Here is a 111,189-nt window from a genome sequence, read left to right on the forward strand (position 1 = left end):
AACGGCGAAGATGTCAAAAAGTTGGCGCGGCTTCGTCGTAAAAGTTTGAAACTGGGGCCAATCTGTCACAGGTCAGGAAATCTGCCGGACCAGATCAGGAAGATCTCCCAAATCGCGGATCTCCCGGAAACGGGGATGGCTTGTCGGGATCTCGGCCTGCTCGATCTCCCACACCAGACCGTGCGGTACGTGCACGCCCCAGCACCCCGCCTGGATCGGCGCGACCACATCCGACCGCATCGAATTGCCGACCATCATGGCACCGGCAGGTGACTGCCCCATCCGCCGAAAGACTTCGCTATAGGTGTCGGGCGTCTTTTCCGACACGATTTCGACCGCGTCGAACAGTTCACCCAATCCCGATTGGGCCAGTTTGCGCTCTTGATCAATGAGATCACCCTTGGTGATCAGAACAATGCGATGGGTGCCTGCGATTGTCTCGACCGTCTCCCGCGCGTGAGGCAACAGCTCGATCGGGTGGGACAGCATCTCCTGCCCGGCTTCGATCAGTTCGCGGATGACCCTGGCCGGGACTTTGTCTTCCGTCACCTCGATTGCGGTTTCGATCATCGACAGGACGAAACCTTTGATGCCATACCCATAGTGGCGGATGTTGCGCTTCTCGGCCGCCAACAACCGCTCCATCAGATGGTCACGGTCCGCATGATCCGCCAGTAGCGCAGCAAAATGCGCTTGGGTCAGCTGAAAGAAACGCTCGTTGTGCCACAAGGTGTCGTCAGCGTCGAAAGCGACGATGGTCAGGTTTTCATCCATTTCGAATCCGCCCGGTTGCTCTTTCCTCTGGGTGGGTCGACGTTATATAAGCCCTGAAACGACCCGAAGTGTGAATCGGAAAATCTCGCGACATGATTGAAGCCCGTTGGATGATGGCTGGCAAATCGGAAGACGATGGCGACACGTCAATCCTTGTTCAGACCAAGCCCAAGACCAAACGACCGCCCTTGTACAAGGTGCTGCTGTTGAACGACGACTACACGCCCATGGAATTCGTGGTTCATGTGCTCGAGCGGTTCTTCGGGATGTCCCATGCGCAGGCCTTCGAGATCATGTTGACCGTGCACAAGAAAGGTGTGGCCGTGGTCGGCGTATTCAGCCACGAGATTGCCGAGACCAAGGTTGGGCAGGTGATGGATTTCGCTCGTCGGCATCAACACCCGCTTCAGTGCACCATGGAGAAAGAGGAGTAGGGCCGCGACGCGCGACTCTGCCCCCTTCAACCCGCTCTGATGTCCTCTCGATTGTCTCTCGCCCTCGACTCGGGCCTGACCCTGTCGGAACCGATATCGGTCGTTGGACCGACGCCGGATCATGACCTGTCGGCGCTGCCGAACGGTGTCGAGGTTGTTCAACCTTTCAAACCGTTCCACGACCATTTCCGGGACCGCGGCTTTGCAACTGTGCCCGAAACCGACAGCGCTTGTGAAGACGTGGTTCTGTTTCTGCCCCGCGCCAAAGCACAGGCACGCGCCATGATACATCATGCGTGCAGCCGGGCCTCGGGAACGGTTGTCGTGGATGGCGCCAAGACAGATGGCGTGGACAGCTTGTTGAAGGACATTCGCAAGCGGGTCGAGATCGAGGGCCCCATCGCCAAGGCGCATGGCAAGATCTTTTGGTTCAAGGCCGACCCCGACGCATTTGCAGACTGGGCCGCGCCCGCAGGACAGATGGCGGACGGCTTCCAAACCGCGCCCGGGGTGTTTTCGGCCGACGGGGTCGATCCTGCTTCGGCACTGTTGCGCGAGACCCTTCCGTCAGGGCTTGGACCTCGGGTCGCCGATCTGGGTGCCGGATGGGGCTATTTGTCCGCCGGGCTGCTGCAGGGTGACACTGTACGCACGATTCATCTTGTCGAAGCCGACCATACTGCCCTGACATGCGCACGTATCAACGTGCCCGACCCAAGGGCACAGTTCCACTGGGCAGATGCGGTGACATGGTCTGCACCAGAACCCATGGACACCGTTGTTATGAACCCGCCATTTCATACTTCGCGCAGCGCCGATCCCGGCTTGGGGCGCGGGTTCATCACCGCCGCCGCGCGCAACCTGTCCCGCTCGGGCGACTTGTGGATGGTCGCCAACCGGCATCTCCCCTACGAAACGACTTTGACTGACGCTTTCGCGCGGGTCGAGGAAATTGCAGGCGACAACCGGTTCAAGGTATTCCACGCCTCTCGCCCTCGGCGGTGAAGCCGATTAACCTGCGCCGCGACTCAGGAGGAAACACATGTCCTTTTCCATAGCCGGCAAGACCGCCATCGTCACCGGAGGCGCCAACGGCATCGGCCTTGCCATCGGCCGTCACTTCGCCGACGCGGGCGCCAACGTGATGTTCGCCGACATGGACGAGAAACGTCTGGCCGAAGAACTGGGCGAACAGGCCGATGACAGCAACGTCCGCTACTTCGCCGGTGATCTGCGCGAAAAGCTGACGATCGCCAACCTCCTTTCGGCCACTCTGGATGCATTCGATCAGGTCGACATTCTTGTAAACGGAGCGCGACAGGTCATCTCGACGGATCCGCTGGACCTGGAAGACGACTCGGTTCGCACCCTTCTGAACCAGAACCTGATGCCAGCCCTGCGGCTGAGCCAGCTTGTGGCCAAGCGGATGATCAAACAATCCGAGGATCAGGAAGACGGGCCGAATGGTTCGATCATCAACCTGTCCTCGATCGCCGGTCAGCGCGCGCATCCAGGCCTTTTGGCCTATTCGGTTTCCAGCGCCGCGCAGGACCAGTTGACCCGGTCCCTTGCAGTGGCGCTTGCGCCTCATCGGATCCGCGTGAACTCGATTGCGTTGGGGTCGGTCATGAGCGCGTCACTGCAGGCCACCCTGAAAGACAATCGGGACTATCGGCGGGACATTGAGGATCATACCCCACTGGCCCGCATTGCCGCCCCGGCCGAGCTGGCCGAAACGGCGCAATACCTTGCCTCGGACGCGGCTGCGTTCATTACCGGGCAAGTCCTCACAATCGACGGTGGACGGACCCTTCTGGACCCGGTTGCCGCTCCCGCGCATTGAGCCTGACGATGTTTGAAACGGAAAAATCCACCGCCTCGACTTGGTTTCGCCAGTTGCGCGACGAAATCGTCGCGGCCTTCGAGGCTTTGGAAGACAGCCACCAGGTGGGGCCATTTTCCGATGCCCCCGCCGGACGGTTCGAGGTCAAGGAGACCCGACGCCAGTCCGAGGACGGCTCGGACGCGGGTGGTGGGCTGATGTCGGTCATGCGCGGCGGCCGCGTGTTCGAGAAGGTCGGTGTCAATGTCTCGACGGTCTACGGCACGCTCGGCGAAAGGGCGCAACAGGCAATGGCCGCGCGCAAGGGTATCCCCGGGATGACAGACGACCCGCGGTTCTGGGCCTCGGGCATCAGCCTTGTGGCGCATATGCAAAACCCGCACGCACCGGCCGCTCACATGAACACCCGCATGTTCTGGACCCCGCATGCTTGGTGGTTCGGCGGTGGATCAGACCTGAACCCCTGCATCGAATATGCCGAGGACACGGCCCATTTCCACGCCACGCAAAAAGCGCATCTAGACCCGCACGGGCCGGGTCACTATCCGCGGCTCAAAGAATGGGCAGACGAGTATTTCTACATTCCGCACCGCAAGCGTGCGCGTGGGGTGGGCGGCATTTTCATGGACGACTACTGCACCGGCGACTGGCAGGCGGATTTTGCGCTGACACAGGACATTGGCCGCGCTTTCCTGCCGGCCTTTCTGCCGCTGATCAAAAAGCGGCGGACCCAACCCTTTACCGAGGCAGACAAAAACACCCAGCTGGTGCACCGCGGGCTCTATGCCGAATACAATCTGGTCTATGACCGGGGCACGAAATTCGGCCTGGAAACCGGGCATGACCCCGACGCCGTGCTGATGAGCCTGCCCCCACTGGCCAAGTGGGTCTGAGACGTCAGAACCCGAAATCCATGAAGTTGTCGTAGCAGTAGTTCTGCGCGGAGGACGCTGACATGTTCTCGCCCACCCGCTTGACGGTAATTGAATAGCCGGGGCTGGTATCCACGCCTGGCGGCGGCTTCAACGAGAATTGCACAGTTCGTACACCCGGCTCGTACGCCCTCCAGATGTAGATCCGTTGCGAACCGGGGACACCCAACTGCCGAATGGCGAAATCGCCGATACCGCACCAGTAGTTGACAGGGGCTGACGACCCGATTGCCTTGACCTCATACACACCGTCTCCGACGGATCTTATCTCGGTGCGGTAGGTCGGGCGGACGCCGATGCCGAACCCGACAGCTTGTGCGGCGATCGGAGCCAACAGAGTTGCAGACAGAACCAGGGCTGAAATCAAATGCTTCATCAAAACTATCCGCCAAAAAACCGGGTTGCTCCAATCATAGGCCGCATGTCCATTGAGTAAAGCCAAACCCGGTTACCTTTGGGAACAGGCCACGCCCACAAGCCCGCTCAGCTGCGGAGGCGACAGAAAACGAATACCATTTCAAGACTTTGCCCGATATACTGCCGATGTCCCAAGGGGTTGAGGTCAGGTTTGAGCAGAAAATTTCCAAAGGACTGGTTTGATATCTCTCCCGAGAAATACGCCGACTTCGGCGCGCTCTTCTACCTTGCCGGACTGACCAAAACCCACCAGCAGCGCAGCCTCGCCTAGGTTCTGTACGCGTTCGAAACGCCTTTGCGGCTGGGGCAGTATCACATCTTTCGCCAAAACGGATTCCCGCGCGGGTTCGTGACCTTTGCCGGGCTCAGCCCTGAAGCGGAATACCGATATGCGGTGCAGGAAAAGCCGTTGATGGATACGGATTTCACCAGCGGTTCATCTTTCTGGATCGTCGACTTGGTCGCGCCTTTCGGGCAGACCAACCAGATGGTCGAGATTCTGAAACGCGAGATTCCGCACCCGAGGGTGCGCACGAACCGCATGGACAGCGACATGACCCGAAACCGCATCGTCGAATGGACCCGGGATGAGGCCGGCAAGGTCCACATGAAACTGTACCGGAAAAAAGAGTTCTCACAGCTTCTGAAAGAACAGGGTGGCTGACCCTGCCACCTAAGACTTGGCGACCCGTCCACCGACATCCTGCGGTGCCAGCGCTACGGTCTTGACGACCGCGTGGCACGGTTTGCCGGGTTGCAACGCCAGGGCCTCGACCGACCGGCGCGTCACTCGGGCCAGCAGGGTGCCGGCCGGTGTTCGGACCGAAACGATCGCCCCCGGACCTTCGCCCGCGCGCACGGTCTCGACGGTGCCCTGCAGGACGTTCAGCGCCGACAGGCCCTCGGGCTTTCGGTCCGACAGTATGACTTCCTGGGCGGGGATGCGGATCCGAAGCGCATCGCCAACCGAATGCGGGATGCGCGGCAGGAACAGTCGGACACCGTTTGCCGCCAATTCCGTCAGGCCGTCTTCGTGATGCGCGGCCACAGTGACCTCAAGCACCGCACCCACAGCCCGCACACCTGTCGGCGCAACCGAAGGATCCGCCAACACTTCGGAGGCCGGCCCCTGCCGCAGCACCTTGCCGTCCTGCAACGCTACGACCGAGGTAGCAAGGCGGGCAACTTCGGCCGCAGAATGCGTGACATAGAGGATCGGCACTGAGACCTCGTCCCTCAATCGCTCGAAATAGGGCAGGATCTCGGCCTTTCGGGCTTCGTCCAGCGCAGCGAGAGGTTCATCGGCCAGGATCAACCGCGGGCTTGCCAGCAGAGCACGGCCAATGGCGACACGCTGCTTTTCACCGCCTGACAGGTGGGCGGGGTGACGGTCCAGCAGGTGGCCGATGCCCAGCATCTCTATCACGTGATCGGGGTTTTCACGGCGCGCGTCCCGGGGAGCAAACCACCGGCCGTACGACAGGTTTTGGCGCACGGTCAGGTGCGGGAACAAGCGGCCTTCCTGGAAGATATAACCCAGCCGGCGGCGATGCGGCGGCAGCCAATGGCCTTGCTCGGTATCGAACAGCACCCAATCATCCACCGCGACCCGCCCAGCCTGGGGGCGCAGCAAACCGGCCACGGCATCCACGATGGTGGTTTTGCCAGACCCCGATCGTCCGAACAGAACCGTCACACCCCGCGGCGCCTGAAACAAGATGTCCAGGTCAATGCCCGGCAGGCGGTGTCTTATCTGCACGGACAGACTCATGTTCCGGCCACCCGGGCCGCAGCGCGACGCCCCACATATTCCGACAGAAGCAGCGCCCCCATGGCGATGACGATCGAGATGATGACCAGCCGCATCGCGGCGCTCTCGCCGCCCGGCACCTGAAGGAAAGCATAAACCGCCGACGGCAAGGTCTGGGTCTGGCCCGGAATGTTCGACACGAAGGTGATCGTGGCTCCGAACTCGCCCATCGCCTTTGCGAAGGCAAGGATTGCCCCTGCAATGATCCCCGGCAAGATCATAGGCAAAGTCACGGTGACAAAGACAAAAGGTTGCGATGCCCCAAGCGTCGCTCCCGCCTGCTCCAGTTTTGGATCAACCGCCTCGATCGACAGGCGGATTGCCCGAACCATCAGCGGAAATGCCATGATCCCGGCGGCCAGTGCGGCTCCGGTCCAGCGGAAGGCCACAACGACGCCCAGATCAGCCAGCACCCGACCAACCGGGGCTTGTACGTTGAAGGTCAGCAACAACAGATAGCCGGTCACGACCGGTGGCAGGATAAGCGGCAGATGCACCAGACCGTTCAGCACTTGTCGACCGGGAAACCTCCAGCGGGCCAGTGCGTAGGCCACGAATATACCGAGTGGCAGCGAAACGATCGTCGCCCAGAAAGAGACGCGCAGAGACAGTCGCAACGCTTCGATCTCGGCAGGGCCCAACCAACCCATGGCGCTATCCGTGCGGCAGGGTGAAACCCTGCGCCTTGAATATGCCGGTCGCCGGTTCGCTCTGCAGGTAGTCGAGGAAGACCTGCGCCTCAGGCCGTGCGGTCGCGGTCAGGGCCGCAGGATAGACGATCACCGGGTGCGTGCCTTCAGGGAAAACTCCGACCACATCCACCCGGGCCTCGGCCTGCACATCGGATCGGTAGACAACACCCATTGGTGCCGCGCCACTTGCGACAAGCGCCAACGCCGCGCGCACGTTATCGGCCTGAGCCACCTGATCCTGAACATCGTCCCACAGGCCCAGAGCAGTCAACGCGGCCTTGCCATAGCTTCCGGCGGGAACCGCATCAACGAGAGCCATCGCCAGATAGCCGCCTTTCAATTGACCGCTCAGATCGAAGTCCGGCGTAAGCGTCTGTTCGCTGGGCTGCCCTGCGCGCGCAATCAGCACCAGCCCGTTGCCCACAAGATCGACGCGCGACGCCGGGTCGATGTCTCCGTTCCGCTCAAGAACATCCATCCAGGCGGTATTGGCAGAGATAAACAGATCGGCCGGCGCGCCCAGCTGAATCTGCCGGGCCAAAACGGAAGAGGCTGCGAAGGAAACCGTAACCTGTTGACCTGTCGCGGCCTCGAATTCCGGAGCGATCTGGTCCAGCGCGGTCTTGAGACTGGCCGCCGCGAACACCAGGACCTCAGCCGCCGCAACCCGAACCGGGGCAACCAACGCGCCGCAAACGGCGGCAACCGCAACAAGACGGCGGCATGTGTCGAACTGCATCCCCGGCTCTCCTGTTCGGACGGTCGCACTGCTTTTGGCATATCGGAGGCAGCGGGCCGCAGGCAAGGTGTATTCCCGCCGGCGTGCCATGCAGAGTCCGGAATCAATTGGTCTTTCCGGCGTCGAAAGAGTAAGCCCGGAGAAAAAGGCGGCATCCCAAACCCGCAATCTGTCGCAAACGAAATTGATGTCGCGAACTCGCAAGACGAGTCTGGGCATGAACCAAACAGGACGTACACCATGCTGCACCAAACCCCGGGATTGATCGACACCGTTCGCGCGCGGTTTGCCCATGTGGACAGCTGCCCCTTTCAGGGTCCCCGCGTCTTTTTCGAAAATGCCGGCGGCGCACTGACCTTGAACTCGGTGGTCGAAACCTCGGCCCGTTTTGCGGCCATCCCGGACAATCAGGGGCGGGACAACCCCGCCAGTCACGCGTTGGTCGACATCATCAGCCGTGCCAAGGCAGATCTTGCCGTGTTTATGAATGCGCCTTCGGGGCAGTTCTTCGTGGGTGAAAGCGGAACAGAGCTGCTGTTCCGCATGATCCGCACGGCCTGCGTGAATGCGCCAAAAGGGGCAAAGGTGATCGGCAGCTCGATCGAACATCCCGCCAGCCGCAGCGCCGCGCGCCGCTGGGCGGGCCTTGCCGGATTGGACTATGTGAACGTGCCGCATAACGACGCGACAGGTTTGGTTACGGCCGCAGATTATTCGGCCCACATGACACCGGACGTCGCGGTCGCCACGATCCTGCACGCTTCGCCGGTGACGGGAATGGGAATGGACGTGGCTGAAATCTCGCGCGCGATCCGGGCGGTGTCGCGGGATTGTTTCATCATCGTCGATGGCATCCAGCACGCAGCACACGGACAGTTGGATATCGACAGCTATGAAGTCGATGGATATGCGATTTCACCCTACAAAGTGTTTTCCCGGCATGGCTACGGCATTGCCTGGATCTCCGACCGGCTGACCGCCCTGCCCCATGACCAACTGATTGACGCGCCCGCTGATGGTTGGGAATTCGGCACGCGCGATACCGGTGCCTACGCCACGATGTCCGACGTGGTTGCCTATTTCGACTGGCTGGGCGGCCAGGTGTCGGATGCCCCTGACCAACGCACCAGAATCGAGGCCGCCGGCCAGGCGATTCATGCCTATGAGACCCATCTGACCAACGCGATGATCAACGGCGTCGGCAACCTGCCCGGCCTGCGCGATATGGATCACGTCGCGATTCTGGCCGGAGAAGACAACCCCGCCCGCGAAGGACTGGTGTCGGTCGTGGTCCGCGACATGCCCTCGACCGACGTGGTCTCGCGCCTGAACGCGCAGGGCATCCGAACCCACACCCGCAAGGCCGACCATTACAGCGGGAACGTGCTGAACCCGTTGGGCTTGTCCGATTGCATCCGGATTTCGCTGTGCCACTACAACACCGAGCACGAAGTTGCGCAGCTGCTGACCGCATTGAAGGACATAAATCCCTGAGACACATGGCCACCGGCGCAGAAATTCTGAAAGACCCTCTTGCGCCGGCCCACCAGCTTGGCTAAATCCCCCCTCACGGGTGATTAGCTCAGTTGGTAGAGCGCTTCGTTTACACCGAAGATGTCGGGAGTTCGAGTCTCTCATCACCCACCATGCTAACCCATTCTACGTCTTCAGTATTTGCGCGGATGTGACCTGCCAATCTCTGGCGCGTTGCCCAACCCATGCACAAATCAAAATACCATTTTGGTTTGCCAGCAGCCTCCTTTACTGTGGGTCAAAGCCAAAACGGGCTCACCGGAGGGACATCATGAAGACGGTACGGATCGCGAAACCCCTGATGCTTGGCCTGTCGCTTGCGATTTCAGCAGCGACATCGGCACTGTCTCAGCAGTCCGACTGGTCCTATTCGGCCACGATCTACCTGTTCACCCCTGAAACCGAAGTGTCGTTGGACACACCCGCGGGAACCCTGGATAGCACGCTCAGCTTCTCTGACGCGCTGGAAAACCTCGACCTTGCTTTCATGGGCACGTTTACCGCATCGAACGGCCGCTGGTCGTTCCTTGCGGACTACAACTATACGAACCTGTCCTTCTCGAACGAGACTCCGGGACCGGCAAGCTCGGGTCTGGACACATCGTTCAAAACGCAGTTCCTGAGCGGCTATGTCGGCTACCGCGTCCACGAAACGCCGACAGCCAGCGTCGATCTGGCTGGCGGATTCAGATGGTTCAGCACGGAAACAGAGTTCAACCTGTTGCCCGGAACAGCGCCCGGCAACCAGACCTCGGTCGACAGCAGCTGGACCGATCCGGTGATCGGCGTCCGTGCCCGAGTCGCGTTTTCGGACAAATGGTCGGGAACCGGGTTCCTGGACTATGGCGGGTTCCGCAGCGGCAGCGAAACCTGGCAGGTCCTGCTGACTGCGGACTATGCGATCAACGACCGCTGGCTGCTACGCGGCGGGTACCGCTACATTTCCTTTGATCACGACATCAATGGCAATGACTTCAGCTTCCACCAATCCGGCCCGGTCATTGGCGCAACCTACCGATTCTAGGGCATTTGCCGCCCACTAGGTGACGTTCGACATCCAAAGTCCGTTCCTAAACAATATCACCCCATTGTAATAAAACGATAATATTTTCGGTGCGACATTCTCTTTTCCGGCCCCACGACACCTAGATTCTGTCTTGCGACATTTATGAACCGTTCGTTTTCTTCGATATTCTCAAGAAAAAAGCCGCTCATCCCTGAGCGGCTTGAATAGCTTTGATCTTGGCGGGTTATCTCTGCCGAGGTCTCCTGCGGGTCTGCCGTGATTCTTTGATGTGTCTGTCCATCGCAATCGTTGTATCGCTGCTTCGCCAATCATGGCTGAGGAAGGGATTAAGCGCATCATCGCAGTTCATCCTTTCGTAGTATTCCTCCGCGAAATGCTCGATACCAAGCCTTTGGCTCTCGTACTTCTTTGCAATGCCAGTCGCACCGATAAACAATTCGATCGCCATGCCAAAACGCTGTGCCGATGCATGCATCAGGATCTTGATAAACTCGCTTTCGTCCAGCAAGCCGTCATCTTCAAGTCCCGCTTTCTCCAACAGTTCCTTGATGGAGCGTTTAATTAGTGGACCGTCTTTTCCAAAGGCCATCGGAAGAACCTCGATCGGCTCGACCCGACGTAGCATTGTCCCATCCTGATTGATGATTGTTTTTGCTTCCATTGTGCCAGTAATGATTGCTGAAACTGGCCAAGCTCCTTTCTGCATGAAATTGCGGAACCTACCGGTAAAGTGCTTCATGCTATCGCTTGTCACATAGCGACCGCTGTCTTGAACCTCATCGAGATGAAGCGCTGCAATCCCTTTTTGCTGGAGCCTATCTACAACCAAACTGACGAAGTAGCCCTCATCGCGACGAGCGGAGATCGGATAGCCCAGATCGTGCAAAATCAGTTCGCAGGTCTCTCTTACAGTTGCCCGACTTGGTACCGTGACACTCCAAATCAACGACCCGTATTTCAGCCCGCCTGTGGCATCGACGACTTCCTTGAATTCGGCGGCAATGCGCCTGACCATGCGCGTCTTGCCAATTCCCGGCGGACCGATCAACGCTGCGCCGCGCAATTCGGTATACCCGCGGCTAAGCCGCTTTTCCCGTTCGACCAAAACCTTAAAAATACGATCCCTGAATTTTTTGAAGTCCTCCGTTTCGAAAAACTCGGTTTCAAAGTCGATCTTTGACCGCGCCTTGCTTCTCAGTGCGGCGAATTTTTCTGCGTCGATTGTCGATGGCATGACTATCCCTCCCCTCACATCTACCGGGAGAATTTCTTGCTGGTCCGGAAACGATCAAGACTTCCGGGCTCGTCCGGGAGAACCACCGAGTTGACCCTGTGTTCGTCTCCGATGGCATCTTCCTGCGCCAATTCTCCTTCATCATGCATGTCATCGGCGGCAATCTCGAAGTCCCCGTGGACAGGATCTTGATATTCATCCCGTCCGACGAAAGGTTCCTCATTCGAGCCCTTTCCGAAAGACAACTCGAGGCTCGCACGATCCAATTCGGTTTGGGTGTAGCCGGTCATGCCCATGTCGTTGCCACGCATAATCTTGCCGACGAGTTCCGCGCGAAGCCGCTGTGCTTCGTCACGCGCGCCACTGCGACGTTGGCCGTCCAAAGCCGCCTCGGCACGCCTCAGCTGGCGTTCTTCCTGCCACTGCCGAAGGGTCTTCCCACGCAATGAGCTGTCCAATGCAGGAACGGAAATCGTATCACCATGACCCACTACGGAGATGGCACCCATGTCCATCGGATCGACGATGATTTCCACCGTTCCATCTGGAGCGGCGACCCGATCTGCTACCCGTGTTTTGCGATCGTTCCGAATAAATTCATTGAGGTAAGTCGTACCGGCGAAGCGAATGCATTCATGCGTTACCCTTGCAGTGGTCGAGAACCCACAAGCTTCACGAAGGTCCTGCGGACCTGGGATCTGCATTGGATCATAAGCGATATCCCGGGTCAGTTCTTCCCAAGCCGTCGCAGGCGTTTTCCCATTCAGTCCCCGGTGCGGCGTGTTGTGGTATTCGGCGATAAAGATGACGAAGAGCAGGTCAAGCTCATCATCCGTGACGCACGCCTCTTCGTGTGGTCTTCGATCGTTCAGTTTCGATGGCATAAAAGCCTTGAGTTGTCCGCAAATTGTGATGGTCACTCATACGAGGCGAAGCTGCTGCTTCGAAATCGGCAACCAAATGGCATAAACGGCCGATTCTGTGGGAAAATACCTGTTCGCGAGCGCGGAACCCCGGCCCGCAGGCAAAGGTTCCTTTTGACGCATTCAATCGAAGGTCAGGCTCCTTCAAGACCCGTCGGCACCTGCCCGGGGTTTAGACTGAGAATTCAGCCCTGGTAAGGAATGGTGCCGAGGCCGCATGCTTTCTCAGTTCTTCAAGAGATGAATACAGCGGCGTTGACGGATCAATTCTCGCTTGGGCACGGCTTCTGAAGAATTTCGAATACTCTTCCACGTAGGGACGGTCCTTTCGCGGCATGTCCGCGAGATGATTGATCAGGAAATTGTCATAGTGGTGAACCGCATCTGCAAACCTTTCTTGCCGATGCCGCGCCATTGCGCGAAACAGTTCCGCCTTGGCCATGAAATATGGTTGCGCTTGGAGCCCATCCAAGCGGTCAAGAACAGCCGGGTATTCCCCAGCCTGCATTGACTTCACAGCCATGTGGAAGACCCCCGCGGCTCCGATATTCCGGATTAGTTTCAAATGGCCACCCCCACCAGTTTCGCCCTTGGTCTTTCCGAATGGCTCTATTCGCCAAGCTCCCTGATTTCGCGCCGTATCGACCATTCAATCAGCTCGGCCCAAAGCTTGCGCGCGAGGTCCGGGTCCAGACCCTTTTCGGACGCGGTTGAGCCAACTTTGTCCAGCACCTCAGCCACACGATCTGTGGTACGCGCCGGCAGACCTTCGATTTTCTTGAGGTCCACTGCCCGGTCGATATAGAGGCTTCGCGTGGCGAGCAGGTTTATGAGTTCGACGTCGATTGCGTCGATTTGCGCGCGAAGATCGGTCATGGTCTGGCAGGCCTTGGGCGCGATGAGGGTCGTCATGTTTTGAATTCCTTTGGTTTTTATTGAATTTAGCCCAGAAGTTTACAGAGGAGTTTGACGGCACGTTCAGACCGTTCTTGGCAAAAGGTTTTCGATGGACTCGGCAGGCGCCCGATGACGCGCCTGACCTGTTGATCGCCAATCAAGAGATCGAGATAGAGCGCCACAGCCTCGCCAGAGTGCTCAAAGTTGAGCACGCCCTCCTCCCGGGCGCGCAGAAACACCTGTTCCAAAAGCGGGAACACCGCCTCGCGTCCCGCCTTTGACAGCGCGGCGCCCAATTCTCCGCTACTGTCTGCCGCCGCTGCCCGGTTCAGTGCAACGGCCCTGTCTCCAGTGAGCAGGGTCAACAACTTCGGGCCAAGCGTGCGCAGGATGGACAGCGCGTCGTGATCGGTCTCCAATTCCGATGCGAGATGGTCTTTCACCTCTTCCGCGTTACGCGCGACAAGGGCCTGAAACAGGCCCTGCTTGTCGCCATACCACCTGTAAAGCGTTTCGTTCGACGCTCGCGCCTGTTTCGCAATGTCCCGCATCGATGTGCCGCCATAGCCCTTGGCCTCCAACACCTCACAGGCGGCGTCTTCGATCTGTCGTTGGCGCAGTGATCTCTTTTCTTTGCGCATTCCTGTCTCCTGCGTGTTGACATAATCCGTAACTGCAATTACGGATATTTTCAACCGTAACTTAAATTACGCTTTTGGAGGAAAAATGTCTCACCACGACCGACAGGCCATTGCAGCACTGGCCACACTGATCCTGCTGCAACTCATCATGCTTTCTGCGCTTTATGCCGGCATCCAGCCCCATCCGCCGATTACGACTCCGCTGTTTGGCATCGCCCCGTTTCTTGGCGCTTCGGTATCAATCGCGCTGTCGGCAATGATCGTGCAGCCGCTCACGAACGCTGTCGGGCGTGGCCTGAGCGTGATGGCTGCGCTGATGGCGCTGGTATCGTTCGGGCCGCAGAAGTATTTCGACGCGCAGTTCGCATTGATCTGGCCCGCCGTAGTGCTCGGGCAGTTTGCAGCCATCGTGATCTTTGTCCGCGTCCTGAATGCGTCCCGTCAAGCTGATGAAACACGCCAACGCCCGGCCGCACCTGCGGGACAGGTTTGATGGCCCGACTACTCGTGCCGATGTCGATGCTCTCCCTTTTGAACATCGGCGCTGTTTTCGGCTTCTTCTATGCTTGGGTCTGCTCGACCATGTGGGGCCTCGATGCGACCGACCCCCGAGTCGCAATCACGGCAATGCAGGCGATGAACGCCTCTGTTCGGAATCCGGTGTTCTTCCCGGCCTTCTTTCTGACACCGGTCATGCTGATGCTGACCGCGTTTGTCGCGATCCATCAGGAAAGGACGAGGTCAGCCGCTCTCTTCGCGGCAGGGGCCGCCGTGTATTTCATCGGGGCATTTCTGGTCACGGTTTTGATCAACGTGCCGATGAATGAGGCCCTTGCAACAGTGCCGGTACCGACGGACAGGGCGGACGCCGCCCAAATCTGGAAGGACTATTCCGCGCCGTGGCAGATCTGGAATACGACCCGAACCCTTGTCAGCGGACTGGCCCTGATCCTGACCGGCCTCGCAATTCATGCCCTGAAACCGGAGACGACCTGATGGAAATTTCGATTGTGACATTCGCCCTGTTGGCCTTGGTCGTCGTGATGACACCCGGACCGACGGTTTTGCTGGCCCTGTCCAACGGGTCTCGCTACGGCCTTGTGTCCGCGGGCTATGGGATCGCGGGCGCCGCACTCTCCGACGGTGTTCTGATCGCCGCGGCTGGTCTGGGGTTGGGCGCGATACTAGCCACATCCGCGGTTCTGTTCACCGTCGTGAAAATGATTGGCGTCGGCTATCTTATGTGGCTCGGCGTTCAGATGTTGCGGTCCTCGGGGGAGTTGGGATCTTTTCCGGCGCACTGAATAGACAAATCTCGGGCGTAACCGGGCGCAGACTGACACTGTTCCGCAAGAGCTTTCTGGTCGCCGTTACGAACCCCAAAGGCTACCTGTTTTTCACTGCGTTCCTGCCGCAGTTCCTTGACCCGTCCGAACCGCTTCTGGCGCAATACGCCCTGCTCGCTCTCGTCTTCATCGCGGTCGACGTGGCCACTATGGCGGCCTATGCCGGTCTTGGGGCAAAGGCGATGCAATTTCTGAGCCACCGGGGCGCGCGCTGGATCGACCGGACCTGTGGAGGGTTGCTCATCACCCTGGGTTGTGCCCTGACATTTGTGCGGCGCAGCAATGAGTGACTACTTCACGATTTCTCGCATGACCTGCAGTCATGCGCTGTTTGGCAACGGTGGAGCCCGGCCCAGACCTGCCGTTCACTCGTAGCACGGCATGCTGCCGTGCGGCTAATCGCAAACTGCCATGGAGTGAGGCATGCCGTTCATTCGAGGCGCATGTTTCAACGTAATTTCTATGGATTTGTGTTTGGCCGATAGAAGGCAGAGCGTTCTCCGTCGACCACAAAATACCGGAGTTCCAAGGGCGGTGCCTCATGCACAACCTGCCGCCAACTCTTGCATCCATACTTGGAAGGCAGTTGCTGGGGATGCCGTACGGTGATCCATTTCACAGCCTCTGCCAGCGAGGCCCATCCATCTCCAGCCAATTCCTGGAATGCCTCTCGCAAAGCATTTACTATGCCCGAGGCACACCAGTTTACGGATCCGTCGGAAGAAATACCATTGATGAAACAGTCTCTGAAGGCTTGGGTCTGCATGACTTCCGCCGCCGCCAAGCGTGGCTTTTCCATATCTTCAACCCATTCCCGAAGCTGTGTGAGGTGCCTGTCGATGCTACTGTAGGCCGCCACCAAGGCATCTTGCGCTCCACGGCATCCATCTGAGCTCCCGATGTCGTGTTGGTCTATGAAATGATGAACAAGATTGTTCCTCAGATCGACCATTTCCCTCAGTTCACGCTCTAATCGCGCGAAGTCTGTAAACGGATAGCGAACCGTCATATACATGGCGAACGACACAGGGGCCTCAGGCGTGTCGGTCATCGCGTCTTCAGTCGGCTTGATTTCATCTGGCACAACATACGATCCGATGAGCTCGCTAACTAAGGAGCCGAGTGTCTTGCGGGCCGTGCCGTCAATTCGTGCAGTGCGAACCCGCTTCAAGTCATGAATCGGTCCTGAGAGGCTATGATGCGCGACCAAGATCTTGATCAGCCGCTCATACTGCTGCAGCCACAACATACACCGCCCCAGCAATCGCTGAACTTCTTGCTGTAGCTGAGGCAAGTCTTCGTCATTCAATGACGTCAAGGCACTATCCTAGTTCGTTTAAGTTGAGCGCAACTATATCGCAATGTTGCAGAATGTCTTGCCCGGCATGAAAGGCGTTTAGAAGGTTTCGGCCCAGACCTGCCGTTCACTCGTAGCACGGCATGCTGCGGTGCGGCCCGCCGAACCTGATATTCGCTGCTACGGCTAAATCTGCGGATTGGCGAATTACACAGTGCGGACCGAACCGCCGGTGCCCGGCTATGGGTGAAGGCCGGCTTTGGATAGCCGTGTCCAATTAAAACCCATCAATAGGACCATTCTCACAGCCAGGGTCGTCGAAACGGATTTGAGTATGGTGGCCGAACTGGCAGCATAGACCAATGGAACAGAAACCTCCGGCCAGATCGGCAGAAAATCTGACAACGGTCGAGGACGCGTTGGGTAGCACATCATCCCTCATGATCCCTCATCAGAGTCAAAAAATTTTTGCAGGTTGAAATTTGAGCTTTGGGCTTGTCTCATGCGGGAGTGTCAGCGCGTGTCGAAAGGCTGACGAGATCGGAACCAACTCAAGATGGGGAACAGCCGAGTGGACACCGTCGAAATCAAATCCTTGTATCGAGCCTCGGGCACATCGCTTGCACCGAAGCTGCGCAGATTACCTGCAATGGCAGCTCTCTTTGCAGCCACCATTGCACCACCTGCCAAAGCTCAGGAAGACCTCAGCGAGATCAACAACGGAACAAATCCAACGCTGCTCACGACGCAGTTTGGGATTCAGTATCAGTTCAACCAGATCAATTCCGACCTGAATACCGGCCTGTTCGAGGCCTTCTATACGCAGCCTTTTGGTGAAGGCGGCAAACGGGCATTCCGGATCACCGTGCCTGGATCGGACAGCCCGTTCAACGCAAACCCAATCTACGGCGGAAAGCCTGGAGTTGAATTCACGCTGGGCGACATCAGCGTTACCTACATTGACGTTTTTTACCTTACCGAGAAAAACGGGGCCGCTTTCACTTTTGAACTGTTCCTGGACACAGCAGAAACCGAAGCCGCCGGCTATGGGCAATTTGCCGGTGAAACCTCGGCCTTCTACGCGTGGTTTCTCAACAACGGAGCAATTTTCGCCCCGGCCTGGGTTCAGACATTCGGACTGGAGGGCGGAAATGATCAAGGTCAGAATGTGAACACGACCACGATCGACTTCTACTATGTTCCCAAGCTGAAAAATCCGCGTTTCTACCTGACCTTCGATCCGGCCATCATCCACGATTGGGAAACGGACGCGACGTTCGGCAGCCTACAGGTGACCGCGGGCATGCTGACGGGCAAGGCATTTGGCGGTGACGGTCAAGTGTTCATCAAGCCTGGCATTCTGTTTGGCGGCGACAGGCCGGCAGAGTGGTCTGTCCAGGTTGGATACAAGGTGCTGAACTTCTGATGCGGGCGATGTCGCTGTTGACTTCTTGGGTCTGTTCACGCCCTCATGTGACTGAACATTTCAGTGCCATGGGAGCACAAGAAAGCCCAGCGGGTCCACTCACCGCGATCCGCAATTTTTGAAAACCCAGGCTGCGCAACCAAAAACAGTTTTGCGCGACCAAAACCAAATTCATTCATCGGTTGAAAATGAGGATGTACATCATGACCAACAGAACGCTCACCTATCTGCTCTGCACGACGCTCGCCGCGACTCCGGCCAGCGTTCTGGCGCATGAGGCCAATCATGAGGTCGTCCCGGCCGGTGTCGTCGGTGAAATTGAAACCACCAACGTAAAGATGAAATTCGACAATGTCCTGATCAGGGGCGCACAGGTCTTCAACGGGTGTGACGAAGAACTCGCGGATGTTGACGTTCTGGTTTCCGGTCAGTTGATCTCCGCCATTGGTTCCGATCTTGAGGCACCCGAAGGCGCTTTCGAGATCGATGCCGAGGGCTACACGCTCATCCCCGGCCTGATCGACGCGCATTGGCATGGGGTCTTTGCCGAAGCGACGATCGCGCAACTGGCCCTGACGGGCGAGGGCTACTGGAACCTCCTGGCTGCCAAGGCCCAGAACAACGCGCTGTCGCGCGGGTTCACAACAGTGCGTGACGTGGCCGGACCGATGTTCGACATCGCGCGCGCAACGAACGAGGGGCTGATCGACGGGCCGCGGGTCTTTCCATCCGGGCCAGCCTTGTCAATCACCGCCGGCCACCAGGATTTCCGCATCACCCGGGACGTGCCAACTCCCCTGGGTGAGTTGCACTCTTTTGAAGAGGGCAACATGTTCTATCTCGCGGATGGTGTTCCGGCAGTTCTGAAACGCGTCAGGGAAAACCTGATGCAGGGGGCCACCCATATCAAATTAATGGCGGGTGGCGGCGTGACATCGTCCTATGACCCGATCCATGTCATCCAGTTCACCGACGAGGAATTCCAGGCCGCCGTCGAGGCGACCGAAGCCTGGGGCACCTATGTGACGACCCATGCGATCAATGATGAAGCGGTTCGGCACTCAGTCGAGAATGGCGCGCGTAGCGTCGAACACGGCCACATGGCCACCCGTGAGACCCTGCAGATGATGAAGGACAAGGATGTCTGGCTCAGCATGCAGCCGTTCATGGATGATGAAGACGCACCGGCTCTGAACGAGTTCCAGAAGGCCAAGTACAAGTTTGTCACCGATGGCACCGACTTCGTCTACAAGACCGCCAAGGAACTGGGTATGAAGATCGCCTTCGGCACCGATACGCTGTTCAGCGCGGACCTCGCGAAACGCCAGGGCGCGGTGCTGGCCAAGATGGAACGTTGGTTCACGCCGTATGAAACGCTGAAAATGGCAACTTGCGACAATGCCGAACTGCTGAAGATGTCGCAAAAAGTGACCCCTTATCCGCTCGGCCCGCTCGGCGTGATCGAGGAAGGCGCCTATGCGGACATGATCCTCGTCAACGGCAATCCTCTGGAGGATCTGCAACTGATCAGCGATGCCAAGGCGAACTTCGGCATGATCATGAAGGACGGCACCATCTACAAGTTCGACATGGAGTGACCGGTCATGCGTGGCCGAACGCTGACTAGCTTTGCTTTCGTCCTCGCGGCTTCGGTCGCGGGGGCGCGGGACGCCCCCCGGTCCAATCATCATAATACACGCAAATGTCCATGACGGGTTGTCCGCGAAGATGATCGACATCACCAGTTTCGTAACCGACGGAGACCTGATCATGGTTGTCGTCAACCCTCTCGAGGATTTGAGGCTGGCCGCCAACCCGTGGGGAAACATTGATCTGATCATGATGGGCAGCGTCAACTTCAAGAACGCGGTGTGACATGGAAAGGCCTGCTATGGACGCGCAACAAGTCATCACCTTTTTCGGGCATATGGTGCTTTTGCTATTGCTTGCGCTGGGGCTGCACCCTTCGGCCGCGCTGGCCAATGAGCCCCCGCATGTAGATTGGCATGATCTGGCGCCGTCAACGGCGCCTTATGACGATCCGTTCCTCGAGATGTCCTACAAGCAGAAGGATGACCTGCGAACGATCCTGGATGCCGCGCGCCGCGTGGATGACGCCGAACTCGGCCAGCGGGCACAGGAGGCCCGTGTGCGGCTGCGCGACCAAGGCTATGACGCGGACGAGCTTTTGACCCAGCGCCTTGTGGTGATGGAGAAACGGCGCGAAGAGGCGACCGGCGTAACCGGGCAGTATCTCGGGCACGAAGTTTCGCTTGATGGATACGTCCTGCCGCTGCGCGGGGATAACGGGCGCGTATTCAGTTTTCTGCTGGTGCCGTGGGTGGGGGCCTGCATTCACACGCCGCCGCCGCCGCCCAACCAGATGGTTCGTGTCGATGTACCCGAAGGCATTGAAATAGACGAAGCGTTTCACGCAATTCGGCTGCGCGGCATTCTGGAACATGAACCGTCTGTCAGCAATCTGTTCCTCGTCGACGGGCAGAGGATGGTCGAAGCATCCTACTCATTGAAAGAGGCACAGGTTTGGGGCGTACCGGGTGAAATCAAGGCGTCTGCCGCTGCGCCTGTTCAGGGCAATATCGTGGTCCGAACCCAGGCCTGGATCAGCAATCTCTTCACGACATCAATGACGTCGATGGATCAGGGCAAGTCGCTGGCGACGGTAGCGTTCGCTCTTCTTGTCGCGTTTCTTTATGGGGTCCTGCACACCCTTGGGCCGGGGCACGGCAAGGCCGTCGTGATTTCCTATTTCGTCGGTGAAGGGGGTAGCCTGCGCCGCGGTGTCGGGATGGGGGTTCGCATCGCCATCGTACACGTGTTCTCGGCCGTTGCGGCTGTATTCCTGCTCGACCTTGCGATCCGGCAAACCACCGGCGGGGCACCCTCCGATTACAGGCTCATCCGGCTGGGCAGCTATGCGCTGATCATTGCAATTGGCCTTTTGATGCTTTGGAAAAGCCTTCGGACAATTCATGACCTCCGAAGAACGGCCTCGGCGACCCATGAACACGGTCCGCATCACACGCACCCGCATGACCACAATACCCACAGCGGCTGCGCTGCCTGCGCAATTGCCGAAAAATCGTCCAGCCGATCCGACGGATGGCTTGCGACAGCGGTGGGCATCGTTCCTTGTACCGGCGCGCTGATCGTAATGCTGTTCGGGTTTGCAAATGACCTTGTATGGCCTGCGATCGCCATGGTGGCCGCGATTTCGCTGGGCATGGCGATCTCTATGTCTCTGATCGGCGTCGCGGCCATCTGGGGACGCGCGAAAGTTGCGCAGCGGATCGGTGCGAATGCAGCCACCCACCAACGCTTTGAAAGCGTTGCCCAAGTCGCCGGTGCGACCTGTGTGACCGTGGTCGGAGTGCTTTTGTTCCTCACATCATGGAGTGCGCCCGTTCAACCGCTCGCATCCCAGATTGGCCCGGCGGAGAAACTACAAGAAAAGACTTTGTCGGCTCTTAGGGATTGAAAGCCGAGAAGGCCTTTCTGGGTGTGCCTTGTACGCACTATCTCTGGGCAGGACGGGCCACAGGTCGCGGGAATGAAGGTCTCCTTTTGCGATCTCCTCTGTTGCACGCTGCACGGCCGCGAATTCACACTTTCCACCCGTTCCGGTGCCCATCCATATTCGGGCTGGATCTATGCCTTCGAAGTCATACTCCGGGTTTCCGCGAACCTGCGGTTCCTTCGGCATCGGGAATGGATAGTTCAGGGGCGCGGGCGACCTCAGATCGAGCACCGCTGCGCGGGGGCGGCTATGCGGCCGCGACCCGGATGTACTTCTCATGATTCCTGCCCCAGACTCTTCGCAGGAGAACTCTCCCAGACGCACGCCTCACGCAGATAGGAGATGGGTTCATCCATCAACTCCCCGGCATATCCGATCGAAACGTTGCGAATGTCCGTGCCGTGGACGTGCCCGCGGAGCCTGCGGTGCGAATGGCCGAAGAACCAGGCCTCTGGCCGGAAACGTTTCAACAGGTCGCTCAGGTCGGAATGGAAACTGGCCGTCAGACCATCGATCCTGCCTGCGACGGCCGGGTGCGGACCGTGATGGGTGACGACAACGGTGCACCCGGCGGCACCCGCGGGGTGCGGTTCGCCAAGAGCACTCTCGAGCCAGGCGCGGTGGTCAAGATGGGCGTTCAGGGTGTCGATGGGCCGGATCCGCCGGGGCGGGCGGATGGTTCCGTCCTTGGCAAGGAACAGCTGCGGATCCTCCGGCGCCGTGATCAGATCGTAGTCGCGCATCACCCGCCGGGCCATCCGCATCGCGCCCGGCCGATCCTGCGACAGGGCAAAGTCGGTCCAGAGCGTGCAGCAGAGCAGGCGCGTGTGGCCATGCTGCAGAACCTGTTTCTGAACGAACTGCGCCCCGGCCTTTCGAGCCGCATCCGCCAGGTACGGATCGTCGTCAAAGCAGCCGTGGTAGCAGTCGTGGTTGCCGGGCAGCGCATAGATCTGCTGCGGCGGAAAGAAGGTGGAGAGGTACTGAAACACATCGGCCCAGTTTCGCGCAGGGCCATTGGTCAGGTCGCCCGCGAGGATGAGCGCATCGGCCTCCCAAACGATGTCCTCGAGCCCCCAGGTCTTGATCGGATCGAGCCCATGGCGCTGATAGCCGTCGAAATGCAGATCACCAAGAACCACAAGGGTACCGGTCTGATACGGAATGGTCACATGGGTCACGGCGGTCGCCTCAGTGCAGCACGGGGTGCTTCGCCAGCGCCTCGGCGCGGTCGAGCATCCGGGCGACGGTGCGCAGGCTCAGGCGGCGGTGGGACAATGCGCCGGTCTCGAAGATGGCGGCGAGGGCGTCGACAGCAGGCGCGGGAAGTCGCCGCCGGGCGGCTTCGTTCATAGCGAAGTCTCTCAATTGCGCCGTGGTCAGATCCGGCAGGTCCAGCACCACGCAGCGGCTCTGGAATGGTTCCGGCAGGCCCTGCCGGCTGTTCGCCGTCATCACCCAGTTGACCCAGGACATGTCCATCTTGACCTGGAAGAACGGGCATTCCCAGGTCGCCGCCGTCATCCGCTCCAGCAGCGGCAGTAGCGCATCCGTCAGCGTGTGCCGCGTGCCTTTGTTGGAGCGGACCTCGTCGGCCTTCTCGATCTCGTCGATGATCACCAGCGGCCCGCCATGCCGGTGGGTCAGGACCGTGTTGACCAGCTTGCCCGCATGGGCGCTGCCCCAGCCGCGCTGGGATCCGGTGAGCGCGAACGACGCCGGCTCGCCCGTTGCGTCAATCTTTGTCCCGGGCACCTCCAGATGGTGGGCCAGTCGCCGGGCCCAGAAACTCTTGCCGACGCCGGGCGGGCCGATCAGGACGAGCGGGGTGAACCGAACACCGGGCAGGCCTTCGCGTGCCGAGGCCCGCAGCCCGTGCCAGACGGCTTCGGTGGCGGGCGCTATCCAGGGCATCTCGGCGTGGAGCGCGGCGGCGATCTCGTCCGCCTCGTGTTCGGAGGTGACGCGGGTAACCGGCAGTCCGCCACGAATGGGCGTCAGCTTCGCACGGTTCTCCTCGCTGAGATCAGACAGGGCGTCCAGCCGCTGCACGTACCGGTGCGCGCGACGCCGGATCTTCCGCCGCTCGGCCTCATTCAGATAGTCGAAAAACTGATCCATCTTGTCGCGGCCGCCTTCATCGTCACCGGTCTGCGCCGCCTGGCGTTGCCTGCGGAGGCCGCGCAGAAATGTCTTCAGGCGCCGCTCGACCTCGTGCAGCGTCGGCAGGTCGTCTTCGAAACGCAGCGCGTGAAATGGAATCGTGGTCGTGGCACGGGGCATCGCAGAATCCTTTCGAGGCGCGACGGGGCTTGCCGCGCTGGTGTCCACACCGCCGGGGCGGGCGGGCTGATGGGTATGAAAGGTTCCGGAACCTGTGGAACGATTAGGGAACAACTAACGTGCTGTGTGTCAACGCATCCTGGTTGGGTTGCGCCATCGAACCCGGCCGGAATGAACGAACCGATCCACGACACACAAGTTGTTGAAAGAACTGCGCTAAAAGGAAGGTAGATTCGGGGGCAATTCAAAAAACCGTTTTTTGTCGCAAAAACGGACTTTGGATGTCAAACGTCAACTAGGATCAGGAACTGGCGATCCCGGAAGGACTCGAACCCTCAACCTGCTGATTAGAAGTCAGCTGCTCTATCCAGTTGAGCTACGGGACCGCTGGGCCCTTCTTGATCGGTTTAGGGCCGGGGTTCAAGAGCCAAGCGCATGAACGCGCTGTTGGGATCGTCCCGATACCCAAAGATCGGACCGCAATAGCTGTATCCCAACGCTTCATAGAGTTTGCGTGCGGCGTCGTACTCGGCCAGATGGGCAGCGCCGGTTTCCAGAACCAGAGCAGAGAGTCCGTCGGCGCGTGCGCATTCGGCCAGGTGGTTCATCATCGTCCGCGCCAAACCGCGCCCGCGCGCCTTGGCCAGGATATGGACCGACTTCACCTCGGCCGTCCCGTCCGGCAAAGCCTTCAATGCGCCGCACCCCACAAGCTCGTCGTCGTCGAACAGGGCCCAGAACCGAATATCCGGCCCAGAGAGCGACTCGGCATCCATTGTGTGATTGCTTTCGGCGGGTCCCGCGGTTTCGCTGTGCGCGAAATGCGCCTCGACCACCGGCCGCAGGGCAGCCGAAGCCGGATCCGCCTCGCGGATGTCAATCATTCAGTGGGTCCAGGGACCGCGGCGGTCTGTTGCAAAATTCTCGCCATACCCGCGCTGGCGCAGGTTGGGTTTGCGCTTGTGCGGTTCGCTGACCAGAACTTCGATGCCATGATCTTTGGCATAGTCCAACGCTTCTTCCTTGGTGTCGAACTTCAGGCGAACCTGGGATTGCGTGTCCGAAGACGACGTCCAGCCCATCAGCGGATCAACCTCGCGCGCCGACGCAGGCGCGAATTCCAAAACCCATTTGCGGGTCTTGGCCATACCCGACGTCATCGCATTTCTTGCAGGCTGGTAAATCCGTGCGCGCATGTCGCCTCTCCATACTCGGTTGGTCGCGACCGTTTATGCGTCAGAGTGCGGGCGGGGACAAGATTGCAAATGCCGCAGGGCCATGCAAATGACCGGTGCTGCAGGGGTTGCATGCGGACAAAATAAGAACAAATGTAAGAAGCCCAAGCGGAGCCTGCCGATGTCCTATGCACATTCTGACAAAACCCAGCTGACAGTCGACGATGTCCGCGCCCGCCTGAAGCTTGAGGGCGGCAAGCGGTTCGTCATGCATACGGAGTTTGCACCGGCGGGTGACCAGCCAACGGCCATCAAAGAACTCGCCGCCGGTGTCTTGGACGGCGAGCGCGATCAGGTGCTGCTGGGCGCCACCGGCACCGGTAAGACCTTCACCATGGCCAAGGTGATCGAGGAAACCCAACGCCCCGCCATCATCCTCGCCCCCAACAAGACGCTGGCGGCGCAGCTTTATGGCGAGTTCAAGGGCTTCTTCCCGGACAACGCGGTCGAGTATTTCGTGTCGTACTACGACTACTACCAGCCCGAAGCCTATGTGCCGCGCAGCGATACCTATATCGAGAAGGAGTCGCAGATCAACGAACAGATCGACCGGATGCGCCACTCGGCCACCCGGGCGCTGCTGGAACGCGACGACGTGATCATCGTGGCCTCGGTCTCGTGCATCTACGGCATCGGCTCGGTCGAGACCTACGGGGCGATGACGCAGGATCTGAAGGTAGGGAACGAATACGACCAGCGGCAGGTGATGGCCGATCTGGTGGCTCAGCAATACCGCCGCAACGATCAGGCCTTCCAGCGCGGCAGCTTCCGGGTGCGGGGCGATTCCCTGGAAATCTGGCCCGCCCACCTGGAAGACCGCGCGTGGAAACTCTCGTTCTTCGGCGAAGAACTTGAGGCCATCACCGAATTCGACCCCCTGACCGGCGAGCGCACCGACACGATGGAGCAGATCCGCGTCTATGCGAACTCGCACTACGTCACGCCGAAACCGACGATGCAGCAGGCGATTCTCGGCATCAAAAAGGAGCTGCGCCAGCGCCTCGACCAGCTGGTGGGCGAGGGCAAACTGCTGGAAGCGCAGCGGCTGGAACAGCGCACCAATTTCGACCTGGAAATGCTCGAAGCCACCGGCGTCTGCAACGGGATCGAGAACTACTCGCGCTATCTGACCGGCCGCGCACCGGGCGAGCCGCCCCCGACCCTGTTCGAATTCATCCCCGACAACGCCATCGTTTTCGCCGATGAATCCCACGTCAGCGTACCGCAGATCGGCGGCATGTACCGGGGCGACTACCGGCGGAAATTCACGCTGGCCGAACACGGGTTCCGCCTGCCCTCCTGCATGGACAACCGTCCCCTCAAGTTCGAGGAATGGGACGCCATGCGCCCGCAGTCGGTCTTCGTCAGCGCCACCCCGGCCAAGTGGGAACTGGAGCAGACCGGCGGCGTCTTCACCGAACAGGTGATCCGTCCCACGGGCCTCTTGGACCCCGAGGTTGAAATCCGCCCCGTCGAGATGCAGGTCGACGACCTGCTGGACGAGGTGCGCAAGGTTTCGGCCAAGGGGTTCCGCACGCTGGTCACCACGCTGACCAAACGCATGGCCGAAGACCTTACCGAATACATGCACGAACAGGGCATCAAGGTCCGGTACATGCATTCCGACATCGACACGATCGAGCGGATCGAGATCCTGCGCGACCTGCGGCTGGGGGCCTTCGACGTGCTGGTGGGCATCAACCTGCTGCGCGAGGGGCTCGACATTCCCGAATGCGGTCTGGTCGCCATTCTGGACGCCGACAAAGAGGGCTTCTTGCGCTCGGAAACCTCGCTGATCCAGACCATCGGCCGCGCCGCCCGCAACGCCGAGGGCCGCGTGATCATGTATGCCGACCGCATCACCGGCAGCATGGAGCGCGCGCTGGAAGAAACCAACCGCCGCCGCGCCAAACAGATCGCGTACAACGAGGAACACGGCATCACGCCCGAGACGGTGAAGAAGAATGTCGAGGATGTTCTGGCCGGGCTTTATGCCGGCGACGTGGACATGAACCGCGTCACCGCCACCATCGACAAACCGATGCACGGCGCCAACCTCGAGGCCCATCTGGACGGGTTGCGCGATCAGATGCGCAAGGCGGCCGAGAACCTGGAATTCGAAGAGGCCGCCCGCATCCGGGATGAGATCAAGCGTCTGGAAGCGGTCGATCTGGCCGTCGCCGACGACCCCATGGCGCGCCAATGGGCGGTCGAGAAAGCCTCGGAAGACGCGGTCCGGTCGCAGGGGCGGTCAACGGCTGGACGGCCGGGGCAGCGGGGTGGAAATGTGAAGAGACGGAAGAGGTAAATTGAATAAGCAAAAGGTTTCGAGCAAACACCACTACGTCGCTAAAGCGATACTTCGTAACTTCTGTGTGACTGGTGAGTCTCTGTATTATTTATCTAAGCAATCTGGCTCTACGGTTCCGGAGCGCCGTAACATCGACAGTGTTTTTCGGCGAATGCACTTTAACTCCTTCGAACGCAGCGATGGTTCCAAAGATGATACTATTGAGAAGTTCTTCGCATATGAATTGGACAATTACATTCCCGACTGGGTGGGTGCTTTTCAGCGTGCACTCGACACCGGCATTCTGACCTTTCCCAGTAAGGATCTTCGGTATAGGTTCATTCAATTTTTTTACAATCATATGAAAAGGTCCCCAGACTTCATTGACCCGATTGTCCAAGAGGTCGCGAAGGAGACTTTCACAGCTGACTTGGCAAGCGAATTTGAGGCCAAGTACCGCCCCTTGACCGAAGACGAGAAGTTACGTCTCAACGATGAGAACTTCAGAGCGCGGGCTTTGCGAAATAGCCGAGTAGAGAACTTTGGGCGTCAATCTCCAAAAATTCTTTCTAGGCTTGAAAAGATGAAGATCGTTATCGGCACTCCAAAGCGCGCGAACAAACAGTTCATTGTCTCCAGCAATCCTGTCGCACGGTTTGAAAATTATCCAAAGCAAGAGTTAGGTGAATTAGGTGTCGAGGAGTGGACAACGTTTTCACCAAAAATTGCAGTAGGCTTCGTCGCTGACCATTCGGCTCCCGACTGCATACTATTTGACGATAACGTCGTACGAAGGATGAACCGTGCCTTGACAAAAAATAGTCGAGCGGTTGCATCCGCTTCACAACGATTGCTTCGGTCGCTTGCAAACTCAGAGTGGTGAGCGGGCATGGGGCGGGTTTCAACCCTTCGCTGCGTTAACTTTCAATGCCTTTCGGATTAAAGTGCCCTACTGCTTCCCAACTCTTAATCCACGCTTGCCACCCACCTCCCCGTCCTCCACGTTTGAAATCACAAATTGTGATTCCAAACGGCTGCCATGACGAACGCCAAGAACTTGCCCTCTACACATGAGGTCCAAAGCGCCATTCACCGGGTGCGCGGCACCCGCGTGGTGCTGGCCGAGGATCTGGCGCGGTTCTACGGAAAGTCCGTCAGCGCCTTCAATCAGGCGGTCTCGCGCAACAAGGACCTGTTCGAAGGCTACCGCTTTCAGCTGACCGATGCCGAGGTGGCCGATTTGATATCACGGAATGTGATTTCAAAGCCCAAAGGCCGCGGCGGGCGGCGGGTCAATCCGTGGGTCTATACCGATTACGGCGTGGCCATCGCCTCGACCCTGTTCAAGGACCCGCGCGCGATCAAGATCACCCGCATGATCACCGAGGCCTTCGTCGACGGCGCCAACGCCCTGGCTGAAACCCCACGCAGCGCGCCCGAGATCCTGCCGCCCGAAGGTACACCCGCCCCACTGCTGCCCAATGGCGAGCAGTTGAGGGCGCTGGCCGAAAACATCCTCGATTCCGGGCAGCAGAGCCTGGTCGACTACATCGCCAACCCCACCACCAAGCGCCAGCAGGCGGTGGCGACGATCATGAAGACCCTGGCCGAAACCGCAGGCGAAGAGGTGCGCACCCAGCACGAGCGTCTGCGCCTGCGCATCGCTGAACGGTTGGCCGCGGGCGATTACGCCGATGACGATGACCGCAAGCGGCTGATCGAACTGCTGCAGGCGATGAAGGGTTAAAGCCCCAGTTCCGCCCGCATCTTTTTCGTCAGCTTGGCCACGACCATCTCGTAGGACGTCACGATGTGGTCGCGCAGGGACGCATCGCTCATCCCGCGTTCGTCGTAAACCTGCAACCATTTCATGCCGCGCGAGGCCAGATAAGGCGCGGGGCGGATGCCGGGCTGATCCTGCAGCACCTCATAGGCCAGATCGGTGGCCTTGAAGGTAAAGGCGTCCTTGCCGTCGTTCCAGCCGCAGATCGCGAACACCTTGCCGCCCACTTTCCATACATCCGCATTGCCCCACTGCACGACGTGGCTTGTGGCCTTGAGAGAGGCGCAGAAGGCGTTGAATTCGTCTCGGGTCATGACGCCGATCCTGACCGGCCGGCAAGGATTTCGCAAGCAAACATGACCTGTCGGGCCTAACCGAACAGGTCTTGCAGAACGTCGCCGATCTCAACCGTCGCCGCGCTGGACCAGTCTGGCCGATAGGACGGTTTTCGCACCTGATACTCGGTTCCGGTGCCGGTGCCCGACCAGACGCCATCGAAGAACAGAGCGCGCTCCTTGCGCCGCCGGGGGCGTATTTCAGGTGGCCGCCGCCAATACATGATCGCGCGTCGAGCGCCGGCCACATCCCCGGCCTTCCACCTGCGCACCCATACGGCCCGGTCTATGGCCCCGGTGTTGTAGTGAAAGGACAAGGCCGCGCCCAACTGCGCCTCGGTCAGGGCGTGGCCGGAAAAGGCCGTTTCCACCGCAGGCAGATAGTTGGTGCGGATGGCCCACTCATACACTTCAAAGCAGCGCCGCAAGGTCTGAGGGTTGTCCAGATAGCGCGGCCAGACCGTGTGGCCCGAGGCCGACGTGATCCCCACGCTCCAGGTCCAGACATCAACGGAATCCAGATAGGCCTCGCGCACGATCGCTTCGTGCGCGATAAGCTCGGCTGCAATACGCGGCGTGATCTTGTAAGGCATCAGGCCATCCCCGAGTGGCGGCCGATGTCACCCCTTGTCCCAATGGGCGATGACATCATAGCCCATCGGCGTCGGAGGTCCTTCAAGATACTCGGCAAACTGGCCCCACAACTCGGCAACCTTGGGGGCGTTTGCGTTTGATGTCGCCTCGCTTTCGACGATCGAGATCACATAGCCGCTGCCATCCTCGTTCATCACATTCGTAAAGCAGTGCATACCGGGCATGCCCATGATCTGATCCTTCAGATCGTTCATTCGGGCCGTGGCGGCCTCGCGGGTGCCGGGCTTCATCTTGAACTGGGTAACGCGTGCAAACATGGTTATCCTCCCTCGCATGGGGTCCAGACCCCGAACCGCGGCAAACTGCCAGCGGACGGTATGATCCTACCACGTCCTGCCCAAATCACGCAGGGACACAGGCAACGCGGTCATCTGCGAGAAAAGGTTCAACCATGAAGATAGGCGTCTTCAAGGACCGTCACGGGCGGACAAATTTGGCGTTTCCGACAGCCCGGGGTTTGGGCGCCGCGCTTTGCGTGGACGCAGGAGCCTGGACCGGCACAGCCGACCGCGTCGCGGCCCGGACACTGGACTCGCATGCGATCCCGTCGCCGTCAGGGTCGTTGCGTTTGTGGTACCCAAGCTGTCCCTCGCGCATCGGTCCAAGACCAACGGAGCGAGCCGCGTCGCAACCAGCCAGCGCCACAAGGTGCATCACGGCTTCGGTCCGCTCCAGATCCGAGGTCCGGAGATATACGCCCAGCGCGATCATCCCAGTCGTCAGCGGCAGGGCCAGCACCATCAGCAGAATGCGCAGCGGGGACAGCGCATGTCGGCGCAGGGCATCAGCCTTGCGCTGGCGACGTGCCAAGCGTGGATCTGGTGCGGGTTCGTTGTATACGGTTGTCTTCAGCTTCATAAGCTTGGCGATACACCAACTATGTGGCAAAGCCGAGGCATCGGAATGACGCAATCCAGCGAGGGCGCCACGTGAACACTCGAAACCCATTTCGCCCGGTCGACGAGACTGCGTGGGAACTGGCCCTTGATCTTATCGCGCAGGCCCGTTTTGCCGCCCTGGCCGTGGTACATCCAGACAACGGACTGCCGTCGATAAGCCGCATCGCATTGGCCACCGACAGTGCTGGATGGCCGCTGACCCTGATCTCGGACCTAGCGGAGCACTCACGCGCGTTGGAGGCAAATCCGGCCTGCGCGTTGCTGATCGGCGAGCCCGCTGACAAAGGTGATCCACTGACCCACCCCCGGCTGACCCTGCACTGCACGGCGCGCCCGATCCCACGGGCGACCGAGGAGCATACCGCGCTTCGGGCACGCTACTTGTCACAGCGCCCGAAGGCCGGGCTATATGTCGACTTCGCGGATTTCCGTTTTGTGCGTTTTGAGATTGTCGATGGGCTTCTCAATGGCGGGTTCGGCAAAGCGTGGAAGATGACACGCGAAGACCTTTGCCCGCCATCAGATCAGCGAACGACGTGAACTGCGCAACTGGCGTGGCGCACCACATGCGTCGCGGTCGAGCCGAGCAACAGATCCTGCATCCCCGGTCGGTGCGACGCCATGATGATCAGGTCAGGTTTGTTGGTTTCCGCCCAATCCAGAATCGTGCGCCCCGAATGGCCCTCGACCACAACGCCCTTGGCGTTCGGTAGCTTGGCGGCCAGAGTGTTCAGCTCATCCTGGATCGCGCGCCGCGCTTCGGTCAGGTATTCGGCCGGCATGTAAGAGATTGCGTAGTCCGGAATATGCTCGACAACATGCAACAGGGTCACTTTGGCATCTGGCGTCGCCAACAACTTGGCCAGCTTCAGCGGCCCCGACGTGTCACGCTCGGCATCGAAGGAAATCGGGACAAGAATATTGTGATACATGGTTGGCGCCTCCTTGAGTTTCGCGTTCAGATAGCAGTAGTCAAAGTCTTCTGACCTTGATTCAGGTCAGGATCAGTCAAATGTTTCGGCCACGTCGTACATCACCGGCTCGAAGCTTTTGCACAATTCGTTGATCTTGCGGTTACGCTCGCGCATTTCAGGCGTTCGCAGCATGGCCAGAAAATCTTCCCGCCGCTCCCACTGCGAATAGTTCGCGATGCGGGTCTGGGCATCGTTGACATGCAGTCCGGCCGCGACAAAACCGGGCTGCTTGGAAATGAAGTTCGCATAGGCGTCGGTCAACGCTTCCAGCAGGTCCTGGCAGGTTCCGGGGGTCATTTCGAAAGTGGTGATAACGGTCTGAACACTGGCGTCTTTTGATATCTTCGGCATCGGTCATCTCCCTTGTCTGACCCAAGCCTAGCACAGGTTTTTCAAACGTCCTGCCTTTCGTTGAGCTGGCGCGAAAAAGTTTCCGAAAAATGAACCGAGCGCTAACCTTCCGTTAACCAAGGTTGATGATCCTGCGCCAATGGCCCGCCTAATCGCCTTCCTGTGTGCAAGCCTTGTGTTTTCGACTCCGGCCGTCGCCGGGGCGTGGCTGCGTGAAAAAGGCGCCTCGTTCACCTCGTTGGCCCTGACGGCGTTTTCCGAGCCCGGGAAGGACATCCGCTTCAAGTCCTCGCTCTATGGGGAATGGGGCATGCGCCCAAACCTGACGCTGGGTTTGGACGCGGAAGAGCATCAGGACCTCTACGGTCATGCCGTGGTGTTTGCGCGCCTACCGGTTGCCGAATTTTCCAACGGTGGGCGGCTGGCGGCCGAGTTGGGTGTCGGCGCGCATCACCGTGAAACCCGCGCATGGGCGATGTACAAGGCAACCCTGTCTTGGGGCAAAGGATTTCAGGCCCGATATGGCAGTGGTTGGCTGGCGGCTGATGCCGCGCTGGAATACCGAAGCCATGACGCTCTGATCCGCAAACTGGACCTGACAGTGGGTTTGTCGTCGCACCGTCGGGTCAATCCCCTGCTCCAGATCGAAACGTCCTATGTACCTGGCCGCCCGCTCTATTGGAGCGCGCGGCCCTCGGCGATGTTTCGATCCGAAAGCGGCCCAAACACCTGGATAATCGGGGTCGAGCGTAACGCCGCCGAGGACGGGCAAGGCCTGAGATTCGCGCTGTGGCGCGAGTTCTGAATGCAGCGCGCCGGCCGCTCCAAAAGCGACCGGCCGACCCGGATCAGACCTCGATCCGCATGATCACCGAAACTTCACCGCTCAAGGCCTCGGACCAACGCAACTTGATCTGGTCCTGGTTTGTCCCCTGCTGCAACTGAACATAGGGGGCCGAATAGCGCAGGGTTCCAAAGGCGGTTCTCAGCCCGTCCAGCACGACGACGCTGTCACAGCTGCGGGCCTGCCCACCAAAGGGGAATGCACCATCCGAGTCTACCGTCCAGGCAGAGGCCGCCGTATTCTGTTCGTGTCGGACCCGCAGCGGGTTCGCGGTCTTGAGTGTCACGTTGTGATACGTGTTGTCTGCGAACGTGACATTCACATGCCGATCAGAATTCAGATCGGCAAAAGTTGTATCAACCTTTTCCACGCGGTCGATTGACCCGTTCGCCGTTCGGAACTTGTTGCCCGTGACCGTCATTCCGTTCAGGAAATGCCCGACGCCATGCGGGCGCACGACGATATAGGCGAACCACGGGGCAACATCACTTGAATAGAAGATGTTGTCGGTGATGCTCATGGCGCTGAAGGAATAGCCCGAGGTGTAGTCGGGCTCGGCATCGCGCTCATTGCTCCACTCGATGAAACAGTTGTCGACATAATTGTCGGCGATCGAAGAGCTGTTGTAGGCCCCGATCATCACCAAACCTGCATTGCGCACACCGTTCGACACGCTGTCGCCCTGAAAGAAATGGTTGCCCAGAACCAGGTTGTTGTCTCCACCCAGAACCGCGAAGTGGTGGAAACGAACGGCCCTGTTGTGGCGCAGCTTGACGTCGTTGGCATTGGCGTTGATGGCAATCGAACTGCGGTCGGGCACGTCCAGAGACTCCTCGCTGGACAGGAACTGGCAACCGTCGATCAACATGCCCTGGCACCCCACCCCGATCGAAGTGATACCGCGGTCCAACGGGCGGCTGACAAAGCAGTTCTTCAAAACGAACGTGTTCCCGCCCGGCGACAGGCGGATCGCGCTGCAGCGCCCGTTGCATTGAAACTCGATGTCTTCCATGGCGAATTTCTGGAGCGCACTGAAGCCCGAGAAATCCAACAGGTACTTGAAATCAACGAACGTGAAGGTCTGCGTGCCAGCCGCATCATAGATGGGTGCGTTCAAGGTGATCTCACCGGCACCTTCATCCTTGGACCGAACATAGATCTCACGTCCAACGCCGCTGCCCTGAACCAACGACCCGACCGGGATATTGGCCACGTTGGCCACACCGGACAACTTGTAGGGATCCGCCGGGTCGTATGTTGCGACAGAGGTAAAGGTCTCGGTGTCCCATGAGGCGCTGCTCTTGACGTCGAACTGCCCGTTGCGGATCACGCGGCGAGTGGAGTAGCTGCCGCGATTGGGCACGGCGGCCTGCATGTCGATCGGCTCGGACACCGAGATCTTGCGGCCGCCCAGGTCCAGCGATTCATGATCCGAGTTGTTCAGCAGCGCCTGAAACGCCTTTTTGAAGGCCAGGGCTTCATCGCCGAAGGCGGAGATGTAAGTCGGCAGATCGAAATTCTTGGTCAGAAGAAGCATCTTGTCATCAGGCATCGTGACCGTGCCCTCAAAGTCGACCTCCGCGTCCAGCCCAACATCCTGTGCCAGGTGGTAGGTTCCCTGCGGCACATAAATGCGGCGACCTCCCGCGGCTTGGTCTGCCGCCTCGAACGCGGCCGAGTCATCGGTCACACCATCTCCAATCGCGCCATAGTCCCGCACGTCCACAAGGCTGATCATATCGCGCAAGAAGACCCCGGTGACATCGGTAATTTCGATATCATCAATCCGAACGAGCGCGCCGTTTGCCCCCTCGATATCGAGGCCGAAATGCCCGTATAGGGCCGAAATGCCCCAAGGCATGTCCACGCCCGGCCGCTGCCCAATCCCAACGATGGCGGTGACCTCGTGCACCACGCCATAGGCCGACAGTTGAATGGCCGGGCCCTTCTCGGTCAGTCCGGAAAGGTGCACGTCGCCGGCCCCTCCGGCCCATCCAGCGATCCGGACCTGCGGCAATGGCCCGCTGATCGCTTTGACCCGCGCCTTGATCTGCAAATAGCAGCCCGGCAGAAGCGGCGTCCGCCCCATGTACCTCAGTTGCTGCGTGGCATTGACCTTCAGTATCTCAAGACAGCCGCCAAACTCCGCATCAGCAGGCACGAACACTCCAGTCCCCGATCCGTCATAGGTCGGTGAGCCCGGAGTGCCGTCGCCGCTGGACCACACATCCAGACCATTCGCGAATTGCGGCGGCGTGAAAACGATGCCATCGGTGATTGCCTTGTTCATTGAATACCCTTTCCCAAACGCGCCCACTCTTCAGGCTATGGCGCATGCCAAATTCCGGATCCGGAAGCCGCCCGGACACGCTGGTCTGAGTATCGGAAAGGGATTAACCGTCGCTCATATCATCGTAACGGTGGGTGTTGCATCAGGCCGATGGGTCGGAGTTGCCAAGCAGCTGCACTCCGTTGATCTTCCAGCCGTTTTCCAGCTGAACCATCTGATAGTCCAGGATGTGAACCCGGCCGTTCGCATCCACCACCATCACTTTCTGCCACCAGAAACCAGAAATCTGCCGCAATTCCAGAAATCGGATCTCAGCTGGGCGCCAGACCATTGGATAGCCGTTGCGCACCATCGCGCCAAAATTCTCAGGCGTGCGGAACATTGTCTGGATGTTGGGGCTGGCGAAGTTGAAGGCCGTGGCGAAGTCATCGGCCTTGAAGGCTTCAATCTGCGCAGCAATATTGGCTTCGATGTCGCCACTTTGGGCAACTGCGGCTGTTGCCAAACCGGCGCTCAAGGAAACTGCAAGCAAAAGTCGACGCATGGGGCCACCTCCTGCCGGAAAGGTAGTCCCATGCAGTATGTGGTCAAATCAGGCCAGGTCTCCGGCCAAGGCCTTGTCGATCAGTGCAATCGTTTCGGGGACGCCATAAAGGGCGATGAAGCCGCCGAACCGAGGGCCTTGGCTGGCGCCCAACAACACCTCGTAAAGGGCTGTGAACCAGCCGCGCATCGGGTCAAAGCGCTCGCGGCCGATGGAATAGACCACCGATTGCAGAGCTTCGTCCTCGACCGGACCGTCATAGGCTTCAAGCGCGGATTTCAGGGCCTCAAGCGCCTCGCGCTCTTGCTCCGTCGGCGCCCGATGCTTGCGTGTCGGCTTCACGAAGTCGTTGAAGTAGCGCACTGCAAAACCGGCGGCTTTGTCGAGGTCCGGGTGGCTTTCGGCCGTGGCTTCGGGCGCATAGCGGCGGATGAAGCCCCACAGCGTCTCCTTGTCCTCGGCACCTGAAACCGACGCGAGGTTCAGCAGCATTGCAAAGGGTACGATCAACGTCGATTCCGGCACGTCACCGCCGTGAATGTGCCAGACCGGGTTGTTCAACTGAGCCTTCAGATCCTGCCCGGGGTAGGCACGCAACTGCTGATGGTACTCATCATACGCCTTGGGGATGACGTCAAAGTGCATCCGCTTTGCCGTCTTCGGCTTTTGATACATGAAATAGGCCAGACTCTCGGTCGGCGCATAGGTCAGCCACTCGTCGATCGAAACACCGTTTCCGGACGACTTCGAGATTTTCTGCCCGTTTTCATCGAGGAACAGCTCATACGAGAAATGCTCGGGCGCACGGCCGCCCAGCGCGCGGCAGATCGCGTCATAGATCTTTTCGTTGGTCGCATGTTCCTTGCCATACATCTCGAAATCGACGCCCAACGCCGCCCAGCGCGCCCCGAAATCCGGCTTCCACTGCAACTTCACATTGCCGCCGGTCACGGGCAGCGTCCACTCCTTGCCATCTTCATCATCGAAGGTGACCGTGTAGGTCTCGGCGCACACCTTTTTCATCGGGACATAAAGGACCCGGCCCGTTTCCGGATGGATCGGCAGAAAGATCGAATAGGTCTGCTGACGCTCCTCCCGCAGGCTTTTCAGCATGATGGCCATGATGTCGTCATAACGTTCGACTGCACGCTTCAGGATTTCGTCAAACTGACCCGAACGATAAAAGTCGCGCGCCGAATAGAACTCGTATTCAAACCCGAACGTATCAAGGAACCGACGCAGCATGGCGTTGTTGTGTTCACCAAAGCTGGGATACTCACCGAACGGATCAGGGACAGAAGTCAGTGGCTGCTGCAGATAGGCTTCAAGGGCCTCTGGGTTTGGCACGTTGCTGGGGACCTTGCGCATCCCGTCCAGATCGTCCGAAAAGCAGATCAGCTTAGTGGGAATGTCCGACAGGGCCTCGAAGGCGCGTTTGACCATCGTGGTCCGCGCCACCTCACCGAAAGTGCCGATATGCGGCAGGCCCGACGGGCCATATCCCGTTTCGAACAGAACGAAGCCCTTTTCCGGTGGAGACTTCTGATAGCGTTTGAGCAACCGGCGCGCCTCTTCGAAAGGCCAGGCCTTTGACGTCATGGCGGTTTCACGCAGTTCAGACATTTCGTTCGTTCTCCATCGGGAAATCAGCGACGGTCGCGCAATGCGACCGATCGGCATCTCCTATTGTGCAGATGCAGCGTGAGTCAATGACCGCAGGCGAGAAACGCCGCCCCTGCTACGATTTCAGACGGTTGCTCGTGACCAGAAACACGGCCTGACCCGCTTGCAGATCGACCAACTGCAGACATCCAGGATTGGCTGCAATAAAATCGCAGACGGCCTGCTTCACCGAGGCTTTCCCCTCGTCATCATGCCAGTTCCAGTCATCGAAGATAAGAAAACAAACGGTTTTCAGCTTCCTCAAGTACGACAATATATCCGCCTGAACACCGTCATAGTAGTGGTTGCCGTCAACGTAGACAAAATCCAGGCTTTTGTCGGGCACCGCGGATGCCGCTTCCGCGGATCTCTTCCGAACAAAGATCTTTTCGTTAGGCAAATGTGCCCGTCTAGACTGCGTCCACTCAAAAATTTCGTCCATGTCGCCCTGATTTTGCGCGACCTTCCCCCATACATCCTGTTCGGGAATTGCGGCATGCACTCGTATGGATCAACCAGAAAATATTTTGCGATGCTGCCCGCACTCAGAACCATCTCCGAAAAAATTGTCCATCCAGACGCCGATTTCAGCGCCCGCAGATTTGGTAGTCATACATTGAGTCAAGAATCGCCTTGGGTCCGTCGGCGCCTTTCCAAAGAGTTTCCTGATTTTTCTGCTGCTCAATGACGTTCGTTCAACCGTTTCCGCCAGATCTGTTGCTCAGGGTGAATTGGCCCCTGCGCGGACCGACTACGAAACACTTACCATGTTGTGACCGATAGGCGGCAAACGCGCAACTCTGCTGGTCAACGCATTCGCCGTACTTGCAATTCCAGACTAAGGTGGCTGGCGAAACAATATGTTGAACCCGCGCGCCCCGCCCCATATCGTGCGCGATCAAAGACAGCCAAGCAGGACGTTCCCATGACCCAACCCGTTTCCCACCCGATGTCGCCGCAGGATTGCCTTGTGGCTATCATGGTGGCCGTTTCAGCCTCGGACGAGAACATCCGCACCGTCGAACTGGTCAAGATCGAGACAGCCGTGAACATGCTGCCTGTTTTTGCCGACTACGATATTGACCGTATGCGCCGGGTTTCGCAGATCGTGTTTGACCTGTTCGAGCAGGAAGATGGTCTGGACGCATTGTTTGGCCTGATCCGGGACAACTTGCCTGAGCGGTTGAACGAAACGGCTTATGCTCTGGCCTGCGATGTCGCCGCCGCCGATGGCTCGCTGGCCGAGACCGAACTGCGGCTGCTGGAGGAGATCCGGTATGAGTTGGAGATCGATCGGCTGCACGCCGCAGCGATCGAGCGGGGCGCGCGGGCGCGTCACACCGTCTGATCGGATTCAGCTGCCGTAAAGCGCGCCCCAGCGCTCGATGAGGGCCTGCTGCAGTTTGCGAGACCTGCGATTCCAGCTGCGCGCGCCTTCAGGGCGTTCGCGGCTTTCACGCGCGATGGTCGCCCGATGCGGAAGATCGGCAGTGAATATCGCAAAGGCCAACTCGGATCCTTCGGCGGTGGTCAGATACCCGCCCAAGCCAGATACAAAGTTCAGGGTTCCGGTCTTGGCGTCGACCTTGATCGGGTGCCCTTGGATCCGCTGGCCTTTGGCGTCGGTCAGGGTAAACGGCTTCAACAGATGTCGCAGCGTTTCATGTTGCTGAGCGGCCACCAGAACTTTGACCAGGCCAGACGGCACCATTCGCGAAGCATCGCCCAACCCCGAATGATCCACCATAGCAATACCGGACGCGCCATAGGTCTGAGCCGACCAGCGATTCATCTCATCCGCGGACTCTGCCAGTGTTTGCGGCCGCCTACCCCGCGCGACGGTCGCAGCCAGCCCCACCATCTCGGCCGTGAGGTTGGTCGAATATTTCAGCATCCCTTTCACTATGCTGGTAAGTTCATCGCTCTGATGCGTGACCAGAACGGTGCCGCTGGGGGCCTCGCGTGTGACTTGAACCCGCCCCAGGACGATGCCGTTCACCCGGGCCAGAGTGCGGAACACATCCCCGGCATACAAACCCGGTTTGCGCACGGGCAACCACCTGGCGCCGCCGCTGCCCAGCGCGCCCTTGGCAACTGTCCAGCGGTCCTGCCGCGCGCTGGGTTGATAGCTGTAGACCGGAAGGTTGCGATTTTCGATCCGCATCGCGGCCATTTCCACCGACGGCGTATAACTGGCACTTCGTGCGTCCATGGTCACGTCATAGCTGGACCCTTGGCGTTTCCACTCGAAATGCACGCGATTGAAGTTCAGGGAAATTCCACTGATCGCAGGGCTATAGCCCACATGATCAGGCTGACCGGGGTCTATGCTGAATACATAGGGCAATGCGCCGCTGTAAACTTTGAACGCCCCACGAACCTCGGTCAGTCCGGCCTTGCGCAGGTTGGCGGCCATCGTGGCCAGAGCATCGGTATCCAATACCGGATCGCCGCCTCCGGCCAGTATCAGATCACCCTTGAGGATTCCGTTTTCGATCGGGCCGTCTGCAATCAGCTTTGTTTCGAACCGATGGTCCGGGCCCAGAACGTCCAGCGCGTAAAGCGCGGTCAGGGCTTTGGCGACACTGGCCGGCGGCAAGCCGCGGGCCCCGCCGAATTCCTCCAGTTGCGCGCCGGTTTTCACGTCTGCCACGGCGAAGACCACTTCGCCCTTCAATCGCGCCGCCTGAATGATGCGTTCGGCACCGCTCAACTCGGCGCCACGGGCAACAGGCCGCAATGAGACCGTTGGCGCCCCGGCAAGACCCGCGGTGGGGATCAGAAGCGAACCGGCGCCGGCCAGAAAGAAACGTCTCGAAATACGATCAGTCATGGGTCAAATAAAATCCCAGAGATCACAGGCAAACAACCATGCACCTGAATTATGTGCCCATCGGGGCTGTTCAGGCAACACCTGTCAGGTCCAGCCGCCTTTGGAGCGTATCTGAGTCGAGCTGACATCGACCATCGGCACGTTCACGAAACACCAGGCCGGCGCATCGGCCCGACCCAAAAGATGCCGCGCCGTTCCGTCAATCCGGTATTTGCCATAGACACGCGCCGCCGGTGACATGCGCGCCGAAATCCGATCTCCGGGGCGCGCCACCACGCCCACAGGAACGGTGTCCATGATCAACCGCCAGTCCTTCCATTTGTGAAACTGGGCCAAGTTGTCAGCCCCCATCAGCCAAACGAACCGAACCTGCGGATAAAGCCGCCGCAAGGCAGCAAGTGTGTCAGCCGTAGCGCGGGTGCCGGTCAGATCCTCTATGTCAGTCACCTCAACCTTGGGATGCCGCATGATGGACCGTGCAGCCTCAACTCGCTGATCGATCGGAGCCGGGCCGCGAGACTTCAGCGGATTTCCCGGCGACACCAACCACCAGACCCGATCCAAACCAAAAGCCTTCATCGCCTCCAGTGTAACGTGCACATGCCCCTGATGCGGTGGATCGAACGATCCCCCGAACAGCCCCACGACCTGACCGGGCCGCGCATATGGTATCGCGCTTCGCAACATCCCCTGCTGTAGTCCAGAACTCGCCGGCCTTGTCAATCAACAGGTTGCACAGCATCGCCCAAACCGACCGCCCCCGATCGCACCACTTCGGCACACCAGCCGCCATGCCCACGCACGGCAGAGTACCCCCCGTTGCCCAACGCCTCTTCCATCCTGCTGCAAGGCGCGCAGATAACCGTGATCCGCAAAATGGCGGTGCCGACCTGAACCTCGCGCCCTTTGAGAGCGCCCAGATTGATGCCGGAAACCACCAGATTGCGCCGCAGCACATCCGGTGTGACCGGACCTTGTCCCAAAAAGCTGCCGATCGCGGCAAGATGCTCGTGCTGAATCAGGGTCACCGCACGCTTCCCCGGGCGACTGCGATCGCCCTCAACCCCGTCTTCCCGGATCATGGCCTGACCCAGCGCGATCATGTCCAATCGTCGCCCCGGTCTGACGCCGATCCATTCGATCCGTCCGGCCTTGGCCCAACCCGATACCAATTGCGCAAGTTCCGGCATTGCCAGCATCCTTCTTAGTCCGGTCAGGCCGGCGCATCAGACCAGCCAGTAATTCGCCAAAGCATCAGCTTGCCCCGCCCGTCCCGCTTGGCTATCAAGCGGGTCAACCTGAATTCCCCGACCCAGAGGACGCGACATGGCCGCCTATCAATATGTCTACCACATGCAGGGTGTCTCAAAGACCTATCCCGGTGGCAAGAAGTGCTTTGAAAACATTCACCTGAGCTTTCTGCCCGGCGTAAAGATCGGTGTCGTCGGCGTGAACGGCGCCGGTAAGTCGACCCTGATGAAGATCATGGCCGGCCTCGACACCGATTTCACCGGCGAGGCGTGGGCCGCCGAGGGCGCCAAGGTCGGCTATCTGCCACAGGAACCTCAGTTGGACGAATCCCTGACCGTCCGCGAAAACGTCATGCTGGGCGTGGCCGAGAAAAAGGCCAAGGTCGACCGCTTCAACGAAATCGCGATGGAGATCGCCGAGAACTACTCGGACGAACTGATGGAAGAGATGACCGCCCTGCAGGACGCGATCGACGCGGAAAACCTGTGGGACCTCGACAGCCAGATCGACGTGTCGATGGAGGCGCTGCGCTGCCCGCCGGACGATGCCAACATCGCCAACCTCTCGGGCGGTGAGAAACGCCGCGTGGCGCTGTGCAAGCTGCTGCTGGAAGCGCCCGACATGCTGCTCTTGGACGAACCGACCAACCACCTGGACGCCGAGACTATCGCCTGGCTGCAACAGCACCTGATCGACTACAAGGGCACCATCCTGATCGTCACGCACGACCGCTACTTCCTTGATGACATCACCGGCTGGATTCTCGAGCTGGACCGCGGCCGTGGCATTCCGTACGAGGGCAACTATTCCTCGTGGCTGGAACAGAAGGCCAAGCGGCTGGAGCAGGAAGCCCGCGAGGACAAGTCCAAGCAGAAGACCCTGCAGCGCGAACTGGAATGGATGCGTCAGGGGCAAAAGGCGCGTCAGGCCAAATCCAAGGCCCGCATCAACGCCTACAACGAGTTGGCCGAACAGTCCGAGCGCGAAAAGCTGATCCGCGCCCAGATCGTCATCCCCAACGGCCCGCGCCTGGGCAGCAAGGTGATCGAGGTCAACGGGCTGGCCAAGCATATGGGCGACAAGCAATTGATCGAGAACCTGTCCTTCAGCCTTCCGCCGGGCGGCATCGTCGGCGTCATCGGTCCCAACGGCGCCGGTAAGTCGACCCTGTTCAAGATGCTGACCGGCCAGGAAAAGCCCGATGCCGGCACCATTGAATACGGCGACACGGTACAACTGTCCTATGTCGATCAGTCGCGCGACGATCTCAACGACAACGACACCGTGTGGGAGGCGATCACCGGCGGTGCCGAAATCATCCAACTGGGTGACGCGCAGGTCAATTCCCGCGCCTATTGCTCGTCCTTCAACTTCAAGGGCGGCGACCAGCAGAAAAAGGTCTCGCTGCTGTCAGGGGGTGAGCGCAACCGCGTCCACATGGCCCGTCTGCTAAAAGAGGGCGGAAACGTCCTGCTGCTGGACGAACCGACCAACGACCTAGACGTCGAAACCCTGCGCGCGCTGGAAGACGCGCTGGTCGATTTCGCCGGCTGCGCCGTGGTCATCTCGCACGACCGTTTCTTCCTCGACCGGATCTGTACGCACATCCTGGCCTTCGAGGGCGATGCGCATGTGGAATGGTTCGAGGGCAACTTCGAGGACTACGAAGAAGACAAGAAGCGCCGCCTTGGACCGGACGCGCTGGAGCCCAAGCGGTTGAAGCACAAGAAATTTGCGCGATAACACCCCTGATACATCTCCGGATGGATAGTGTGGGCAGAAATCAGCCCATACTATCACCGGGATGATGGACAGTTGGAGAACGGTATGGCGGAAGCGCTACCGTTGCTTGGCTTCTTTGTGCTCGCAAGCATTTCGGCGTGGGTGTCTTCGCTGATCTTGGCGTCTGTGTTTCCATTCTTCAACTTCAAGAAAGAGTATACCGAGTATCTATTGAGGGTAAGCGGCGCACCGCTCACCCGTCTTCGTCTGCTTCTGACGGATTACGGGGCTAACAGCTATTTCTTTAGGATTGATTGGGGGTACGATTCACCTGCACCAGGGGCACTCAAAACCACTCCAAATCGCAACCTTTTTCGCATGCTTCTCCTGGCACTTGCGACCTTGATTTTTACCGTGTTCCTGTGGGTCGCTGCATTCGCGATGTTCAACATCATCTCTGCACGAATCTAGAAAACGACATCCCGGCATCTGGCTGATTGCTTGTGCCGATACGGGCTCTCGGGCGTCCGAATGACATTGACTGGAGTCGACTATCAGACAGGTGACCGATCCTATTTCTTGGCCGATCCGCTAATGGATTCGTGTCCGTTCTGCCCGGATGGGACGCGATAATCTGACACCGAAAAGTCCGTAGCGGATTCGAATTCAGTTCGGCGGATTTATGTTCAAAACGCCCGCTGGCCCCTGAAAGCACAACACATTCTGCCCAACTGACCCTTGCCATATGGCCCTCTCAGTGCCATATGCAAAGAGCTTACGTTATTCTACTTCGACCTACTGTCTCCGTTTTCGGCGTTCAGTCTATCGATCCAGACAACGACGCCGGGCTGCCGCAATTCCGTGGGCAGCACTCAAACAGGAGATACGGATATGCCCGCAGGCACCGTAAAATGGTTCAACACCACCAAAGGTTTCGGCTTCATCGCACCCGAAGAGGGCGGCAAAGACGTGTTCGTGCACATTTCGTCCGTCGAACGTTCGGGCTTGACTGGTCTGGCCGACAACCAGAAAGTCACCTATGAACTGCGCGCTGGTCGCGACGGTCGCGAAAGCGCCGACAACATCGAACTGGCCTAAACCAGGTCTCTGGGGGCGACGGATGGCCGTCGCCCCCATTTTTTTGCCCGATTTCCGATCGCGCTTTCCAGACCCGGTGGGGCAGGAAAACAACATCACTTTCCGGTGAAACCCGCGCGGGAATTGACCCGATCGGCTATTCTGAACAGACTGCTATCCTGTTTTCTTTGTTGATTAGCCGAGTATTGCCATGTTCTCACGCCGCAATTTTCTGATCTCTGCCGCCGCTATCAGTGCCGTGCCTGGCACGGCCCACGCGAAGAAGAAGCCGGTCGAGTACGACCCGACTCCGCAAATCGTTCGGATCAAGAAGCAGTTTTTGCCCGGGCAATTGTTGGTCGCGCCACGTTCGTTCTACCTGTATTTCGTGACCGAGCCTCGCAAAGCCATCCGTTATGGCTGTGGCGTCGGCAAGGCCGGGCTGGAATTTACCGGAACTGCGACGATCGACGTGAAAAAGGAATGGCCCACCTGGCGCCCCACCGAAGAGATGATCGAGCGGGACCCTATTGCCTATGCCAAATTCAAGGACAATGACTATGTCCAGCCCGGTGGAGGAGACAACCCGCTTGGCGCCCGTGCCCTGTATCTGTTTCAGAATGGCGTCGACACGTATTTCCGCATCCATGGAACGACCCAGCCGCAGACCATTGGACGAGCCGTGTCGAACGGGTGCATCAGAATGCTGAATGAGCACGTGATCGACCTGTACAACCGCGTCCCGATCGGAACGGTCGTCACCGTCGTCTAAGACAGCGGTCAAGGCCCCGACCAATCCACCCCTTCGGCTTTTTCAATCTTCAGCCGTCCGTTTGGCCACGGTACACAAAGGCTTGCTGCTTGCTTGTCTGATCCGTTCAGCCAGGTCCGGACGTCTTCGGGCCGCAACAGGACACCCATACGGTGGTGGATCGGCCGCAGATCATCGTTCGGTTCGCAGGTCACTGCGGCGAACTGATCGACATGCTGACCACCGGGTGCAGTCCACCTGTCCGTAATCGCGGCAAACAACAGGGGGGTTCCATCGGCGGTTTCAATCCGCCACGCGGTTTTGCAGCGCTTTTCGCCGGTCCACTCGTACCAGCCATCAACCGGAACAACCGCGCGACCGACACCTTGAAAAGCAGATTTGTCAAAAACCGTTTCCGACCGCGCATTGATGATCGTTTCCATGACCGGTCGCCCCCGGGCATTGACGCGCCCTACGGGAATCATGCCCCACCGCATGCGCCTCGTGCCTTCAGCGGTCAGAACGATCACTTCCTGACCGGGCTGTATGTTCTGGCGCGGCTGTTCATCCGGCCAAGCAGTTTCTCGACCTAGGAATTCGGAAATCTGGGAGAACGGCCGCGTCAGAAAGAAACGCCCGGGCACGGTTTACTGCCGCTGTTTTGCGGCAGCGATCAGATCAAGGACAGCAGGTCCCAGATCATCCACGATCAGCGCAACGCCGCGCGCATTGGGGTGGATCCCGTCTGGTTGCATGAAGGTCTGCACGGCTCCGGGGTCGCCATCCGCCTGCAACCCGGAAAAAAAGCTGGAGGCATAGAGCGTGCCGAACTGGGTGGCCAGATCCGGATACATCGCATCAAACGCTTGTTTGTAGTCCGCGCCATAATTGCCCGGGGCTTGCATGCCGATCAGCAGAACCGGAACCTTGGCTGTTCGCGCCTCGGTCAGAATTTTTTCCAGGTTCGACTTCGAAACGGCCGGATCGATCCCACGAAGAACGTCGTTTCCGCCCAGCGCCACGATCATCCCGTCCACCTCTGGTGTCAGGGTCCAGCCCACACGCGCCGCACCACCGGCCGTTGTGTCCCCGGAAACACCGGCGTTGATTATCTTCACCTCCACGCCTTGCGCATCCAGCCACCGGTTCAGTTGAGGGACGAACCCATCCTCCTCGACAAGGCCGTAGCCTTGAGTCAGCGAGTCTCCGAGAGCGGCCAGGACCACCGGCTCGGCTGTGGCAGCAATGCCGCAGAGCGACAACAGCCCCGCCGCCAGAGCCTTGCGCAAATTCCTGACCGCTCCATATCCCAAATGACTGCCCCTTTCGGAAAGACTGATGACTGAACCCGTTCTGACACTCCAAAATGCCGCTTTGTCGCTGGATGGCAATGCAGGACCCGTTGAAATCTTGCGGGACATCAATCTGACCGTCAAAGAGGGAGAGACGCTGGGCCTCGTCGGCCCATCCGGTTCGGGTAAATCCTCGCTGTTGATGCTGATGGGAGGGCTGGAGCAGACGACCGCAGGTCGCATCACCGCACTGGGGCAGGACCTGACCTCGATGAGTGAGGATGCGCTTGCCCGCTTTCGCCGTGACGCGATGGGCGTCGTTTTCCAGAATTTCCATCTGATCCCAACCATGACGGCACTTGAAAACGTAGCCACCCCGCTGGAACTAGCCGGTCACCGCGATGCCTTCGATCGGGCCGAGGCCGAATTGGCGGCAGTGGGACTTTCGCATCGGCGCGATCACTACCCGGCGCAACTGTCGGGCGGCGAACAACAGCGGGTCGCGCTGGCCCGCGCTTCGGCCCCGAGGCCTCGGATCCTGTTGGCGGACGAACCGACCGGCAATCTAGATGAGACGAATGGCGCGGCCATCGTTGATTTGCTGTTCGGCCTGCGCGACCGGCACGGGGCAACGCTGGTTCTGGTCACACACAGCCACTCGCTGGCCCGAAGATGCGACCGGGTTGTCCGATTGCGCGACGGCCGCATCACCGAAGAGGCCAGTCAAGAGGCAGCGGAATGAGCTTGCGCCTGGCGACGCGCCTGGCCCGACGTGAACTCAGGGGCGGCTTACGCGGTTTTCGGGTTTTTCTGGCCTGTCTGACCCTGGGGGTTGCCGCCATTGCAGCGGTTGGATCGGTGCGGCAAGCAATCATGACCGGCCTTGCGCAAGAGGGGGCAGCCTTGCTGGGCGGCGATGCCCAGATCGAGTTGACCTACCGCTTCGCGAACGAAGCAGAAACCGCATGGATGGAGCAAAACGCGGATCGCGTGTCCGAAGTTGTCGATTTCCGCTCGATGGCCGTGACCCGCAGCGACGCACCGCAACGCGGACTTACTCAGGTCAAGGCCATCGATGACGCCTATCCTCTGATCGGTACCGTCCAACTGGACTCCGAAATCTCACTGTCCGAGGCGTTGGACGGAAATGCCACCCTTCCCGGGGCAGTGATGGACCCGGTTCTGATCGAGCGTCTGGGGCTGGACATCGGCGATAGTTTTGCACTGGGCACGCAAGACTTTGTGCTGGCCGCCGCTTTGATATCCGAGCCCGACGCGGCCGGAGATGGGTTCACCTTGGGCCCGCGCACATTGGTTCGCACAGCCGATCTGAAAGACTCGGGCCTATTGCAGCCCGGCACGCTGTTTTCGACCAAATACCGTATGGACCTGCCGGTCGGAGCCGACCTCACAGAAGTCTCGGAACAGGCAGAGAGCGTTCTGCAGGGTTCGGGGCTGCGCTGGACCGATGCGCGCAACGGCGCACCCGGAATTGCCGAATTCGTTTCGCGCCTCGGCGCGTTCCTGGTGCTGGTGGGTCTCTCCGGTCTGGCTGTGGGCGGCATCGGCGTGTCCGCGGCCGTACGCGCCTATCTCGCCCGAAAGACCGAAACCATCGCCACATTGCGCACGCTGGGCGCTGACCGCGCCACGATCTTTCAGACCTATCTGATCCAGATCGGCGTTCTTTCGGTTGTCGGGATCGCCGCTGGTGTAGCCCTTGGCGGGCTGGCCCCGATTCTCCTGGCACCCCTGATTGAAAGCCGGCTTCCCGTACCGGCCGTTTTCTCTGTCTATCCGCAACCGCTGTTCGAGGCGGCATTGTATGGCCTGCTGACCGCCTTGCTTTTCACCCTGTGGCCCCTTGCCCGGGCGGAGGACGTCCGGGCAGCGACCCTGTTCCGCGATGCGCTGAGCAGTGCCCGCAGGTTGCCCCGCGCCGCTTACCTGTTGGCGACAGGCCTAGCCCTGGCGACACTGATCGCCACCGCCGCTTGGTTCAGCGGCTCCCCGTGGCTGACCCTCTGGACCGGTGGGGGATTTGTCGGCGCATTGGTGCTGTTGGCGCTGTCGGCCCATGGCATCCGCTATGTCGCAAAAAGGGCCGCAACACGCGCCCGTGGCCGCCCGGCGTTGCGTTGGGCACTCGCGGCAATTTCCGACCCCCGCGAAGGGGCCGCATCGGTGGTCCTGTCTCTGGGATTGGGGCTGTCGGTTCTGGCTGCGGTCGGACAGATCGACGGCACTCTGCGCAATGCAATTTCCGGTAACCTGCCGGACGTGGCGCCGTCTTACTTTTTCGTGGACATCCAAAAAGACCAGATGCCCGGCTTCAGCAGCCGGCTTGAAAACGACCCCGGTGTCACACGTGTAGAAAGCGCACCAATGCTGCGCGGAATCATCTCGCAGATCAACGGCCAACCAGCACATCAGGTCGCAGGCGATCATTGGGTCCTGGAAGGCGATCGCGGCGTGACCTATTCGGACAACGCGCCACAAAACGCCCGCATCACCGCCGGGGAATGGTGGCCAGAGGACTATTCAGGCCCGCCCCAGATCAGCTTTGCCGCGGAAGAGGCCGAGGAAATGGGTCTCAAGCTTGGTGACGAACTGACGGTGAATATTCTCGGGCGTGATATCACCGCGACCGTAACATCGCTGCGCGAAGTGGATTTCTCGAACGCGGGGATGGGATTTATCATGTCGATGAATCCGTCCGCGCTGGCCGGCGCCCCTCATAGTTTCATTGCAACGGTCTACGCCGAGGAAGAGGCCGAGGCAGCCATCCTTCAAGACCTTGCGACCCAGTTCCCCAACATCACCGCGATCCGGGTTCGGGACGCGATCGACCGTGTCTCGGGCCTGCTTGCCGGTTTGGCCTCGGCCACCTCCTACGGCGCCGGTGTGTCTTTGCTGACCGGTTTTCTGGTTCTGATCGGCGCTGCTGCTGCGGGAGAGCCCGCGCGCCGCTACGAGGCTGCGATCCTCAAGACGATCGGCGCAGATCGCCGACGGATACTTCTCAGCTTTGGCTTGCGCTCGGCGCTTCTGGGTGCGGCCGCCGGCTGCGTGGCGCTGCTGGCCGGCATCCTTGGCGGCTGGGCTGTGGCCACATTCATTTTCGATACCAGCTTTGCGGTGATATGGCCTTCGGCATTGGGTATCGTCGCTGCCGGGCTGGCCGTCACGCTGCTGGCGGGGCTATTCTTCGCCCTCCGCCCCCTATCCGTCAGCCCGGCCCGCGTCCTGCGGGCCAGCGACTGAATTCAACGCGCGCAGGTAACGGGTTGCAGAATTTTCAGCAGTGGATCGTTGTCGCAAACCAAAGCATCCAGCGATATTTCATCCAGCGACGCAAAGAAGACCTCGGCCGCGTCCTGCAGCGCCAGACGCAGGCGGCAGGCATCGGTCAACGGACAGGTGTTGTCGGCATCCGCAAAACACTCGGCGATCGGCAAACTGCCCTCGACATGGCGAAAGACGGATCCGATCCGGATCTGGTCCGCCGGCCGACCCAGCGTCATGCCACCGTTGCGACCGCGCTGCGTGCTCAGATACCCCAGCTGACCCAGTTGGTTGATGACTTGCGCCAGATGGTTTTCCGAAATGTTGCAGACATCCGCAATCTCGGATTTCGTGACGAGCCGGTCGGGATGTGCAGCGCAATACATCAACAGCCGTACGGCGATATTTGTTCGTTTGGTGATCCGCATCAGATCCTCCCCCCGAATTTCAAGATGCAACCTTATTGCACAGGCCGCAAAAAAACGGTTTGACATACATCAATCGTCAAGAAGGACAGCACGCGAAATGGCAGAGCCCTATTTCTTTGGCTATGGCAGCCTCGTAAACCTTGCCACGCATGACTTTCCCGACCCGCGACCGGCGCGACTCAAGGGCTGGCGCCGGGCGTGGCGGCATACCGATCTGCGCCCGGTCGCCTTCTTGACCGCGGTGCCGGATCCCGACTGCGAGATCGACGGCATGATCGCACATGTCCCCAAAAACGACTGGGCGGCACTGGATGAACGGGAGTGGGCCTATGATCGGATCCCCGCCACCCACGCCATAACTCATCCTCTGAAGACAGAGGTCGAGATTGCGGTCTATGCGGTTCCGGAACAGCACCGCAAGGACCCGACGCACAGCCATCCGGTTTTGCTCAGCTATGTAGACGTCGTGGTGCAGGGGTATTTGCGCGCCTTCGGCCTGCCGGGTGTCGAGCGTTTCTTCGCCACGACCGACGGGTGGGACGCGCCGATCCTGAATGACCGGCACGAGCCGCGTTATCCGCGCCACCAACAGCTTCACCCCGACGAAACAGCCTTGGTCGATGAGCACCTGTCCCGGGTCTCGGCCCGGATCGTTCAAACCGCGTGAGAAAGGCGGGCGCCTGCAGCACCCGCCTCTGGTTCTTGTTCAGATCAAAGGCGGCACCGCCGCGCGGTGTCTTATTTTCGCGCCCGCACGACCTGCAGCAACGGCAGAAAGGTCGCCATCTCGGGGCCACGCTCCATCCCGGTCAGCGCCTTGCGCAACGGCATGAACAGGCCCTTGCCCTTGCGCCCGGTCGCTTCCTTCACGGCCGCCGTCCACTTGCCCCAGGTCTCGCCGTCAAACGGCCCCTCGGGCAGCAGTTCCATCGCCTGCGCAACGAATTTGCGGTCTTCCTCGTCGATCAGCGGCTCGGCCCCGTCGCGGCACAGCTCCCACCAGCCTTTCAGGTCGTTCAGCGTGGTGATGTTCTCACGCGCCATCATCCAGAACGGTTCGGCCAGTTTATCGGGCACACCGGCCGCGGCCACCGCGTCGGCAACCTTCTCCAGCGGCAGCGTCTGCAGATACCGGGCCGTCAGCGGGAACAGGTCCTGCACATCAAACTTGGTCGGCGCCGACCCGAACCGGGTGACGTCGAAACCTTCAATCAACTCGGCCATGTCGCTGCGCAGTTCCACCGGGTCGGACGAGCCCAACCGCGCCATCAGGCTCAGCAGCGCCATCGGCTGCACACCCTGCTCGCGCAGATCGCGCAGCGCCAGCGTGCCAAGGCGCTTGGACAACGCCTCACCTTGCGGGCCGGTCAGCAACGAGTGATGGGCAAAACGCGGGACGGTTCCGCCCAGCGCCTTGATGATCTGGATCTGGGTCGCCGTGTTGGTCACGTGGTCAGCGCCGCGCACCACGTCGGTCACGCCCATCTCGGTGTCGTCCACGACCGAGGCCAGCGTGTACAACACCTGCCCGTCGCCGCGGATCAGCACCGGATCCGATACCGAGGCCGCGTCGATCGACACGTCACCCAGAATGCCGTCCGTCCACTCGATGCGCTCATGATCCAGTTTGAACCGCCACACGCCATTGCCGCGTTCGGCCCGCAGCGCCTCTATTCCCGCCTCCGACAGGTTCAGGGCAGCGCGGTCATAAACCGGCGGCTTGCCCATATTCAGCTGCTTCTTGCGCTTGAGGTCCAGCTCGGTCGGGGTTTCAAAGGCTTCGTAGAACCGGCTGATCTCGCGCAGCTTGTCGGCGGCTTCCGCATAGCGGTCCAGCCGGTCCGACTGACGTTCGACCCGATCCCAGTGCAGACCCAGCCACTCGAGATCCTGCTTGATCGCATCAACATATTCTTCCTTCGACCGCTCGGGGTCGGTGTCGTCGATGCGCAGGATGAATGTGCCGCCGGCCTTGCGGGCGATCAGATAGTTCATCAGCGCGGTGCGCAGGTTGCCCACATGAATATAACCGGTGGGCGAAGGGGCGAAACGGGTGGTTGTCATGGATGTCTCCTGTTGGCGCGGCTCATGTCACATGAGCGCGTTTTTGTCCAGAAGGCGGTGCGAATGCTTGCCGTTTACTCGGACTTGATCGGCCAACGTGATGACAGGTCATCCAACCCTGCGCGGATCAATTCGGCCAGCACGTCCTCGACTATGTCCGACAGCTTGTTCACGTACAGACATGACTTGCCGGTCTTGTGCTTGCCCAGGCGCGCCAGAATACTGCCGAAATCGGAGTAGCCCGGCATGATATAGATCGAAAACGCGGCCTTGCGTGGGGAAAACCCGGTGGCAAGAAACGTGCCTTCCCGCCCGGACTTGTAGCGGTAGTCATACCGCCCGTATCCAACGATGGATGGCCCCCACATGACTGGCCGAAACCCGGTGACGGTTTCAAACAGGGTGTTCAGCCTCTGCGCCTCCGCAGCGCGCGCGGCCGGCAGGATCGCCGCCAAGAATTCGTGGACGCTTTGATCCGTCGGAACGGTTTTGTTTCCTGAGCGGGACATGAACAAGATTTAACATGCGATCGGCCAACGCGCAGCCCATATGGTAGAGTTGAAAAGTGGCAATTATCCGAAAGCGTTCTAATTCGTCGCACGTAATCTGACAGGGAGACTTTGAAATGACCATGAAACTGACCCGCCGGGCCGCTTTGGGCACGGCCGCTGCGTTACCTTTTGCATCTATCGCGACACAGTCACTGGCTGCCGGGGCCGAAACCAAGGCCAACTCGACCGTCGCCCGCAGCTTTCAACTGGGCGATTTCACGGTCACGACCCTGCTGGATGGCAGCCTGCCGCGAGACGGCGCTCAGGAGATTTTCGGCGGTGGCGCGTCAGACGAGGAGTTTGCCAAGGTATCGGCCGACAATTTCATCTCGCCCGACATTGCCCAGTTCTTCTTCACGCCAACGCTCGTCAATACCGGATCCGAGTTGATCCTGTTTGACACGGGATTGGGCCAAGGCGGTATTCAAATGGCTCTGGCCGATGCGGGCGTTGGCCCCGAGGCGATCAACGTTGTCGTCCTGACCCACATGCACCCCGACCACATTGGCGGCATGACGACCAACGATGCTGCGACCTTTCCGAACGCACGCTATGTGACCGCCGCGGCCGAGTATGATTTCTGGTCAGCACAGGAGGCCGGCAACCGCGTCGGCGACCTTGTGGCAGCCAAGGTCACCCCGATGGCTGAAAAGATGTCGTTCATCGAGGACGGTGGCGAGGTCGCATCCGGCGTGACCGCCATGGCGGCCTTCGGGCATACGCCTGGCCATATGGTCTATCATCTAGAAAGCAACGGTCAGCGGCTGATCCTGACCGCCGATCTTGCCAATCACTATGTCTGGTCCTTCGCGCATCCGGAATGGGAAGTCCGGTTTGACATGGACAAGGCGGCGGCCACCGCATCGCGTCGGAACGTGTTGGGTATGCTGGCCGCGGACAAGGTCCCGATGATCGGGTACCACATGCCTTTCCCGGCCGCCGGCTATGTCGAGCCGCGCGGCGAAGGCTTCCGCTTTGTACCTGTCAGCTATCAGATGATGGGCTGATCAATACCCCGGGTCCGGCCGTACTTTCGTACCGTCCGAAAACCGCGACAGTCGAAAGGCGGCCGGGTCCACACAAGGCGCTGTGTTCGTCACCAGATCGGCCACCAAGCGGCCGGCACCAGGGCCTATGCCAAATCCATGTCCAGAAAATCCGGTTGCAATCACCAGTCCCGGGATTTCCTGCACGTTCGAGATGACCGGGATTGCATCCGGGGTCACATCGATCATCCCGGCCCAGCTCTGCACGATCTCGGCACCAACCAATGCCGGAAGCGCCTGACGGGCCTTGGCCCATGATTTGCGGAGCGCCTTCTGCGACGGCTCGGGGTCCAGTATCCGACAGAGTTCGAACGGTGTTACGTCGGTGGACGCCCATGATCTGCGCTGACGCGCCTCAATGGTCCAGCGGTGCGACAGGCGGAATCTGAGCGATTTCCATTCCTGCGCGAATGCCGGCAGGAATTTCGCGGCCAACCGAAAACTGTCAGGCACAATATCCACCGTGTTTTCATGGCCCGAGGCGATCGTGTACCCGCCGTCGGCGCGTTTGCGAATGGCAAAATCATCCGACCACAGAGCTGTTTCCGGACCCGGTTCCACAGGCGAGGTCCGCAGAACCGTGTTCAGCACCTTCAGCTGTGGCAGGGCAATTCCTTCGTTACCGGCAAACAACCGCGACCAAGCCCCCCCGGCCAGAACCACTTGATCGCAAGCGACCCGCCCCCGTTCCGTATAAACCCCGGCAACACGACCAGCTTGCAGGTCGAGGCAGCGTACCGCGCAATTCGTCATGATGACCGCGCCTTGGTCGCGCGCCGCCTCGGCCAACGCCGGAGCAACCCATTGCGGCTCGGCCCGTCCGTCCTGTGGCGTGAAAAGCGCGGCCTTCAGCTTGGTCTTGAGGCCAGGCACGTGCTGTTCCAACTCGGATCCGGAAACCATGCGCGCTCCGGTCTGGTAGCCTTTGAGGTTTCGCAACCAGCGCTCCATATCAGCTGCGGCCCGGTCGGTCCGCGCACCGAACAGAATGCCGGATTGCACATAGCCGGTTTTGCGCCCGATCCGCTCATCAAGTGATTGCCAGATCCTGAGCGACTCGGTCATCAAAGGTATTTCGCGCGGGTCGCGCAGCCCCAAGCGGACCCAGCCCCAGTTCCTTGAACTCTGTTCGGCGCCAATCTGGCCCTTTTCACACAAGAGGACGGAATTGCCACGTTCCGCCAGTTCCAGCGCGGTTGAGACACCGATAATCCCTCCGCCGACGATCACAACGTCAACGGATTTGGGCAGACAAAGATCGGATTCAACAGGGTTGGGCTTGGGGCCGGGCATCAACGGAACTTGCTAGTCAGACACGAGCTTCATCGAGCCTTGGCAAATGTCATCCGGCAATCCTGAATAACGGAAAAGGCACCACTTTGTTCGGCTGTGTGGCGTCGATGCAAACGCCACAATGGAACTAGACCGGCACGCGGTTCAGGCCGCGCCCGAGAACTCGGCCCATTTCTGACGCAACAAAGCTGCGACACCCGAGTTTTGGGTCTCTGCCCTGGTCTCTTCGGGTTGAAGCTCGGGCAATTCCGGGTGTTTGGCTGAGAACTCTTCGGACGGTTCTTCGCTGTCTGCGTCAGCCTCAGCCAACACACCGGCGATTTCCGCTTCCAGACGCGCCTCATCCAATTCGCGCGCCGGCGTCTCCATTGTCTTGTACCTCAACGGCGCATGCAGCGGTTTGTCATATCCATCAACCATCGGACCACCTAAACCTTATAACCGGCACCCCACCACGGATGCGTCACCAGAAAACTTGGTCTTCAACTGCGCTTCGGCCGACAGATCAATGCCCGGCCCCCGCGCGCCGATCTTTCAAAATATGTGGCAAGATCGGTCCTAAACTATGGCAAAAAAATGTCCAAAAAACAAGGACACGGCCAAGTTCCGTCAGCGATACCGCCCCACCTGCAGAACAGTCAGGGTGGAGACCCCTCATTGCTGCCGATTTGTAAACAAACACCCGGGCCCGGACAAAGGGCGCTCAGCCGCAGTTTCCGTCAGCTCGGATCGCGCCAGCGATTCACGATCGGATAGCGCCGATCCAACCAGAAGGCCCGAGGTGTCAGGCGCGTGCCCGGCGCGGACTGAAAGCGTTTGTATTCGCTGATATAGATCAGGTGCTCGACACGTCGGGCATCAGCCTCGTCGTACCCGGCTGCCACACAATCCGCGATCGAGCCATCCTGATCAACCAGGATGTCGAGAATACCGTCCAACACCGGGTAATCCGGCAGGCTGTCGCTGTCCTTCTGATCCTCGCGCAGCTCGGCACTGGGCGGTTTGTCGATGACCGAGGGGCGAATGACCTCGCCGGCGGGTCCTTTCATCCAGTCGCGGTGATTGGCATTGCGCCAGCGGCAGGTTTCGAACACCCGGGTCTTGTACAGATCCTTGATCGGATTGTAGCCGCCATTCATATCGCCATAGATCGTGGCATATCCGACCGCCACTTCGGATTTGTTGCCGGTGGTCAGCAGCATCTCGCCAAACTTGTTGGACATTGCCATCAACAGCAGACCGCGTAGACGGGACTGGATGTTCTCCTCGGTAATATCAGCCTTAAGACCGTCAAACAGCGGCGCCAGGGTCTCGGTGACGGCGGCGCGGGACTGGCTGATCGGCACATAGTCGTATCGCACGCCCAGTGCTTTGGCGACGGCTTCGGCATCCTCCAGCGACTCGGCGCTGGTGTATTCCGACGGCAGCATCACGCAACGCACATTGTCAGCCCCGAGAGCGTCAACCGCGATGGCCGCAACAAGCGCGGAATCAACCCCTCCGGACAGTCCCAGCAATGCTTTGGAAAACCCGGTCTTGCCCATATAGTCGCGCAGCGCCTGCACCATGGCGCGATAGTCCTGCTCCCACGCGTCAGGATGCTCGGCGATTTCGGCGGGGACGATAGCCCATCCTTCATCACCGCGCCGCAGATCGATCTGCATCACCGCCTCGTCGAAGACCGGCATTCGAAAGGCCAGTTCGCCGCCGGGATTCAGGCCAAATGTCCCACCATCGAAAACCTGATCGTCCTGACCGCCCACCATGTTGAGGTAAATCACCGGCAGCCCGGTTTCGACCACACGGGCCACCATCTGGTTCAGGCGCACATCGTGCTTGTCGCGAAAATAGGGTGATCCGTTGGGGATCAGAAGAAACTCGGCGCCCGTCTCCTGCAGCGTCTCGGCGACATCCTCGTGCCAGCCATCCTCGCAGATCGGACTGCCGATGCGGGTGTTGCCCACCGCATAGGGGCCACCCAACGGCCCGGCGTCGAACAACCGAACCTCGTCGAACACAGTCTCGTTGGGCAAATGGTGTTTCAACACCTTGCTGACGATCCGCCCCCGGCTGAGGATCAGATAGGCGTTGTAGAGGTTGCCACCCTCGACCCAAGGCCCACCGATGGCCATCGCCGGACCATCCGCGCAGGATTCCGCCAACTGCTGCACAGCCGCCATGGCAGCCTTGTGAAACGACGGCTTCAGAACCAGGTCCTGAGTGTTGTAACCGGTGACGAACATCTCTGGCAGAGCCACCAGATCGGCCCCCGCTGCGCGGCCCTGCTCCCATGCGGAACGGGCTTTTTTGGCGTTGCCTGCAATGTCGCCCACCGTCGGGTTCAGCTGCGCCAGCGTGATGCGGAAATGGTCGGCCATCTTTGCCCTCTTGCCCTCGTCACCTGAAAAGGCATTTAGCAGATCAGGCCGCAAGTGAAAGGCCAATGCGGCAAAACCCGTTGCCCGACCTTCATCAGTGTCATAGTTTTGCACGAACCAATGCACCACGGGACAATCGGGCAGGCAGGGACTACCATGAACGCTTTTCGTACAACGATTGCCGTTGCCGCAATGGGCATCGCCGCACAGAGCGCGTCCGCGCAGCAGGGCCAGATCATCACCGCGGATGACGATGTGGGCGGGGTCTACGAAGGCACCTTTGAAAACGGGCTGCGTCACGGAACCGGCACCTATCGCCTGCCAGACGGCTTTGAATACACCGGCGAGTGGGTCGAAGGAGAAATTCAGGGCAAGGGCGTGGCACGTTACGCCAATGGGTCGGTCTACGAGGGCGATTTCGTCAAAGGTCGCCCGCACGGCAAGGGTAAGATCACCTTTGCCGACGGCGGCACCTATGAGGGCGACTGGACCGACGGCGCGATAAACGGAACCGGCATCGCGCAATACGCAAACGGAATGCGCTACGAAGGTGGCTTCAAGAACGCCCAGCATGACGGCAAAGGCGTCATGACCGACCCCGGCGGCTATGTCTATGATGGCGACTGGGTGGACGGCGTTCGCCAGGGCAAGGCCAAGATCACCTATGCGGACGGCGCGGTATACGAAGGCGACATCGTTGCTGGCCAGCGTCAGGGCAACGGATCGCTGACCTTGCCCGACGGCATGATCTATTCCGGCGAATGGACCGAGGACCGGATCACCGGAACCGGCGTACTGAAACAGGCCAACGGTGACGTTTACGAAGGCGCCTTGGTGGACGGGCGCCGGCAGGGCAAGGGAAAGGCGACCTACGCGAACGGCGATACCTACGAAGGCGATTTCGTTGACGACCGCCGACACGGCAAGGGTACGTTCACTGGCACCGACGGCTATGTGTACACCGGAGACTGGAAAAACGGTCAGATCGAAGGGTTGGGCGAACTGACCTATCCCGACGGCTCGGTCTATGTCGGTGACTTCAAGGCGGACCTCGCCGATGGCAAAGGCCGGATCACCTATCCCGACGGCTCGTCCTATGACGGCGACTGGGTTGCGGGGGTGATCGAAGGTCAGGGCACCGCGACCTACACAAATGGCACGATCTACAAAGGACAGTTCAAGAATGCTCGAACGCATGGCACCGGCGTTCTGACCCGGGCCGACGGCTCTCGCTACGATGGCGAGTGGGTAGACGGCGTGCGTCAAGGCAAGGGTACCGCCACCTACGCGGATGGGACGGTCTATACCGGTGATTTCCAGAACGGTCAGCGCCATGGCCAGGGCGAGGTCGTGATGGCAAATGGCTTCAAGTATTCCGGCCAGTGGACCGAGGGCAAAATCACCGGCTCGGGTGTCGCGACATATGCAAATGGCGATGTCTATGAAGGCAACTTCGTGAACGGCAAACGCCAGGGCTCTGGAACTATGCGCTATGCCAATGGCGAAGAGGAAAGCGGCACCTGGGAAAACGGCGCTCTGTCGGAAGCAGGCGCGGCGCAACCATCGGGCAACGAGCCGCAGGCGCCGGAGGCCGAACAGGCCCCGGAAGTCACCCCATCGGACGGATAGCCCGCTACCAGGGAACCGGTTGACCGGCCCAGTCGAAAAACTGGCCGGTCTGATCAGCCGTCAGACCATCCACAACCTGCAGAAGGCTTTGGGCGGCGTCACTCGGCTCGACCGCGGGATGGCGGCCCAGGTATTTCTGCGTGAACGGGGTCTTGACCGTTCCGGGGTGCAGGGCGACGCAGATCGCATCCTTGTGGGTTCGGGCCAGTTCGATTGCGGCCGTATGCACGATCTGGTTCACCGCCGCCTTGGCCGCGCGATAGCTGACCCAACCGCCCAGACGATTGTCCCCGATCGAACCCACACGCGCAGACAGCACGGCAAAAACCGACCGCCCGTTGCGCGGCAACAGGCGATGCGCGTGTTTCAGCACCAGGGCCGGTCCCACCGCGTTCAAGGCGAACTGATCCATCATGGCCTTGGCCGAAACCGCCCGAATGGTCTTTTCCGGTTCCGCCCCGTCGATCTCCAGCGCGCCGGACGCGACCAGAACAAGGTCGAACGGTCCTTCGATCCGGCCCAGCATCTCATCGGCCAGTTCCGGCTGCATCAGATCCAGCCCGTTTCCCGACCGCGACAGACCAACCACGTGAACCGACCGCGACAGCAGTTCATTGCAGACGGCCCGGCCGATCCCGCCGCTCGCACCTATGACCAATGCGTTTCTCATCGCCCTCCATCTAGCGGAGTTGCCCACGCAATCAATCCCCGTTTCCAATCCTTTCGCGAAATCGGACGGCCGCGCATTTTCCTTCTTTTCATTCCCGGTTCGGGGTGTATAACCTCGGACCCATGATCAACCGCGCAGATATCCCTTTTGCTTTCGCCGCGTCCGCCGGCGCTGCTCTGCGTGGCCTACTGATCCTAATCCGCCTCTGAGCGTGCCATCCGGCGCGCCCGCTCAGAGGAGGACGCCTGCGCGCCAATGGCTTTAGGACAGACAAGAAAGTGACTCCCATGACCAACGTGACCGACCAAGACCGCGTCTTGATCTTTGACACCACTTTGCGCGACGGCGAGCAAAGCCCCGGCGCAACAATGACCCATGACGAAAAGCTGGAAATCGCCGAGCTTCTGGATGACATGGGCGTCGACATCATCGAGGCCGGCTTTCCGATCGCCTCCGAGGGTGATTTCAAGGCCGTTTCGGAAATCGCGCAGCGCGCCAAGAACGCCCGCATCTGCGGCCTGGCTCGTGCGAATTTCGCCGATATCGACCGCTGCTGGGAAGCGGTGAAACACGCCGAAAAGAACCGGATCCACACCTTCATCGGCACCTCGCCGCTGCACCGGGCGATTCCGAACCTGACGCAGGACGAGATGGCCGAAAAGATCCACGAGACCGTCAGCCACGCCCGCAATCTGTGCGAAGATGTGCAATGGTCGCCGATGGACGCGACCCGGACCGAATGGGACTATCTGTGCCGCGTGATCGAGATTGCGATCAAGGCGGGCGCGACCACGATCAACATACCTGATACGGTAGGCTACACCGCCCCGATTGAAAGCGCGGACCTGATCAAACGACTGATCGAAACCGTTCCGGGCGCAGACGAAGTGATTTTCGCCACCCATTGCCACAACGACCTTGGCATGGCGACCGCCAACTCACTGGCCGCCGTTGCAGGCGGGGCCCGGCAGATCGAATGCACGATCAACGGACTGGGCGAACGCGCGGGCAATACCGCGCTGGAAGAGGTCGTGATGGCCCTGCGCACCCGCAATGACATCATGCCGTGGAAGACGGGCATCGACACCACCAAGATCATGCACATCTCGCGTCGGGTGGCGACGGTTTCGGGCTTTCCGGTGCAGTTCAACAAGGCGATCGTCGGCAAGAACGCCTTCGCGCATGAAAGCGGCATCCATCAGGATGGCATGCTGAAGAACCGCGAGAATTTCGAGATCATGCGCCCTGAGGATATCGGCCTTTCGGGCACCTCGCTTCCGTTGGGCAAGCATTCCGGCCGGGCCGCGCTGCGCGACAAGCTGGAAACGCTGGGCTACGAGATCGGAGACAACCAGCTCAAGGACATCTTCGTGCGGTTCAAGGATCTGGCCGACCGCAAGAAAGAGGTGTTCGACGACGACCTGATCGCGTTGATGAGTGCAGATGATGAGGCTAACGACCACCTGCAACTGGTCTCGATGAAAGTCACCTGCGGCACCGGCGGTCAGGCCGAAGCGACGGTCGAACTGGAGGTCGACGGCAAGGATGTGATCGCCACCGAGCACGGCGACGGACCGGTCGACGCCACCTTCAAGGCGATCCGGGCCATCTACCCGAACAAGGCGCATCTGCAGCTGTATCAGGTGCATGCCGTGACCGAAGGCACCGACGCACAGGCCACGGTTTCTGTCCGCCTGGAGGAAGACGGCATGATCGCCACGGGCCAATCCGCGAACACGGATACCGTGGTGGCGTCGGCCAAGGCCTATATCAGCGCACTGAACCGTTTGATCATGCGCCGCGAAAAGGCCGGCCCCGGCGCGGATGCGCGCGAGATCAGCTACAAGGATCTGACCTGATCTGAATTGGAAGGCAAGGCTCCCGCGCCCGCGGCAGCCCGGCTTCGCCGCGCAGCCTGATGGACTTGGGCCCGGCACCGCGCCAAGGCGCGGTGCCGGACCCAACACGTTTGGCGGCATCTCGGATGCTGTCAAACGGGGCGGGAGGCCTTCGCCCCCTGAAGCGCCGTCAGATCTTTGCGAACAGGTCGGAAAGGCGCGCCGCCTCGTCTTCGATCCCGAAGGGCGCGTTGACCAGGAACATACCCGAACCGATCATCCGATGACCCTCACGCGCAGGCGGAAACCGAACTTCGTGCACGAACGTTTTGGGCAGGTCCAAGCCCTTCAGTGCCGACACCATCGGAACATGCCGATCGTCTGTCAGGATCGGATACCACAGCGCAATGAGACCCACGTTCCACTTGCGGTGCAACTTGGCGATCAGCCCCGGCAGGCGGCCATAGTCCGCCTTTACCTCGTAGCTAGGGTCAATCAGCATCACCCCGCGCCGAGGCGTGGGCGGCAGAACCGACTGAGCCAGCTCGAACCCGTCCTGTCTGTAGGTCTTGGCACCGCGCCCGGTCAGCGCTTTTTTCAACGCTGCGTATTCCTGCGGATGAAGCTCGGCGAAATGCTGACTGTCCTGCGGACGCAGCAGGCTTGCCGCAATCATCGGCGAGCCCGGGTAGGCCGTTTCGCCAAACTGCGCCTGCACCGAGCGCAACGCGCGTGCCAGCGGGTGATCGTCGGCAAACCACCCGTTGCTCAGCGCGCGCCCGATCCCTGCCGCCGCCTCGCCGGTCTGTTCGGCCTCGGCCGCATTCAGGTGGTACAGACCACGCCCCGAATGGGTCTCGAGATAGCTGATCGGCTTGTCCTTGCGGGTCATGTAGTCCAGCATCCATGCCAACAAAGCGTGCTTTTGCACGTCCGCCAGATTTCCCGCGTGGTAAATGTGTTGATATGAGAGCATGTTGCCTTCTAAAGTCCCTGTCAAAGAGGCGGAAAGGTGCTGATTTACGCGGAATCAGGCCTTTAACCGGGCGTCATGGCACCCTATAAGTCATCCGTCCCGGAACCGTCGAGTCGCGGGCAGTAGAAAACATCTGACAGACAGGATCAGGGGAATATGGGGATCTTTGACAGTTTGGGCGGCCTGTTCACAGCGGATATGGCCATCGACCTCGGGACGGCCAACACGCTGGTCTACGTCAAGGGGCGTGGCGTGATCCTGTCTGAACCCTCGGTTGTCGCCTACCATGTCAAGGACGGCGTCAAGAAGGTTCTGGCCGTGGGCGAGGACGCCAAGCTGATGCTGGGCCGCACCCCCGGCTCGATCGAGGCCATCCGCCCCATGCGCGAGGGTGTGATCGCCGATTTCGACACCGCGGAAGAGATGATCAAGCACTTCATCCGCAAGGTGCACAAGCGTTCGACCTTTTCGAAGCCCAAGATCATCGTCTGCGTTCCGCATGGCGCAACGCCGGTTGAAAAACGCGCGATCCGTCAGTCGGTTCTGTCAGCAGGCGCGCGGCGCGCGGGTCTGATCGCCGAGCCGATTGCCGCCGCCATCGGAGCCGGGATGCCGATCACCGATCCCACCGGCAACATGGTCGTGGATATCGGCGGCGGCACCACCGAAGTGGCTGTCCTGTCGCTGGGCGACATCGTCTATGCCCGCTCGGTCCGCGTGGGGGGCGACCGCATGGACGAGGCGATCATCTCGTACCTCCGCCGTCAGCAGAACCTGCTGGTGGGCGAATCCACCGCCGAGCGGATCAAGACCACCATCGGCACGGCCCGCATGCCCGATGACGGGCGCGGACAGTCGATGCACATCCGCGGGCGCGACCTTCTGAACGGCGTCCCCAAGGAAATCGAGATCAGCCAGGCCCAGGTGGCCGAGGCTCTGTCGGAACCCGTCCAGCAGATCTGCGAAGCGGTGATGACCGCGCTGGAAACCACCCCGCCGGATCTGGCCGCGGACATCGTGGACCGTGGCGTGATGCTGACCGGTGGCGGCGCGCTGCTGGGTGATCTGGACCTGGCCCTGCGCGAGCAGACCGGATTGGCCGTGTCGATTGCCGACGAAAGCCTGAATTGTGTGGCTTTGGGCACCGGCAAGGCGCTGGAATACGAAAAACAGCTGCGCCACGCGATTGACTACGAAAGCTAAGGCGCGCACCCTCTGATCTGAGGGTTCAAGATCGGGCACGAGCAGCACGGGAAGGAGTCCTGTGGCAAAAGACCGAGCACAGCGCGACGACTACACCACCCCCCTGCGCCGCTTGTTCATGGGGATCGTTGTTCTGTGCCTGCTTGGCATATTCCTGATTTGGCGCATCGACAGCCCGCGGGTCGAAAGGTTCCGGGCCCAAGTGGTGGATGCCGTTGTGCCCTCGATGGAATGGGCGATGGTTCCGGTCACGGCCGCCATAAACCTTGTACGGGATTTCCAAAGCTACCAAAGGCTGAGCGAGCAGAACCAGGAACTGCGCAGTGAACTGCGCCGCATGCGCGCCTGGAAAGAGGCGGCCCTGCAGTTGGAGCAGGAAAACGCGCGGCTTCTGGACCTGAACAATGTTCGGTTGGATCCCCGTCTGACTTATATAACCGGGGTCGTCATGGCCGACAGCGGCTCGCCGTTTCGGCAATCTGTTTTGCTGAATGTCGGCGAGCGTGACGGGATCGTCGACGGATGGGCCGCCATGGACGGCATCGGGCTGGTGGGCCGGATATCTGGCGTTGGTCCGGATACCGCGCGGGTCATCCTGTTGACCGACGCCTCAAGCGCGATTCCCGCCACCATCCAGCCCTCCGGCCAGACCGCGTTGATTACCGGTGACAATACCCCTGCCCCAGCCGTCGAGTTTCTGGAAAGCCGCGAACTGGTGCGGCCCGGCGACCGTGTGGTGACCTCAGGCGATGGCGGCGTATTTCCTGCGGGCCTTCTGATCGGCCAGATCGCCGCCGATCCGGGGGGGCGTCTGCGCGTCCGACTGTCAGCGGATTTCGAGCGTTTGGAATTCCTGCGCGTCCTGCGCTACCACTCGGCCGCCCCGATCCGAGACCCGGGCGGCATCGTCGGACCTCCGCGCCCCGAGGCTCTTCTCCCGACCGAGGAGGCCGCCGATGGATAGCGCCGCGTCACGTCTATGGCTGATGCGGGGCCTGTACCTGTTCCTCGCTCTGACGGTGATGTTCTTTCACCTGTTGCCTCTGAACACGCAACCGGGTCGTCTGCCCTTTCCTGACTTCCTGATCTGCCTGACCTTTGCATGGGTCCTCAGGCGGCCGGAATATGTACCGACACTCAGCATAGCTGCGGTCATGCTGATGGCCGACCTGTTGCTGCAACGGCCGCCGGGACTGCTGGCGGCATCCGTCGTCATCGGTTCTGCCTATCTGCGATCGGCAGGCCCCGGAATGCGCGACGTCGGATTCGTGGGCGAGTGGACGACGGTGGGCGTCGTCATCGCGGCAATCTTTGCCTTCAACCGGACAGTTCTGGCGCTGCTGTCCGTCAGTCAGGCCAGCATTGGCCCGGTATTTGTCCAAGTGGTCTTCACGGTCCTCGCCTACCCGCTTGTCGTTGCATTCAGCCAAACCATATTTGGCGTCCGCAGGCCATCTGCGGTAGATGTTGCCACTGTGGGAACACGCTCATGAAACGCACACCCAAAACACAAGGTGCCGCATACAAAAGGCTGACCCGGCGCGCGCTGGTGCTGGGTGGCATGCAATTCGCATTCGTCGGCGGCCTGGCGGCCCGCATGCGTTACATGCAGGTCGATCAGGCCGACCAATATCGCCTGTTGGCCGAAGAAAACCGCATCAACATCCGGCTCATTCCGCCAACCCGAGGGCGCATTTATGACCGCAATGGTCAGATCATCGGGCAGAATGCGCCGTCCTACCGCATCGTGATCGTGCGCGAGGATGCGGGCGACGTCGACAAGGTCATTGCCAAACTGTCACAACTGATTCCGCTGAACGAAGACGAGATCGAGCGGGCCAAAGCCGAGATGAAACGTACAGCGCCGTTTCTGCCGGTTACGCTGGCCGACCAGGTCACCTGGGAAGATATCTCGAAGGTGGCGATCAATACCCCCGCCCTTCCCGGCGTCACGCCCGAGGTCGGACTGACCCGCCAATATCCCCGCTACGAGGATTTCGCCCATGTGGTCGGGTATGTGGGTCCGGTCAGCGACTACGACCTGAGCAAGATGGAAGACCCCGAGCCGGTTCTGATGATCCCGCGCTTTCAGATCGGCAAGGTCGGGCTTGAGGCCAAGAAGGAAGACCTGCTGCGCGGCAAGGCGGGCGCCAAGCGGGTCGAGGTCAACGCGACTGGTCGGGTGATGCGGGAACTTGACCGCCGCGAAGGCCAGCCCGGCGCTGACCTGCAATTGACCATCGACGCCGACCTGCAGGAATACGCGCAGGCCCGGCTGGCCGGCGAAAGCGCCGCCGTTGTCGTGATCGACTGTGAGACGGGCGATCTGCGGGCCATCAGTTCGACCCCCAGCTTCGACCCCAACCTGTTCGTGCGCGGAATCTCGGTGGCGGATTACCAAGCCCTGACCCAGAACAATCACCGCCCGCTGGCCAACAAGACGGTTCAGGGCACCTACCCGCCCGGTTCGACCTTCAAGATGATCACCGCGCTGGCCGCGCTCGAGGCCGGTGTCGTCGGTCCGGGCAACACCGTCTATTGTCCCGGCTACCTGAAGGTGGGCAGCCGGCGGTTCCACTGCTGGAAGCGCGGCGGACACGGGATGGTCGATCTGGAGACCTCGTTGAAGCGCAGTTGCGACGTCTACTATTACGACGTGGCCCTGCGGGTCGGGATCGACAAGATTTCGGACATGGCGCGCAAGTTCGGTTTGGGCATCAAACACGACCTGCCGATGTCTGCCGTGGCGGCCGGCCTGGCGCCGAACCAGGAATGGAAACAGACCACCCACGGACAGGACTGGCTGGTCGGCGACACGGCAAATGCCTCGATTGGGCAGGGCTTCATGTTGGCCTCGCCGATGCAACTGGCCGTCATGACTGCGCGCATCGCGACCGGCCGATCGGTGACACCGCGTCTGATCCGCAGTGTCGACGGGGTCGAACAGCCTTCGGGCGCGGGCGAGTCGCTGGACGTCAATCCGGCCAACTTGGATCAGGTGCGCAAGGCGATGTACAAGGTCTCGAACGACCGTCGCGGAACCGCTTATCGCAGCCGGATCATCGCAGACGAATTCCGGATGGCCGGCAAGACGGGCACCAGCCAGGTGCGCAACATCACCAAGGCCGAACGGGCCGCCGGGGTCATCCGCAACGAAGATCTGCCCTGGGAACGGCGGGACCACGCGCTGTATGTCAGCTTTGCCCCTTACGACAACCCGAAATATGCCGTGGCCGTCGTGGTCGAACATGGCGGCGGCGGTTCGAAGGCTGCAGCCCCCGTGGCACGGGACGTGATGCTGCAGGCTCTTTACAACGGCACCCCTCCGCTGGAAGCATATCCCGTGGCCGACCGCGACCGCATCAAGGAACAGCAGAAACGTCTGGAAGGCGATCGCCGCCCGAAAGCGCGCCCTGACGAAAAGGACCGCGCATGAGCTATCTTGAATATGCGGTCAAGACCACGCCGACGGGGATCCGCAAAGTTCTGTACATGAACTGGCCACTGACGCTTTTGCTGATCAGCGTCGCAAGTGCCGGTTTTCTGATGCTGTATTCGGTGGCCGGCGGCTCGTGGTCGCCATGGGCGGAACCACAGATGGAACGGTTTGGCCTGGGCCTGACGGTCATGTTCATCGTCGCATTGGTTCCGATCTGGTTCTGGCGCAACATGTCCGTCGTCGCCTATCTTGTATCTTTGGGGCTTCTGCTGTTCGTCGAGCTGTTCGGCACCATCGGCATGGGCGCGCAACGCTGGATCGACCTGGGCTTCATGCGCCTGCAGCCCTCCGAACTGGCAAAGGTGACTTTGGTCATGTTGCTGGCGGCCTACTACGATTGGCTTCCCTCCTACAAAACCTCGCGCCCGGTTTGGGTCTTGATCCCGGTTGTCCTGATCCTGATCCCGACCTTCATGGTGCTGCGCCAGCCCGACCTGGGAACCGCAATCCTGCTGTTGGCGGCCGGAGGAGGCCTGATGTTTCTGGCGGGCGTGCATTGGGCCTATTTCGCAGCGGTCATCGCGGCGGGTGTCGGCTTGATTTCAACGGTGTTCAAAAGCCGTGGCACCGATTGGCAATTGCTAAAGGACTATCAATTCCGGCGCATCGACACATTCCTTGACCCCTCGACCGATCCGCTGGGCGCGGGGTATCACATCACCCAGTCCAAGATTGCCTTGGGATCCGGCGGCTGGAACGGTCGAGGCTTCATGCAAGGCACCCAGTCGCGCCTGAACTTCCTGCCCGAAAAGCACACCGACTTCATCTTCACGACACTGGCCGAAGAGTTCGGTTTTGTCGGGGGCACAACCTTGTTGCTGCTTTACGGACTGATCCTGATCTTCTGCCTCGTCACGGCGCTGTCGACCAAGGACAGGTACTCATCGTTGGTGACACTGGGCATTTCGCTGAACTTCTTCCTGTTCTTCGCCGTCAACATGTCGATGGTCATGGGGCTGGCGCCGGTGGTCGGTGTTCCGTTGCCGATGGTCAGCTATGGGGGCTCGGCCATGTTGGTTCTGATGGCCGCCTTCGGCATCGTGCAAAGCGCGCATATTCACCGTCCTCGTTGATCCGAAAGGCCGACCATGTCTGTGAACGTCCTGTTTTCCGCCCGCCCGACACTTTGGCCGGTTTACGAGCCCTTGCTGAACATCGGGCTGGCCGATGCGGGGATCAAAGCCACTATCGCCACCGACCTGCCGCCCGATCAGGTGGATTACATCGTCTATGCACCCAATGGCGGGCTGCTTGATTTCACGCCCTACACGCGCGCAAAGGCCGTGCTCAGCCTATGGGCCGGTGTCGAAAAGATAGCCTCGAACGACATGCTGACCGTGCCGTTGGCCCGGATGGTCGATCACGGTCTTACCCAGGGCATGACCGAATGGGTCGTGGGGCACGTTCTGCGCTACCATCTGGGCATGGATCGACACATCACGGTCCAGGATGGGGAATGGGCCCCGGATCCGCCTCCGCTTGCCACACAGCGATCGGTCTGCGTTCTGGGACTTGGCGCCCTGGGGCAGGCTGCGGCACAGGCGCTGGCGGCGTTGAGCTTCAACGTGACAGGGTGGAGCCGTTCGGCCAAGGACGTGTCTGGTGTCACGTGCCTGCACGGACCAGACGGGCTGCGCGTGGCCCTGAGCCAGGCCGAGATACTCGTCCTGCTGCTGCCTGAAACGGCAGCCACGGAGAACACTCTGAACGCGGACACTCTGGCACTTCTGCCAAAAGGTGCGCGCATTCTGAACCCCGGCCGCGGCCCACTGATTGACGACGAAGCGCTGTTGCAGGCGCTGAACACCGGCCAAGTGGGGCATGCCACGCTGGATGTGTTCCGCGCCGAGCCGCTGCCCCCCGATCATCCGTACTGGGCGCATCCAAATGTGACCGTCACGCCGCATATCGCGTCGGAAACCCGGCCCGAAACGGCTGCGCAGGTGATCTGCGAAAACATCCAACGCAGCGAATCCGGACGGCCGCTGCTGCATCTCGTCGACCGCGCACTCGGGTACTAGGGCCATCGGGGACCGCCGCCCCCGTCTTGCCGAGCGCTATGCGTCCACCAGTCCCCGACCTTTCAGCAGGGCTTCGACACCCGGCAACCGGCCCCGGAACGCCAGATAGAGATCTTCGGCCTCCTTCGAGCCTCCTTTGGACAGAATGTTGTCCTCCAGAGCCTGCGCCCGCTCGGGATCAAACGCGCCTCCTGCCTCTTCGAAGGCAGCAAATGCGTCGGCATCCATCACTTCGGACCACATGTAACTGTAGTAACCCGAGCTGTAGCCATCACCCGCAAATACATGGGCGAAATGCGGCGTTGCGTGGCGCATACCAATGGCATGCGGCATCCCGATCTCGGCCAGAACCTCAGCCTGCTTCGCCATGGGGTCAGCCGGGGCCGGACCGTCGTGGAAGGCCAGGTCGACCAGTGCCGAGGCGACGTATTCGACCGTCTGAAAACCCTGATCGAAATTGGCGGCACCCAGAACTTTGTCCAGCAGTTGCGGAGGCATCGGAGCTCCGGTTTCGGCATGAGTTGCGAACTCGGCCAGAACCTCCGGTACTTCCAGCCAATGCTCATACAGTTGGCTGGGCAGCTCCACGAAATCCCGCGCAACACTGGTCCCCGAGATGCTGTCATAGGTCACATCCGACAGCATCTGGTGCAGTGCGTGCCCGAATTCATGAAACAGGGTCCGTGCGTCGTCATATGACAGCAGCGCCGGATCGCCCTTGGCGAAGTTGCAAACATTGATGACGATTGGCGTCTGGACCTTGGGAAACTTGGCCTGCGCCCGCATCGCGCTGCACCACGCACCCGACCGTTTCGATCCACGCGCAAAATAGTCTCCGATGAATACGGCAACGTGTTTGCCACGCCGGGTCACCTCCCAGGCTCGGCAATCCGGATGGTACAGCGGCACGTCCAACGGCGCGAACTCCAACCCGAACAAGCGGTTGGCGCAGGTAAAGGCAGCCTCGATCATGCGCTCCAGCTGCAGGTAGGGTTTGAGTTCTGCCTCATCCAGATTATGCTCGGCCTTGCGCCGTTTTGCGGCATAGTACCGCCAGTCCCAGGGTTCGAGCGGACCGTTGACGCCATCCTCCTGCATCATCCGCGTCAGGATCTCCGCGTCGGCCTCGGCCCGGGCCTTGGCGGGTGCCCAGACCTGCATCAGCAAGTCGCGCACCCGTTCGGGGGTTCGGGCCATCTCGGTCTCGAGCTTGAAGGCCGCAAAGCTGTCATAGCCCAGCAGTTTGGCCCGTTCCTCGCGTAGCTGAAGGATTTCGGCGGCAATCGCTCGGTTGTCGGTCTCGCCTCCGTTTGCCCCGCGTGACGCCCAGGCATGGTAAGCCTTTTCCCGCAGGTCACGACGTGGCGAGAACTGCAGGAACGGCACGATCAGAGACCGCGACAGCGTGACAACCGGCCCCTTGGCCCCTTTTTCCCGACCGGCCGCGTGTGCCGCATCAACCACGAAACCCGGCAGTCCCGCCAGGTCATCTTCAGTCAGCTCCATGAACCAGCCACGCTCGTCCGCCAGCAGGTTTTGCGTGAACGCGGTGCCCAATGACGCCAGACGCGCCTTGATCTCCTGCATCCGGGCATCTTCCGCCCCGTGCAGCGCCGCACCCGAGCGGACGAACCCGCGATGGGTGAGCATCAAAACCCGATCCTGTTCCTCGGTCAGATCCAGCGTATCTCGTTTCGCCCAAAGGTCGTCCACACGCTGGAACAGCGCCTTGTTCGAGGAAATCGCGGCGAAATGGGCTGCAAGCTTGGGCGAAAACTCCCGTTGCAACGCTTCGCGCTCCGGGTTGCTGTCAGCGCCAGCGACCGTGAAAAACACCGACAGAACCTTGTTCAAGGCCTCGCCCGCCGCTTCCAGCGCTTCGATCGTGTTGGCAAAACTCGCGGGCTGGGTATTCGTCGCGATGGTGTCGATCTCGTCGGCATGGGCCTGCAGAGCAGCTTCCAGTGCCGGGGCAAAATCGTCATCCGAGATTTCGGCAAAGGGCGCGATTTCGAACGGGGTCGTCCAGTCGGACAGGATCGGATTGGTCATTGGGGTCTCCTTCAAGCGTCAAGCTAGGAATGCCGGGCAAGCTCGTCCAGTGGCCGCGATCAAACGGGTTGCCCGCAAACCGGGCAATCGTCCCGCCGGGACAGGGTGATCTTGCGGTTTTCGCCATAAAGCGCGTCATAGATCAGCATCTCGCCACGCAAGGCCTGACCTGCCCCCGTGACTACCTTGACCGCCTCGACCGCCATCATCGACCCCACCACGCCCGGCAGTGGCCCGACCACCCCGGCCTCGGCGCAGGAGGGCGCCAGACCCGGCGCAGGCGCTTCGGGAAAAATGCATTGGTAGCAGGGAGCGTTGTTGGCGGGGTCAAACACGCTCAGTTGGCCTTCCCATTGGGACAGCGCGCCTGAGATCAGGGGCTTGCCCAAAGCCACCGCGGTGCGGTTGGTTAGATACCGGGTTTCGAAATTGTCGGTGCCGTCGAGGATAAGGTCATAATCCGCGAACAGGTCGGCCGCGATGTCGTCCGTCAGGCGGCGGTGATAGGGGCGAACGATGACATTGGGGTTCTGCGCCTCCATTGCTTGCTGCGCAGAAAAGACTTTGGGCATTCCGATGTCTGCATCCCGATGGATGACCTGCCGCTGCAGATTGGCATTCTCGACGACGTCATCATCAATGACGCCAATCGTGCCCACGCCGGCGGCGGCAAGGTACTGCAGCGCCGGTGCGCCCAATCCACCTGCCCCGATCACCAATACACGAGCGGTCTTCATCCGTTTCTGCCCGGGTCCACCAAGCTCGCGCAGGACGATGTGACGGGCATAGCGCTCCAGTTCGGCTTCGCTGAACTGGTCAGATGGGCTGTGCGGTCGAATATCCGACGGTGGATTGGCCCGGCGCCTCAGGGCTTTCACCACAGCGCCATAACCCATGGCCAGCAGAACGAAGCCACCCAGGATCAGCCACATCGCGGCCGAGCCGCCTGTGGCCTCGCGCAGTGGGTTCCCGTCGGGCAAAACCAGATGAGACAGAACCACACCTGCCAGCAACACCAAAACCGACACCCAACGGGCAGTACGCGAGGCACCAGCGAGGTAGCCAAGCCCCCACAGCCCCGCTGCCAGTGCCAGTACCAGAACCATCAGGCGCGCCCCGTGGATCCGAACCCACCGGAACCGCGCTGCGATTCCTGCAGGCTGTCCGCCATCTCGAACCGCGCCTGGATCACCGGGGCCACGACAAGCTGCGCAATTCTGTCGCCATGTCCGATTTCAAAGGCTTCCTGACCCGCATTCAGCACGATCACCCCCAAGGGACCGCGATAGTCGCTGTCGATCGTGCCCGGTGCGTTCGGCAGCGTGATCCCGTGTTTCAACGCAAGTCCCGAGCGCGGACGCACCTGGATCTCATATCCATCCGGAATCTCTACCCGCAGGCCGGTCGGAACCAAGGCGCGCTCACCGGATTGAAGGGTGATCGATCCTCGATCAGGCAGGTTGGCCCGCACATCCGCGCCGGCTGCCCCGGCCGTTTCATAGGACGGCAATGCAATGGCCGGATCGGCCCCGTCTTCTCGGATCACCCGGATTGCCACCATCAGCGCATCCCAACCTTCATCTTCTGTCAAACAACCGCATCACAGCGCCAGCGCGGCCGCGATCTTTTCCGCCAGCCGTACGGCCACTGCGTCCTTGCCCATGCGCGGCCACTCCTCGGCACCCGCATCCGATATCAGCACGACCGCATTTTCGGCCCCACCCATGATGCCGGTCACCGGACTGACATCATTGGCCAGAATCCAATCGCACCCTTTGCGCGCCCGCTTGGCGGTTGCGTGGGCGATCACATCATCCGTCTCGGCGGCGAAACCCACGACCAAGCTAGGTCGGCCGGTCTCCAGATGCGAAATCCGTTTGAGGATGTCCGGGTTTTCGGCAAATTGCAGGGCAGGCATTCCGTCGCGGCTTTTCTTCAACTTGCGGTCTGATGCCCCGTCTACCCGCCAATCGGCCACGGCTGCGGCAAACACGCCCGCATCCACCGGCAGAGCCGCGTCCACCGCATCCGACATTTGTTGCGCAGTCTCAACCTGCACAACCTGGACGCCCTGGGGTGGTGGCACATCCGCGGGGCCGGTTACGAAAACGACTTCGGCCCCCAGGGCCGCCAAAGCGTTGGCAATCGCCGTCCCCTGCGCCCCCGAGGATCGGTTTGCGATGTACCGAACCGGATCAATCGGCTCATGCGTCGGCCCCGACGTCACGAGAATCCGCTTACCCTTCAGTGGGCCATCCGACAAGGCAGACTCGACCGCCGCCACGATTTCGAGAGGTTCTGACATGCGGCCGGGGCCGAACTCGCCACAAGCCATGTCACCGTCATTGGGTCCGACAAACCGGACGCCGTCCGCGATCAACTGCTTGTGGTTCCGGCGAGTTGCCGGATGGTTCCACATCCGCACGTTCATCGCCGGCGCACATAAAACAGGGGTATCCGTGGCCATCAACAGGGTCGATGCCAGATCATTGGCCAGACCCCCGGCCATCTTTCCCATCAAATCCGCAGTCGCCGGGGCCACGACGATCAGATCAGCCGAACGTGACAGCTGGATATGTCCCATCTCGGCCTCGTCCGTCAGGTCGAACAGATCACGATAAGCTTTTTCACCGGCAAGTGCAGACACGGACAAAGGGGTCACGAATTCTTCGGCAGCGCGGGTCAGGACCGGGGTCACTGCCGCCCCGCGCTCCTTCAACCTTCGGATCAGATCCAGCGATTTGTAGGCCGCGATCCCACCGCCAAGGATCAGGAGGATCCGTTTGGATGCCAGCATGTTCAGCCCTTCCCGGTCGTGCTCGGCCTCGACACTATGCAACCCATGCCCCGAGTTCCAGCGCTTAATTCTGGGACTCGAAGGCCTTGCAAGGGTCTTCGCGTTCGGCCGCGGGGCTGTCAATCACCGCGTCAAATTCACCGGTCACGACACCGTCTTCGGCCTGACCGAGAACAAAGACCTTCAGGCCCGGACGCAGGCGCGACAGAAAGGTCGGAATGCCCTGATCCTTGCGCGCATGCCCGTTTCCGGTAATCACCGCCACCGGACCGCCGGTTTCATCAATTGCACGCAGAATGGCCCGGGTCAGAACAGCATCGCGCAGACGCTGGATCGCCACCAGTTGCGGCAAGGCCTCGGCGGGAAGTGCGTTGCAATGCGCTGCCAATTGCTCGGCCTCGCGCGCCGCTTGATCCTCGGGAGCCAACGGAATGTTCAACCCATATCGCGCCGCATCCGCGCCCAGAGTCGTTGCGGCACCCCGTTCCATCGCCGCACGCGCAGCCGCGCGTGGCACCATCGCTCCGTATACCGGAGCCTCTGATGCTTGGAAAACAGGGTAATACATGCTGAGCGGCGGCCATCCCGTTTCGGCCCATCTCAGGATGCGTGACAGCTCCTCGGGGTTCGAGGCGGCAGTCTGCGCCAGTCTCTGAGCCCCTTCCTCGGTCACCATTTCCCAGACCATTGCAGACGGATCGATGTCCGCAATCGCTTCGGTCTGGACCAGGTGATGTAGGGGGTTGTCGTGAATTTCGCCAAGGATCACGACATCGGCGTCCCTCATCTGTGCCAATATATCGTCGGGGATAAGGTCCCCGGCCAGAACTGGCCGGGTCAAAAGTGTCAGCGACAGCACGGCCGTCGTCAGAATCGCAAGATGTCTCATGCGAAGAAGTGTTGCACCTCGCGCGATTGAGCTTCAAGGTTCTTGCGCATCTTCACGAACGCCGCTGCCTCAAGCTGTCGCACGCGTTCCTTGGACAAACCCAGTTCCTGACCCAGGCTTTCCAATGTGCGCGCCGGCTCACGCAGCTTGCGCTCGCGCACGATGAACCGTTCCCGATCGTTGAGCGCCTGCATCGCCGTGATCAACCATTCGCGCAATTGGCGGGTATCGTGGCTGTTCTCGACAGTTTCCGCAGCTTGCTCGCGATCATCCTCCAACGCGTCGATCCACTCGCGACCATCCTCGTCAGCCGATTGAACGGCGTTCAGGGAAAAGTCTGAGCCGGCCAACCGGCCGTGCATCATTTCCACATCGCGCAGCGGCACACCGATCTCGGCCGCAATCATCTGGTGCAGTTGATGGCGGTCCAATTCAACGCCATCGGTCGCGGCTTCGCGCTCCAGGCGGGCCTGCACGCGACGCATGTTGAAGAAAAGGGATTTCTGGGACGATGTCGAACCGGTCCGTACCATCGACCAGTTGCGCATCACGTAATCCTGAATGCTGGCCTTGATCCACCACACCGCATAGGTCGAAAAGCGGACTCCGCGATCCGGGTCGAATTTGTCAGCGGCCTTCATCAGGCCCAGCCCGGCCTCTTGGATCAGGTCATTCATCGGCGCGCCGTAGCGTTTGAACTTGGCCGCCATTGAAATGGCCAGACGCATATAGGCCGTTATCAACCGGTGAAGGGCCTGTTCGTCGCGCTCGTCTCGCCAGGCATAGGCCAGGCGCAATTCGGTTTCCGCATCCAGCAATTCGGCTTTCATAGCCTGCCGGGACATCGAGAAGTCGTTCGGGTTATCCAGTGCCATGCAGCTCTCCCATCTGTCGTAGGCGCCGCCGGTCTTGCCTTGCCGACGTATGGTCGATACGCAAGGGCGCACCGGGTGGATCACTGTAAAGGTAGTAAAAAATGCATCCCGATTTAACCTTTGTGCTGGGAGGCGCGGCATCGGGAAAATCTGCATTTGCCGAGCAATTCGTTGTTTCAACAGGAAAAACCCGCGTCTATCTGGCAACATCACAAGTGTTTGATGATGAGATGCGCCTAAAAATCAGGCGCCATGTGGACCAAAGAGGCGACGGCTGGGCCACGATCGAAGCCCCGATGGATCTGCGCCCGGCGCTGGCGGGGCTGAGCCGGGATCAGGTCTGTCTTATCGATTGCGCCACGATGTGGCTCAGCAATCACCTGCTGGCCGACAGCGATCTTGAACAGGAACAGGCCGCCCTTCTGGCCGCGCTACGGACCTGCCCCGCGCAGGTCATTATCGTCTCGAACGAAGTGGGGCACGGTATCGTCCCCGACAATGCGCTGGCCCGCAAGTTCCGCGAGGCGCAGGGGCGGTTGAACATCGCCCTCGCCGCCCAAGCCGGCCTTGTGGTTCAGGTCATCGCGGGACTACCGCAGGTTTTGAAAGGCCAGTTGCCGTGACCCGGTTGCACCTTGTCCGCCACGGCCCGACCCATGCCAAAACGATGGTGGGATGGTCCGATATTCCCGCCGACCTGAGCGACCACGCAGCCCTCGCGCGCCTGCATGACCACCTGCCGCAGGATGCGCTGGTCATTTCGTCGGACCTGTCGCGCGCCGCGGATACGGCCACGGCCATTCAGGGCACGCGCCGCCGGCTGCCGCACCATCCCGACCTGCGCGAGATCCATTTCGGCACGTGGGAGATGCGCGCATTCGCCGAGATCGAGGCCGAAGACCCCGAACTGGCCTTTGCCTATTGGGACAGCCCCGGCGACGTGCGCCCGCCCAACGGCGAAAGCTGGAACGCGGTCCGCGCGCGGGTCGACGCGGCGATCGACGGGTTGATCGGTATGCACACAGGCGCCGATCTGGTGATCGTGGCCCATTTCGGCGTAATCCTGACCCAGGTACAGCGCGCCCTTGACCTGGACGCGCAACGGACCTTTGCCCATCGCATCGACAACCTGTCGGTGACCGAGCTGGCCTTTGACGGCAGAACTTGGTCGACCGGCCGGATCAATCATCTTCCGTGAACGCAACACGCACAAATCGGCGTTTTACTGATTCCAGAAGTTCGGCCATCCTCGGGCCATGACATATGACCTTTTCATCGGGGACCGCCTGTTTTCCAGTTGGTCCATGCGCGGCTGGCTGATGCTGGAAAAATTCGGCCTGCCCTACACGACCCACATGATCGGCCTGTATTCGGGCACGATGGCCCGGGACATGCAGCCGCTGGCCCCGGCCCGTCTGGTCCCCGCGCTACGCCTGCCCGAAGGCACGGTGGTCGGCGAAAGCCTCGCCATGGCCGAGACGCTGGCTGAACGCCACCCCGATGCGGAGCTTTGGCCGCAGGACGCCGCCGCCCGCGCAACCGCCCGTTGGCTGTGTGCCGAGATGGTCGCCGGGTTCCATGCGCTGCGGTCGGCCTGCCCCATGCAACTCAAACACCGCTGGAAAGGGTTCGAGGCGTCCGCCGAAACCCGCGCCGATCTGACCCGGATCGAGACCTTGTGGGCGCATGCGCGCAAGATCTCGGGCACGACGTCCGGCCCGTTGTTCGGCAGCTATTCGCTGGCCGATGTGTTCTATACGCCGATCGCGGCCCGGATCATCGGCTACGGTCTGCCCGTATCCGTGCAGAACCACGACTACTGCATGGAATTGTTGTCGGACCCGGCAGTTCGGCAATGGCGCGCGATGGGGCTGACTGTCGACCACGACCCTTTCCCCTATGACCAGCCGCTCGACGCCGAGCCTTGGCCGGTCGGCGGAGCCTCGACGGCCCGCGCGGTTGAGGCGGGGCCTTCGGTCAATGACCGCTGCCCCTATTCCGGCAAGCCGGTGACCGCATTTCTGGAGCTGGATGGCAAACGATGGGGCTTCTGCAACACCTTCTGCCGCGACAAAACCGTGGCCGACCCCGGAGCGTGGCCGAAATTCACGCAAATGATCCGGCAAGCGGTGTGACCGTTAACCATTCCTAAACCGACGCCATGGCAGCAAGGTCCTATTAACCAAGAACAGGATCGCCATGGTCGCCCGCGCTCATACCGTTGCTTTTCAGGGGGTCGAGGCCCGCCCGGTCGAGGTGCAATGCGCCGTCTCTCCCGGGCTGCCCGCCTTTTCAATCGTCGGCCTGCCGGACAAGGCCGTGTCCGAGGCCCGCGAACGCGTGCGCAGTGCGCTCAGCGCGATGGCCATTGCGCTGCCCTCCAAACGCATCACGATCAACCTGTCGCCCGCTGACCTGCCCAAGGAGGGAAGCCATTTCGACCTGCCGATCGCGCTGGCCCTGCTCTGTGCCATCGACATCCTGCCCGCCGACGCCGCCGAAGCCACCATGGCTCTGGGCGAGCTTTCGCTGGACGGCTCATTGGTGCCCGTGGCCGGCGCCCTGCCCGCCGCGATGACCGCCGCGGCCGAGGGCCGCACGCTGCTGTGTCCGCGCGTGTCAGGTGCCGAGGCGGCCTGGGTCGACGCGACCCAGGTGATCGGGGCCGCGTCCCTGGCCGACGTCGTGCGCCATTTCACCGGCCAGTCGCCCCTGCCGGTCGCCCAGCCCGGCGAGGTCAGGTTGGAGCCCTCGACCCGCGATCTGCGCGACGTAAAAGGGCAGGAACGGGCAAAACGCGCATTGGAAATCGCAGCGGCCGGCCGTCACCACATGATCATGATCGGCACGCCGGGATCGGGCAAATCCATGCTCGCCGCCCGCTTGCCCGGCATTCTGCCGCCGCTGACGCCCACCGAAGCGCTCGAGACCTCGATGATCCAATCGCTGTGCGGCATGCTGGACGAAGGCGGCATCAGCCGGACCCGCCCGTTCCGCGAACCGCATCATACGGCGTCGATGGCGGCGATCGTGGGCGGCGGAAAAGGCGCGAAACCCGGCGAGATTTCCCTGGCCCACAACGGCGTCCTGTTCATGGACGAATTCCCCGAATTTCCACGCACGGTTCTGGAAACCCTGCGCCAGCCCATCGAGACCGGCGAAGTCATGGTCGCCCGCGCCAACGCCCATGTAAAATACCCCTGCCGGTTCATGTTGGTGGCGGCGGCGAACCCCTGCAAATGCGGATATCTCAGCGACCCGTCCCGCGCCTGCTCGCGCGCAACCGTCTGCGGCGAGGACTATCTGGGCCGCATCTCGGGGCCGCTGATGGACCGGTTCGACCTACGGATCGAAGTGCCGCCCGTGGGCTTTACCGACCTTGACCTGCCGCCATCCGGCGACAGCTCGGCCACCGTCGCCGCGCGGGTGCAACAGGCGCGCGGTGTTCAGGCCCGGCGCTTTCAGAACACGCCCGGGATTCGCCAGAACGCCGATATCGAGGGCAATCTGCTGGAAGAGGTCGCCGCACCAGATGCCGAGGGCAAGGACCTGCTGGTCAAGGCGGCCGAGCGGTTCGGCCTGTCGGCACGGGCTTACCACCGCATCCTGCGCGTGGCCCGCACCATTGCCGATCTCGAGGGCGCGCCCGATGTGCGCCGCCCGCATGTGGCCGAGGCGCTGAGCTACAGGATCAGCGCGCGAGTTTCGGCTTAGACCTTGGCCTCGATCGCCTGCCAGATCTTTTCGGCAATATTTGTACCGTTGAACCGCTCCAATTCCTGGATTCCGGTGGGCGAGGTCACGTTGATTTCTGTCAGATAATCTCCGATCACGTCGATACCCACAAAGATCTGGCCCTTTTCCTTCAGCAGTGGGCCGATGGCCGCGCAGATTTCAAGATCGCGGTCGGTCAGCCCGATCTTTTCGGGACGGCCGCCCACATGCATGTTCGACCGGGTCTCACCCTCGGCCGGAACGCGGTTGATCGCACCGACCGGCTCGCCATCGACCAGGATCACCCGTTTGTCGCCGTTGCGCACATCCGGCAGGAATTTCTGAACGATCAGCGGCTCTCGCGAGAAGCCCGTGAACAGCTCGTGCAACGAGGTCAGGTTGCGGTCATCGGCATCCAGCCGGAACACGCCGGCCCCGCCGTTGCCATAGAGCGGCTTGAGGATGATGTCTCCATGCTTTTCCTTGAACGCCTTGATGGTCCGCAGATCGCGGGCGATCGTGGTGGGCGGTGTCAGGTCGGGAAAATCCAGAACCAGCAATTTTTCCGGGTAGTTGCGCACCCAGAACGGATCATTCACCACCAGCGCCTGTCCGCGCAACCGATCCAGCAGGTGCGTCGAGGTGATATAGTGCATGTCGAACGGCGGGTCCTGCCGCAGCCAGACGACATCGAAATCCGCCAGATCAACCTCGCGCTCAGGTCCCAGAACCGCCGGCTGCTCCGCAACCCGTTGCACCGTCATGTCGTGACCGCGGGCGGTGATGCGCCCCTCTTGATAGGCCAGTTGATCAGGTCCGTAGTAAAACAGCTGGTGCCCACGGGCCTGGGCTTCTTCGGCCAGCCGGAACGAGCTGTCGGCATTGATGTCCACGGCCCCGATCGGGTCCATCTGAAAGGCGATTTTCATGGCGTGTCCCTCGTAGTCACGCCAGATACATGGCCCAGCGGGGACGGGTGTTCAATGGCGATCAGCCCTGACCAAAGGCGTTTTCGACGATTTGCACTGCGCCTGTTGCATCCACCAGCGCCGCATCGAACCGGACATTGGTCAGCTGCCCGCCCGGTTCCTGCGCCAAATACTGCGCCGCCGAGGCATATATTCTGTCGATCTGACGCTTGCTGATCCGCGCGGCGGCAGTGTCAAAGCTTTGGCTTTTCTTGACCTCGACGAAAACAAGGCCCTGCGCATCCCGAACGATCAGGTCGATCTCGCCCCCGGCGCCGCGCCAGCGCCTGTGACAGACCTTGAACCCTCGGCTTTCGTAGTCGGCAGCGACGCTGTGCTCGGCCGCCTGCCCGGCGTGATAGGAAACCGAGCCTTGGACCGACCGTCGCGCCATGTCATCCCTTTCCCAGTTGCAAGGCCTTCTGGTAAATCGGCCGCCTTGGCAAATCATACATCCTGGACACCAGATCTGCCGCATCCCGGACCGAGTGCGTTTCCAGAGCCTGTCGCAACGCTTCTTCTACATCTGAATCGTTAACGGCTTGTGAATGGGCACGGTCCACCAGCAAGACGATCTCGCCCTTCACAGTGGCATCTCGATACTGTTCGGACAGCTCTGCCAGGCTACCCCGCCGGACTTCCTCGAACTTCTTGGTCAGTTCCCGGCACATGGCCGCCTGCCGATCACCGCCCAGAACCTGCGCCAGGTCCGCCAGGCACGCCGCCAGGCGTTTGGGGGATTCGTAAAACACAAGTGTCCCCGGAATGTCCCGCAGCGCGTCGATCCGCGACCGGCGCGCGCCGGCCGCATTCGGTAGGAACCCTGCAAAGAAGAAGGCATCGGTCGGCAACCCGGCAAGCGTCAGGGCGGTCAGCGCCGCCGAGGGTCCCGGCGCGCAGGTCACGGTGAATCCGGCCTCGGCCGCCTGTTTGCCCAGGTCGTATCCCGGATCGGCGATCAGGGGCATGCCGGCCTCGGACGCGTAGGCCACGGACTTGCCCTTTGACAGTTCGGCAATCAGTTTTTCACGCGCAGCCGTGCCGCTGTGGTCGTGATAGGCCAGGATGCGCCGCCCTTCGAGGGGTACACCGTGAATCTCCATCAGTCTGCGCAGGCTGCGTGTATCTTCCGCCGCAATCACATCCGCCGAGGCCAGAACGTCCAGCGCCCTGAGCGTAATGTCGCGCGCCGTTCCGATCGGAGTGGCAACAAAATACAGCCCCCCAGCCAATCTTACCTTTTGGAAATTCAAAGCTGGACCCTCGCAGCGTGACGTTTATTATCGCGGCGTGATAGAACAGCAGCGTTCTTTGCCGCCGGATCAGGGAGTTTTCATTTAGATGTTTACCGTTTGCAAGCCCGTTCGCAAACTGGCGAAAATCGCCATCGGCCTGACCGCGGCGGCATTTTTGGCCGCCTGCGAACCCGGCGCCACCGGGCGCGGACCGTCGATAGATACATCAGAGCCGATCCCCGTAGCCCTGCTGGTGCCCAAATCGGGCGACGCCGCGTTGGCGCAAAGCCTTGAGAACGCTGCCCGGCTGGCCATGGCCGATCTGAACAACGTCAAGATCGATCTTCGCGTCTATGACACTGCCGGCAATCCGAACACGGCAGCCGCAGTTGCGCAGCAGGCCGTTGCCGACGGCGCAAAGGTCATTCTGGGGCCGGTCTACGCGCAGGCTGCAAATGCTGCGGGCCTTGCGGTTCTGAGCAAGAATGTGAACGTTCTGTCCTTCTCGAACAATACAAGCATTGCCGGCGGAAACGTGTTTGTCCTTGGCCCGACCTTCGACAACACGGCTAACCGGCTTGTCAGCTACGCCGGCAAACAGGGAAAGAAAAGCACAGTCATCGTGCACAGCAATGATGCGGCAGGCCAATTGGGCCAGGCGGCAATCTCGAACGCCCTTGGCAACAGCCGAGTGGCGAATGCGGGTGTGGTCGGTTTTGATCGATCTCAGCAGGGTGTGATCGACGCCATCCCTGCAATCAAGGCAACTGTGGACTCGACGGGGGCGGATTCACTCTTTTTGACCGCCACGACCGCCGGTGCGCTGCCGCTCTTCAGCCAGTTGCTGCCCGAGACCGGTGTCTCTCCGGCAACCGTGCAATATATTGGCCTGACCCGCTGGGATATTCCGGCCCAGACGCTGGAACTACCGGGCGTGCAGGGCGGGTGGTTTGCCTTGCCCGACCCCGCCAAGGCCCAGGCCTATCGCGTGCGCTACAACGCGACCTATGGCGAGGCACCGCATCCGATCAGCGGCCTGGCCTATGACGGCATCGCTGCCATCGGCGCTCTGGCCAGCCAAGGCAAGTCCAATGCCCTTTCCGCTGCGGCCCTGACCCAGAATGCCGGGTTCCAAGGTGTTGGCGGAATTTTCCGTCTGCGCCCGAACGGTACGAATGAACGAGGTCTGGCCGTGGCCACGATCCAGAACAAACAGGTAGTTGTGATTGACCCTGCCCCGCAAAGCTTCTCTGGCGCCGGTTTCTGATCAGCTTGTGACGATCCCCGCGCCGGCTGGCGCATTGATCTGCGACGCCAGCGAAATCTTCGATGGCGAAAAGGTCAACGCGCTGCTGTCGAAGGCCCTGAAAGACATTCCGGAAACGGCCGCAGCCCGAAACGAGGCCGTCCGGATTCTGCGGGATGCTCAGAAATCTGGGCGTCAGGCCATCGAGGAGGCGTTCGCCGCCCGGCCCTTCGACGCCCGGCCGTTAACGCGGTCCTACACCTATCTGACCGATGGGCTGGTCTGCGCCGCGATGACTGTGGCCGGACAGCATCTGCATCCATTGGCCAACCCGACCCAGGGCGAGAAGATGGCGGTTTTGGCGGTGGGCGGCTATGGGCGCGGCGAGATGGCGCCGTTTTCGGATGTCGATCTGCTGTTTCTGACTCCCTACAAGATCACGGCCTGGGCCGAGAGCGTGATCGAGTCGATGCTGTACATTCTCTGGGATCTGCGGCTGAAAGTCGGGCATTCCTCGCGCACGATCCGTGATTGCCTGCGTCTGGGAGACGAGGATTTCACGATCCGGACAGCGATGCTGGAACAGCGCTATCTGGCCGGTGATCGGGACCTGGCCGATGAGCTGGAAAGCCGGCTGAAATCCGAGCTGTTCAAAGGAACCGAACGCGAATTCATCGAAGCCAAACTGCATGAACGCGACGAACGCCACCACAAGCAGGGCGAGCGTTACATGGTCGAACCGAACGTGAAAGAAGGCAAAGGCGGCCTTCGTGACCTGCAGTCGCTGTATTGGATCGCCAAATACATCTACGGCGTTCACGACGTGGCTGAACTTGTCCCGCTGGGGCTGTTCACCCAAGACGAATTCAACACGTTCGTGCAGGCCGAAGACTTCCTTTGGGCCGTACGTTCGCATCTTCATCTGGTGACACGGCGCGCAACCGAACAGCTGACCTTTGATCTGCAGGTCGAGGTGGCCGACCGGATGGGTTACGAAGACCGAGCGGGCCGCCGGGCCGTCGAAATCTTCATGCAGCGCTATTTCCGAGAAGCCACTCAAGTGGGCGAGCTGACACGGATCTTCCTGACCAAGCTTGAAGCAGCACATATGAAAAACGCGCCGTTGCTGGAACGCATCTTCAGCCGCAAGCCACGGGTCAAGGCGGGCTATAAGGTTGTTCATGGCCGGCTGGATGTGGCCGACCCAAAAAGCTTTCTGTCCGACAAGCTGAATCTACTGCGTCTGTTCGAGGAAGGTCTGCGCACGGGTATGCTGATCCATCCCGATGCAATGCGACTAGTCACGGCCAACCTGCACCTGATCGATGACGAAATGCGCAACGACAAAGAGGCGAGGCGCATCTTTCTGGATCTGATGCTGAAACACGGCAATCCCGAACGCGCGCTGCGCCGCATGAACGAGTTGGGCGTTCTGTCGGCCTTCATCCCCGAGTTCGAGCACATCGTGGCGATGATGCAGTTCAATATGTACCACAGCTACACGGTGGACGAGCACACGATCCAGTGCATCATCAACCTGGCGCAGATAGAACGGGGCGAACTTGTCGAAGCGCTGCCGCTGGCTTCGTCGATCCTCGAGGGCGGAGTGAACCGGCGTGTGCTTTACGTCGCTTTGCTGTTGCACGACATCGCCAAGGGCCGCCCCGAGGATCACTCGATCCTGGGGGCCAAGATCGCACGGACGGTCGCGCCTCGGCTGGGGCTGAACAAGAAAGAATGCGAAACCGTCGAATGGCTGGTGCGCTATCACCTGCTGATGTCGGACATGGCACAGAAGCGCGACATCTCGGACCCACGCACTGTGCGCGACTTTGCCAAGGCGGTTCAGACCGTCAAACGGCTGGATCTGCTGACTGTCCTGACAGTCTGCGACATCCGCGGCGTTGGGCCGAACACCTGGAACAACTGGAAGGCCACCCTGCTACGGGCCTTGCATGCGGAAACCAAGCGCGCGCTGGAAACCGGCATGGAGGACCTCAACCGTGCCAATCGTGGCGCCGAGGCCAAGAAAGCGCTGCGTGACGCGTTGTCTGCCTGGTCCAAGGCCGATCTCAAGACGGAAACCGGGCGGCACTATGATCCGTATTGGCAGGGGCTCAACCTCTCGACCCATGTCGAATTCGCTGAGATGTTGCGCGCACTGGAAGCCGACGGTGACCCCGGCGCGATGGAGATCCGCCTGCAACCAGACGAGGATCGCGACGCCACCCGCGCCTGCTTCGCGATGGCCGACCACCCAGGTATCTTTGCCCGCATCGCCGGCGCACTGGCGCTCGTGGGCGCAAACGTGGTTGATGCCCGCAGCTATACCACCAAGGACGGCTACGTGACCGACGCGTTCTGGATTCAGGACGCTGACGGACACCCGTTCGAGTTGTCGCGTCTGCCGCGCCTGACCCAGATGATCCACCGCACCCTCAAGGGCGAAGTGGTGGCCCGCGAGGCGCTCAGGTCCCGCGACAAGATCAAGAAGCGGGAAAAGGCGTTCAACGTCCCGACGCACATCACCTTCGACAATGAAGGGTCCGAGATCTACACGATCATCGAAGTCGATACCCGCGACCGGCCGGGCCTGCTCTATGATCTGGCCCGGACCCTTGCCGCCGCCAATGTCTATATCGCCAATGCCGTGATCGCGACCTATGGCGAGCAGGTGGTGGATACGTTCTACGTCAAGGACATGTTCGGGCTCAAATACCACTCGGAGGCCAAGCAGAGGACGCTGGAAGCCAAGCTGCGCACCGCGATCACCGAAGGCGCCGAGCGAGCGGCCTCATGAAGCAGATCCGCCTGTTCTCGGGCCTGTTCACGGTCGGGTTCTGGACCATTGCCAGCCGTATTCTGGGCTTTCTGCGGGAAATTCTGCTGACAGCCTATATCGGGCCGGGGCCGGTCATGGATGCTTTCGTCGCAGCCTTCCGCCTGCCCAACATGTTCCGCCGGTTCTTCGCCGAGGGCGCTTTCAACGCAGCCTTCGTTCCGATGTTCTCGAAACGGTTGGAAGGGGGCGAAGACGCGCAGGGGTTTGCGCAGGACGCGTTCAACCTGCTGGCGGCGGCCGTTCTGGCGCTGGTCGGGCTGGCCATGGTCTTCATGCCGGGGCTGGTCTGGCTGACTGCCGAGGGGTTTTATGGCGACGAACGTTTCGATCTGGCGGTCGACTACGGATATGTCGTCTTTCCCTACATTCTGTTCATGTCCCTGGCCGCGCTGTTTTCCGGGGTTCTCAATGCCACAGGCCGCTTTGCCGCCGCGGCGGCGGCGCCGGTCCTGCTGAACATCTTCGCCTGCACGGCACTGATCGTAGGCGCGGCAACCGGTGGCGAGGTCATCCGTTGGCTCATCGCCGTCATACCCATTGCCGGGGTCGCTCAACTGGCGCTGGTTTGGGTCGCCACCGAACGCGCCGGAATTCGCATCCGGTTCGGCCGGCCGAAGCTCAGCCCTGAAATGCGCAACATGGTTCGGATCGCGGTACCGGCGGCACTTGCCATGGGTGTGACGCAGGTCAATCTCGTTGTTGGGCAACTGGTCGCGTCAAAGACCGAAAAGGCCATCAGCTGGCTCTTTGCCGCCGACCGGCTGTATCAGCTGCCGCTGGGCGTGGTCGGCATCGCCGTTGGCATCGTGCTGTTGCCCGACCTGTCGCGCCGCCTGCGCGCGGGGGACGGCGATGGCGCGCGCAACGCCTTTTCCCGCGCCGGAGAGTTCACCCTACTGCTGACTATTCCGGCAACCGTGGCCTTCGTGCTTATCCCCGCGCCACTGGTCTCGGTCCTGTTCGAGCGTGGACAGTTCACACCCGAAGACACGGCTGCCACCGCTCTGGCCGTGGCGGTCTATGGCATCGGACTGCCGGCTTTCATGCTGCAAAAGCTGCTGCAACCGCTGTTCTTCGCGCGTGAGGATACCCGCTCGCCCTTCCGGTATGCCGTGGTGGCGATGGTCATCAACGCTGTTCTGGCCTTTGGGCTGTACCCGATCGTCGGCTGGATCGCCCCGGCCATCGCGGCCTCGGCCGCCGGGTGGGGCATGGTGGCGCAATTGGCACTGGGCGCCCGGCGCATGGGCGACGAAGCCCGTTTCGACGACCGTTTCAAGCGCCGCGCGCCCAGGATATTGGCCGCCTCAATAGGAATGGGCGTGTTGCTGATCGCGGCGATGCAGCTGTTCGGTTGGACGTTCGAGGTTCCGGGCTGGCGCTATCTGGCCTTGCTGGGCCTGATCGTGGTCGCCGCGGTATCTTACTTCCTTCTGGGCCACCTGCTGGGCGCATTCCGCCTGTCCGAGTTCCGGTCCGCCCTGCGAAGGTCCTGACCACCTCAGTCCCGCCGAATACGCCCCACCAGCCGCGCCCATCCGCCCGGCGCCACGAAAAACGACAGCCCGAACCCGGTCGCGAACCCACCCAGATCGGCCACCCAATCCGAGGTGCCGCCGAAGATCAGCCCGAACAACAGTTGGATACCCATCAGCACCGCGATCAACTGGAACGCCCGCGCCTGGTTCTCTCCGACCAGCGACAGCCTGCGCCATAGCAGCCAGGTGAACGCGCCGATCAGGCCGTAGACCGGCGGGAAGCCCCCGACCAGCGGATAGCGCGGGTCCAGCAGCACCGCATAGGCCAGCGCCCCGCCCACGCCGGACAGCACAAAGATCACCAGCATCGCAAAACCGCCAAAGACCTCACCCACCATCTTGCCCATCGCCAAAACAAAGACGCAGACAAAAAGCGCCTGGGTAAAGCTGCCTGACACGAAGGGGTAGGTGAAGAACCGGATCACATGCTCGACCGGCCAACGCCCGTTCATCACCATCCAGTCGAAGATGTCGGCCGAGAAGGAATAGCGCTGAATCGCCTCTAGCCGCCATCCCACCGCGCCCGGTCCGCCGACCAGGCCGCGCGTGCCGAGGGTGAAGGCCAGTTCGATCCCCATGATGAACAAGACCAGCGCCACCACCACGGGCGGCAGGGGGTTCACGGGGGGTGTGTAATGCTCGCTGCTCATTGGGCGGGCCTTTCGCGGCTGTTGACGTCCCTTTGCCTCATGGGTAAGCGACGGAGGCTTATTTTTCCAGACGGGAGTTCCCTTCCATGACCGAAACCAAGTTCACGCCGCGCGTGTTTTCCGGCATTCAGCCCTCGGGAAACCTGCATCTTGGCAACTACCTTGGTGCGCTCAAGCGTTTTGTGGATATGCAGGGGCCGGAGATGGAGACCGTGTACTGCATGGTCGATCTTCACGCGGTCACCGTCTGGCAGGACCCCAAAGAACTGGCGCATTCCACGCGCGAGCTGTGCGCGGGCTTCATCGCCGCCGGCATCGACCCGGAGCAGTCGATCCTGTTCAACCAGTCACAGGTGCCCGAGCACGCGCAACTGGCCTGGATCTTCAACTGTGTTGCGCGCATGGGCTGGATGCAGCGCATGACCCAGTGGAAGGACAAGGCGGGCAAGAACCAGCAGAACGCCTCGCTGGGCCTTTTCGCCTATCCCTCGCTGATGGCCGCCGACATTCTGGTCTATCACGCGACCCATGTCCCGGTGGGCGACGACCAGAAACAGCATCTTGAGCTGACCCGCGACATCGCCATCAAGTTCAACCACGACTATGGCGTCGATTTCTTCCCGATCACCGAGCCGGTGATCGAGGGCGCGGCGACCCGCGTGATGAGCCTGCGCGACGGGGCCAAGAAGATGTCCAAGTCGGACCCGTCCGATATGAGCCGGATCAACATGACCGACGATGCCGACACCATCGCCAAGAAGATCCGCAAGGCCAAGACCGACCCCGACGCCCTGCCCTCGGAGGTGGACGGGTTGGAAGACCGCCCCGAGGCGCGCAACCTGGTCAACATCTATGCCGCGCTCAGCGATCAGACGGTCGAGCAGGTTCTGGCCGAGGTCGGGGGCAAGCAGTTCGGTGAATTCAAGCCGATGCTGGCCGATCTGGCGGTCGCAAAGCTGTCGCCGATCTCGACCGAGATGGCGCGACTGATGGGCGATCAGGCCGAGATCGACAGGATCCTGGACCGTGGCGCGGAACGGGCGCGGGAAATCGCGGCTCCGATCCTCAGCCGCACCTACGAAATCGTGGGGATGGTGGGCGCCGGCCGCGCCTGAGCACCAGACAGAAACTGCAGCGCCGCCCCCGGCAAGGGGCGGCGTTTTGCGTTACAGGTCAGGCGGCCTGCGGGTGCAGTTTTTCCTCGACGATGGATTCGGCCACCGCATGGGGGCTGACGCCATCGACCTTGGCGCGGGTCAGGATGCGGTCCATCGTCCGCTCCAGCGCCTCAAGCCGCTGACCGACCCAAGCTTCGCGATCCTTGATCTTCAGGATCTCGGTCGCGACGTTCACGATCCCGCCGCCATTGGCCACGAAATCCGGAGCATAGAGGATGCCGCGGTCATGCAGGCGCTGCGCGTCGGCATCGGTCGCCAATTGGTTGTTGGCCCCTCCGGCCACCGCGCCGACCTTCAGCAGCGGAATGCTGGTTTCGTTCAGGATGCCGCCGATGGCGCAGGGCGCGAAAATATCCGCCTGGGCCGCATAGATCGCATCGGGCGCGACGGCCTGCGCCGCGAACCGGTCCGCCAGCCGGGCGGTCTGGCCCGCATCGATGTCGGTGATCACCAGTTTCGCCCCGGCGTCGTGCAACAGCGCGCACAGATGTTCGCCCACATGGCCCAGCCCCTGCACCGAGACGGTCTTGCCGCTCAGGTCGTCGGCCCCGAACCGGTGCCGCGCGGTGACGCGGATGGCGTTGAAGATCCCGCGGGCAGTGATGGGCGACGGGTCGCCGCTGGCGAACGGTCCATCGGGCAGACCGGCGACATACTCGGTTTCGGTGCCGATCTGGGCCATGTCGGCCGGGGTCATCCCCATGTCCTCGGCCGTCCAGTACTGGCCGCCGAGGCTTTGGACCACGCGGCCAAAGGCTTGCAGCAGCCCGGGCGTCTTGTCCGCGCTCGGGTCGCCGATGATCACGGCCTTGCCCCCGCCCAGCGGCAGATCGGCCGCGGCGTTCTTGTAGGTCATGCCCCGCGACAGGCGCAGCGCATCGTCCAGCGCTTCGGACGGGTGGCCATAGGTGCGCATCCGCACGCCGCCCGCTGCCGGCCCCAATTGCGTGGAGTGGATCGCCACAAAGCCCGAAAGCCCGCTGGCGGCGTCTTTGAATTCGACCACACGCTCGTGATCTGGCGCGTCAATCGTGGTTAGTTCCATTTTGCTCCTCCGGAAAGACAGATGGATTCTGCCACATCCGACCGAGCGATTTTCGCCAATACATGCTGGCCAACTTATCTCTCTTGGAGATAATAGTAATCTGAGCCGATCATTTTAGGGATTCTCTCCATGGACCAGATCGACCGCAAGATCGTGCGCGCGCTGCAGCAGGACGGGCGCATGACCGTTCTGGACCTGGCCGAAAAGGTTGGCCTGTCGCCGACGCCCTGCGCGCGACGCCTGGACCGCCTGCGCCGCGACGGGGTGATCACCGGATATTCGGCGCAGGTCGACCCCGAGAAACTGGGCTTTGGGGTCACGATTTTCGTGTCTGTTGAACTGGAGAAACAGGACCGCAACGCCATCGACGCCTTCGAACGCGCCATCCTGCGATGCGATGAGGTGATGGAGTGTTACCTAATGACCGGCTCGCGCGACATCCTGCTGCGTGTCGTGGCGCGTGACCTGACCGCCTTTGACGCGTTTCTGGAAAATCGGCTGATGCAGATTCCCGGCATCCGCAACCTGCGCTCCAACTTCGCCCTGCGCGCAATGGTCAAGCGCGACGTGTTGCCTATGGCGACGGGATAATCTGCTGGACCTCAGGCGCGCGCGCTCCTACGGTTCGGCGGAATTGACGGAGGGCAAAATGGCAGTCGGCAAGAATATCCGCACTTATTTCGATGGCAAATGGCACGATAGCGATGCCCCGATCATGCGGGCTGCGGACCACGGGGCCTGGTTGGGTTCGTCAGTGTTTGACGGAGCCCGCCGATTTGATGGCATGACCCCGGATCTGGCCGCGCATTGCGACCGGGTGAACCGCTCGGCCGAGGCGCTGATGCTCACTCCGACCGTGACCACCGAACAGATGGTCGAACTGATCCGCGAAGGTCTTGAAGCTTACCCGACCGAGGCCGCCGTCTACATTCGCCCTATGTACTGGGGGATCGACGGAGACGCGACGGCGATCGTGCCGCAGGGTGACAGCACAGGCTTTGCCATCTGCCTCGAAGAAATCCCGATGGCGCCCGAGGCGGCCTCGGTCACGCTGACGACCACCCGCTTCCGCCGCCCGGTTCTGGAAAGCGCGGTTGTCAACGCCAAGGCCGGGTGCCTTTATCCAAACAACGCCCGAATGCTGGCGGAAGCACGATCCAAGGGGTTCTCAAACGCATTGGTGACCGATGCCATGGGCAACGTGGCAGAAACCGCAACGGCCAACATCTTCATGGCCAAGGATGGCGAGGTGTTTACTCCGGCACCGAACGGCACCTTCCTTGCAGGCATCACCCGTGCGCGGCACATCGACAATCTGCGGCGCGACGGTGTGACGGTTCACGAAACTGTTCTGACCTTCGACGATTTCCACGACGCCGACGAAGTGTTCATGTCCGGCAACATGAACAAGGTCACGCCCGTGACCGCACTGGACGACACGCAATATCAGATTGGCCCTATCACGCGCCGCACGCGCGCGCTCTACTGGGACTGGGCGGCCAGCAACCAATAAGCGAAGGCCCGTCGCGGCCCGAGTTGCCAGACACCGAATGCTCGGGCATGATCCCGAAAACCGGAGAGGACATTCATGCGCAAGTTCCTTGTAGTTCTTGACGATAGCCGCGAGTGCCTGAACGCCATGCGTTTCGCCGCGATGCGTGCTGCGCATACGGGCGGGGGGGTGACCATCCTCTCGGTCATTCCTCCGGACGAGTTCAATCACTGGATCGGCGTGGCCGAAGTGATGCGGGAAGAAGCCCGCGAGCGTATCCATGCGCATTTCGAGGTATTTGCAAAGTGGATGCGCGACAAGCAGGGGATCGAGCCGGAACTGGCGATCCGCGAGGGTGAACCCGTTCCGCAGATCATTGAGCATGTCCGCTCGGATCCCGAGATCGGCGTCCTTGTTCTGGGTGCGGGTACCGACAAGAAGGGCCCGGGTCCACTGGTCACTCAGTTGACGCGGAATTCCGGCAGCTTGCCGATTCCGATCACCATCGTTCCGGGCGACCTGAGCAAGGAGAAGCTCGAAGAGATCACCTGATGCCCGCCACCCTACACTTCTGGTTCGATTTCGCCTCGACCTATTCCTACCTCAGCGCCATGCGGGTCGAACGGGACGCGGCAGCCTGCGGCGTGCAGGTGGACTGGCAGCCATTCCTTCTGGGTCCCATTTTTGCCGAGCAAGGGTGGAAAACCTCACCGTTCAACATCTATCCGGCCAAGGGGCGGTACATGTGGCGCGACATGGAACGGCTGTGCCGGCAGCGTGACCTGCCCCTGACCCGACCTGCCGAGTTTCCGCAAAACGGCCTGAAGGCTGCACGCCTTGCCCTTGCCATCCCACAAGGTGAAGCGCGCGCTGCGTTCTCCCGCGCCGTTTTCGCCGCACAATTTGGCCAAGGCCTTAATGTTTCGGAGGAGCCTGTCCTGCGCAGCGCCCTGTCCGCCGCCGGCCTCCCCGAGGACATGATCGACCGGACCGCAGACGCTGACATCAAGAGTGCTCTGTTTGACCAGGTTGCCCGCGCCAAATCGCTGGGGATCTTTGGCGCCCCCAGTTTTGTCGTGGATGAGGAGCTTTATTGGGGCGATGACCGGCTGGACATGGCAATCCGACAGGCCGCAGCTATTTAGAACCGTTCCAAATCTTGACTTCCCGGCCACTGACGCGCATATCAGAGCCAACTGATACGGAGCGCGCCATGTTCATCCAGACCGAATCCACGCCCAACCCGGCCACGCTGAAATTCCTGCCCGGTCAGACCGTGCTCGAGGCCGGTACAGCGGATTTCCCGACTGCCGAAGCCGCGCAGAGCTCGCCGCTGGCGCAGCGCATCTTTGCGGTCAGCGGTGTGACCGGAGTTTTCTTCGGCAATGACTTCGTGACCGTCACCAAAGACGACGGCGTACAGTGGGACCACATCAAACCCGCCATCCTGGGCGCCGTGATGGAGCACTACCAGTCCGGCCAGCCGGTGATGGGGGCCGGGGTGGAAACCGCGTCCGGCCATGCTGAACATTCGGGTGAGGACTCGGAAATCGTCAACCAGATCAAGGAATTGCTGGACAGCCGCGTGCGCCCCGCCGTGGCGCAGGACGGCGGTGACATCACCTTCCACGGCTTTGACCGCGGCGTCGTCTACCTGCATATGCAAGGCGCCTGCGCTGGGTGCCCGTCCTCAACGCTGACCCTGAAGATGGGGATCGAGAACCTGCTGCGTCATTACATCCCCGAGGTGACCGAGGTTCGCCCTGTTGCAGTCTGATCAGACAATTCTGGCATTTGACACATCGGCCGCGCATTGCGCGGCCGCTTTGCTGCGCGGGTCAGACATCGTCTTGAGCCGCGCCGAAACCATGACCCGAGGCCAGGCAGAACGCCTGATGCCTCTGCTTCAGGACATCCTGGCAGAAGGCGGGGTTTCTTGGGCGGATATCGACGCGATCGGTGTCGGGACGGGTCCGGGCAATTTCACAGGAATTCGCATCTCGGTCTCTGCCGCCCGAGGGCTGGCGCTTGGATTGAACAAGCCGGCAATCGGCGTTTCGGGCCTTGAAGCCTTGGCGGCCTTGGCACCCGAAGGGCGGATCCCAGCCATTCCAGCCCCCCGCGACCAAGTTTATGTGCAAGCGCCCGACGGGACGCCGCAACTGATGACGCTGGGACAGGCAGAATCACTTGGCGCCCTGTTTTTGTGCGACGATGCGGATGCAGTCGTCCGGGCCATCGCCCGGATTGCTTCTGGACGTGTTGACCTTGTGTCAGACTCCCCTGCCCCCCTGTACGTTCGCCCCGCGGATGCCGCCCCGTCGCGCGATACGCCGCCGCCTTTGCTGGACCCATGACCCCACAGGAAATGGCAGAGACCCACGGCGCGGCTTTCACCCAGTCCCGCCCATGGACCGCCGATGAATTTGCTGAGCTGCTTGCCAACCGCTTCACCCATGTCGTTGGAAACAAAACAGCATTTGCCCTGATCCAGGTCATCGGCGACGAGGCCGAGCTGCTGACCATCGCGACGCACCCCGATCACCAGCGGCAGGGTCTGGGCCGCGTCTGCATGCAGGCATGGCACGACAGGGCTCGCGATCTGGGTGCGCGCCGGGCGTTTCTTGAGGTGGCATCGGACAACGCGGCCGCCATTGCACTCTACCAAAGTTGCGGCTATGCGCGCTGCGGTCTTCGGCCGGGATATTACCGACGCGGCAAGGCTGACAAAGTAGATGCAATCTTGATGGAGCGCGCGCTACCCTGACGAAAGCCGGGCATTTCTGAGACCAAATGGTCAAAAAGCGGTTGACCATGGCTGTTTCAGACGGCCTTAATTGCCGCTATCACAGCAGTTCTGCTCGCTCTGAGCGGGGCTGGGCAAAAGCCCCTGCCCCGAAGCCATAAAAAACAACGGGAGTATATGATGACCCTGATGAAATCCTTGATGGGCGCGGCCGCCGCGTTTGCACTGACCGCAGGAGCGGCGCTGGCCGAACCAGCGATCATCTTCGATCTGGGCGGCAAGTTCGACAAATCGTTCAACGAAGCAGCCCATAACGGCGCCAAGCGCTGGGCCGACCAGACCGGCAAGTCTTATCGCGAAATCGAGCTGCAGTCGGAAGCGCAGCGCGAACAAGCCCTGCGTCGTTTCGCTGAAGCCGGTGCAAACCCGATCATCACCATGGGCTTTGCCATGGCTGATCCGCTGGCCGCCGTCGCACCTGACTATCCCGACACCAAGTTCGTCGCCGTCGACGTCAGCTGGCTGGACGCGCCGAACATCCGCCAGGTCTCGTTCGCCGAGCATGAAGGCTCGTACCTGGTCGGCATGATGGCCGCGATGGCATCCAAGTCGGGTACCGTCGGCTTCATCGGCGGCATGGACATTCCGCTGATCCGGCACTTTGGTTGCGGCTACGCCCAGGGCGCAAAGGCCGTAAACCCTGACATCAACGTCGTCGCCAACATGACCGGCACCACCCCGGCCGCATGGAACGACCCGGTGAAGGGCTCTGAGCTGACCAAAGCTCAGATCAGCCAAGGCGCTGACGTGATCTACGCCGCCGCAGGCGGTACCGGCGTCGGTGTTCTGCAGACCGCGGCCGACGAAGGCATCCTGTCGATCGGCGTGGACAGCAACCAGAACCACCTGCACCCGGGCAAGGTCCTGACCTCGATGCTCAAGCGCGTGGATGTGGCCGTTTATGACGCCATGAAAGCAGGCGAAGATGTCGAGACCGGCAAGTTCACCATGGGTCTGGCACAGGACGGTGTCGGCGTTGCCATGGATGAAAACAACGCCTCGCTGGTAAGCGACGAGATGAAAGCCGCCGTCGAAAAGGCGCGCCGCGACATCATCGACGGCAATGTCACCGTCGTCAGCTACTACGAGAACGACAGCTGCCCGGCACTGCAGTTCTGATATCGCGCGGGGCGGGGGAAACCTCCCGTCCCGCATCCACTCATGCCGCTGTTTCGCCACGACCGAATGATTGCGAAATCAGCGCAGCTTCTACGGCAATCGAGGACAAGACATGACAGTCCCCGCCATCGAGCTCAAAGGGATTTCCAAAGCCTTTGGGCCAGTCCAAGCGAACAAGGACATCTCGATCAGCGTCGCCCCTGGCACGATCCACGGGATCATCGGTGAAAACGGTGCGGGCAAGTCCACGCTGATGAGCATTCTGTACGGCTTCTACAAGGCCGACAAAGGTGAAATCTGGATCAACGGTAAAAAGACCGACATCCCCGACAGCCAGGCCGCGATCGCCGCGGGCATCGGCATGGTCTTTCAGCATTTCAAGTTGGTCGAGAATTTCACCGTTCTGGAAAACATCGTTCTGGGCGCGGAAGATGGCGGGCTGCTGGCCCCCTCGCTGGCCAAGGCTCGGAAAGAGCTGAAAGAGCTCGAGGAAGAATACGAGCTGTTCGTGGACCCCGACAAGCGCATCGACGAGATCGGCGTGGGAATGCAGCAGCGGGTCGAAATCCTCAAGGCGCTGTATCGCAAGGCGGAGATACTGATTTTGGACGAACCCACCGGGGTGCTGACCCCGGCCGAGGCCGACCAGCTGTTCCGCATCCTCGACCGGCTGCGCGCCGAAGGGAAGACCATCATCCTGATCACCCACAAGCTGCGCGAGATCATGGAAGCCACCGACACCGTGTCGGTGATGCGCCGCGGCCAGATGACTGCCACGGTCAAGACCGCCGAGACCAACCCCGAGGAGTTGGCCGAGCTGATGGTCGGGCGCAAGGTTCTGTTGCGCGTCGACAAGGTGCCGGCCAAACCCGGCAAGCCCATATTGGAAATCGAGAACCTGCGGGTGACGGATTCGGCGGGCGTCGAGCGCGTCAAAGGTATCGACCTGACCGTCCGCGCGGGCGAGATCGTGGGCATCGCAGGCGTCGCCGGCAACGGGCAGTCCGAGCTGCTCGAAGTGTTGGGCGGGATGCGCCCGGGATCAGGCGTGATCAAACTGAATGGTACGCCTCTGGCGCTCAGCGGACCCGAGGCCGACGGTCAGGCCCGGCGCGCCCAAGGCATCGCCCATGTGCCCGAAGACCGGCAACGCGAAGGTCTGATCATGGACTTCCACGCCTGGGAAAACGTGGCCTTCGGCTATCACCGCGACCCCGCCTATCAGCGCGGGATTTTCATGAACAACGCCGCACTGCGCGCCGACACAGAACGCAAGATCGAGAAATTCGACGTGCGTCCGCCTAATGGCTGGCTGTCGGCCAAGAACTTTTCGGGTGGAAACCAGCAGAAGATCGTGGTTGCACGCGAAATCGAGCGGAACCCCGATTTGCTGTTGGTGGGCCAGCCGACCCGCGGCGTGGACATCGGCGCGATCGAGTTCATTCACAAGCAGATCGTCGCCCTGCGCGATCAGGGCAAGGCGATCCTGCTGGTCTCGGTCGAGTTGGAAGAGATCTTCTCTCTGTCCGACCGGATTGCAGTAATGTTCGACGGACATATCATGGGCGAGCGTCTGCCCCATGAAACGGATGAAAAAGAACTGGGCCTGTTGATGGCCGGTGTTGCGGGGGAGGCCGCGTAACATGGATAAGATGCCCAAATGGGCCGACGTCATTCTGATCCCGCTCATCAGTCTGATCCTGGCCGCAATCCTGTCGACACTGGTCATTCTGGCCATTGGCGAAAACCCGGTCGAGGCGGTGAACCTGATGGTCACCGGCGCGCTGGGGTCGACCTATGGCTGGGGTTATACCCTGTATTATGCCACCAACTTCATGTTCACCGGTCTTGCGGTTGCAGTGGCCTTTCACGCGCGTTTGTTCAACATAGGTGGCGAGGGTCAGGCCATGTTGGGCGGACTGGGCGTAGCCATGGTGTGCCTCTATGTGCCGTGGCCGCATTGGAGCATCGCTCTGCTGGCTGCGATGGCCGCCGGCATGCTGTTCGGCGCGGCTTGGGCTGCGATACCGGCCTATCTACAGGCCAAGCGCGGCAGCCATATCGTGATCACCACGATCATGTTCAACTTCATCGCTGCGGCGCTGCTGAACTACATGCTGGTCAACGTGATGCGACCGGCCGGCTCGCAGGACCCGGCGACCGCCCGCTTTGCCGAGGCGGTACATCTGCCCACCCTGCACGAGATGCTGGCCCCGATCGCGATCAACTTCTCCAAGGCGGCTCCGGCCAACATCTCGCTGATCATCGCGGTCATCGCCTGCATCGTAGTCTGGGCGCTGATCTGGCGCACTCGCCTGGGCTATGAAATTCGGGCTTATGGGCATTCGGAAACCGGTGCGGTCTATGCCGGTATCTCGCCGGTGCGCATCACCATCGTGGCGATGCTGATTTCGGGCGCTCTGGCGGGCCTGATGGCAATCAACAACGTCATGGGTGAGGCCGAGCGGCTGGTTCTGAACTCGACCGAGGGCGCGGGCTTCATCGGCATCGCGGTGGCCCTGATGGGCCGCTCGCACCCGTTCGGCGTATTCCTCGCGGCCATCCTGTTTGGCTTCCTCTATCAGGGGGGCGCTGAACTGGCGCTGTGGACCTCGATCCCGCGCGAACTGATTGTGGTGATCCAGGCATTGGTGATCCTGTTCACCGGGGCGCTGGACAACATGGTCCGTATGCCGCTTGAAAAGCTGTTCCTGGCCCTGCGGAAGGAGGCGAACTGATGGAGTTGTTCCTGACGATCGTCCAGGTTCTGGACTCGACCATTCGCCTGGCCACACCGCTGCTGCTGGCCTGCCTGGCCGGCTTGTATTCGGAACGCGCTGGCATTTTCGACATCGGACTGGAAGGCAAGATGCTGATGGCGGCATTCTTTTCGGCCGCCGTTGCCGCGGTCACCGGGTCGGTATGGCTGGGCCTGCTGGCCGGCATCGCATCGTCCTTGGCGCTGTCTGGCCTGCACGGGCTTGCCTCGATCACGTTCCGGGGCAACCAGCTGATTTCCGGTGTCGCCATCAACTTCCTGGCTGCCGGCATGACCGTGCTGGTAGCGCAGGACTGGTTCCAGCAAGGCGGCCGCACGCCGTCGCTGTTCGGAGGCGGCCGGTTCGAGCCAATCAACTTCCCCTTCGCCGAGGCACTGAGCGGTGTGCCGATCATCGGCCCCATCTATGCCGAGCTGCTCTCAGGCCACTCGATTCTTGTTTACGTGGCGTTCCTGATGGTGCCCGCAACCTGGTGGGTGCTGTTCCGCACCCGCTTTGGCCTGCGCCTGCGCGCCGTGGGTGAAAACCCGGCGGCAGTGGACACCGCCGGCGTCTCGGTGGTGGGGCTTCGCTACGCAGCCGTCGCCATCTGTGGCGTGCTATGTGGCATCGCCGGGGCCTATTTGGCTACTGCGTTGCAGGCAGGGTTCGTCAAAGACATGACGGCTGGCCGGGGCTTTATCGCACTGGCCGCACTGATCTTTGCCAAGTGGCGGCCGTGGCACGCCATGTGGGCGTGTTTGCTGTTCGGGCTGCTGCAGGCGGTTGCTTTGCGGTTCCAGAATATCGACCTGGGCGGCATCATAATCCCCGTTCAGGTCATGGACGCGCTGCCCTATATTCTGACCGTGGTGATCCTGGCGGGTTTCGTCGGCAAAGCGGTCCCGCCAAGGGCCGGTGGCGAGCCCTATGTGAAAGAGCGCTGATAAGGCCAGTTCAGGACTGGTTTTCAGTCCTGTTTGCTGCAAAGCGGCATGCAGAGTTGATTTTGCATGCCGCAAGCGCTCTAAGGGGGTATGCACGTCTACCTTCCCATAGCCGAAGTATCCGTTAGCCCGTTTATGCTGCTGGCGATTGGTGTTTCCGTGGGCGTTCTGTCCGGCATGTTCGGAGTGGGAGGCGGTTTTCTGATCACGCCACTGCTGTTTCTGATTGGCATTCCGCCCGCAGTCGCCGTGGCGACATCGGCCAACCAGGTCGTGGCATCCTCATTTTCGGGGCTGATGGCCCATCTCAAGCGCAGGACCGTAGACCTGAAGATGGGATCGGTTCTGCTGGGTGGCGGCCTGCTGGGCGCGACGCTGGGGATGCTCGTCTTCAACTATCTCAAGCATTTGGGGCAGGTCGATCTGGCGGTCCAGCTGTGTTACGTCGTGTTTCTTGGCCTCATCGGCACCTTGATGTTCGTTGAGAGCCTGCGTGCAATCCGCCGGTCACGGGCAGCGGGCGGCACCCCACCGACCGCACGTCGCCAACGCACCTGGGTTCATGCGCTGCCGTTCAAAATGCGGTTCCGCGAGTCAAACCTGTACATCTCGGTCATTCCACCCATCCTGGTCGGCTTTGGCGTCGGAATCCTGTCGGCCATCATGGGCGTTGGCGGCGGGTTCATCATGGTTCCGGCAATGATTTATATTCTGGGTATGCCAACAAAGGTGGTGATCGGAACCTCGCTGTTTCAGATCATTTTCGTGGCCGGGTTCACGACGATGATCCACGCTTCGACCAACTTCAGCGTGGATATCGTGCTGGCCTTGTTCCTGTTGATCGGGGGTGTCGTTGGGGCCCAGTTCGGCAGCATGGTCGGCGCCCGGCTGAAGGCTGAGCAGCTGCGGGTTTTGCTGGCGGTACTGGTCATGATCGTGGCCGGAAAAGTTGGGCTGGAACTGATCGTGACTCCGACAGAATTCTATTCGCTATCTGAATTGGCGGGGGTTTGACCGTGACCAGTTTTTCCCTCGAAACCGCCGTGTACTCGCCAGTGCATTCCCTCGCCCAACGCAGCGCACCCACCTTTGATCGTTGTAACCAGTCCACCGCAGCACGGATCGGCTAGACCACATGCATATCTATCTGCCTATCGCCGAAGTCTCCGTGAACGCCTTTCTGCTGCTGGGCCTCGGCGGCATGGTGGGAATTCTGTCCGGCATGTTCGGTGTCGGTGGCGGCTTTTTGATGACCCCGCTGCTGTTCTTTATCGGCATCCCACCCGCTGTTGCCGTGGCAACCGAGGCGAACCAGATCGTTGCCTCGTCATTCTCGGGCGTGCTGGCGCATTTCCGAAGAAAGACGGTCGATCTGAAGATGGGCACGGTCCTTCTTGTGGGTGGTCTGATCGGCGCCGCCGTGGGCGTTGTCTTCTTCAACTATCTCAAAAGCCTGGGTCAGGTCGATCTGCTGGTCAAGCTCTGCTATGTCGTCTTTCTGGGCGTCATTGGCGGGCTGATGTTCTTTGAAAGCCTCAATGCACTGCGCAGGTCCCGAAAAGCCGGTGCAGTCCCTGTCAAACGGCGCCAGAGGGGGTGGATCCACGCCCTGCCGTTCAAGATGCGGTTCCGGACCTCGGGGCTGTATATCTCAGTCATCCCGCCGGTGCTTGTCGGCCTGTTCGTCGGCGTGTTGTCGGCGATCATGGGCGTGGGCGGCGGGTTCATCATGGTGCCCGCCATGATCTACCTGCTGGGAATGCCGACCAAAGTGGTTGTGGGGACATCCCTTTTCCAGATTATTTTCGTCACTGGCTTCACCACCATGCTGCACGCCACGACCAACTTTACGGTCGATATCGTGCTGGCTGTCCTACTGTTGGTTGGCGGGGTGATCGGGGCTCAGATCGGGACCGTGCTGGGGGCACGCATCCCGGCCGAGCAGCTGCGCGTTCTGCTGGCCGCTCTTGTTTTGGCGGTTTGCGGCAAGCTGGCCCTGGATCTTTTGTTGCAACCGGCCGAGCTCTATTCGCTTGGCACCGATGGGGGGCATTGACGTGTTGCGCTGGTTCATCGCCTTTGTGTTCCTGACCATCCCCGTCCACGCTGCGGATGAGCAGGTCGTTCTTGGCCTCAGCCAGGATCGCGTAGCCATCACCGCCGATTTCGATGGATCCGAGATTCTGATCTTTGGCGCCGTCAAGCGCGAAGCGCCGATCCCGCCCGGCCCTCCGCTTGAGGTGATCGTGGCAGTCGCGGGCCCGTCCGAGCCGGTCATGGTGCGGCGCAAGGAAAAGAAATTCGGCATCTGGGTGAATACCGACAGCGTTCTGGTCGATTCCGCACCCAGCTTCTACGCAGTCGCCACAAGCGCGCCGTTCACAGACATCATCACCGACACCGAAGACCTGCGCTATCGCATCTCGATCCGGCGCGCGATCCGGTCCGTCGGGGCGGCCATGCATATCCGGGAGGCGCAGAATTTCGCCCGGGCTGTCGTCAGGATCCGCGAGGATGAGGGCCTGTATTCGATCCGTGAGAACACGGTTGCCGTGGATGAGCAAACGCTATTCCGCACCTCCATCGAGATGCCGGCCGACCTGACCGAAGGCGACTACCTGACCCGCATCTTCCTGATGCGGAATGGCGAAGTCATTTCGCAGTTCGAGACGGTTATCGACGTTCGGAAAGTCGGGCTCGAACGGTTTCTCTACAACATGTCGCGCCAACAGCCGGTCTGGTACGGGTTGATGTCCCTTGTCATTGCCATCGCCGCAGGCTGGGGCGCTTCGACGGCTTTCCGACTGCTGCGCGAAAACTGACCGCTACCCGCGCCCTATATACGGCATCGTCGTTGCCATCACGGTCATGAACTGGACGTTGGCTTCGGGCGGCAGGCTGGCCATGTGCAGGACCGAGCGCGCGGCATCTTCGAGCGCCATCGTCGGATCAGGCTCTCGCCCTTCAGCAACCGCCCTATCGACCAGGGTCTGCACCATCTGGGTTCTGGCATTTCCGATGTCAATCTGCCCACAGGCGATACCATGAGCGCGGCCGTCAAGCGACAGGCTTCGTGTCAGCCCGGTTATCGCGTGTTTGGTGGCGGTGTAGTGAACCAAATTCGGGCGCGGTACATGCGCCGCGATCGAGCCGTTGTTGATGATGCGCCCCCCCTGGGGCACCTGCCTGCGCATCGCGCCGAAGGCCGCGCGGGCACCCAGAAACATCCCGTTCAGGTTCACGTTGACGCTCTGATACCAGTCGTCCAGCGTGATCTCGTCGATCATTCCCGCGGGGGCAAGGATCCCCGCGTTGTTGAACAGAACATCCAACCGTCCAGCCTGCGCCTGAAATTCATCGAACGCCGCCGACACCGCTTGGGGGTCGGTTACGTCGGCCACCAGGGGAATGGCGTTTTCGCGCGTTGCGGCCATCTGGCTCAGCTTGTCCGCACTGCGCGCCAGCAGGCCGACCGTCCAACCCTGGTCCAGAAACAGCTCGGCCGTCGCCCGCCCAATGCCCGAACTCGCCCCGGTTACGATGATCGTGTTCACGTCTCCTCCGCCTCCAGCGTAAGTTTTGCGGCCGAAACCGCGCGCAGGTCGTGAACCCGCAACGGGTGGCTTGGTTTGGACAGCCGGTTGCGCACCACCCAGATCAGCCGCTCTTGCGCGCGGGTGATGGCCACATAGGCCAGCCGTTTCCACAGGGGTTGCCCGGCCTCGGTCCGGCCCATGCGGGCGGCGGCATAAAGGTCAGGTGCAAAGACCTGCACCGTGTCCCATTGCGAGCCTTGCGCCTTGTGAATCGTCACGGCGGCCCCATGCAGAAACGTGGCCCCCATGCGCGCGGCAAAGGGGATGAAGGGCTCTTCCTCGTCCGGTTTTTCGATCTGCACGATCGACGCGGCGCTGACCTGCGGGTCTTCGGCCCCCATGACATGCAGCCGCGAGAACCCAGGCTTGCGCCCCGGCCCCAGATAGATCACCTGCGCGCCCTTGATCAGCCCGCGCGCCTCGAGGTCGAGCCGTTTCTTGCGGTGCTTCAGCGGCAGCTCGATCCCGTCGCAGATCAACGGTTCGCCTTCCAACAGCTCGGTCTCGGGGGCGCCATGCACCTGACGGAAGGCCTGGATCAGCCGGATACGCGTCGCGTTCCGCCAGACCAGAACCGGGCTGCGGGCCATCAGGTCGACCTCGACCCGCTGGCCCCAGACCACACGGTCATCCGTGCGGGCGGTCTGCTCGACAAGACGTTCAAAATCCTCGAACCCCATGGCAGGATCGGCCAGCGCATGGGCCAGGTCCAGAATGGGGTTGTCGGCCTCTTGCCGGTGCACCCGGTGCAGGATCAGCTTGCGCGGTTCGGGCAAAGCATCGAACACCATCGACCCGGACTGATTCACCGGTGCCAACTGTGCCGGATCGCCGAACAGCAACAAGGTAGGAAAAATTTCTTTGAGATCCTCGAACTGGCGGTCGTCCAGCATCGAGGCTTCATCGACGAACCCGATATCCAGCGGCTCGTCGCGACGTTTCCATCCGGTTATGAAATCCGACCCGCGCAGGCCGGCGGCGGCCAGGGCACCCGGGATGGACTTGTTGTTGGCATAGAACGCGGCCGCGCGGTCCAACGCCTCGTCGGTCAGGCCTTCGATCTCGGGGCGGTCGTCATTGCCCGCCAGCCACTCGGCGATCCGTTCGTATTCCGGATCATAGACCGGCGTGTACAGAATGCGGTGAATGGTGGTGGCCGGAACACCGCGCAATCGCAACACGCTGGCGGCCTTGTTGGTCGGGGCCAAAATGGCAAGGCTGCGCTTGTCTTTCGATTTGCGGCTTTCATAGTCGCCCGAGACGATCCGAACTCCGGTCTCGGCCAGCGCCTTGTAGAGTTCGGCCAACAGCAGGGTCTTGCCCGACCCGGCCTTGCCGATCACCGCCATCACGCCCGATTCGCCTTGGCCGGGCAGCTTGAGCAGCGCATCGTCTTCCAGGTCCACGCCTGCGGTTTTCAGCATCTGGGCAATGCTGTCGAACGCGGCGGCCTGATCTTCGGAAAAAGTAACCTTGGGCAGAGACATGGCGCGACCCTACAGGGCCGCGCCAACCTGCGCCAGATGCGGAATACAACGTCAGGCAGTCAGTGCGAACCGATGCCGCGCGGCGGACCCGAACGCCGTCTTGAACCACAATCGCGACAGCTCACGCGGAATGCCCGCCCGCTCGGCCACGCGGTTGCAATCGTCAGCGGAATAGGGCCAAAGACCGACCGAGATCTGGTCACGGCCCGCCCCCTCAGAGGCCAAGACCACCGGCGAGGAACCGATCAGCCGATAGATACGGATCATCCTTGCATCAAAGACCCCGGCGATGTGGGTAAGACCGAAGCCTTCCATGATCTCCCCCCCGCTCAGCATGATTGCCCCGGCCGTGTGTGGATGAGCGGTGCGGGACAGGCAGAACCGTGTCACTTCCCAGATCAGCGGGCCGCGGATTGGGCTGCCGCCCGTCAGATGCCCGAACACCTCGTTTATCATGACAGGGCCAGTCGTGGGCAATACCCGCATCGATCCGCCGTGACTGCCGTCCGGCTCTTCCCAGATGACATATAGCGGGTTCAGATCATCATACTGATCCCGTTCCTCTCCTTTGGAATTGACATGAACATCCCATCCAAGGCGGGTTTTGAATTGATCGGCGCGGTCGCGAAACATCCCCTCGGCCAATTTTGGATATTTTTGAAGCTCGTCAGCGTAAACATAACGCAGCATGACTTTTCCCCTTGTCGTCCAGTGCTGGAACGAAGGGGGTACAAAGTCGTGGTTAATTTCCCGTGTGGCCCTCGCGCGGGCCTTAAACCACTATTAATCCTCTGCTGAGGGCAGTGGCGATGGCATGGGTTGTATTCAGAGCACCCAGCTTGGACCGGGCGCTTTCGATATAGACACGCAATGTGTGCTCGGAAATAGACAGGGAGTGCGCGACCTGCGCCCGGCTGTAGCCCAAGGCCAGCAGCGTCATCGCGTCGATCTCGCGCGGAGAGAGGCCGCGCGCGGATTCAGGTCTTCGGTCCTGCTCGAAATCCAATGCTTTGCGGTTGAAGTAGTGGGCGAGCAGTATCAACTCGCGGCTGTAGGTCACGATGAAGGCACCCCAAGCCTCGTCGCTGCAACTGTGATTGACCGTAAAAAGCGCGAACTGGCCATTCGGCCCACGAATTGGGATCGAATAGCCCTGATTGCCGACACCATGATCCAAAGCATCCTGCAGAAAGGCTTTTGCGACCTTGCCGGACCAGTTCAGAGATTTCCAATTGACCGGATGAAACCGCTGGAAGCAGCCCAGGATTACGGGATCTATTCGGTGATAGTTGCGTTCACGGTATCGGTCGGCCCAGGCATCCGGATAGGTGGTGTAGCCATATTGATCGCCGGCGCCATCGACCCAGTGATAGACGATGTGATCGACCTTCAGTTTGTCCCTGATGCGGACAGCAACCGCACCCAGCTCGTCAAGCGTGCTGGTGTTTTCCAAATCCTCCAGGACCTGGCTCAAATCGAACTGTGTTCCCATTCGACGGCGCTTTTGCCTCATCGTTCAGGGACGCAATTTCGGCCGCGGCGATCAGCCTGGTGTCGTCAAGCTGCTCGGCCAGCGCGGTCAACCCATTCGCAACGGCGAAGGCGTTGAGGTCCGACAATACGTCCAGTATCCACTCATTTCGCGCCATCATGGTCTCTCCGAAACAGTTAACGAAGGGTTAACACAACCATAACATGTACGCTGTTTTCTTGCCTATTCACTGCTTTCTACTCCCCAAAAACAGCGGGTCCCGAATTTGCATGGCATTGAAAAACAATATCCCATCTTCTGAACGCAAAACGCCCGCGAACCGTCTGAACGATTCGCGGGCGCTTGCTTTCAAAGCGCGGTGATCAACCGCGGGCGTCCAGAACCTCTTCCAAGGTCCGCATGCCCGTACGCGGGGCCTGAACCAAGACAGACATGTTGCCGGGCTTGTGCTCGTTCCGCATCATTTTCATGTGCGCCTCGGGCAGTTCTTTCCAAGTGAACACTTCGGACATGCATGGATCGAGACGCCGCTCAAGCATCAGCCGGTTTGCAGCGGACGCCTGCTTGAGGTGCGCGAAATGCGAACCCTGCAGACGCTTCTGGTGCATCCACATGTACCGAACGTCAAAGGTCAGGTTGTAGCCGGTGGTCCCGGCGCAGATCACGACCATGCCGCCTTTTTTGACGACAAAGGTCGAGACCGGGAAGGTGCTCTCGCCGGGGTGTTCGAACACCATGTCGACGTTCACGCCCTTGCCCGTGATGTCCCAGATCGCCTTGCCGAACTTGCGGGCCTCTTTGAACCACTCGGCATATTCAGGCGTGTTTACCGTGGGCAACTGGCCCCAGCAGTTGAAGTCCTTGCGGTTGATGACGCCCTTGGCGCCCAGCCCCATGACGAAGTCGCGCTTGCTTTCGTCCGAGATCACGCCGATCGCGTTGGCGCCAGCCGTATTGATCAGCTGGATCGCATAAGAGCCCAGCCCCCCCGACGCGCCCCAAACCAGAACATTCTGGCCCGGTTTCAGGTCATGCGGTTCATGCCCGAACAGCATCCGATAGGCGGTGGCCAGCGTCAGCGTGTAGCAGGCGCTTTCCTCCCAGGTCAGGTGCTTGGGGCGCGGCATCAGCTGCTGTGCCTGCACGTTGGTGAATTGCGCAAACGACCCATCGGGCGTTTCATAGCCCCAGATGCGCTGGCTGGGCGAATACATCGGATCGCCGCCGTTGCACTCTTCATCGTCGCCATCGTCCTGGTTGCAGTGGATTACGACCTCGTCGCCGACCTTCCAGCGTTTCACCTTGTCGCCCACCGCCCAGACGATGCCCGAAGCATCCGATCCGGCAATGTGATACGGGGCCTGGTGACCATCGAAGGGGCTGATCGGCTTGCCGAGCGAGGCCCAGACGCCGTTGTAATTGACGCCTGCCGCCATCACCAGAACCAGCACTTCGTGGCTGTCCAGCTTGGGCACATCGACCACTTCCAACTGCATCGCAGTGTCGGGCTCACCGTGGCGCTCTTTGCGGATGGCCCATGCATACATCTGTTTGGGCACATATCCCATCGGAGGGATTTCACCCATCTCGTAGAGGTCTTTTTCCGGTGCCTCGTAGGACGCGATGCCGCCGTCGGTGTCCAAAGCCATTGTGGCCTCCTCTGTCAAACATGTTCGCCGCGACGCAGAATCGCGCGCTTCATAGGCTGAAATATTGGCCCACGAGTAATTTTGCAACCCATCTCGGATCATTATTGAAATTTTATGACCCAGCAACCGCAGAAATTTCTTTTGCAGCCGCAGAACCATCTGGGTCTTCGCCGATGGGTGCTGAGGCGGCATAGTACTTCATAAGATCTAGCCGCTCGACCGATGGCGACAGCATACCGTTGTTTCTGCTCAGTATTCGCCGTTCGACCAGTTGTTCGATCGCTGGCGAAATGGCCTTCAGGTCTTCGTCCGTCGCGCCTTCCCGCCGCATCAGTTTGGCGATCCGTGACTGAACGTCAGACTCGGAGATGGTGCCGTTTTCGCGAACGAGCCAGCATGCAACGGGCGCTGGAACCAAAGGAATCGCCTGGCCAATCCGGCGCATCAGCTCTCGAGCCAGGTCCGTCATCAGGTCGGGGCCAGCTTGTTCGCGGAACTCCTGCAGCGAAATGGGCAGGCCGTACCGAACCGAGGCAAGACCGAACCGTTTGTAACGCCCGATGATACGGCGCCATATCTGTTTCAGGCTCCACCTTGTAATCACGCCGATCCGCGCGCGGAACCGCCGTTCGCTGCCCAAGGCGGCGGCGGTCAGAATCGTATCCTCCAGCACCCGGTCATAGTTCAGCGCAACCGGTACGAACACGACGTCGCGACCATCGGGACTGGTGCCGTCGATGATGTATTTCAGCAGTCCCAGTTTGGGTCGTCCCAAAGACCCGGTGAGGCTCAGACCGCCCTCGGGGAACATCGCCTGAGTCACACCGGCATTGGTGGCCAGGCGCACATAGCTGGCCAGAACCTGCCGGTAGAGTTCGCTGCCGGACTTGCGCCGGATGAAATAGGCCCCCATCGCGCGGATCAACCGGCTGAGCGGCCAGACCCGTGCCCACTCGCCCACCGCATAGGACAGCGCCGACTGTTGCGCGGCCAAATAGGTCACCAGAACATAATCCATGTTGCTCCGGTGATTCATCACAAAGACCACGGTTGCTTTGGGATCGATCTCCTTCAATGCGGCCTCGTCCTCGTGGCTGAGGCGGACATTGTAGAACGCGTTGCTCAACCATCGAGCCAACCGAATGGCAAAGCTGAAATACATGAAGGCCGAAAACGACGGGACGATTTCCCGGGCGTAGCGCCGGGCCTGCTCGAACGCGACCGCTTCGGGGATTCCATGTTCTTCGGCGTGGTGCTGAACAGCCTGACCAACCTGCGGGTCATAGATCAGGCGTTGGATCATGTCATGACGCTCGGCCAGTTTGAACGGCTGGATCGGCCGTTGCAGGCGCTGGTTCAAGCGTTCAACAGCCCGTTCAAGCCGGCGGCGAAAGAACCAGCGCACCGACGGGAACAGGAAATGCGAAGCAAAAGTGACCGCGGCAAACACCACGATCAGAACAAACAGCCAAATCGGTAACTCAACGGTCTGCGTCATGCCCGCACAGTGCCATCAAACCGCCGCTGTCACAATCGGCAGCACGCCGTACATGCCGCAACGCAGCGAATTGACATGTGCTGAAAATTGCGCTTTAGAACCCATGAGAGAAATATTGTTACCCATTGACGCATGAGGCTCTGACCATGACGCAGACGCAGAAAGACCGCCCCTGGCTCATCCGAACCTATGCCGGTCATTCCACGGCCAAGGCCTCGAACGCGCTATACCGGTCCAACCTGGCCAAAGGGCAGACCGGCCTGTCGGTGGCTTTCGATCTGCCGACGCAGACCGGATACGACAGCGATCACACCCTGGCCCGGGGCGAGGTCGGCAAGGTCGGCGTGCCGGTCTGCCACCTGGGGGACATGCGCGTTCTGTTCGACCAGATCCCGCTGGAACAGATGAATACGTCGATGACCATCAACGCCACTGCCCCCTGGCTGCTGGCGCTGTATATCGCGGTGGCCGAGGAACAGGGGGCCGATGTGTCCAAGCTGCAGGGCACGGTGCAGAATGACCTGATCAAGGAATACCTGAGCCGCGGCACTTATGTCTGCCCGCCCAAACCCTCGCTCAAGATGATCGCGGATGTTGCCGAGTACTGTTATTCGAACGTACCGAAATGGAACCCGATGAACGTGTGTTCCTATCACCTGCAAGAGGCCGGCGCGACGCCCGAGCAGGAGCTCGCCTATGCGCTGGCCACCGCCATCGCGGTTCTGGACGAGCTGCGCCCCCGCGTTCCGGCCGAGGACTTTCCGGCGCTGTGCGGCCGCATCTCGTTCTTCGTGAATGCGGGCATCCGGTTTGTCACCGAAATGTGCAAAATGCGGGCCTTTGTCGACCTCTGGGATGAAATCCTGCAACAACGTTATGGGGTGGAAAACCCCAAGTTCCGCCGATTCCGCTATGGCGTTCAGGTCAACTCGCTGGGCCTGACCGAGCAGCAGCCCGAGAACAACGTCTATCGCATCCTGATCGAGATGCTAGCCGTGACCCTGTCGAAAAAGGCGCGTGCCCGGGCGGTGCAGCTGCCCGCCTGGAACGAGGCCTTGGGCCTGCCGCGCCCGTGGGACCAGCAATGGTCGATGCGAATGCAACAAATCCTGGCCTATGAGACAGACCTGCTGGAATATGACGACCTGTTCGACGGCAACCCGGTGGTCGATGCCAAAGTCGAGGAACTGAAGCAGGGCGCCCGGGCCGAGCTAGCCAATCTGGAGTCGATGGGCGGTGCGGTTGCGGCGATCGACTACATGAAATCGCGGCTGGTGGATTCCAACGCCGAGCGGCTCAACCGGATCGAGCGCAATGAGACCATCGTCGTCGGCGTGAACCGCTGGACCGAGGGTGAGCCCTCGCCGCTGCAGACCGAGGATGGCGGGATCATGGTCGTCGATCCGGCGGTCGAACAGGAACAGATCGATCGCCTGAACGTCTGGCGTGCCGCCCGCGATGACGCCGCCGTGGTCGCGGCGCTGGCCGATCTGCGCGCCGCCGCGCAATCGGGCGCCAACATCATGGAGCCCTCGATCGCCGCGGCCAAGGCCGGTGTCACCACCGGCGAATGGGCAGAAGAGATGCGCCGCGTCTTTGGCACCTATCGCGGCCCGACGGGCGTTTCGGGGTCGGTCTCGAACAAGACCGAAGGCTTGGACGACCTGCGGGCGGCGGTGGATGCGGTCAGCGACCGCCTGGGGCGTCGCCTGAAATTCCTGGTCGGCAAGCCGGGTCTGGACGGTCATTCCAACGGCGCCGAACAGATCGCCTTCCGCGCCCGCGATTGCGGCATGGACATCACCTATGACGGCATCCGCCTGACCCCCGACGAAATCGTCGCTTCGGCCATCGAGCAGCA

116 protein-coding genes and 2 tRNA genes (1 of these 118 only partly in view) are annotated in these 111,189 nt (G+C 60.8%); 61 read left to right on the forward strand and 57 right to left on the reverse strand.

Annotation, left to right across the window (positions count from 1 at the left end; translation table 11 throughout):
* Positions 1 to 72 precede the first annotated feature (72 nt).
* Complete coding sequence (locus ACR3EL_RS14955; RefSeq protein ID WP_170342015.1) at positions 73 to 774, reverse strand: HAD family hydrolase; 702 nt, start codon at positions 772 to 774, stop codon at positions 73 to 75.
* A 92-nt stretch (positions 775 to 866) separates the two neighbouring features.
* On the opposite strand from ACR3EL_RS14955, the gene clpS reads away from it, so the two are divergent.
* The 4 genes from clpS to hemF are packed head-to-tail and all read left to right on the forward strand — an operon-like array spanning position 867 to position 3,944.
* A complete protein-coding gene (gene clpS, locus ACR3EL_RS14960) occupies positions 867 to 1,208 on the forward strand; it encodes an ATP-dependent Clp protease adapter ClpS (RefSeq protein WP_170342017.1) in 342 nt (113 codons plus the stop codon).
* A gap of 39 nt (positions 1,209 to 1,247) precedes the next feature.
* Complete coding sequence (locus ACR3EL_RS14965) at positions 1,248 to 2,213, forward strand: class I SAM-dependent methyltransferase (RefSeq protein ID WP_170342019.1); 966 nt, start codon at positions 1,248 to 1,250, stop codon at positions 2,211 to 2,213.
* Positions 2,214 to 2,250: 37 nt separating this feature from the next.
* Positions 2,251 to 3,051, forward strand: coding sequence for an SDR family NAD(P)-dependent oxidoreductase (locus tag ACR3EL_RS14970; protein WP_093963056.1), 801 nt, complete (start codon positions 2,251 to 2,253; stop codon positions 3,049 to 3,051).
* 8 nt (positions 3,052 to 3,059) lie between these two features.
* Positions 3,060 to 3,944 (forward strand): oxygen-dependent coproporphyrinogen oxidase, encoded by an 885-nt coding sequence (gene hemF / locus ACR3EL_RS14975; RefSeq protein WP_170342021.1) that lies wholly within the window; start codon positions 3,060 to 3,062, stop codon positions 3,942 to 3,944.
* 4 nt (positions 3,945 to 3,948) lie between these two features.
* Here the strand turns inward: hemF and ACR3EL_RS14980 are convergent, their stop codons facing one another.
* Both ACR3EL_RS14980 and ACR3EL_RS14985 read right to left on the reverse strand, forming a co-directional pair.
* Complete coding sequence (locus ACR3EL_RS14980; protein WP_170342022.1) at positions 3,949 to 4,359, reverse strand: hypothetical protein; 411 nt, start codon at positions 4,357 to 4,359, stop codon at positions 3,949 to 3,951.
* A gap of 186 nt (positions 4,360 to 4,545) precedes the next feature.
* Positions 4,546 to 4,728: a hypothetical protein gene (locus ACR3EL_RS14985; RefSeq protein ID WP_480722470.1), complete on the reverse strand. Its 183-nt coding sequence runs from the start codon at positions 4,726 to 4,728 to the stop codon at positions 4,546 to 4,548.
* A gap of 21 nt (positions 4,729 to 4,749) precedes the next feature.
* Between ACR3EL_RS14985 and ACR3EL_RS14990 the strand changes: the two genes are divergently transcribed.
* Positions 4,750 to 5,064: a toxin-activating lysine-acyltransferase gene (locus ACR3EL_RS14990; RefSeq protein WP_367646663.1), complete on the forward strand. Its 315-nt coding sequence runs from the start codon at positions 4,750 to 4,752 to the stop codon at positions 5,062 to 5,064.
* Between the two features lie 9 nt (positions 5,065 to 5,073).
* Here the strand turns inward: ACR3EL_RS14990 and modC are convergent, their stop codons facing one another.
* From modC to modA, 3 genes are read right to left on the reverse strand one after another with little or no spacing between them, the layout of a single operon-like run.
* A complete protein-coding gene (gene modC, locus ACR3EL_RS14995) occupies positions 5,074 to 6,171 on the reverse strand; it encodes a molybdenum ABC transporter ATP-binding protein (RefSeq protein ID WP_170342024.1) in 1,098 nt (365 codons plus the stop codon).
* Positions 6,168 to 6,860 (reverse strand): molybdate ABC transporter permease subunit, encoded by a 693-nt coding sequence (gene modB / locus ACR3EL_RS15000; protein WP_170342025.1) that lies wholly within the window; start codon positions 6,858 to 6,860, stop codon positions 6,168 to 6,170. Before modB ends, modC begins: the two co-directional genes overlap by 4 nt.
* 4 nt (positions 6,861 to 6,864) lie before the next feature.
* Positions 6,865 to 7,641, reverse strand: a complete 777-nt coding sequence (gene modA / locus ACR3EL_RS15005; protein ID WP_170342028.1) for a molybdate ABC transporter substrate-binding protein — start codon at positions 7,639 to 7,641, stop codon at positions 6,865 to 6,867.
* Between the two features lie 240 nt (positions 7,642 to 7,881).
* Between modA and ACR3EL_RS15010 the strand changes: the two genes are divergently transcribed.
* From ACR3EL_RS15010 to ACR3EL_RS15020, 3 genes are all read left to right on the forward strand, one after another.
* Entirely contained in the window at positions 7,882 to 9,135 is a 1,254-nt protein-coding gene (locus tag ACR3EL_RS15010) for an aminotransferase class V-fold PLP-dependent enzyme (RefSeq protein WP_170342030.1), read from the forward strand.
* Between the two features lie 77 nt (positions 9,136 to 9,212).
* A tRNA-Val gene (locus ACR3EL_RS15015) sits at positions 9,213 to 9,288 on the forward strand.
* 157 nt (positions 9,289 to 9,445) lie between these two features.
* Positions 9,446 to 10,198: an outer membrane protein gene (locus tag ACR3EL_RS15020; RefSeq protein ID WP_170342032.1), complete on the forward strand. Its 753-nt coding sequence runs from the start codon at positions 9,446 to 9,448 to the stop codon at positions 10,196 to 10,198.
* A gap of 226 nt (positions 10,199 to 10,424) precedes the next feature.
* Here the strand turns inward: ACR3EL_RS15020 and ACR3EL_RS15025 are convergent, their stop codons facing one another.
* From ACR3EL_RS15025 to ACR3EL_RS15045, 5 genes are all read right to left on the reverse strand, one after another.
* Entirely contained in the window at positions 10,425 to 11,435 is a 1,011-nt protein-coding gene (locus tag ACR3EL_RS15025) for a TniB family NTP-binding protein (RefSeq protein ID WP_170342034.1), read from the reverse strand.
* A 20-nt stretch (positions 11,436 to 11,455) separates the two neighbouring features.
* Positions 11,456 to 12,355, reverse strand: a complete 900-nt coding sequence (locus tag ACR3EL_RS15030; RefSeq protein WP_170342036.1) for a hypothetical protein — start codon at positions 12,353 to 12,355, stop codon at positions 11,456 to 11,458.
* 175 nt (positions 12,356 to 12,530) lie between these two features.
* Positions 12,531 to 12,881 (reverse strand): outer membrane protein assembly factor BamD, encoded by a 351-nt coding sequence (locus ACR3EL_RS15035; protein ID WP_170342038.1) that lies wholly within the window; start codon positions 12,879 to 12,881, stop codon positions 12,531 to 12,533.
* An 86-nt stretch (positions 12,882 to 12,967) separates the two neighbouring features.
* The gene (locus ACR3EL_RS15040) at positions 12,968 to 13,270 is read right to left on the reverse strand and encodes a chorismate mutase (RefSeq protein ID WP_170342040.1); all 303 of its coding nucleotides are present in this window, start codon (positions 13,268 to 13,270) and stop codon (positions 12,968 to 12,970) included.
* Positions 13,271 to 13,299: 29 nt separating this feature from the next.
* A complete protein-coding gene (locus ACR3EL_RS15045; RefSeq protein WP_170342042.1) occupies positions 13,300 to 13,896 on the reverse strand; it encodes a TetR/AcrR family transcriptional regulator in 597 nt (198 codons plus the stop codon).
* A gap of 85 nt (positions 13,897 to 13,981) precedes the next feature.
* Here ACR3EL_RS15045 and ACR3EL_RS15050 point away from each other — a divergent pair, with 85 nt between their 5' ends.
* Genes ACR3EL_RS15050 through ACR3EL_RS15065 form a run of 4 tightly spaced genes read left to right on the forward strand, consistent with a single transcriptional unit; the run spans position 13,982 to position 15,532 of the window.
* Positions 13,982 to 14,389 (forward strand): hypothetical protein, encoded by a 408-nt coding sequence (locus ACR3EL_RS15050; RefSeq protein ID WP_170342044.1) that lies wholly within the window; start codon positions 13,982 to 13,984, stop codon positions 14,387 to 14,389.
* Positions 14,389 to 14,892 (forward strand): anthrone oxygenase family protein, encoded by a 504-nt coding sequence (locus tag ACR3EL_RS15055; RefSeq protein WP_093963720.1) that lies wholly within the window; start codon positions 14,389 to 14,391, stop codon positions 14,890 to 14,892. Before ACR3EL_RS15050 ends, ACR3EL_RS15055 begins: the two co-directional genes overlap by 1 nt.
* The gene (locus ACR3EL_RS15060; protein ID WP_480722153.1) at positions 14,892 to 15,200 is read left to right on the forward strand and encodes a LysE family translocator; all 309 of its coding nucleotides are present in this window, start codon (positions 14,892 to 14,894) and stop codon (positions 15,198 to 15,200) included. Before ACR3EL_RS15055 ends, ACR3EL_RS15060 begins: the two co-directional genes overlap by 1 nt.
* Positions 15,140 to 15,532, forward strand: a complete 393-nt coding sequence (locus ACR3EL_RS15065) for a LysE family translocator (RefSeq protein ID WP_480722155.1) — start codon at positions 15,140 to 15,142, stop codon at positions 15,530 to 15,532. The genes ACR3EL_RS15060 and ACR3EL_RS15065 overlap by 61 nt, the downstream gene beginning before the upstream one ends.
* A gap of 170 nt (positions 15,533 to 15,702) precedes the next feature.
* Here the strand turns inward: ACR3EL_RS15065 and ACR3EL_RS15070 are convergent, their stop codons facing one another.
* Positions 15,703 to 16,560 (reverse strand): OST-HTH/LOTUS domain-containing protein, encoded by an 858-nt coding sequence (locus ACR3EL_RS15070; RefSeq protein WP_254437838.1) that lies wholly within the window; start codon positions 16,558 to 16,560, stop codon positions 15,703 to 15,705.
* 550 nt (positions 16,561 to 17,110) lie between these two features.
* Between ACR3EL_RS15070 and ACR3EL_RS15075 the strand changes: the two genes are divergently transcribed.
* The 4 genes from ACR3EL_RS15075 to ACR3EL_RS15090 all read left to right on the forward strand — a co-directional run bounded on the left by ACR3EL_RS15075 (position 17,111) and on the right by ACR3EL_RS15090 (position 21,464).
* Positions 17,111 to 17,965 (forward strand): hypothetical protein, encoded by an 855-nt coding sequence (locus tag ACR3EL_RS15075; protein ID WP_480722157.1) that lies wholly within the window; start codon positions 17,111 to 17,113, stop codon positions 17,963 to 17,965.
* Positions 17,966 to 18,168: 203 nt separating this feature from the next.
* Positions 18,169 to 19,563 (forward strand): metal-dependent hydrolase family protein, encoded by a 1,395-nt coding sequence (locus tag ACR3EL_RS15080; RefSeq protein WP_480722159.1) that lies wholly within the window; start codon positions 18,169 to 18,171, stop codon positions 19,561 to 19,563.
* 130 nt (positions 19,564 to 19,693) lie between these two features.
* On the forward strand, positions 19,694 to 19,840 hold the full coding sequence (locus ACR3EL_RS15085; protein ID WP_170342046.1) for a hypothetical protein: 147 nt from the start codon (positions 19,694 to 19,696) through the stop codon (positions 19,838 to 19,840).
* Positions 19,841 to 19,856: 16 nt separating this feature from the next.
* On the forward strand, positions 19,857 to 21,464 hold the full coding sequence (locus ACR3EL_RS15090; protein ID WP_170342048.1) for a HoxN/HupN/NixA family nickel/cobalt transporter: 1,608 nt from the start codon (positions 19,857 to 19,859) through the stop codon (positions 21,462 to 21,464).
* A 314-nt stretch (positions 21,465 to 21,778) separates the two neighbouring features.
* On the opposite strand, the gene ACR3EL_RS15095 is transcribed toward ACR3EL_RS15090, so the two are convergent.
* The 5 genes from ACR3EL_RS15095 to ACR3EL_RS15115 all read right to left on the reverse strand — a co-directional run bounded on the left by ACR3EL_RS15095 (position 21,779) and on the right by ACR3EL_RS15115 (position 24,982).
* Positions 21,779 to 22,684 (reverse strand): metallophosphoesterase, encoded by a 906-nt coding sequence (locus ACR3EL_RS15095; protein ID WP_170342050.1) that lies wholly within the window; start codon positions 22,682 to 22,684, stop codon positions 21,779 to 21,781.
* Between the two features lie 10 nt (positions 22,685 to 22,694).
* On the reverse strand, positions 22,695 to 23,786 hold the full coding sequence (locus ACR3EL_RS15100; RefSeq protein ID WP_170342052.1) for an AAA family ATPase: 1,092 nt from the start codon (positions 23,784 to 23,786) through the stop codon (positions 22,695 to 22,697).
* Between the two features lie 309 nt (positions 23,787 to 24,095).
* A tRNA-Arg gene (locus ACR3EL_RS15105) sits at positions 24,096 to 24,172 on the reverse strand.
* 21 nt (positions 24,173 to 24,193) lie between these two features.
* Positions 24,194 to 24,670 carry a GNAT family N-acetyltransferase gene (locus ACR3EL_RS15110; protein ID WP_480722162.1) on the reverse strand — a complete coding sequence of 159 codons (477 nt, stop codon included), beginning with the start codon at positions 24,668 to 24,670 and terminating at the stop codon, positions 24,194 to 24,196.
* Positions 24,671 to 24,982 (reverse strand): ETC complex I subunit, encoded by a 312-nt coding sequence (locus tag ACR3EL_RS15115; RefSeq protein ID WP_093963390.1) that lies wholly within the window; start codon positions 24,980 to 24,982, stop codon positions 24,671 to 24,673.
* A 160-nt stretch (positions 24,983 to 25,142) separates the two neighbouring features.
* Here ACR3EL_RS15115 and uvrB point away from each other — a divergent pair, with 160 nt between their 5' ends.
* The 3 genes from uvrB to ACR3EL_RS15130 all read left to right on the forward strand — a co-directional run bounded on the left by uvrB (position 25,143) and on the right by ACR3EL_RS15130 (position 29,058).
* Positions 25,143 to 27,329 (forward strand): excinuclease ABC subunit UvrB, encoded by a 2,187-nt coding sequence (gene uvrB, locus ACR3EL_RS15120; protein ID WP_480722164.1) that lies wholly within the window; start codon positions 25,143 to 25,145, stop codon positions 27,327 to 27,329.
* Between the two features lies 1 nt (position 27,330).
* A complete protein-coding gene (locus ACR3EL_RS15125; RefSeq protein WP_260064257.1) occupies positions 27,331 to 28,194 on the forward strand; it encodes a DUF4238 domain-containing protein in 864 nt (287 codons plus the stop codon).
* A gap of 156 nt (positions 28,195 to 28,350) precedes the next feature.
* Positions 28,351 to 29,058, forward strand: coding sequence for an ORF6N domain-containing protein (locus ACR3EL_RS15130; RefSeq protein WP_170372133.1), 708 nt, complete (start codon positions 28,351 to 28,353; stop codon positions 29,056 to 29,058).
* On the opposite strand, the gene ACR3EL_RS15135 is transcribed toward ACR3EL_RS15130, so the two are convergent.
* From ACR3EL_RS15135 to ACR3EL_RS15150, 4 genes are all read right to left on the reverse strand, one after another.
* The gene (locus ACR3EL_RS15135) at positions 29,055 to 29,408 is read right to left on the reverse strand and encodes an MmcQ/YjbR family DNA-binding protein (protein WP_170342062.1); all 354 of its coding nucleotides are present in this window, start codon (positions 29,406 to 29,408) and stop codon (positions 29,055 to 29,057) included. The genes ACR3EL_RS15130 and ACR3EL_RS15135 overlap by 4 nt on opposite strands.
* Positions 29,409 to 29,464: 56 nt before the next feature.
* Entirely contained in the window at positions 29,465 to 30,022 is a 558-nt protein-coding gene (locus tag ACR3EL_RS15140) for a lysozyme (RefSeq protein ID WP_170342064.1), read from the reverse strand.
* Positions 30,023 to 30,049: 27 nt separating this feature from the next.
* Entirely contained in the window at positions 30,050 to 30,340 is a 291-nt protein-coding gene (locus ACR3EL_RS15145; protein ID WP_170342066.1) for a hypothetical protein, read from the reverse strand.
* Positions 30,341 to 30,500: 160 nt separating this feature from the next.
* Positions 30,501 to 30,893: an excalibur calcium-binding domain-containing protein gene (locus ACR3EL_RS15150; RefSeq protein WP_254435647.1), complete on the reverse strand. Its 393-nt coding sequence runs from the start codon at positions 30,891 to 30,893 to the stop codon at positions 30,501 to 30,503.
* Between the two features lie 119 nt (positions 30,894 to 31,012).
* On the opposite strand from ACR3EL_RS15150, the gene ACR3EL_RS15155 reads away from it, so the two are divergent.
* Positions 31,013 to 31,522: a HugZ family pyridoxamine 5'-phosphate oxidase gene (locus tag ACR3EL_RS15155; RefSeq protein ID WP_170342069.1), complete on the forward strand. Its 510-nt coding sequence runs from the start codon at positions 31,013 to 31,015 to the stop codon at positions 31,520 to 31,522.
* Here the strand turns inward: ACR3EL_RS15155 and ACR3EL_RS15160 are convergent.
* Positions 31,507 to 31,914: a universal stress protein gene (locus ACR3EL_RS15160; protein ID WP_170342071.1), complete on the reverse strand. Its 408-nt coding sequence runs from the start codon at positions 31,912 to 31,914 to the stop codon at positions 31,507 to 31,509. The genes ACR3EL_RS15155 and ACR3EL_RS15160 overlap by 16 nt on opposite strands.
* A gap of 72 nt (positions 31,915 to 31,986) precedes the next feature.
* Complete coding sequence (locus tag ACR3EL_RS15165; RefSeq protein ID WP_093963400.1) at positions 31,987 to 32,307, reverse strand: antibiotic biosynthesis monooxygenase family protein; 321 nt, start codon at positions 32,305 to 32,307, stop codon at positions 31,987 to 31,989.
* Positions 32,308 to 32,446: 139 nt separating this feature from the next.
* On the opposite strand from ACR3EL_RS15165, the gene ACR3EL_RS15170 reads away from it, so the two are divergent.
* Complete coding sequence (locus tag ACR3EL_RS15170) at positions 32,447 to 33,112, forward strand: hypothetical protein (protein WP_170342073.1); 666 nt, start codon at positions 32,447 to 32,449, stop codon at positions 33,110 to 33,112.
* A 43-nt stretch (positions 33,113 to 33,155) separates the two neighbouring features.
* On the opposite strand, the gene ACR3EL_RS15175 is transcribed toward ACR3EL_RS15170, so the two are convergent.
* The 4 genes from ACR3EL_RS15175 to ACR3EL_RS15190 all read right to left on the reverse strand — a co-directional run bounded on the left by ACR3EL_RS15175 (position 33,156) and on the right by ACR3EL_RS15190 (position 38,149).
* Positions 33,156 to 35,441, reverse strand: a complete 2,286-nt coding sequence (locus ACR3EL_RS15175) for a glycosyl hydrolase family 28-related protein (RefSeq protein WP_170342074.1) — start codon at positions 35,439 to 35,441, stop codon at positions 33,156 to 33,158.
* A gap of 142 nt (positions 35,442 to 35,583) precedes the next feature.
* Positions 35,584 to 35,985, reverse strand: coding sequence for a DUF4864 domain-containing protein (locus ACR3EL_RS15180; protein WP_170342075.1), 402 nt, complete (start codon positions 35,983 to 35,985; stop codon positions 35,584 to 35,586).
* Positions 35,986 to 36,033: 48 nt separating this feature from the next.
* Positions 36,034 to 37,608 carry a lysine--tRNA ligase gene (locus ACR3EL_RS15185; RefSeq protein ID WP_170342077.1) on the reverse strand — a complete coding sequence of 525 codons (1,575 nt, stop codon included), beginning with the start codon at positions 37,606 to 37,608 and terminating at the stop codon, positions 36,034 to 36,036.
* A 115-nt stretch (positions 37,609 to 37,723) separates the two neighbouring features.
* Positions 37,724 to 38,149, reverse strand: a complete 426-nt coding sequence (locus ACR3EL_RS15190) for a class I SAM-dependent methyltransferase (protein ID WP_480722170.1) — start codon at positions 38,147 to 38,149, stop codon at positions 37,724 to 37,726.
* A 423-nt stretch (positions 38,150 to 38,572) separates the two neighbouring features.
* Here ACR3EL_RS15190 and ACR3EL_RS15195 point away from each other — a divergent pair, with 423 nt between their 5' ends.
* Entirely contained in the window at positions 38,573 to 38,995 is a 423-nt protein-coding gene (locus tag ACR3EL_RS15195; protein ID WP_093963405.1) for a tellurite resistance TerB family protein, read from the forward strand.
* 6 nt (positions 38,996 to 39,001) lie between these two features.
* Here the strand turns inward: ACR3EL_RS15195 and dacB are convergent, their stop codons facing one another.
* The 3 genes from dacB to ACR3EL_RS15210 all read right to left on the reverse strand — a co-directional run bounded on the left by dacB (position 39,002) and on the right by ACR3EL_RS15210 (position 41,670).
* The gene (gene dacB / locus ACR3EL_RS15200; RefSeq protein ID WP_480722173.1) at positions 39,002 to 40,480 is read right to left on the reverse strand and encodes a D-alanyl-D-alanine carboxypeptidase/D-alanyl-D-alanine endopeptidase; all 1,479 of its coding nucleotides are present in this window, start codon (positions 40,478 to 40,480) and stop codon (positions 39,002 to 39,004) included.
* Positions 40,481 to 40,564: 84 nt separating this feature from the next.
* Positions 40,565 to 41,167: a nicotinate-nucleotide adenylyltransferase gene (locus tag ACR3EL_RS15205; RefSeq protein WP_480722175.1), complete on the reverse strand. Its 603-nt coding sequence runs from the start codon at positions 41,165 to 41,167 to the stop codon at positions 40,565 to 40,567.
* A 32-nt stretch (positions 41,168 to 41,199) separates the two neighbouring features.
* Positions 41,200 to 41,670, reverse strand: coding sequence for an MOSC domain-containing protein (locus ACR3EL_RS15210; RefSeq protein ID WP_480722177.1), 471 nt, complete (start codon positions 41,668 to 41,670; stop codon positions 41,200 to 41,202).
* Positions 41,671 to 41,806: 136 nt separating this feature from the next.
* On the opposite strand from ACR3EL_RS15210, the gene ettA reads away from it, so the two are divergent.
* From ettA to ACR3EL_RS15230, 4 genes are all read left to right on the forward strand, one after another.
* Positions 41,807 to 43,474: an energy-dependent translational throttle protein EttA gene (gene ettA / locus ACR3EL_RS15215; RefSeq protein ID WP_480722179.1), complete on the forward strand. Its 1,668-nt coding sequence runs from the start codon at positions 41,807 to 41,809 to the stop codon at positions 43,472 to 43,474.
* 84 nt (positions 43,475 to 43,558) lie between these two features.
* A complete protein-coding gene (locus tag ACR3EL_RS15220; RefSeq protein WP_222457899.1) occupies positions 43,559 to 43,924 on the forward strand; it encodes a hypothetical protein in 366 nt (121 codons plus the stop codon).
* A 420-nt stretch (positions 43,925 to 44,344) separates the two neighbouring features.
* A complete protein-coding gene (locus ACR3EL_RS15225) occupies positions 44,345 to 44,551 on the forward strand; it encodes a cold-shock protein (protein WP_093963409.1) in 207 nt (68 codons plus the stop codon).
* Positions 44,552 to 44,741: 190 nt separating this feature from the next.
* Positions 44,742 to 45,302 carry a L,D-transpeptidase gene (locus ACR3EL_RS15230; protein ID WP_170342085.1) on the forward strand — a complete coding sequence of 187 codons (561 nt, stop codon included), beginning with the start codon at positions 44,742 to 44,744 and terminating at the stop codon, positions 45,300 to 45,302.
* A gap of 8 nt (positions 45,303 to 45,310) precedes the next feature.
* Here the strand turns inward: ACR3EL_RS15230 and ACR3EL_RS15235 are convergent, their stop codons facing one another.
* Both ACR3EL_RS15235 and ACR3EL_RS15240 read right to left on the reverse strand, forming a co-directional pair.
* The gene (locus ACR3EL_RS15235; protein ID WP_170342086.1) at positions 45,311 to 45,925 is read right to left on the reverse strand and encodes an SOS response-associated peptidase; all 615 of its coding nucleotides are present in this window, start codon (positions 45,923 to 45,925) and stop codon (positions 45,311 to 45,313) included.
* A gap of 3 nt (positions 45,926 to 45,928) precedes the next feature.
* Entirely contained in the window at positions 45,929 to 46,570 is a 642-nt protein-coding gene (locus ACR3EL_RS15240) for an arylesterase (RefSeq protein WP_480722182.1), read from the reverse strand.
* 49 nt (positions 46,571 to 46,619) lie between these two features.
* Here ACR3EL_RS15240 and ACR3EL_RS15245 point away from each other — a divergent pair, with 49 nt between their 5' ends.
* Both ACR3EL_RS15245 and ACR3EL_RS15250 read left to right on the forward strand, forming a co-directional pair.
* A complete protein-coding gene (locus tag ACR3EL_RS15245) occupies positions 46,620 to 47,315 on the forward strand; it encodes an ABC transporter ATP-binding protein (protein ID WP_170448400.1) in 696 nt (231 codons plus the stop codon).
* Positions 47,312 to 49,837 carry an ABC transporter permease gene (locus tag ACR3EL_RS15250; protein WP_480722185.1) on the forward strand — a complete coding sequence of 842 codons (2,526 nt, stop codon included), beginning with the start codon at positions 47,312 to 47,314 and terminating at the stop codon, positions 49,835 to 49,837. Before ACR3EL_RS15245 ends, ACR3EL_RS15250 begins: the two co-directional genes overlap by 4 nt.
* A 2-nt stretch (positions 49,838 to 49,839) precedes the next feature.
* On the opposite strand, the gene ACR3EL_RS15255 is transcribed toward ACR3EL_RS15250, so the two are convergent.
* Positions 49,840 to 50,286 (reverse strand): RrF2 family transcriptional regulator, encoded by a 447-nt coding sequence (locus ACR3EL_RS15255; protein ID WP_093963764.1) that lies wholly within the window; start codon positions 50,284 to 50,286, stop codon positions 49,840 to 49,842.
* A 97-nt stretch (positions 50,287 to 50,383) separates the two neighbouring features.
* Here ACR3EL_RS15255 and ACR3EL_RS15260 point away from each other — a divergent pair, with 97 nt between their 5' ends.
* A complete protein-coding gene (locus ACR3EL_RS15260; protein ID WP_170342094.1) occupies positions 50,384 to 50,953 on the forward strand; it encodes a gamma-glutamylcyclotransferase family protein in 570 nt (189 codons plus the stop codon).
* A 71-nt stretch (positions 50,954 to 51,024) separates the two neighbouring features.
* Here the strand turns inward: ACR3EL_RS15260 and gltX are convergent, their stop codons facing one another.
* A complete protein-coding gene (gltX, locus tag ACR3EL_RS15265) occupies positions 51,025 to 52,350 on the reverse strand; it encodes a glutamate--tRNA ligase (RefSeq protein WP_170342096.1) in 1,326 nt (441 codons plus the stop codon).
* 74 nt (positions 52,351 to 52,424) lie between these two features.
* Positions 52,425 to 52,859, reverse strand: a complete 435-nt coding sequence (locus tag ACR3EL_RS15270) for a DUF1801 domain-containing protein (RefSeq protein ID WP_170342098.1) — start codon at positions 52,857 to 52,859, stop codon at positions 52,425 to 52,427.
* A 116-nt stretch (positions 52,860 to 52,975) separates the two neighbouring features.
* Here ACR3EL_RS15270 and ACR3EL_RS15275 point away from each other — a divergent pair, with 116 nt between their 5' ends.
* A complete protein-coding gene (locus ACR3EL_RS15275) occupies positions 52,976 to 53,908 on the forward strand; it encodes an MBL fold metallo-hydrolase (protein WP_480722189.1) in 933 nt (310 codons plus the stop codon).
* Here ACR3EL_RS15275 and ACR3EL_RS15280 read toward each other — a convergent pair whose 3' ends face one another.
* From ACR3EL_RS15280 to ACR3EL_RS15290, 3 genes are all read right to left on the reverse strand, one after another.
* Complete coding sequence (locus ACR3EL_RS15280) at positions 53,909 to 55,240, reverse strand: NAD(P)/FAD-dependent oxidoreductase (RefSeq protein ID WP_170342102.1); 1,332 nt, start codon at positions 55,238 to 55,240, stop codon at positions 53,909 to 53,911.
* Between the two features lie 144 nt (positions 55,241 to 55,384).
* Positions 55,385 to 55,660, reverse strand: coding sequence for a hypothetical protein (locus ACR3EL_RS15285; protein WP_480722191.1), 276 nt, complete (start codon positions 55,658 to 55,660; stop codon positions 55,385 to 55,387).
* 299 nt (positions 55,661 to 55,959) lie between these two features.
* Complete coding sequence (locus tag ACR3EL_RS15290) at positions 55,960 to 57,618, reverse strand: NAD+ synthase (protein ID WP_170342105.1); 1,659 nt, start codon at positions 57,616 to 57,618, stop codon at positions 55,960 to 55,962.
* A gap of 156 nt (positions 57,619 to 57,774) precedes the next feature.
* Between ACR3EL_RS15290 and ACR3EL_RS15295 the strand changes: the two genes are divergently transcribed.
* The gene (locus ACR3EL_RS15295) at positions 57,775 to 59,247 is read left to right on the forward strand and encodes an MORN repeat-containing protein (protein WP_170342107.1); all 1,473 of its coding nucleotides are present in this window, start codon (positions 57,775 to 57,777) and stop codon (positions 59,245 to 59,247) included.
* 4 nt (positions 59,248 to 59,251) lie between these two features.
* Here the strand turns inward: ACR3EL_RS15295 and ACR3EL_RS15300 are convergent, their stop codons facing one another.
* Positions 59,252 to 59,917, reverse strand: a complete 666-nt coding sequence (locus ACR3EL_RS15300) for an SDR family NAD(P)-dependent oxidoreductase (protein ID WP_170369709.1) — start codon at positions 59,915 to 59,917, stop codon at positions 59,252 to 59,254.
* Between the two features lie 287 nt (positions 59,918 to 60,204).
* On the opposite strand from ACR3EL_RS15300, the gene ACR3EL_RS15305 reads away from it, so the two are divergent.
* Complete coding sequence (locus tag ACR3EL_RS15305) at positions 60,205 to 61,776, forward strand: 2-isopropylmalate synthase (protein WP_170342111.1); 1,572 nt, start codon at positions 60,205 to 60,207, stop codon at positions 61,774 to 61,776.
* 169 nt (positions 61,777 to 61,945) lie between these two features.
* On the opposite strand, the gene ACR3EL_RS15310 is transcribed toward ACR3EL_RS15305, so the two are convergent.
* The gene (locus tag ACR3EL_RS15310) at positions 61,946 to 62,731 is read right to left on the reverse strand and encodes a 23S rRNA (adenine(2030)-N(6))-methyltransferase RlmJ (RefSeq protein WP_170342113.1); all 786 of its coding nucleotides are present in this window, start codon (positions 62,729 to 62,731) and stop codon (positions 61,946 to 61,948) included.
* Between the two features lie 156 nt (positions 62,732 to 62,887).
* Between ACR3EL_RS15310 and ACR3EL_RS15315 the strand changes: the two genes are divergently transcribed.
* The 6 genes from ACR3EL_RS15315 (at position 62,888) to ACR3EL_RS15340 (ending at position 69,454) form a co-directional block, all read left to right on the forward strand.
* Positions 62,888 to 63,934, forward strand: a complete 1,047-nt coding sequence (locus ACR3EL_RS15315) for a rod shape-determining protein (RefSeq protein WP_093963423.1) — start codon at positions 62,888 to 62,890, stop codon at positions 63,932 to 63,934.
* A gap of 61 nt (positions 63,935 to 63,995) precedes the next feature.
* The gene (mreC, locus tag ACR3EL_RS15320) at positions 63,996 to 64,898 is read left to right on the forward strand and encodes a rod shape-determining protein MreC (protein ID WP_093963424.1); all 903 of its coding nucleotides are present in this window, start codon (positions 63,996 to 63,998) and stop codon (positions 64,896 to 64,898) included.
* Entirely contained in the window at positions 64,891 to 65,427 is a 537-nt protein-coding gene (locus tag ACR3EL_RS15325; protein WP_170342115.1) for a rod shape-determining protein MreD, read from the forward strand. The genes mreC and ACR3EL_RS15325 overlap by 8 nt, the downstream gene beginning before the upstream one ends.
* A complete protein-coding gene (mrdA, locus tag ACR3EL_RS15330; protein WP_170342117.1) occupies positions 65,424 to 67,370 on the forward strand; it encodes a penicillin-binding protein 2 in 1,947 nt (648 codons plus the stop codon). Before ACR3EL_RS15325 ends, mrdA begins: the two co-directional genes overlap by 4 nt.
* Complete coding sequence (gene rodA / locus ACR3EL_RS15335; RefSeq protein ID WP_170342118.1) at positions 67,367 to 68,506, forward strand: rod shape-determining protein RodA; 1,140 nt, start codon at positions 67,367 to 67,369, stop codon at positions 68,504 to 68,506. The genes mrdA and rodA overlap by 4 nt, the downstream gene beginning before the upstream one ends.
* Before the next feature lie 15 nt (positions 68,507 to 68,521).
* Positions 68,522 to 69,454 (forward strand): 2-hydroxyacid dehydrogenase, encoded by a 933-nt coding sequence (locus ACR3EL_RS15340; protein WP_170342120.1) that lies wholly within the window; start codon positions 68,522 to 68,524, stop codon positions 69,452 to 69,454.
* A 36-nt stretch (positions 69,455 to 69,490) separates the two neighbouring features.
* On the opposite strand, the gene ACR3EL_RS15345 is transcribed toward ACR3EL_RS15340, so the two are convergent.
* From ACR3EL_RS15345 to ACR3EL_RS15370, 6 genes are all read right to left on the reverse strand, one after another.
* Entirely contained in the window at positions 69,491 to 71,506 is a 2,016-nt protein-coding gene (locus tag ACR3EL_RS15345) for a M3 family metallopeptidase (protein ID WP_480722199.1), read from the reverse strand.
* 59 nt (positions 71,507 to 71,565) lie between these two features.
* Positions 71,566 to 72,612 carry a HesA/MoeB/ThiF family protein gene (locus tag ACR3EL_RS15350; protein ID WP_170360201.1) on the reverse strand — a complete coding sequence of 349 codons (1,047 nt, stop codon included), beginning with the start codon at positions 72,610 to 72,612 and terminating at the stop codon, positions 71,566 to 71,568.
* Positions 72,612 to 73,067 (reverse strand): dUTP diphosphatase, encoded by a 456-nt coding sequence (dut, locus tag ACR3EL_RS15355; RefSeq protein ID WP_480633996.1) that lies wholly within the window; start codon positions 73,065 to 73,067, stop codon positions 72,612 to 72,614. Before dut ends, ACR3EL_RS15350 begins: the two co-directional genes overlap by 1 nt.
* 39 nt (positions 73,068 to 73,106) lie before the next feature.
* A complete protein-coding gene (gene coaBC, locus ACR3EL_RS15360) occupies positions 73,107 to 74,303 on the reverse strand; it encodes a bifunctional phosphopantothenoylcysteine decarboxylase/phosphopantothenate--cysteine ligase CoaBC (protein WP_170342599.1) in 1,197 nt (398 codons plus the stop codon).
* 64 nt (positions 74,304 to 74,367) lie between these two features.
* Complete coding sequence (locus ACR3EL_RS15365; RefSeq protein WP_170342125.1) at positions 74,368 to 75,192, reverse strand: ChaN family lipoprotein; 825 nt, start codon at positions 75,190 to 75,192, stop codon at positions 74,368 to 74,370.
* Positions 75,189 to 76,067: an RNA polymerase factor sigma-32 gene (locus tag ACR3EL_RS15370; protein ID WP_093963433.1), complete on the reverse strand. Its 879-nt coding sequence runs from the start codon at positions 76,065 to 76,067 to the stop codon at positions 75,189 to 75,191. The genes ACR3EL_RS15365 and ACR3EL_RS15370 overlap by 4 nt, the downstream gene beginning before the upstream one ends.
* 101 nt (positions 76,068 to 76,168) lie before the next feature.
* On the opposite strand from ACR3EL_RS15370, the gene cobU reads away from it, so the two are divergent.
* The 4 genes from cobU (at position 76,169) to ACR3EL_RS15390 (ending at position 79,781) form a co-directional block, all read left to right on the forward strand.
* On the forward strand, positions 76,169 to 76,690 hold the full coding sequence (cobU, locus tag ACR3EL_RS15375; RefSeq protein WP_170342127.1) for a bifunctional adenosylcobinamide kinase/adenosylcobinamide-phosphate guanylyltransferase: 522 nt from the start codon (positions 76,169 to 76,171) through the stop codon (positions 76,688 to 76,690).
* A complete protein-coding gene (locus ACR3EL_RS15380) occupies positions 76,687 to 77,265 on the forward strand; it encodes a histidine phosphatase family protein (protein ID WP_480722202.1) in 579 nt (192 codons plus the stop codon). Before cobU ends, ACR3EL_RS15380 begins: the two co-directional genes overlap by 4 nt.
* Positions 77,266 to 77,323: 58 nt before the next feature.
* On the forward strand, positions 77,324 to 78,202 hold the full coding sequence (locus ACR3EL_RS15385; protein ID WP_170342131.1) for a glutathione S-transferase: 879 nt from the start codon (positions 77,324 to 77,326) through the stop codon (positions 78,200 to 78,202).
* 64 nt (positions 78,203 to 78,266) lie between these two features.
* Positions 78,267 to 79,781 (forward strand): YifB family Mg chelatase-like AAA ATPase, encoded by a 1,515-nt coding sequence (locus ACR3EL_RS15390; protein ID WP_170342133.1) that lies wholly within the window; start codon positions 78,267 to 78,269, stop codon positions 79,779 to 79,781.
* On the opposite strand, the gene gshB is transcribed toward ACR3EL_RS15390, so the two are convergent.
* The 3 genes from gshB to rsmI all read right to left on the reverse strand — a co-directional run bounded on the left by gshB (position 79,778) and on the right by rsmI (position 82,002).
* Entirely contained in the window at positions 79,778 to 80,710 is a 933-nt protein-coding gene (gene gshB / locus ACR3EL_RS15395; protein WP_170342135.1) for a glutathione synthase, read from the reverse strand. The two genes, ACR3EL_RS15390 and gshB, sit on opposite strands and share 4 nt — an antisense overlap.
* 61 nt (positions 80,711 to 80,771) lie before the next feature.
* Positions 80,772 to 81,143, reverse strand: a complete 372-nt coding sequence (locus ACR3EL_RS15400; RefSeq protein ID WP_170342137.1) for a YraN family protein — start codon at positions 81,141 to 81,143, stop codon at positions 80,772 to 80,774.
* Between the two features lies 1 nt (position 81,144).
* Positions 81,145 to 82,002, reverse strand: coding sequence for a 16S rRNA (cytidine(1402)-2'-O)-methyltransferase (gene rsmI / locus ACR3EL_RS15405; RefSeq protein ID WP_170342138.1), 858 nt, complete (start codon positions 82,000 to 82,002; stop codon positions 81,145 to 81,147).
* An 88-nt stretch (positions 82,003 to 82,090) separates the two neighbouring features.
* Between rsmI and ACR3EL_RS15410 the strand changes: the two genes are divergently transcribed.
* From ACR3EL_RS15410 to murJ, 3 genes are read left to right on the forward strand one after another with little or no spacing between them, the layout of a single operon-like run.
* Positions 82,091 to 83,251, forward strand: coding sequence for a penicillin-binding protein activator (locus ACR3EL_RS15410; RefSeq protein WP_093963441.1), 1,161 nt, complete (start codon positions 82,091 to 82,093; stop codon positions 83,249 to 83,251).
* Positions 83,211 to 86,030: a [protein-PII] uridylyltransferase gene (locus tag ACR3EL_RS15415; RefSeq protein WP_480722207.1), complete on the forward strand. Its 2,820-nt coding sequence runs from the start codon at positions 83,211 to 83,213 to the stop codon at positions 86,028 to 86,030. The genes ACR3EL_RS15410 and ACR3EL_RS15415 overlap by 41 nt, the downstream gene beginning before the upstream one ends.
* Complete coding sequence (gene murJ, locus ACR3EL_RS15420) at positions 86,027 to 87,568, forward strand: murein biosynthesis integral membrane protein MurJ (protein ID WP_480722208.1); 1,542 nt, start codon at positions 86,027 to 86,029, stop codon at positions 87,566 to 87,568. Before ACR3EL_RS15415 ends, murJ begins: the two co-directional genes overlap by 4 nt.
* 5 nt (positions 87,569 to 87,573) lie before the next feature.
* On the opposite strand, the gene ACR3EL_RS15425 is transcribed toward murJ, so the two are convergent.
* Positions 87,574 to 88,260 carry a rhomboid family intramembrane serine protease gene (locus tag ACR3EL_RS15425; protein ID WP_170342144.1) on the reverse strand — a complete coding sequence of 229 codons (687 nt, stop codon included), beginning with the start codon at positions 88,258 to 88,260 and terminating at the stop codon, positions 87,574 to 87,576.
* An 86-nt stretch (positions 88,261 to 88,346) separates the two neighbouring features.
* On the opposite strand from ACR3EL_RS15425, the gene trpS reads away from it, so the two are divergent.
* Entirely contained in the window at positions 88,347 to 89,375 is a 1,029-nt protein-coding gene (trpS, locus tag ACR3EL_RS15430; protein ID WP_170342146.1) for a tryptophan--tRNA ligase, read from the forward strand.
* Positions 89,376 to 89,433: 58 nt separating this feature from the next.
* On the opposite strand, the gene ACR3EL_RS15435 is transcribed toward trpS, so the two are convergent.
* The gene (locus tag ACR3EL_RS15435; protein ID WP_170342148.1) at positions 89,434 to 90,483 is read right to left on the reverse strand and encodes a Glu/Leu/Phe/Val family dehydrogenase; all 1,050 of its coding nucleotides are present in this window, start codon (positions 90,481 to 90,483) and stop codon (positions 89,434 to 89,436) included.
* A gap of 129 nt (positions 90,484 to 90,612) precedes the next feature.
* On the opposite strand from ACR3EL_RS15435, the gene ACR3EL_RS15440 reads away from it, so the two are divergent.
* The 14 genes from ACR3EL_RS15440 (at position 90,613) to ACR3EL_RS15505 (ending at position 102,428) form a co-directional block, all read left to right on the forward strand.
* Positions 90,613 to 91,074 (forward strand): Lrp/AsnC family transcriptional regulator, encoded by a 462-nt coding sequence (locus ACR3EL_RS15440; protein WP_170589561.1) that lies wholly within the window; start codon positions 90,613 to 90,615, stop codon positions 91,072 to 91,074.
* A 58-nt stretch (positions 91,075 to 91,132) separates the two neighbouring features.
* Positions 91,133 to 91,996: a branched-chain amino acid aminotransferase gene (locus ACR3EL_RS15445; RefSeq protein ID WP_170342152.1), complete on the forward strand. Its 864-nt coding sequence runs from the start codon at positions 91,133 to 91,135 to the stop codon at positions 91,994 to 91,996.
* 75 nt (positions 91,997 to 92,071) lie between these two features.
* Positions 92,072 to 92,527 (forward strand): universal stress protein, encoded by a 456-nt coding sequence (locus ACR3EL_RS15450; protein ID WP_170342153.1) that lies wholly within the window; start codon positions 92,072 to 92,074, stop codon positions 92,525 to 92,527.
* Entirely contained in the window at positions 92,527 to 93,120 is a 594-nt protein-coding gene (locus tag ACR3EL_RS15455) for a DsbA family protein (RefSeq protein WP_480722210.1), read from the forward strand. Before ACR3EL_RS15450 ends, ACR3EL_RS15455 begins: the two co-directional genes overlap by 1 nt.
* Positions 93,121 to 93,188: 68 nt before the next feature.
* A complete protein-coding gene (locus ACR3EL_RS15460; protein WP_480722211.1) occupies positions 93,189 to 93,752 on the forward strand; it encodes a NifU family protein in 564 nt (187 codons plus the stop codon).
* Positions 93,742 to 94,332, forward strand: coding sequence for a tRNA (adenosine(37)-N6)-threonylcarbamoyltransferase complex dimerization subunit type 1 TsaB (gene tsaB, locus ACR3EL_RS15465; RefSeq protein WP_480722212.1), 591 nt, complete (start codon positions 93,742 to 93,744; stop codon positions 94,330 to 94,332). The genes ACR3EL_RS15460 and tsaB overlap by 11 nt, the downstream gene beginning before the upstream one ends.
* Positions 94,329 to 94,742 (forward strand): ribosomal protein S18-alanine N-acetyltransferase, encoded by a 414-nt coding sequence (rimI, locus tag ACR3EL_RS15470; protein ID WP_170342159.1) that lies wholly within the window; start codon positions 94,329 to 94,331, stop codon positions 94,740 to 94,742. Before tsaB ends, rimI begins: the two co-directional genes overlap by 4 nt.
* Positions 94,743 to 94,901: 159 nt before the next feature.
* Positions 94,902 to 95,900, forward strand: coding sequence for a BMP family lipoprotein (locus tag ACR3EL_RS15475; RefSeq protein ID WP_093963454.1), 999 nt, complete (start codon positions 94,902 to 94,904; stop codon positions 95,898 to 95,900).
* Between the two features lie 112 nt (positions 95,901 to 96,012).
* Entirely contained in the window at positions 96,013 to 97,542 is a 1,530-nt protein-coding gene (locus tag ACR3EL_RS15480; RefSeq protein ID WP_093963455.1) for an ABC transporter ATP-binding protein, read from the forward strand.
* Position 97,543: 1 nt separating this feature from the next.
* The gene (locus tag ACR3EL_RS15485) at positions 97,544 to 98,638 is read left to right on the forward strand and encodes an ABC transporter permease (protein WP_170342161.1); all 1,095 of its coding nucleotides are present in this window, start codon (positions 97,544 to 97,546) and stop codon (positions 98,636 to 98,638) included.
* Entirely contained in the window at positions 98,638 to 99,606 is a 969-nt protein-coding gene (locus tag ACR3EL_RS15490; protein ID WP_093963457.1) for an ABC transporter permease, read from the forward strand. Before ACR3EL_RS15485 ends, ACR3EL_RS15490 begins: the two co-directional genes overlap by 1 nt.
* A 90-nt stretch (positions 99,607 to 99,696) precedes the next feature.
* Entirely contained in the window at positions 99,697 to 100,620 is a 924-nt protein-coding gene (locus ACR3EL_RS15495; RefSeq protein WP_170342163.1) for a sulfite exporter TauE/SafE family protein, read from the forward strand.
* Positions 100,621 to 100,741: 121 nt separating this feature from the next.
* Positions 100,742 to 101,662, forward strand: a complete 921-nt coding sequence (locus ACR3EL_RS15500) for a sulfite exporter TauE/SafE family protein (RefSeq protein WP_093963459.1) — start codon at positions 100,742 to 100,744, stop codon at positions 101,660 to 101,662.
* The gene (locus ACR3EL_RS15505) at positions 101,649 to 102,428 is read left to right on the forward strand and encodes a TIGR02186 family protein (RefSeq protein WP_170342165.1); all 780 of its coding nucleotides are present in this window, start codon (positions 101,649 to 101,651) and stop codon (positions 102,426 to 102,428) included. Before ACR3EL_RS15500 ends, ACR3EL_RS15505 begins: the two co-directional genes overlap by 14 nt.
* Positions 102,429 to 102,431: 3 nt before the next feature.
* Here ACR3EL_RS15505 and ACR3EL_RS15510 read toward each other — a convergent pair whose 3' ends face one another.
* The 6 genes from ACR3EL_RS15510 to ACR3EL_RS15535 form a co-directional block, all read right to left on the reverse strand.
* Entirely contained in the window at positions 102,432 to 103,160 is a 729-nt protein-coding gene (locus tag ACR3EL_RS15510) for an SDR family oxidoreductase (RefSeq protein WP_170342167.1), read from the reverse strand.
* A complete protein-coding gene (locus ACR3EL_RS15515; RefSeq protein ID WP_170342169.1) occupies positions 103,157 to 104,689 on the reverse strand; it encodes an ATP-dependent DNA helicase in 1,533 nt (510 codons plus the stop codon). The genes ACR3EL_RS15510 and ACR3EL_RS15515 overlap by 4 nt, the downstream gene beginning before the upstream one ends.
* Positions 104,690 to 104,740: 51 nt before the next feature.
* Positions 104,741 to 105,379: an acyl-homoserine-lactone synthase gene (locus ACR3EL_RS15520; RefSeq protein WP_170342171.1), complete on the reverse strand. Its 639-nt coding sequence runs from the start codon at positions 105,377 to 105,379 to the stop codon at positions 104,741 to 104,743.
* A gap of 82 nt (positions 105,380 to 105,461) precedes the next feature.
* A complete protein-coding gene (locus tag ACR3EL_RS15525) occupies positions 105,462 to 106,181 on the reverse strand; it encodes a helix-turn-helix transcriptional regulator (protein WP_170342173.1) in 720 nt (239 codons plus the stop codon).
* Between the two features lie 362 nt (positions 106,182 to 106,543).
* Positions 106,544 to 107,830 (reverse strand): crotonyl-CoA carboxylase/reductase, encoded by a 1,287-nt coding sequence (ccrA, locus tag ACR3EL_RS15530; protein WP_093963466.1) that lies wholly within the window; start codon positions 107,828 to 107,830, stop codon positions 106,544 to 106,546.
* Between the two features lie 112 nt (positions 107,831 to 107,942).
* Positions 107,943 to 109,328 carry a 1-acyl-sn-glycerol-3-phosphate acyltransferase gene (locus tag ACR3EL_RS15535; RefSeq protein ID WP_170342174.1) on the reverse strand — a complete coding sequence of 462 codons (1,386 nt, stop codon included), beginning with the start codon at positions 109,326 to 109,328 and terminating at the stop codon, positions 107,943 to 107,945.
* 146 nt (positions 109,329 to 109,474) lie between these two features.
* On the opposite strand from ACR3EL_RS15535, the gene ACR3EL_RS15540 reads away from it, so the two are divergent.
* On the forward strand, positions 109,475 to 111,189 hold the 5' portion of the coding sequence (locus ACR3EL_RS15540) for a protein meaA (RefSeq protein ID WP_170342176.1). 253 nt of this gene lie beyond the right edge of the window; only the first 1,715 of its 1,968 coding nucleotides appear in the window; its start codon is at positions 109,475 to 109,477; its stop codon lies beyond the right edge, outside the window.

It is taken from the genome of Ruegeria sp. BJ3 (assembly GCF_056535665.1).

Excerpts from the sequence above, each read along its gene's own strand:
- ACR3EL_RS15160 (WP_170342071.1), bottom strand. The coding sequence starts at position 31,914 with ATGTATCACAATATTCTTGTCCCGATTTCCTTCGATGCCGAGCGTGAC.
- ACR3EL_RS14980 (WP_170342022.1), bottom strand. The coding sequence starts at position 4,359 with ATGAAGCATTTGATTTCAGCCCTGGTTCTGTCTGCAACTCTGTTGGCT.
- modB (WP_170342025.1), bottom strand. The coding sequence starts at position 6,860 with ATGGGTTGGTTGGGCCCTGCCGAGATCGAAGCGTTGCGACTGTCTCTG.
- ACR3EL_RS15455 (WP_480722210.1), top strand. The coding sequence starts at position 92,527 with ATGCCCGCCACCCTACACTTCTGGTTCGATTTCGCCTCGACCTATTCC.
- ACR3EL_RS15310 (WP_170342113.1), bottom strand. The coding sequence starts at position 62,731 with ATGCTCTCATATCAACACATTTACCACGCGGGAAATCTGGCGGACGTG.
- ccrA (WP_093963466.1), bottom strand. The coding sequence starts at position 107,830 with ATGGCTTTGGACACCGACGGCGGCATCGCGTCCTACGAGGCACCGGAA.
- uvrB (WP_480722164.1), top strand. The coding sequence starts at position 25,143 with ATGTCCTATGCACATTCTGACAAAACCCAGCTGACAGTCGACGATGTC.
- ACR3EL_RS14965 (WP_170342019.1), top strand. The coding sequence starts at position 1,248 with ATGTCCTCTCGATTGTCTCTCGCCCTCGACTCGGGCCTGACCCTGTCG.
- ACR3EL_RS15440 (WP_170589561.1), top strand. The coding sequence starts at position 90,613 with ATGGACCAGATCGACCGCAAGATCGTGCGCGCGCTGCAGCAGGACGGG.
- ACR3EL_RS15460 (WP_480722211.1), top strand. The coding sequence starts at position 93,189 with ATGTTCATCCAGACCGAATCCACGCCCAACCCGGCCACGCTGAAATTC.
- ACR3EL_RS15230 (WP_170342085.1), top strand. The coding sequence starts at position 44,742 with ATGTTCTCACGCCGCAATTTTCTGATCTCTGCCGCCGCTATCAGTGCC.
- ACR3EL_RS15520 (WP_170342171.1), bottom strand. The coding sequence starts at position 105,379 with ATGCTGCGTTATGTTTACGCTGACGAGCTTCAAAAATATCCAAAATTG.
- ACR3EL_RS15505 (WP_170342165.1), top strand. The coding sequence starts at position 101,649 with ATGGGGGGCATTGACGTGTTGCGCTGGTTCATCGCCTTTGTGTTCCTG.
- cobU (WP_170342127.1), top strand. The coding sequence starts at position 76,169 with ATGCATCCCGATTTAACCTTTGTGCTGGGAGGCGCGGCATCGGGAAAA.
- ACR3EL_RS15500 (WP_093963459.1), top strand. The coding sequence starts at position 100,742 with ATGCATATCTATCTGCCTATCGCCGAAGTCTCCGTGAACGCCTTTCTG.
- ettA (WP_480722179.1), top strand. The coding sequence starts at position 41,807 with ATGGCCGCCTATCAATATGTCTACCACATGCAGGGTGTCTCAAAGACC.
- ACR3EL_RS15110 (WP_480722162.1), bottom strand. The coding sequence starts at position 24,670 with ATGATTGACATCCGCGAGGCGGATCCGGCTTCGGCTGCCCTGCGGCCG.
- ACR3EL_RS15480 (WP_093963455.1), top strand. The coding sequence starts at position 96,013 with ATGACAGTCCCCGCCATCGAGCTCAAAGGGATTTCCAAAGCCTTTGGG.
- ACR3EL_RS15020 (WP_170342032.1), top strand. The coding sequence starts at position 9,446 with ATGAAGACGGTACGGATCGCGAAACCCCTGATGCTTGGCCTGTCGCTT.
- ACR3EL_RS15080 (WP_480722159.1), top strand. The coding sequence starts at position 18,169 with ATGACCAACAGAACGCTCACCTATCTGCTCTGCACGACGCTCGCCGCG.
- ACR3EL_RS15340 (WP_170342120.1), top strand. The coding sequence starts at position 68,522 with ATGTCTGTGAACGTCCTGTTTTCCGCCCGCCCGACACTTTGGCCGGTT.
- ACR3EL_RS15165 (WP_093963400.1), bottom strand. The coding sequence starts at position 32,307 with ATGCCGAAGATATCAAAAGACGCCAGTGTTCAGACCGTTATCACCACT.
- ACR3EL_RS15185 (WP_170342077.1), bottom strand. The coding sequence starts at position 37,608 with ATGTCTGAACTGCGTGAAACCGCCATGACGTCAAAGGCCTGGCCTTTC.
- ACR3EL_RS15300 (WP_170369709.1), bottom strand. The coding sequence starts at position 59,917 with ATGAGAAACGCATTGGTCATAGGTGCGAGCGGCGGGATCGGCCGGGCC.
- ACR3EL_RS15270 (WP_170342098.1), bottom strand. The coding sequence starts at position 52,859 with ATGTCCCGCTCAGGAAACAAAACCGTTCCGACGGATCAAAGCGTCCAC.
- ACR3EL_RS15315 (WP_093963423.1), top strand. The coding sequence starts at position 62,888 with ATGGGGATCTTTGACAGTTTGGGCGGCCTGTTCACAGCGGATATGGCC.
- ACR3EL_RS15495 (WP_170342163.1), top strand. The coding sequence starts at position 99,697 with ATGCACGTCTACCTTCCCATAGCCGAAGTATCCGTTAGCCCGTTTATG.
- ACR3EL_RS15280 (WP_170342102.1), bottom strand. The coding sequence starts at position 55,240 with ATGCCCGGCCCCAAGCCCAACCCTGTTGAATCCGATCTTTGTCTGCCC.
- ACR3EL_RS15170 (WP_170342073.1), top strand. The coding sequence starts at position 32,447 with ATGGCCCGCCTAATCGCCTTCCTGTGTGCAAGCCTTGTGTTTTCGACT.
- ACR3EL_RS14970 (WP_093963056.1), top strand. The coding sequence starts at position 2,251 with ATGTCCTTTTCCATAGCCGGCAAGACCGCCATCGTCACCGGAGGCGCC.
- ACR3EL_RS15100 (WP_170342052.1), bottom strand. The coding sequence starts at position 23,786 with ATGCCCCGTGCCACGACCACGATTCCATTTCACGCGCTGCGTTTCGAA.
- ACR3EL_RS15255 (WP_093963764.1), bottom strand. The coding sequence starts at position 50,286 with ATGCGGATCACCAAACGAACAAATATCGCCGTACGGCTGTTGATGTAT.
- ACR3EL_RS14955 (WP_170342015.1), bottom strand. The coding sequence starts at position 774 with ATGGATGAAAACCTGACCATCGTCGCTTTCGACGCTGACGACACCTTG.
- ACR3EL_RS15045 (WP_170342042.1), bottom strand. The coding sequence starts at position 13,896 with ATGCGCAAAGAAAAGAGATCACTGCGCCAACGACAGATCGAAGACGCC.
- dacB (WP_480722173.1), bottom strand. The coding sequence starts at position 40,480 with ATGACTGATCGTATTTCGAGACGTTTCTTTCTGGCCGGCGCCGGTTCG.
- ACR3EL_RS15525 (WP_170342173.1), bottom strand. The coding sequence starts at position 106,181 with ATGGGAACACAGTTCGATTTGAGCCAGGTCCTGGAGGATTTGGAAAAC.
- trpS (WP_170342146.1), top strand. The coding sequence starts at position 88,347 with ATGACCGAAACCAAGTTCACGCCGCGCGTGTTTTCCGGCATTCAGCCC.
- ACR3EL_RS15295 (WP_170342107.1), top strand. The coding sequence starts at position 57,775 with ATGAACGCTTTTCGTACAACGATTGCCGTTGCCGCAATGGGCATCGCC.
- rimI (WP_170342159.1), top strand. The coding sequence starts at position 94,329 with ATGACCCCACAGGAAATGGCAGAGACCCACGGCGCGGCTTTCACCCAG.
- ACR3EL_RS15350 (WP_170360201.1), bottom strand. The coding sequence starts at position 72,612 with ATGGTTCTGGTACTGGCACTGGCAGCGGGGCTGTGGGGGCTTGGCTAC.
- ACR3EL_RS15115 (WP_093963390.1), bottom strand. The coding sequence starts at position 24,982 with ATGCGCGCACGGATTTACCAGCCTGCAAGAAATGCGATGACGTCGGGT.
- rodA (WP_170342118.1), top strand. The coding sequence starts at position 67,367 with ATGAGCTATCTTGAATATGCGGTCAAGACCACGCCGACGGGGATCCGC.
- modC (WP_170342024.1), bottom strand. The coding sequence starts at position 6,171 with ATGAGTCTGTCCGTGCAGATAAGACACCGCCTGCCGGGCATTGACCTG.
- ACR3EL_RS15205 (WP_480722175.1), bottom strand. The coding sequence starts at position 41,167 with ATGTTGCGAAGCGCGATACCATATGCGCGGCCCGGTCAGGTCGTGGGG.
- modA (WP_170342028.1), bottom strand. The coding sequence starts at position 7,641 with ATGCAGTTCGACACATGCCGCCGTCTTGTTGCGGTTGCCGCCGTTTGC.
- ACR3EL_RS15130 (WP_170372133.1), top strand. The coding sequence starts at position 28,351 with ATGACGAACGCCAAGAACTTGCCCTCTACACATGAGGTCCAAAGCGCC.
- mrdA (WP_170342117.1), top strand. The coding sequence starts at position 65,424 with ATGAAACGCACACCCAAAACACAAGGTGCCGCATACAAAAGGCTGACC.
- ACR3EL_RS15245 (WP_170448400.1), top strand. The coding sequence starts at position 46,620 with ATGACTGAACCCGTTCTGACACTCCAAAATGCCGCTTTGTCGCTGGAT.
- ACR3EL_RS15410 (WP_093963441.1), top strand. The coding sequence starts at position 82,091 with ATGTTTACCGTTTGCAAGCCCGTTCGCAAACTGGCGAAAATCGCCATC.
- ACR3EL_RS15250 (WP_480722185.1), top strand. The coding sequence starts at position 47,312 with ATGAGCTTGCGCCTGGCGACGCGCCTGGCCCGACGTGAACTCAGGGGC.
- ACR3EL_RS15180 (WP_170342075.1), bottom strand. The coding sequence starts at position 35,985 with ATGCGTCGACTTTTGCTTGCAGTTTCCTTGAGCGCCGGTTTGGCAACA.
- gshB (WP_170342135.1), bottom strand. The coding sequence starts at position 80,710 with ATGAAAATCGCCTTTCAGATGGACCCGATCGGGGCCGTGGACATCAAT.
- ACR3EL_RS15040 (WP_170342040.1), bottom strand. The coding sequence starts at position 13,270 with ATGACGACCCTCATCGCGCCCAAGGCCTGCCAGACCATGACCGATCTT.
- ACR3EL_RS15535 (WP_170342174.1), bottom strand. The coding sequence starts at position 109,328 with ATGACGCAGACCGTTGAGTTACCGATTTGGCTGTTTGTTCTGATCGTG.
- ACR3EL_RS15140 (WP_170342064.1), bottom strand. The coding sequence starts at position 30,022 with ATGCCTTACAAGATCACGCCGCGTATTGCAGCCGAGCTTATCGCGCAC.
- dut (WP_480633996.1), bottom strand. The coding sequence starts at position 73,067 with ATGGTGGCAATCCGGGTGATCCGAGAAGACGGGGCCGATCCGGCCATT.
- ACR3EL_RS15050 (WP_170342044.1), top strand. The coding sequence starts at position 13,982 with ATGTCTCACCACGACCGACAGGCCATTGCAGCACTGGCCACACTGATC.
- ACR3EL_RS15285 (WP_480722191.1), bottom strand. The coding sequence starts at position 55,660 with ATGGTTGATGGATATGACAAACCGCTGCATGCGCCGTTGAGGTACAAG.
- ACR3EL_RS15425 (WP_170342144.1), bottom strand. The coding sequence starts at position 88,260 with ATGAGCAGCGAGCATTACACACCCCCCGTGAACCCCCTGCCGCCCGTG.
- ACR3EL_RS15365 (WP_170342125.1), bottom strand. The coding sequence starts at position 75,192 with ATGAGACATCTTGCGATTCTGACGACGGCCGTGCTGTCGCTGACACTT.
- ACR3EL_RS15010 (WP_170342030.1), top strand. The coding sequence starts at position 7,882 with ATGCTGCACCAAACCCCGGGATTGATCGACACCGTTCGCGCGCGGTTT.
- ACR3EL_RS15220 (WP_222457899.1), top strand. The coding sequence starts at position 43,559 with ATGGCGGAAGCGCTACCGTTGCTTGGCTTCTTTGTGCTCGCAAGCATT.
- ACR3EL_RS15305 (WP_170342111.1), top strand. The coding sequence starts at position 60,205 with ATGACCAACGTGACCGACCAAGACCGCGTCTTGATCTTTGACACCACT.
- ACR3EL_RS15290 (WP_170342105.1), bottom strand. The coding sequence starts at position 57,618 with ATGGCCGACCATTTCCGCATCACGCTGGCGCAGCTGAACCCGACGGTG.
- ACR3EL_RS15060 (WP_480722153.1), top strand. The coding sequence starts at position 14,892 with ATGGAAATTTCGATTGTGACATTCGCCCTGTTGGCCTTGGTCGTCGTG.
- ACR3EL_RS15475 (WP_093963454.1), top strand. The coding sequence starts at position 94,902 with ATGACCCTGATGAAATCCTTGATGGGCGCGGCCGCCGCGTTTGCACTG.
- ACR3EL_RS15085 (WP_170342046.1), top strand. The coding sequence starts at position 19,694 with ATGATCGACATCACCAGTTTCGTAACCGACGGAGACCTGATCATGGTT.
- clpS (WP_170342017.1), top strand. The coding sequence starts at position 867 with ATGATTGAAGCCCGTTGGATGATGGCTGGCAAATCGGAAGACGATGGC.
- ACR3EL_RS15035 (WP_170342038.1), bottom strand. The coding sequence starts at position 12,881 with ATGGCTGTGAAGTCAATGCAGGCTGGGGAATACCCGGCTGTTCTTGAC.
- ACR3EL_RS15390 (WP_170342133.1), top strand. The coding sequence starts at position 78,267 with ATGGTCGCCCGCGCTCATACCGTTGCTTTTCAGGGGGTCGAGGCCCGC.
- coaBC (WP_170342599.1), bottom strand. The coding sequence starts at position 74,303 with ATGCTGGCATCCAAACGGATCCTCCTGATCCTTGGCGGTGGGATCGCG.
- ACR3EL_RS15445 (WP_170342152.1), top strand. The coding sequence starts at position 91,133 with ATGGCAGTCGGCAAGAATATCCGCACTTATTTCGATGGCAAATGGCAC.
- ACR3EL_RS15090 (WP_170342048.1), top strand. The coding sequence starts at position 19,857 with ATGGACGCGCAACAAGTCATCACCTTTTTCGGGCATATGGTGCTTTTG.
- ACR3EL_RS15345 (WP_480722199.1), bottom strand. The coding sequence starts at position 71,506 with ATGACCAATCCGATCCTGTCCGACTGGACGACCCCGTTCGAAATCGCG.
- ACR3EL_RS15435 (WP_170342148.1), bottom strand. The coding sequence starts at position 90,483 with ATGGAACTAACCACGATTGACGCGCCAGATCACGAGCGTGTGGTCGAA.
- ACR3EL_RS15485 (WP_170342161.1), top strand. The coding sequence starts at position 97,544 with ATGGATAAGATGCCCAAATGGGCCGACGTCATTCTGATCCCGCTCATC.
- ACR3EL_RS15490 (WP_093963457.1), top strand. The coding sequence starts at position 98,638 with ATGGAGTTGTTCCTGACGATCGTCCAGGTTCTGGACTCGACCATTCGC.
- ACR3EL_RS15135 (WP_170342062.1), bottom strand. The coding sequence starts at position 29,408 with ATGACCCGAGACGAATTCAACGCCTTCTGCGCCTCTCTCAAGGCCACA.
- ACR3EL_RS15195 (WP_093963405.1), top strand. The coding sequence starts at position 38,573 with ATGACCCAACCCGTTTCCCACCCGATGTCGCCGCAGGATTGCCTTGTG.
- ACR3EL_RS15055 (WP_093963720.1), top strand. The coding sequence starts at position 14,389 with ATGGCCCGACTACTCGTGCCGATGTCGATGCTCTCCCTTTTGAACATC.
- ACR3EL_RS15145 (WP_170342066.1), bottom strand. The coding sequence starts at position 30,340 with ATGTTTGCACGCGTTACCCAGTTCAAGATGAAGCCCGGCACCCGCGAG.
- ACR3EL_RS15325 (WP_170342115.1), top strand. The coding sequence starts at position 64,891 with ATGGATAGCGCCGCGTCACGTCTATGGCTGATGCGGGGCCTGTACCTG.
- ACR3EL_RS15225 (WP_093963409.1), top strand. The coding sequence starts at position 44,345 with ATGCCCGCAGGCACCGTAAAATGGTTCAACACCACCAAAGGTTTCGGC.
- gltX (WP_170342096.1), bottom strand. The coding sequence starts at position 52,350 with ATGACAACCACCCGTTTCGCCCCTTCGCCCACCGGTTATATTCATGTG.
- ACR3EL_RS15260 (WP_170342094.1), top strand. The coding sequence starts at position 50,384 with ATGGCAGAGCCCTATTTCTTTGGCTATGGCAGCCTCGTAAACCTTGCC.
- ACR3EL_RS15275 (WP_480722189.1), top strand. The coding sequence starts at position 52,976 with ATGACCATGAAACTGACCCGCCGGGCCGCTTTGGGCACGGCCGCTGCG.
- ACR3EL_RS15450 (WP_170342153.1), top strand. The coding sequence starts at position 92,072 with ATGCGCAAGTTCCTTGTAGTTCTTGACGATAGCCGCGAGTGCCTGAAC.
- ACR3EL_RS15175 (WP_170342074.1), bottom strand. The coding sequence starts at position 35,441 with ATGAACAAGGCAATCACCGATGGCATCGTTTTCACGCCGCCGCAATTC.
- hemF (WP_170342021.1), top strand. The coding sequence starts at position 3,060 with ATGTTTGAAACGGAAAAATCCACCGCCTCGACTTGGTTTCGCCAGTTG.
- murJ (WP_480722208.1), top strand. The coding sequence starts at position 86,027 with ATGAAGCAGATCCGCCTGTTCTCGGGCCTGTTCACGGTCGGGTTCTGG.
- ACR3EL_RS15210 (WP_480722177.1), bottom strand. The coding sequence starts at position 41,670 with ATGCCGGAACTTGCGCAATTGGTATCGGGTTGGGCCAAGGCCGGACGG.
- ACR3EL_RS15370 (WP_093963433.1), bottom strand. The coding sequence starts at position 76,067 with ATGGCACTGGATAACCCGAACGACTTCTCGATGTCCCGGCAGGCTATG.
- ACR3EL_RS15025 (WP_170342034.1), bottom strand. The coding sequence starts at position 11,435 with ATGCCATCGACAATCGACGCAGAAAAATTCGCCGCACTGAGAAGCAAG.
- ACR3EL_RS15385 (WP_170342131.1), top strand. The coding sequence starts at position 77,324 with ATGACATATGACCTTTTCATCGGGGACCGCCTGTTTTCCAGTTGGTCC.
- ACR3EL_RS15400 (WP_170342137.1), bottom strand. The coding sequence starts at position 81,143 with ATGGCGCGACGGTCGGTCCAAGGCTCGGTTTCCTATCACGCCGGGCAG.
- ACR3EL_RS15515 (WP_170342169.1), bottom strand. The coding sequence starts at position 104,689 with ATGTCTCTGCCCAAGGTTACTTTTTCCGAAGATCAGGCCGCCGCGTTC.